The organism is Burkholderia sp. LS-044 (assembly GCF_004803625.1).
Classification (GTDB): Bacteria; Pseudomonadota; Gammaproteobacteria; order Burkholderiales; family Burkholderiaceae; genus Burkholderia; species Burkholderia cepacia.
The window spans coordinates 55,970-168,380 of sequence record NZ_SSWO01000010.1 but is presented as its reverse complement, the minus strand read 5'-3'; the positions used below and the strand labels follow the sequence as shown (position 1 = coordinate 168,380).

The window sequence follows — 112,411 nt, the reverse complement described above, 5'->3', positions numbered from 1 at the left end:
TTGCTGTCGATGGTGTTGTAGGTCACGCTGGTGGCCTCGAAGATGTAGACGGTCGTATACCGGCCGAGGCGCTCCAGGATTTCTTCCTGCAGCGATTCAGGCACGACGTTCATGTTGAGGTACCATGCCGTCGACGACAGCCGCGTCTGGAACGACCCGTATTCCTGCATCAATTCGTAGAACGCGTCGGCATCCTGATCGCGGCAGACGATCACCAAGTTTCCTGCCATTCCCTTTCCTCCCGCTCGTCGATCGATCCCCAGGGCCTGCGGATACCGGGAACGCGCAAGCGTTGCCATCGGTACGGCCGCAACCGACCCCAGGGGCCAGCCCCGATCATACCCGCTTAGTCGTATCGGGCTGATGACGCCCGACATGGTTTGCGCGTGCGTGCGGCGGGCGGGTTCCCGGCCGGGCCGGATCACGGCATAATTCGGGCCTGCGTGCCGGCCGAAGGAGTGCGGCCGGGCTGCTTGTACCGCGCACCCGTCATTCGCCCGCGCGCCAGGCACGATCCGTGCACCGCCTGCGCCGTTCCCGGACGGTTGTACCTGAAATACAGGTTGGTGTAGTGTCGTGCCGTCGCGGGCCGGCACGTCCGGCGCGCGGCAGCGCGTGCACGCACGGCGCACCGCGCTCGCGCGCGATCGTCAGTCAATCGAATTACCGCACCCGTGCGCTTTGCCATGAATCAACATCGACTGCCGGCTTCGTTCGGCCTTACCGGGGAGGGCGCCTGATGAACGTCGGATTCTTCAATCCGAACCGGACCGCCAACGCGTCCGCATGGCGTGTTCTGCCGAACCGGTGGGATTTCATCGCGTTTCCGCTGATCATCTGCCTGATCGCGATGGCGGTCGTCGGTTTCCACGAAACGATGGCGCCGATCGGCACCCTGCAGACGCAGAAGATCTCGCTCGACCCGTCGAACCTGCCCGAATACGCGCTGCGCACCACGCTGCGGATGCTCGCCGCGATGGTCGCGTCGCTCGCGTTCACGCTCGTCTACGGCACGCTCGCGGCCAAGAGCCGTCGTGCCGGCATGGTGCTGATCCCGATCCTCGACATCCTGCAGTCGGTGCCGGTGCTCGGCTTCATCTCGTTCACCGTCACGTTCTTCCTCGCGCTGTTCCCGAGCCGCGTGCTCGGCGCCGAGCTCGCGGCGATCTTCGCGATCTTCACGAGCCAGGCGTGGAACATGACGTTCAGCTTCTACCAGTCGCTGCGCACGGTGCCGCGCGACCTCGACGAAGTGTCGCGAGGCTTCCACCTGACGTCCTGGCAGCGCTTCTGGAAGCTCGAAGTGCCGTTCTCGATGCCCGGCCTGATCTGGAACATGATGATGTCGATGTCGGGCGGCTGGTTCTTCGTCGTCGCGTCGGAGGCGATCACCGTCGGCAACCAGACCATCACGCTGCCGGGCATCGGCGCGTATCTCGCGCAGGCGATCTCCGACAAGAACTTCGGCGCGATCGGCTGGGTGATCCTCACGATGACCGTCGTGATCCTCGCGTACGACCAGTTCCTGTTCCGCCCGCTGATCGCGTGGGCCGACAAGTTCCGGATGGAGAACACCGCGTCGGGCGACGCGCCGCAATCCTGGCTGCTCGACCTCGTCCGCCGCACGCGCCTGATTCATCAGCTGCTCGTGCCGGCCGGCTGGTTCTTCGCGAAGGCCGCGCGGATTCCGCTGCGCCTGCCGCTGTCGGGCGCGATGCGCTTCACGCTGCCGAAAGTCGAGAAGAAGGCGTCGCGCACGGTCGACATCGCATGGGCCGCGCTCGTGCTGCTCGGCACGGCCTATATCGTGTGGCGCGTCATCAGCTTCGTGTCGACCGGCGTAACGATGGCCGAGGTCGGCCATGTGGTCATGCTCGGGCTCATCACGCTGCTGCGCGTGGTCGTGCTGATCGCGATCGCATCGGTCATCTGGGTGCCGATCGGCGTGTGGATCGGGCTGCGTCCGCGGCTCGCCGAGAAGCTGCAGCCGCTCGCGCAGTTCCTCGCCGCGTTCCCGGCGAACCTGCTGTTCCCGGTGTTCGTGATCGTGATCGCGCGCTTCCACCTGAACGCCGATATCTGGCTGTCGCCGCTGATCGTGCTCGGCACGCAGTGGTATATCCTGTTCAACGTGATCGCCGGTGCGACGTCCTACCCGAACGACTATCGCGAAGCGGCGACGAACTTCCGCATTCGCGGCTGGCAGTGGTGGCGGCAGGCGATCCTGCCCGGCATCTTCCCGTACTACGTGACCGGCGCGATCACCGCATCGGGCGGCGCGTGGAACGCGAGCATCGTGTCGGAAGCCGTGCAGTGGGGCAATACCAGGATCGAGGCGCACGGCCTCGGTGCCTATATCGCGCAGACCACCGCCGCCGGCGACTTTCCGAAGATCATCCTGGGCATCGCCGTGATGTCCCTGTTCGTTACCCTGTTCAACCGCCTGCTGTGGCGTCCGCTGTATGCCTTCGCCGAAGCGAAGCTGCGGCTCGACTGAGACCGATTGAGAGCGAAACGCGATGCACAATCCGAATGCTGTAAACGCCCCCGTCCAGACGAACCAGCCGCCGCGCCTCGGTGAGGAAATCCTGCGCGTCGACCACGTCTGTCGCGGCTTCAACAAGACGCAGGGCGAGCTGCTCGTGCTCGACGATGCGAACCTGTCGCTGCGCGAAGGCGAGATCGTCGGCCTGCTCGGCCGTTCCGGCTCGGGCAAGTCGACGCTGCTGCGCATCATCGCCGGGCTGATCGAGCCGACCGGCGGCGAGGTGACCTACCTCGGCAAGCCGCTGCGCGGCCCGGCCGAAGGCGTCGCGATGGTGTTCCAGACCTTCGCGCTGTTCCCGTGGCTCACCGTGCTGCAGAACGTGGAAGCCGGGCTGGAAGCGCTCGGCGTCGGCGCGCGCGAGCGACGCGAGCGTGCGCTTGCCGCGATCGACCTGATCGGTCTCGACGGTTTCGAGAACGCGTACCCGCGCGAGCTGTCGGGCGGCATGCGCCAGCGCGTGGGCTTTGCGCGCGCGCTCGTCGTCGACCCGACGATCCTGCTGATGGACGAGCCGTTCTCGGCGCTTGACGTGCTGACCGCCGAAACGCTGCGTACCGACCTGCTCGACCTGTGGACGCAAGGCCGCATGCCGATCAAGTCGGTGCTGATCGTCACGCACAACATCGAGGAAGCGGTGTTCATGTGCGACCGGATCCTCGTGCTGTCGTCGAATCCGGGTCGCGTGATCGCCGAGATCAAGGTGCCGTTCAAGCATCCGCGCAACCGGCTCGACCCGGCGTTCCGCAAGCTGGTCGACGACATCTACGCGAAGATGACGGCCCGCCAGACCGGCGAGGCGACGAAGAAGGGGCTGGAGCTCGGCAGCTGGCTGCCGCAGGTGTCGACCAACCTGATGGCCGGCCTGATCGAGACGCTCGCGATGGCGCCGTACCACGGTCGCGCGGACATGCCGGAAATCGCGCGCACGCTGCATCTCGAGGTCGACGACCTGTTCCCGATCGCCGAAGTGCTGCAATACCTCGGCTTCGCGGACGTGCGGGAAGGGGACGTGTTCCTGACGCCGCCGGGGCGCGTGTTCGCGGAATTCGGCACGCAGGAGCGCAAGCTGATGTTCGCCGACCACCTGCTGAAGCACGTGCCGCTCGCTGCGCGGATCAAGAAGGTGCTGAACGAGCGCCCGGGCCATCGCGCGCCGCGCGTGCGCTTCGAGCAGGAGCTGGAGGATTTCCTGTCGGACGGTGCCGCCGAGGAGACGCTCGACGCGGTGATCGACTGGGGGCGTTACGGCGAGATCTTCTCGTACAACGACCAGACGGAGATCTTCAGTCTCGAGGACGTCGAGACCTGAAGCTGGCCAGGTCTCGACAGCATCCGGCGGACACGGCGCGAATTCCATGACCTATGACTGAAAAAGGGAATCTGTACGCCGTCGCGGTGGAAACGTTTGACCTGGTGCTCGTATCCGTTATCGACTCCCCGGGTCCACAGATCTTTCGGGCGAAGGTCGAGCGCATCTATTCCAGCGGCAAGAGCATCACGCCGGATCGCCTCGGGGCGGTGATCGAGTTCTGCGGGGGTCCGCCGACCTGGGGCAATGTGCCGCTTCAGGCCGGGGAGTGCGCCCTCATGTTCGTGAGAGTGCAGGCCGGCATGCTCCATGAATATCCGTGGCGCGGACACATGGTGCTGGAGGAGATGGACGGGGAATCGTACGCCAGGCTGCAGATTCCCGAGTTGTGGTTGAGGGACGATCTGCCGGAAGCCGTGAAGGCCGCGACGCGTCCGCATCCGACCAGGCGGAATGCGTCGATCGTCAGGCTCGGTGTGCTGGAGCATTACCTGATGGACTTGATCGGAAAGTCGGCGCGCTGAGCCGAGCGCGCGATTCATGCGCAATGATTCGCGCCGGCGCGGTTGGAGCCGTCGCAGGGCAGTCGATGTCCGGGCCAGCCGCCGGCACGCGGTGCCTCCGCTACTGCAAATTCCCCCACCGATCGACCGCCGGCTCCGCCGACGCCCACTTCCAGTGCGTGCCTTGCTGGCACGCATTCGCGAAAAACCAGTCGGCCTTGTCGCCGTCCTTCACCGAGAACGCGAATTCCTTGCACAGCGCGAGCGCCGACGAGTACGCGCGCGTGACCCGCACTTCGCCTTCGCCGTTTTCGAGCGGCAGCGTGTTCTTCACCTTCCACGGCTTCACTTCGCCGACGGCGAGACTGCCGGCCGTCTTCGCGATCGCGTCCTGCTGGTTCTGATGGAGCTGCTTCATCGTGCGGTTCACGGCTTCGTCGGTCGCGGCCTGCACGGCGATCCCGACGCCGACGCCGACCGCCGGGTTCGCGGTGACGAGGCCCGTTGCGGCGCCGGCAAGCGCGCCGCTCGCCGCGCCGACCGACCCGCAGCCCGACAGCGTGGCCGCCGCCGCGCACAGCGCGCCGATGGCCGCGATACGGATCGCGACGCTCATTGCAGCGAGCCCCAGCGTTCGGTGGCCGGTTCCGCCGACGCCCATTTCCACACGGGGCCGTCGCGGCAGATCGTGGCGACGTAGAACGCCGATTGCGCGGCCTTGTCGGCTTTCGCGGGCGTGTCGACCGCGAACACGATTTCCTTGCAGTCGAGCGGGCCGATGCTGATCATCCGGCTGACCGTCACGCGGCCCTGTTCGTCGTCCTCGATCGGGAACGAGTGGTGCGTCGACCACGGCGCGACGCCGCCCACGTCGAGCGGGCCGGCCGCCTTCGCGATCTGTTCCTGTGTGTAACGGTGTGCGACGCGCTGCGAGTACTGGACGCCCGCACGCGCACCGGCGACGGCGCCGAGGCCGATGCCCGTCGCGACGGCGGCGTTGTTGGTGACCTTGGAGGCGATCGCGGCACCCGCGATACCGGCGCCGGCTGTCGCGCCCTCGCTGTACAGCGAGTTGCAGCCGGACAGCAGTGCGGCCGCGGCGATCGCGGCCAGCACGACGCGCGCCGGGATGGCCCGGCGCGGCGATTCGAAACGAATGTTCATCCCTGAGTGCAAGTCCTGTCTGGGTGAGCGGCAACGCGTGCGCGCCCTCATGCCGCGTCATTGTTTCGCAATTGTCATAGGAAAAATGCAAAGCTTTGACAAATCGCCGGACGGCATCCCGCGCGCGTACGCGCGGCGTTATTGTCAGACAGGTGGATCGTGAGGGGTCGAAACGTTACAAATTGAAGGTAATTGTTACTTTGGCGTGCAAGGAAGCGACCTAGACTTTTCAGTTATGGAATGTTTCTACGACGGCCTCGGGCCGCGCCGCACATGAGACACCCGGCCATGCGACGTTCGAAACGGTTTTCGCCCCGGCCGCCCGACACAGGGGCGGTTCGCCCGCATCCGCAGACCGACGCGCCATCGGCACCGCCTGCCGGCGCGCCCGGCGAGACGCCGTCCGACGGCGATCACAACCAGGGTGGTGCCCGCCCGGAAGGGCTCGACTATCAGCGGGATCTCGGTCAGGAGCAGGACGCCTGATGTCGTTGTCGTCGTATTCCGCCGCTGCCTTTCACACCTGCATTTCTCACGTCTGAATCGCCGCACGGCCGCCTTCGGGCAGCCGTGCCAGCCTTGGCGCGCGCCGCGCGCCAGCCCATCGAATCGAGGAGGGAAAGCCGCATGAGCAGATTGATCGTGGTATCGAACCGTGTCGCCGCCGGCGAGGACACGCGCCCGAGCGCCGGTGGCCTGGCGGTCGGCGTGATGGACGCGCTGAAGGAAACGGGCGGTGTCTGGTTCGGCTGGAACGGCGAGATCGTCGGCGCACCCGACACCGAGCCGGCGATCCAGCGCGACGGCAACGTGACCTATGCGACGGTCGGGCTGACCCGGCGCGACTACGACCAGTATTACCGCGGCTTCTCGAACGCGACGCTGTGGCCGGTGTTCCATTACCGCGGCGATCTCGCGCGCTTCGACCGCCAGGAGTACGCGGGCTATCTGCGCGTGAACGCGATGCTGGCGAAGCAGCTTGCCGCGTTGCTGCGTCCCGACGACCTGATCTGGGTGCACGACTATCACCTGCTGCCGTTCGCGCATTACCTGCGCGAGCTCGGCGTGAAGAATCCGATCGGTTTCTTCCTGCACATCCCGTTTCCGTCGCCCGACATGCTGCGTCTCGTGCCGCCGCACGAGGAGCTCGTGAAGTTCATGTGCGCGTACGACGTCGCGGGCTTCCAGACCGAGGCCGACAAGCAGGCGTTCACCGACTACATCGAGCGGCGCGGGATCGGCGCGGCGAGCGACGACGGGATGCTGCACGCGCACGGTCGCGTCGTGAAGGTCGCCGCCTATCCGATCGGCGTCTATCCCGACGCGATCGCGCAGGCGGCCGTCCAGTACGGCGCGCGCAAGCCGGTGAAGATGCTGCGCGAGGCGCTCGACGGCCGCAAGCTGGTGATGAGCGTCGACCGCCTCGATTATTCGAAGGGGCTCGTCGAGCGCTTCCAGGCGTTCGAGCGGATGCTCGCGAACGCGCCGGGCTGGCAGGGGCGCGTGTCGCTCCTGCAGATCGCGCCGCCGACGCGTTCCGACGTGCAGACCTATCAGGACATTCGCGAAACGCTGGAAGGCGAGGCCGGCCGCATCAACGGCCGCTTCTCGCAGCTCGACTGGACGCCGATCCAGTACCTGAACCGCAAGTACGAGCGCAACCTGCTGATGGCGTTCTTCCGGATGTCGCAGGTCGGCTACGTGACGCCGTTGCGCGACGGGATGAACCTCGTCGCGAAGGAGTACGTGGCATCGCAGGATCCGGCCGATCCGGGCGTGCTCGTGCTGTCGGAGTTCGCGGGCGCCGCGGCCGAGCTGACCGGCGCGCTCCTCGTCAATCCGTACGACCTGTCGCAGATGGCCGAGGCGCTCGAGCGCGCGCTGTCGATGCCGCTCGCGGAGCGGCAGGCGCGCCACGAGGAGAACCTCGCGCGGCTGCGCGGGAACGACCTGTCGGTCTGGCGCGATACGTTCGTCGCCGACTTGCGCAGTGTCGCGGCCGCCGCGTCGGTCACGCGGCGCGCGGGCCGGCGGGTCGTGCATGCGTGAGGTCGTACAGGGGCGCGGCGCCGCCGACGACACGAGCGACGACGCCATCCGCCGCTTCTTCGTCGTGACCGGTGGCCCGGGTTCGGGCAAGAGCACGCTGCTCGATGCGCTCGAGCGCGCCGGTTACGCGCGCTCGCAGGAAGCCGGGCGGGGCGTGATCCGTGACCAGATGGCGATCGACGGTCAAGCGTTGCCGTGGCGCGACCCGGCCGCGTTTGCCGAGCTGATGCTGAGCTGGGAGATGCGCTCGTACGATCTCGCGCGGCATGCGCGCGGGCCCGTGTTCTTCGATCGCGGCGTGCCGGACGTGGTCGGCTATCTGCGGCTGACGGGGCTGGCCGTGCCCGCGCATGCGGAGGCCGCGGCCAACCGTTTCCGCTATCACCCGCGCGTGTTCATCGCGCCGCCGTGGCCGGACATCTATGCGCAGGACACCGAGCGCCGGCAGGATTTCGCGGAAGCCGTGCGCACCTACGACGCGATGGTCGCGTGCTACACGTCGTACGGCTATCGGCTGATCGAACTGCCGCGCGAGAGCGTGCAGGCGCGCGTGCGTTTCGTGATGGACGCGCTCGACGCCGAATGACGCGCGGGGCGGCGCGCGACGGTGTCAGGTTGCCGCGTCCGGTCGCGGCGACGCGATGCGCAGCATGCTGACGAGCGCGGCCACCGCCGCGAATGCCGCGGCGACATAGAGCGCAATCGTCGGCCCGCGATCGGGGACGAGCCCGAAAATCAATGCGACGAGCGCGGCGCCGAGCGTCTGCCCGGTCAGCCGTGCGGTGCTCAGCATGCCACCCGCGCCACCGCTGCGTTCGCGCGGCGCCGACGACAGCATCGCGCGGTTGTTCGGCGACTGGAACAACCCGAAGCCCGCACCGCACAGCGCCATCCGCCACACGATGTCGACGGTGCCCGGGTGCGCGCCGATCGTCGCGAGCGACAGCAGCCCGGCCGCGAACAGGGCGAGCCCGATCCCGCCGAGGATGCCCGCCGAATAGCGATCCGACAGCACGCCCGCGAGCGGCGCGGCGAACACGATCACGAGCGGCCAGGGCGTCATGTAGAGGCCCGTCTCGACCTGCGAGAAACCGAGCGAGTGCTGCAGCCAGAACGGCAGCGCGACGAACGCGAGCATCTGCGACGTGAACGACGCCATCGACGTATAGATCGACAGCGCGAACATCGGGATGCGCATCAGGTCGACGGGCAGCAGCGGCGCCGGCTGCGACAGCTGGCGCTTCACGAAGAAGTAGCCGACGACGAACGCGACGGCCAGTTCGGCCGCGACGTACGCATGGCCTTCGCCGTGGCCGAGCCCGTCGACCGCCGTGATCAGCAGACCGAACACGCACGCGTTCATCAGCGCGCTCGGGAAATCGTACGGCGCATCGTGCAGCGGGTTGGACGGCAGCGCGCGCAGGCTGCCGATCACCGCGGCGATGCCGATCGGTACGTTGACCGCGAAGAGCCACGGCCACGATGCGAACGACAGGATCGCGGACGCGACCGTCGGCCCGATCGCCGACGACAGCGCCACGACCATCGCGTTGATCGACAGCCCGCGCCCGAGCATCGACGACGGGTAGATCATCCGCACGAGCGCCGCGTTCACGCTCATGATGCCGGCCGCGCCGAAACCCTGGATCACGCGCATCACGGCCAGCATCGGCAGCGAGCCGGCGAGCGCGCAGCCGAGCGACGCCGCGGTGAACAGCGCGAGTCCCGCGACGTAGATGCGGCGATAGCCGATGCGCTCGCCGAGCGAGGCGAGCGGCAGCAGCGTGATCGTGACCGCGAGCTGGTATGCGTTGACGATCCAGATCGATGCGGCGTCGGACGCGTGCAGGTCGCGCGCGATCGTCGGCAGCGCGACGTTTGCAATGGCGCCGTCTAGCACGGCGAGCGTGATGCCCAGTGCGACGCAGACGATCGCCCAGTAGCGTTGCGGAAGCGGCAGGCCGGTATCGGCGTTCATGGCGGGAGCAGATGCGTGGTTGTCCGCGCGCCCGGCTGCCGGTTGCGTGCGCAACCATGCGGAAGGGTGGAGGCGGCGATGAGCGGCCCGGCCGGCCCAACTGCACCGGGGCGTGGCCGGCCGAGTGTATCACCGGGCCGCATTGCGCGACGTCGGCACTCAGCCTTCGAAGTCGAGGCCGCCGAGCCGCACGAGCGGGTCGGCCTGCGTGCGCGACAGGAGATCGATGTCGCGCGCGCCCTGCCATGCGCCCAGTTTTTTCGGCAGCGCGGCCAGGTAGTGCTCGAAGCGCCGCGGGCCGTCCGGCTCCATCAGCCGCTCGATTTCGTCGGTGTCCCAGGTCAGTTCGAGATTCAGCGGATGCTCGAAGCCGCTGACGTGCTCGTGCGGCGCGCTGCGGATCTGCACGCGCGTCGGGTGCCCGTGGCCTCCATACGGGACGACGTCGGTCAGCACGTGATCGGCGAAGAAGGCGGCGATCGCCTGTGCGATGCGCGGGGCGAATTCTGTATCGAAACGGCGGGCGGTTTCGGGCTGCATGAAGGCGTCTCCTGTATGCCGAAAATCCTAGCATGGCGGCGCCGCGTTTCGGTGTGCGTGATAGCGGTAATCGCGCGTTACCACTTGCTGCATCTATTACGGCCGCCTGCCGCCACAATGCATCGCATCCAGTACCACTTCGCGTGGGAGCCCATCATGAAAAAAATTGCCGCAGTGTGTGTCCTCGCCGGTTCGCTTGCCGTGGCGGGGCCGGCGTCCGCGCATGGCCGCGACGGCGGCGCCGTCATCGGCGCATTGATCGGCGGCGCGGTGCTGGGCGCGATCGTGACGTCGGCGATGAATCCGCCCGTTGCGTATCAGGCGCCCGTGTACCAGGCACCGGCATATCAGCCGCCGACGTACTATCAGGCACCCGCGTACCAGCAGCCCGCCTATCCGACCTACCAGCAGGCGCAGTACCAGGACGACGGCCCGAACTATTGCTACGACCGCTATCAGCGCGCGTACGTGTGCGGCGCACCGGTGCGGGGCGGCTACGCGCAGCCGGCCGGGTGGTAAGCGGGCGGATGCGTGACGCGTGTCGTGTGACAGGCCAGTGCCGGACGACCTGCGCCGCCGACGTTCGCTTCGCCGCACCGGACGACAAAAGGCCCTCGCTTCGTGCGAGGGCCTTCGTCTTTTGCGCGGGAGTCCGTTCGTCTGCGTAACGCACGACCGGCAAGACCGGCACGACCGCTCATCGGCGGGCCGTGCGCGGATACAAACGGTTGCAATTGTGCGTCAGTGGCGATGGCCGCCGCCTCCGCCGCCATCGTTCCAGTCGCCGCGACGTCCGCCGCCGTGCCCCCAGCCGTTGCCGCGGTTGCCGCGATCGCCGTCCCAGCGATGGTAGTCGCGCCGGCCGCGATCCCAGTCGCGTCCGCCGCCACCGCCCCAGATGTTGACCGTGCCGTACACGGGGGACGGCGCGTAGGCGTAGCCCGGATCGGCATAGTAGGGCTGGCCGTAGCCGTATCCGGCGTCCGGGGCGACGACGCAGCCGGCCAGCAAGGTCGCGACGCCGGCGGCAGCAATGAGCTTCAGCATGATGTTCTCCGTTGGTTCCCGTATAAGTACCGCGCAAGGGGATTGCCAGCTGTTTGCAATTGTGTCGTCAAATTACAGCGCCGTAAGGTCATGCGACGAAAGTGTTAGCATCCGGAGCTCATTTGTTTTCCAGGAGTACCTCGATGAAATTCGCGATCCGGGCCGCGCTGGCCGCCTTGTGCGTGACGACTGCCGCCGCCTGCGTGGCTGCGCCTGCATCGGCGCCCGCCGTGCCGGCCGAGTCGATCAAGATGTTTCCGCAGGCAGCGGCCGGCCAGCAGCGCGTCGTGATCGCGCTGCCCGCGCTCGAGAACGAAGGCGATGCGCGCGTCGAACTGATGATCGGCAAGACGTTGCAGACCGACTGCAATCAGCAGTGGTTCGGCGGCGAGCTGACCGCCGAGGACGTGAAGGGCTGGGGCTATACGTACTACCAGCTCACCGACGTGAAGGGCCCGGCGTCGACGCTGATGGCGTGCCCGGGCCAGGCGCCTCAGCAGCGGTTCGTGCAGGTGCGCGGCGATGGCCAGCTGCTGCGCTACAACAGCCGCCTGCCGCTCGTCGTCTATGTGCCGGACGGTTTCGAGGTGCGTTATCGCGTGTGGCATGCGTCGAAGGACGTGCAGCACGCTGAAAGGCAGTAACGCGCGGGGGCGGCCGTGTGCGGCGGCGTCCTGCCGCTACGCGCCGCCCATACCGACGAGCGCTGGCCACGCGGCCAGCGCAGCCGTGGCGACGGCCTCGAGATCGCGACGACTCGCACCATCGCGGGCCTGGATCGACATCCCCTGCTGGACGGTTACGTAGTACCGTGCGATCGCGTCGAGGTTCGCGTGCGCCGAGATTTCGCCGGTCGCGACACCTTGCCTGAGGCGTTCGCGCAGACTCTCGACCGTGCCCTCGCGCATCGCGATCAGCGTTTGCCGAACCGTATCGGAGCGCTCGGCCGGGTGCAGCGCCGACAGCACGACCAGGCAGCCAGCCGGCTTCGACCGCCGCGTGAACACGCGTGCGGTATCCATCAGGTAGTTCCGCACGGCGTCGTGTGCGCTGCCGGCCTCCTCGACGCCCCCCCAGATTTCTTTTCCCTCCGTTGCGCGGTAGTGATCGAGCGCTTGCCGGAACAATGCTTCCTTGCTGCCGAACGCCGCATACAGGCTCGGCGATGCGATGCCCATCGCGGCCGTCAGGTCGGTCATCGACGCGCCCTCGTAGCCGAGGCGCCAGAACACCTCCATCGCGCGTTCCAGCGCCGCTTCCTTGTCGAAGCTCCTCGGTCGGCCCCGTTCAGCCATTGTGTCCGTTCCTTCGTCGATATCTGTGTCGATCGATAAAATAAATCAATTGACTGTGCCGCGCAACTTGCCACATTCTGTGCCGGTCGTTACATAAATGAGGAAAGGAACCGACATGAATCGACTTCAGGGCAAGCGTGCACTCATCACGGGCGGCAGCCGCGGCATCGGTGCGGCGATCGCGAAACGGCTGGCGGCCGACGGCGCGGACGTCGCGATTACCTACGAGAAATCGGCCGAGCGGGCGCAGGCCGTCGTGGCCGGCATCGAGGCGCTGGGCCGGCGCGCCGTCGCGATCCAGGCCGACAGCGCCGATCCGGTGGCCGTGCGCGACGCAGTGGATCGTGCCGCGGAGGCGTTCGGCGGTCTCGACATCCTCGTCAACAACGCGGGGATTTTCCGGGCCGGCGGGCTGGACGATCTCACGCTCGACGATATCGACGCGACGCTGAACGTGAACGTGCGCGCGGTGATCGTCGCGTCGCAGGCAGCGGCGCGGCATCTCGGCGAGGGCGGGCGCATCGTGTCGACCGGCAGTTGCCTCGCCACGCGCGTGCCCGATGCGGGGATGAGCCTCTATGCGGCGAGCAAGGCCGCGCTGATCGGCTGGACTCAGGGGCTCGCGCGCGATCTGGGCCCGCGCGGCATCACGGTCAATATCGTGCATCCGGGGTCGACGGATACCGACATGAACCCGGCCGACGGCGAACACGCCGGCGCGCAGCGTTCGCGGATGGCGATCCCGCAGTACGGCAAGGCCGACGACGTCGCGGCGCTCGTCGCGTTCGTCGTCGGGCCGGAGGGGCGGTCGATCAACGGGACGGGGTTGACGATCGACGGCGGCGCGAACGCGTGATCGCGTGATGGCGGACGCCCGGTGTGAGTTGACCGGGCGGCGTTGCGTTCGTTATCGGCAGCCGAGCCGTTGATGCTCGGCTTCGAGATCGGCGCGCTTGTCGTAAGCGCGCAGTTCGTTGCGCGGCTTGCCGTCCGGGCCCATCCTGCGCACGACCTTCTGGCCGCGGTCGGGGGTGTGCGTCACGGCGTCGATGCCGGCGGCCAGTTCACGGCAGCGTGAGTCGGAGGAGGTTTTTTCCGGGCGCGGTGCCGCTGCGTTCGCGACGTTGGCGATGCCGGGGCTGACATAGCGCCGCTTCGCGGGCGCGGTGATGGTGTCGGCGGCGTTCGCCGTGCCGGTAATCGCGGAAAGCGCGGCGAGTGCCGCGATCGTTCGAATCATTGCGGAAGTCCGGATGCTGAAGAAGGTTCGGAATTCTACGCAATGTCTGACGTGGGGCTGCGGCGATCGGGCAGGATGCGATCGTGTGTCGCAGGCGGTGCCGGCGGCTGAATGTTCCGCAGTTTGTCGGCGATGCCGGCCAGGCGGTGCACACGCAGCAGTGCATGCGGAAAGCAAAAAGCCCGCTTGCTTTCGCAAAGCGGGCTTCGGTATTGGTTGCGGGGGTAGGATTTGAACCTACGACCTTCGGGTTATGAGCCCGACGAGCTGCCAGACTGCTCCACCCCGCGGCGCGAAGTGTACTTGGGCTGATGCCGAGAGTCAAACGATCTTTGATTTGCGTCGAATGGAAGCCGTGGTTCGCCGGCAGGCTCGGCACGCATCGTGAAGGCCGCACAGAAGGGTGACCTGCTCACGAAAGGCCAAACTTGGCCGATCGACAACGGTCGGTAGATCGTCAAAAATCACGATTCGCTCCGCATACCGTGAAGAGCCGTGTTTGAATGAAAAAAATAATGGAGTAGGTTCGAATGAGCTTTCACACTCAGGTTTCGGTTCATCCGTTCGATGGTGAGCCGTTGAATGTTGCCAGTGTCCGTGAGGAACTCTTGAGGTTTCTTGACGAATATTCACTAAGCCACGACGTATTGACCAACCTCACCGAAGCATGTGGTTCGGCTCTACCAACGTCAACTCTCTTCTTTCTGAACAGCATGGCGATCGTCATGTTGTTCGACAAGTTGGCTTCATGCCTACCGAACGCGTCGTTCGCAGTAAAGGGCTCTGGCGAGGATCACCGCGATATATGGGTGCGAGAGTATGCCGACGGAGTGGCTACGTTCGAAGCCGGGCCGTTCGACGAGTAAGCTGGCGGCAGTCCAACATCGTCGCGCCTCGCCCGTCGCCGGCGGTGGGGCGGAAAGGGCGAGTTGGGGCGCGGCCAGTGTTGATGCCTTAGCGAGCTGACGCGATATCTGCGCGTCCGTGAGAGGTATTGTTGGTATCTGCTGATACCAACGAAAATCGCAAGAGTCTCGGGTACGGCTGGGAGGTAGAGTGGCGCCAGACGGGGGCGAAGCGGGGAGATTCTTGTGAATCCGGGGGATGGCTGAGAGCTTGGCTGGTCCCCCCGACAGGAATCGAACCTGTATCTAGCGCTTAGGAGGCGCTTGTTCTATCCATTGAACTACGGGGAGCGCCATGTCCGGGTGATCGCGCGGAAAAACGCGAACCGGACGGCAGTGTGGACAGCGCGCAGAGTATAGCAAACGCGCGGCGCGTCGGCGGGGCGGAATGCACGCCGACGCGTGCGATCGCGCAATCAGCCGCGATCAGAACATCGTCGAATCAGAAATCGACGACAACAAAATCTTCCTTGCCCACGTCGCACAGCGGGCAGCGCCAGTCGGCGGGAATGTCGGCGAAACGGGTGCCGGGTGCGATGCCTTCGTCGGGCAGCCCTTCCGCTTCGTTGTAGACCCACCCGCAAATCAGGCAGACCCAGCTCTGGTATTCGGTGACTTCGCTCATGTGGCGCTCGGTAAAAATGGAAATCCGGTGATGCCGTCCGCGGCCTGGCCGGCGGACGAAAGGCGCAATGGTACCGGAATTTCGCCGAACGGCTCCGCAACGTCGTTTTAAACGTACGCATCGCGAACAACGCAACCGGAACACGCATGCCGTACGTGCGGTGTATGCTTCCCGGGCTGTCCAACCATAAGGAGAATGCGATGCTGAACAAAAAGTGGATCGCGAGTGCGGTATGCGTGGCGGCGATGGCCGTGTCGACGGTCGCGCGGGCCGAGGCGCGCGTGTTTTTCGAAGCGCCGAGAGACGGCGCGACGGTGTCGAATCCGGTGCTCGTGAAGTTCGGGCTCGAAGGGATGGCGCTTCGGCCCGCCGGCGACATGACGCCGGATACCGGCCATCATCACCTGCTGATCGACGGCCGGCCGATTCCGAAGGGCGACGTGATTCCCGCTGGCGAACGTTCGCTGCACTTCGGCAAGGCGCAGACCGAAACCGAGCTCAGGCTGCCGCCCGGCCAGCACACGCTGACGCTGCAGTTTGGCGACGGCGCGCACCGCTCGTACGGTCCCGAAATGAGCTCGACGATCTCCGTGAACGTCAAGTAAGCACGCATATCCGCGAGGGCGGCCGTGCCGTCCTCGCGACGGAGTGAGCCCGCGCCAGCGGGCGCGGGTGCCCGCCGCACGCGCGGCACTCGACCTCCGGCAACCGGCCCGCGCGAGCGGTCCTGCACCTTATCCGTCCGGCCATACCGGTGCCGGCGCCCGCGACCGGTACAATGGGCGCTTCCGATTTCTCTCTTCGCCGTCTCCCCATGTCGCTCTATTCCATTACCGGCGCGCAGCTCGCGTTCGGTCACGTCGCGTTGCTCGATCACGCGGATTTCTCGCTGGAAGCCGGCGAGCGCGTCGGCCTGATCGGCCGCAACGGCGCGGGCAAGTCGTCGCTGCTGAAGATCGTCGCCGGGCTCGCGAAGCCCGACGACGGGCTGGTCACGCGCCAGCAGGAGCTCGTGACCGTCTATGTGCCCCAGGAGCCCGAATTCGAGCCGGGTGCGACGGTGTTCGATGCGGTCGCGTCGGGGCTCGCGCACACGCGTGAAGTGCTCGAAGAATACGACTCGATCGCGCACCGCCTCGCGGATACGCCCGAAGGCGCCGAACACGATGCGTTGCTCGCGCGAATGAACGCGCTGCAGTCGTCGCTCGACGCGCACGACGCGTGGAACTGGCGCACGCGCGTGTCGATGACGCTCGCGCAGATCGGCCTGGCGGACGTCGACGCGCGCGTCGACGCGCTGTCGGGCGGGATGCAGAAGCGGGTCGCGCTGGCGCGCGCGCTGGTGCTGCAGCCAGACGTGCTGCTGCTCGACGAACCGACCAACCACCTCGACTTCGACGGCATCCGCTGGCTGGAGGAGCTGCTCGTCGCGCAGCGCGCGGGCCTGCTGTTCATCACGCACGATCGCGCGTTCCTCGACCGCGTCGCGACGCGCATTGTCGATCTCGACCGCGGCCGGCTGTTGTCGTACCCGGGCAATTTCTCGGCGTACCAGACGCGCAAGGCGCAGCAGCTCGAAGTCGAGCGCGTGGAAAACGAGAAGTTCGACAAGCTGCTCGCGCAGGAGGAAGTGTGGATCCGCAAGGGGGTCGAAGCGCGCCGCACGCGCAGCGTCGGCCGCATCGCGCGGCTCGTGCAGATGCGCAACGAGCGCGCGGAGCGCCGCAATTCGCAGGGCAACGTGAAGCTCGACGTCGCGCAGGGCGAGAAGTCCGGCAAGATCGTCGCGGAGCTGACCGACGTGACGAAGCGCTACGGCGGCCGCACGGTCGTCGATCGTTTCTCGACGACGGTGATGCGCGGCGACAAGATCGGCTTCATCGGCCCGAACGGCGCCGGCAAGACGACGCTGCTCAAGCTGATTCTCGGCGAACTGAAGCCCGACGAAGGCACGGTGCGCACCGGCACGAACCTGCAGGTCGCGTATTTCGACCAGATGCGCGCGCAGCTCGACCAGGAAAAGAGCCTCGCGGATACCATCAGCCCCGGCAGCGAATGGGTCGAGATCGGCGGCGTGCGCAAGCACGTGATGAGCTATCTCGGCGATTTCCTGTTCGCGCCGGAGCGCGCGCGTTCGCCGGTGAAGTCGCTGTCGGGCGGTGAGCGCAACCGGCTGCTGCTTGCACGCCTGTTCGCGCGTCCGGCCAACGTGCTGGTGCTCGACGAACCGACCAACGACCTCGACATCCCGACGCTCGAACTGCTCGAGGAGCTGCTGGCCGACTACGACGGCACGGTGCTGCTCGTCAGCCACGATCGCGCGTTCCTCGACAACGTCGTGACGTCGGTGATCGCGTCCGAGGGCGACGGCAAGTGGCGTGAATATGTCGGCGGCTTCACCGACTGGCAGATCCAGAGCGCGCGCGCGGATCAGCTCGCGCAGCAGGAAGCCGCGAAGCGCGCGGTGAAGGAAGCGGCGCCCGTCAAGGAGGAGCCGGCAAAAAGCGCCGCGGGCCGCAATGCGCAGCGCACGGTGAAGCTGTCGTTCAACGAGCAGCGCGAGCTCGATTCGCTGCCGGAGAAGATCGCCGCGCTCGAGGAGGAGCAGAGGACGATCAATGCCCGGCTCGAAGACGGTTCGATCTTCGCGAAGGATCCGCAGGAAGGCACGCGCCTGACCGAGCGGTTCGCGGCGATCGACGACGAATTGCTTGCGGCGCTCGAACGGTGGGAAACGCTCGAGGCGAAGCGCAAGCCGGCGTAATCCGCATGACGCGTCGCGCGGCCGGCGGCCGCGCGCGATTGCGCGATTGGCGCGCCACGCGGAACCAGTAAAATACCGCGCGTCCCGGGCAGCGCAGCCAACGCCGCGCGCCCGCTTTCGGAGCAGTCCAAGCACACCGTTGTTTCGATTCGCTTTTTTACGGAACTCAACGTTTTGTCCACGACGTTATCCACACGAGGTGTGGACAACGTCCCGATGAATGACGAAATTCAGCGCCTATGTCAACGAAGAAACCCAGCGCGGCCTATAGCGAAGCATCGATCAAGGTGCTCAAGGGTCTCGAGCCGGTCAAGCAGCGGCCCGGCATGTACACCCGTACCGAGAATCCGCTGCACATCATCCAGGAAGTCATCGACAACGCGTCCGACGAAGCGCTCGGCGGCTACGGCAAGCAGATCACGGTCACGCTGCACGCTGACCAGTCGGTCTCGGTCGAGGACGACGGCCGCGGCATCCCGTTCGGCATGCACCCGGAAGAGGGTGTGCCGGTCGTAGAGATCGTATTCACGCGCCTGCACGCGGGCGGCAAGTTCGACAAGGCCGCGGGCGGCGCCTATACGTTCTCGGGCGGCCTGCACGGCGTCGGCGTGTCGGTGACGAACGCGCTCGCGACGCGCCTCGACGTCACCGTCTGGCGCGACGGCAAGATCGCGGAACTCGGCTTCGCCGAAGGCGATGTGGTGAAGCCGCTGGCGACGCAGGGCGCGGGCCGCGGTGAAAAGAAATCCGGCACGCGCGTGCAGGTGTGGCCGAATCCGAAGTACTTCGATTCGCCGAACCTGCCGCTCGGCGAGCTGCAGCGCCTGCTGCGCTCGAAGGCCGTGCTGCTACCGGGCGTCGAGGTCGTGCTCGTCAACGAAAAGAGCGGCGAGCGCCAGACGTGGAAATATGAAGACGGCCTGCGCGGCTACCTGCTCGACGAAATGAACGGCAGCGAGCTGCTGATCCCGTTGTTCGAAGGCGAGCGTTTCGCCGATTCGCGTTCGGGCGACGACACCTTCGCCGAAGGCGAGGGCGCATCGTGGGTCGTCGCCTGGAGCGAGGAAGGTTCGCTCGTGCGCGAGTCGTACGTGAACCTGATCCCGACGCCGGCCGGCGGCACGCATGAATCCGGCCTGCGCGACGGTCTCTACCAGGCGGTGAAAAGCTTCGTCGAACTGCACAACCTGCAGCCGAAGGGCGTGAAGCTGCTCGCGGAAGACGTATTCGCGCGCGTGTCGTTCGTGCTGTCGGCGAAGGTGCTCGATCCGCAGTTCCAGGGGCAGATCAAGGAACGCCTGAACAGCCGCGACGCGGTGAAGCTCGTGTCGTCGTTCTCGCGTCCCGCGCTGGAGCTGTGGCTGAACCAGCACGTCGAGCACGGCAAGAAGCTCGCCGAACTCGTGATCAAGCAGGCCCAGGCGCGCACGCGCGCGGGCCAGAAGGTCGAGAAGCGCAAGAGCTCGGGCGTTGCGGTGCTGCCCGGCAAGCTGACCGACTGCGAGACCGAGGACATCACGCGCAACGAGCTGTTCCTCGTCGAGGGCGACTCGGCGGGCGGTTCCGCGAAGATGGGCCGCGACAAGGAATACCAGGCGATCCTGCCGCTGCGCGGCAAGGTGCTGAATACCTGGGAAACCGAGCGCGACCGCCTGTTCGCGAACAACGAGGTGCACGACATCTCGGTGGCGATCGGCGTCGATCCGCACAGCCCCGATGAAAGCGTCGACCTGTCGAACCTGCGCTACGGCAAGATCTGCATCCTGTCGGACGCGGACGTCGACGGCTCGCACATCCAGGTGCTGCTGCTCACGCTGTTCTTCAAGCATTTCCCGCAACTGATCGAGCGCGGCCACGTGTGCGTCGCTCGGCCGCCGCTGTTCCGCGTCGATGCGCCGGCGCGCGGCAAGAAGGCGGCGCAGAAGCTCTATGCGCTCGACGAGGGCGAACTGGAAGCGATTCTCGACAAGCTGCGCAAGGACGGCGTGCGCGAGACGCAATGGAGCATCAGCCGCTTCAAGGGGCTCGGCGAAATGAGCGCCGAGCAGCTGTGGGACACCACGATGAACCCCGACACGCGCCGCCTGATGCCGGTGAAGCTCGGCGAACTCGACTACGAGGCGACCGTCGCGCGCATGACGATGCTGATGGGCAAGGGCGAGGCGGCCGCGCGACGCGGCTGGCTCGAGGAAAAGGGCAACGACGTCGAAGCGGACATTTAAGCCGGGAATCCGCGCGGTCGGGCATGACGCCCGGCCCGGCCTCACGCCACTTACGAATACGGAATTCAGATGGACGACAACACCTCCGATCTCTTTGCCGACTCCGGCGCGCCAGAGAGCGATGCGCTGACGCTCGGCAACTACGCGGAGCAGGCGTATCTCAGCTACGCGGTCAGCGTCGTGAAGAGCCGCGCGCTGCCCGACGTGTGCGACGGCCAGAAGCCGGTGCAGCGCCGGATCCTGTTCGCGATGAACGAAATGGGCCTCGGCCCGGACGCGAAGCCGGTGAAGTCGGCGCGCGTCGTGGGCGACGTGCTCGGTAAATACCACCCGCACGGCGACCAGTCGGCGTACGACGCGCTCGTGCGTCTCGCGCAGGATTTCTCGCTGCGCTACCCGCTGATCGACGGGCAGGGCAACTTCGGCTCGCGCGACGGCGACGGCGCGGCGGCGATGCGATACACCGAAGCGCGGCTCACGCCGATCTCGAAGCTGCTGCTCGACGAGATCGACCAGGGCACGGTCGACTTCATGCCGAACTACGACGGCTCGTTCGAGGAGCCGAAGACGCTGCCGAGCCGCATGCCGTTCGTGCTGCTGAACGGCGCGTCGGGTATCGCGGTCGGTCTCGCCACCGAGATCCCGTCGCACAACCTGCGCGAGGTCGCGGCGGCGGCGGTCGCGTTGATCCGCAATCCGAAGCTCTCGCATGCGGAGCTGATGAACCTGATCCCCGGCCCGGATTTCCCGGGCGGCGGCCAGATCATCTCGAGCGACACGGAAATCGCGGCGGCCTATGAAACCGGCCGCGGCAGCCTGAAGGTGCGCGCACGCTGGAAGATCGAGGATCTCGCGCGCGGCCAGTGGCAACTGGTCGTCACCGAGTTGCCGCCGAACACGTCGGGCCAGAAGGTGCTCGAGGAAATCGAGGAGCTGACGAACCCGAAGCTCAAGCTCGGCAAGAAGACGCTCACGCCCGAGCAGCTCAACACGAAGAAGGCGATGCTCGACCTGCTCGACGCGGTGCGCGACGAGTCGGGCAAGGAAGCGGCGGTGCGGCTCGTGTTCGAGCCGAAGTCGCGCACGATCGACCAGACGGAATTCGTGAACACGCTGCTCGCGTACACGAGCCTCGAGTCGAACGCGACGCTGAACCTCGTGATGATCGGCGCCGATGGCCGGCCGGGCCAGAAGGGCCTGCTGACGATCCTCGACGAATGGGTGAAGTTCCGCCAGCTGACGATGACGCGCCGTTGCCGCCATCGTCTCGCGAAGGTCGACGACCGCATCCACATCCTCGAAGGGCGGATGATCGTCTTCCTGAACATCGACGAGGTGATCCGCATCATCCGCGAGTCGGACGAGCCGAAGGCCGCGCTGATGAGCGCGTTCGGCCTCAGCGAACGGCAGGCGGAAGACATTCTCGAAATCCGGCTGCGCCAGCTCGCGCGGCTCGAGAAGATCAAGATCGAGAAGGAACTCGAAGCGCTGCGCGACGAGAAGGCGAAGCTCGAGGAGCTGCTCGCGAACGAAAGCGCGATGAAGCGGCTGATGATCAAGGAGATCGAGGCCGACGCGAAGCAGTACGGCGACGATCGCCGCACGCTGATCCAGCAGGAAAAGCGCGCGACGTTCGAGGCGAAGGTGGTCGACGAACCGGTGACGGTGGTCGTGTCGCAGAAGGGCTGGGTGCGTGCGCTGAAGGGCCACGGGCTCGACCCGGCCGGCTTCACGTTCAAGGCCGGCGACCATCTGTACGCGGCGTTCCAGTGCCGCACGCCGGATCGCCTGATCGCGTGGGGCAGCAGCGGCCGCGTGTACTCGGTCGACGTGTCGGTGCTGCCGGGCGGGCGCGGTGACGGCGTGCCGGTCACGTCGCTGATCGAGCTCGAATCGGGCTCGCACCTGATGCACTACTACGCGGCGCCGGCTGACCAGCAACTGCTGCTCGCGTCGAGCAACGGTTTCGGCTTCCTCGCGAAGGTCGGCGACATGGTGAGCCGCGTGAAGGCCGGCAAGTCGTTCATGACCATCGATGCGGGCGCGGTGCCGCTCGCGCCGATGCCGGTGCTGCCGAACGCGACGCAGGTCGCGTGCCTGTCGAGCGGCGGCCGCCTGCTGGTGTTCGGGATGGACGAGATGAAGACGCTGTCCGGCGGCGGTCGCGGCGTGATCCTGATGGCGCTCGACGACAAGGAAACGCTCGTGCAGGCGCTCGCGATCGATCCGGCCGGCGTCGTGCTGATCGGTACCGGCCGCGGCGGCAAGGCGCAGGACGAGACGCTGTCGTATGCGGGGCTGGCGCCGCACGTCGGCAAGCGCGCACGCAAGGGCCGCGCACCGGAGACGAAGCTCAAGGTCGTCAACGAGCTGCGTCCGCTGCTCGGCTGACGCGACGCACGATCGATCGACCGGCCGGTTCAGCCGTGATCGAAGGCCGCACCTCCGCTTCGGCGGGCGTGCGGCCTGTTTTTTTGAGCGGGGATTCGGGTAAGCAAGCGTGGCGTTGTCACGCGGAACTTGCAAAATAGTGTGAAATCGCGCCTGGGGTCTGAACCGGGCGGCGACAATCCGGTCGAACGTCGCTCGATGCCGCGTGCGACGCGGCCGTTCGCCGTACCCCACTCCTCACAGGATTGCCCTCATGTCCCATGCTGTCTCCGTCGCGCTGTTTCTTCATCTGCTGGCCGTCGCCGTGTGGGTGGGCGGGATGGTCTTCGCCAACTTCTGCCTGCGTCCGGCGCTGTCCGACCTGTCGCCGCAGCTTCGGTTGCCGCTGATCGAAGGCGTGTTCGGCCGCTTCTTCAACTGGGTGTCGGGTGCCGTGATCGTGATCCTGCTGTCCGGCGGCTTCCTGCTCGTGGAATTCGGCGGCGCGCACGCAACGTGGTCGCTGCACGCGATGGCCGGGCTCGGCGTCGTGATGATGCTGATCTTCGGGCATATCCGGTTCGCGCTGTTCCCGCGCATCCGTCGTGCGGTGCAGGCGCAGAAGTGGCCGGACGGCGCGCGCGCGGTGAATACGGTGCGCCTGCTCGTCCTCGTGAACCTCGTGCTCGGCGTCGTGACGATCGGCGCGGCGGTGTTGTCGCGCGGTTTCTGACCTGTCGGTGCCGGCCGGCGCGCAGCCGCCGGCGCATCGGCCTGCGTCGCTACGCGGCCAGCATCGCATCGAGCAGCCATGAGCCGACCGGGCCGAGCGGCCGGTTGCGCGACCAGACCGCATCGACCCGCACGCGGCGCGGCCAGCCGCGTGCACGCAGTTCGCACAGGCGATCGCGCGCAAAGTGGTCGACCATCCAGCGCGGCAGTTCGGCCCAGCCGAACCCCTGCACGGCCATCTCCAGCAGCATCAGGTAGCTCGGCGCCAGCCAGTGGTGCGTGCCGACGACGATCCGGTCGCCGGTGCCGCGACCTTCCGGTTTCACATAGGTATTGAGGCGCAGTTCGCGCACGTCGCGCAGCGCGGCGTGCGGCACGTCGGCGTCGCCGTATTCGGCGAGCGCGTGCATGCGGCCGACGAACAGCCCGATCTCCGATTCCTCCGCGATCGTCGCCGCGCCGATGTCGGCCGGGTAGGCCGCGCGCGCGGCCATCAGCCCGAGCTGCGCGCGTCCCTGCTGGATCAGGTCGAGCACGTCGTCGTGCTCGGCGATCTGGCATTCGAACTCGAGCGCCGGAAAGCGCCGCTCGAGCGCCATCAACGTTTCCTCGTAGCGCTTCGACTGGTACGTATCGGACACGACGAGCGTCAGCCGCGCTTCCTCGCCGCGCGCGAGCCGCGCGGCCGTGCGGTCGATTGCCGCGCCGGCCTCGAGTGCGCGCTGCACCTGCGGCAGCAGCGCCCGCCCGGCGTCGGTCAGCGTCGGCGTGCGCGTCGAGCGGTCGAACAACTGCACGCCGAGATCGATCTCGAGGTTCGCGATCGCCTCCGACACGGTCGACTGGCGCTTGCCGAGCTTGCGCGCGGCGGCCGTGAACGAACCGAGCAGCGCGGCTTCGGCGAATGCGAGCAGGGCTTCGGGGGCGTGGCGCATGCGGCGCTCCTGATGGCGTTATATCGGAAAAACCGATGATATCAAACTGGATTCATACGGTTGTGCCGATCAAAATGGCCGCCATCAACGAAGCAGACGAATCGGAGGGAATCATGAAACAGGTCAACAAAACGGTGACGGAACGGTTGCTGCATGCACTGACGTTCGAACTGGTCGCGATCGCGCTGTGCGCGCCGCTCGGCGCGTGGCTGCTCGACATGCCGGTGTCGCACGTCGGCGTGCTGACGGTGATGGTGTCGCTGATCGCGATGGCGTGGAACATGGTGTTCAATACGCTGTTCGACCGCGTCGAGCGGCGCGCGGGGTGGTCACGCACGCTCGGCGTGCGGATCGCGCATGCGGCCTTGTTCGAGCTCGGCCTCGTCGTGCTGGTGGTGCCGGTCGCCGCGTGGTGGCTGAACGTGAGCCTCGTCGAGGCGCTGCTGCTCGACCTCGGTATCGTGCTGTTCTTCCTGCCTTACACGTTCGCCTTCAACCTTGCGTACGACGCGCTGCGCGCCCGCTGGATGGCACGCCGGGTCGCGGTGCAGGCAGGGTAAGGACGGGCGAATGCCGGTCAAGGCCGACGGGGCGGCGGCTGCCGCCCGTCAGCGCGCGGCGGCCCACAGCCACACGCCGCACGCAACCGCGACCGTGCCGTACACGGCATAGACGGGCACCTTGAAGCGCGCGAAGCAAAGCGTCGCGAAGGCGCCTGTCAGCCAGTAAACGGGGTCGGCCGGTTCGCGGTGCAGGATCCTCACGACCGCGACGACGAGAAAACCCGTGGTCGCCGCGCGCAGCAGGCGCATCCCGTGCTCGAAACGCGAATGGCGCTTGAGCCGGGACAGATGGTTCTGCGCAAACACGACGAGGCAGCCCGACGGAATGAACAGCGCGGCCGTCGCGAGCAGCGCGCCGACCCAGCCGTCGGTCAGGTAGCCGAGAAACGGCACGACGTTCAGCAGCGGCCCCGGCGCGACGGGCGACAGCGCGAACGCAAGCGTGAAGTCGTGATCGGAGATGCCGGTTGCCGGCGTGACGAACAGCGTCTTGAGCACGGGCAGCGCGGAAAAGCCGCCGCCGAACAGCGTCATGCCGGCGCCGGCGAGGCGCGGCCACAGCAGCGTCGCCTGGTAATCGCCGGGCAGCGGCACCGCGAACAGCGTGACGAGTACGCCGAGCAGCACGAGCAGGTTGCGGTCGCGGGCCGACAGCGTGAAATCGACCGCGTCGCGCTGCGGCGGCCCGGTCAGCCAGCCCGCCGCGAATGCGGCGAAAAGAATCCCGACGAAAGCGGCCGGATTATGCGCGAAAGCAAGCAGAATCGTCGACAGCGCGGCGATCAGCTGTTCGCCCCGTGTGCGCGCGAGCGAGCGCAACTGCTTGACCCACGTCACGCCGATCAGTGCGGCGAGCACCATCCCGAAGTGATTGATCAGCATCGGCGCCGCCAGCGAGCGTACGAATGGCGTGCGATAGAAGATCGCGAACAGCGTCATCAGGATGGAGAAGGGCAGCACGCTCGCGATGCCGGCAACCCATGCGCCGACGCGGCCATGTAGTATCTGGCCGACCTGTACCGCCACGTTGCAGCCTACGGGGCCCGGCACGAGCCAGGCCAGCGCGACGAGATCGCCGAATACGTGAGGCTCGATGCGCTGCAGCCGCTCCACGTAGTGGCGTTCGAGTTGCGCCATCATGGAAAGCCCGCCCCACGAGACCGCCGAAATGCTGGCAACGACCTTGAACAGGTCCCACAGGGAAGCCTGTGCCTGTTCGACATCAGCGGTCGCTTCGATTTCGACGGTTGTCATCTTGGTAGTGTGGGCTCGGGGCCCGATCTCTCGCGTATGGCCATACCGGCGGCCCGCCGACACGTTGCCCCTCCCGATTGTCCGCCGCGCATCGTGACACGACCATGAGCGAAAACGCTAGTTCATGAACCGGACAATCGGATCGGAAAACGAAACAATGACGGTGCACGCAACGCCCGCCACGGCTACGGTGCGCTTACGCGCCCGTACTGCCCGTCGCGCGGTGCGCGATCACGTTCGGTGAATCGCTGCGCACGCCGAAGCGTGCGATCAGCGCGGGAATCGCATCGGCCGGCACCGGTCGCGAGAACAGGAAGCCCTGCGCTTCGATCTCGCCGAGCGCGGACAGCCACGTGATCTGCTCCTCGGTTTCCGTGCCCTCGACGACGACGGTCAGCCCGAGCGAGCGCGCGAGATGCACGATCGACGACACCATCACGCACACGCTGCGATCGTTCGGGATCGCCTGCACGAACGAGCGGTCGACCTTCAGCGTGTCGACGGAGAAGCGGTGCAGGTACGACAGCGACGAATAGCCGGTGCCGAAATCGTCGAGTGCGATCCGGATGCCGAGTTTCTTCAGTGCGACGATCTTCTCGGACACGAGCTCCGGATATTCCATCATCGCGGTTTCGGTGATCTCGATTTCGAGCCGGTTCGCGTCGATGCCGGTTTCCTGCAGCGTGCTCGAGATCGTCTCGATCAGGTCGCCGCGCCAGAACTGCACCGGCGAGATGTTGACCGCGAGCGTCAGCGTATCGTGGCCCTCGTCGCGCCAGCGTGCGATCTGCTCGCACGCGGTGCGGATCACGAAGTCGCCGATCGGCACGATCAGGCCGGTCGATTCGGCAATCGAAATGAATTCGTTCGCGGAGATGATCCCGTGCTCCGGGTGATCCCAGCGCGCGAGCGCCTCGAAGCCGGTGATGTGGCGGTGCGTGAGGTCGATCTTCGGCTGGTACGCGAGGAACAGCTGCCCCTCGGCGAGCGCGACGCGGAGTTGCTGCTCCCAGCGCATCAGGTGGTCGGCGCGGTGCGACAGGTGCGGCGCGTAGAACTGGTAGCAGTTCTTGCCGGCGTCCTTCGCGCTGTACATCGCGAGATCGGCCTTCTTCAGCAGGTCGATCTCGCTTTCGTTCGCGACCGTGTGCAGCGCGATGCCGATGCTCGCGTGCAGGACGAACGAGCTGCCGCGCACGTCGAACGGCTCGCTGAACATCCGGATGATCGCTTCCGCGAGCCGCACCGCGCGCCGCTCGACGTCGTCGCCCTTCATCACGACGACGAACTCGTCGCCGCCGATCCGCGCGAGCGAGCCTTCGTCGCCGACCGCATCGGCCAGGCGCGACGCGGTCATCTGCAGCACGATATCGCCGGCGTTGTGGCCGAGCGTGTCGTTGACGGTCTTGAAGTTGTCGAGGTCGATGAACAGCAGCCCGAGCCGCGACAGGCTCGTCGGCATCGACACGTCGTTGCGCAGCCCGCGCAGCGTCGCATAGCGGTTCGCGAGGCCGGTGAGCAGGTCGTATTCGGCGAGCTGCGTCATTTCCCGCTCGCGGCCGAGCAGCTTGCCGATCAGGCCCGTCGCGACGCCGAAGAACGCGAGCATCGCGAGCGTGATGAAGCTCGTCATCAGCAGGTAGACGTTGCGCGTGTGGTAGTAGTCCGCGAATTCCTCGGTCTGCGACAGCCCGACCATCACCGCGAGCGGGTAGCCGTCGAGGTGGCGGTACGACACGATGCGCGTCACGCCGTCGATCGGGTCGATGATCGTGCCCGTCACGCGCTCGGCGATCGGGTAGACGCCCGACGCTGAAAACGCGCCCGGCGCGTTGCTGACCGAGCCCGTGCGCCGCGCGAGCACGCCGCCCGTATCGGACACCACCGCGATCACGCCTTCCTTGCCGATCGCCGCGTTATTGTAGAAGTCGTTCGTGAAGTAGCTCGGGTCTTCCGACACGACGACGATGCCCGCGAAGCTGCCGTCCGGGTTGTTCAGGCGGCGTGTCATCTGCAGCGTCCAGTGGCTCGATACGCGGCCGAGCACGGGCTTGCTGATGAAGAGGCGGTCGTCGTTGTGCGCGAGGTGGACCTTGAAGTGCTCGCGGTCGGACAGGTTGATCGGCTGCGGATGCAGCTCGGCCGTGTTCGCGAACAGGATGCCCTTCGCGTTGACGAGCGACACCTGGATCAGCGTGTCGCTCGGCACGACGCCTTTCTCGACGGCGCTCGCGAGGTTGAAGCGCGCGGGGGACTTCTCGAATTCGAACTTGACGAAGCGGGTGATCTGGTCGACCTGGTGGATCGCCTTGACCGTATGCTGCTCGAGCGCGGAGGACAGGATCGCCGCGGAAGCCGCCGCCTCCTTGTAGGCGCTGTCCTTTTCCACCGAGAGACGCGCGATGATCACAGCCCACAGCAGCGCAAGCGCCAGCATCCCGAGCAGCGGGATCGCAAATAGCGCACGCCGGCGCGATTTGCGCGGCGCGCGAAGCGGCCGGGTCGGCGGCGTGTGGTTGGACCGGGCGGAGCTCATCGAAGAGGGTGGCGTCCTGCTCGCGTGCGCCATCCGTCAGGATGGCTGGCTATGGTTCGGGTTGTCCCGACGTCTGTTCGTTCGCGGGACACGCAACCATGGACAGACCTCCGAAACAACGGATTAGGCCCGATATTACTGGCTGGAACGTTTTTGCGATAGTTGGGCGAAGCGTAGGGGGGCGCCGGGCGGACCGGCGCCATCGCACATCGCGAAATGTCACACGGGTGACAGGAAGGTGCCGTCGACGACCGTGACGACATGGCCGCCGATCCAGGTGGTGCCGTCTTCGGCATAGCTGACGAAGATGCGGCCGTCGCGGCCGATCGCCGTACCCTGGCGGGCCGTATACGACGGGCCGGGGCGGCGCTCCTGCCGCGTCAGCAGCCCCGCCAGTGCGGCGTTTGCGCTGCCGGTGACGGGATCCTCGCCGAAGCCGAAGTTGCCGCCCGTCATCAGGCAGCGGATTTCGAACGTCGCGGGGCCGCCTTCGGCGTGCGGGGCGTAGACGGCGAGGCCGTCCATGCCGTAACGGTGCGTGAGCGCCTCCAGCGCGGCCGGATCGGGCGACAGGCCGATGCACGCGTCGGCCGACTTCAGCCGCACGACCAGCCACGGCGCGCCGTTGTCGACCGCGCACGGCTCGGCTTCCAGGTCGATCGCGTCGCTGCGCAGCGCGGCAGCCAGCGCCGCGTAGTCCGAACGGTCGAGCGGCGTGACGCGGGCCGGCGGCGCGGCGAACGCCCAGCCGTCGGCCTGCTCGCGCAGCGCAACCAGGCCGACCCCGCACTGCTGGATCAGCCGGCCCGGCGTACGCGGCCGCGCGCCGCTTTCCAGGAACGCATGCGCGGTGCCGAGCGTCGGGTGGCCGGCGAACGGCAGTTCACCGGCCGTCGTGAAGATCCGGACGCGGTAGTCGGCTTCCGGATCGGTCGGCGTGCAGACGAACGTGGTTTCCGACAGGTTCGTCCAGCGGGCGATCTCGAGCATGGCGTCGTCGCCGAGCGAATCGGCGTCGAACACCACGGCGAGCGCGTTGCCCTTGAACGGCACCGACGTGAACACGTCGACCTGCTTGAAGCGGACGAGACGGCCGGGCACTGCGTTGCGCCCGTTACGCAACTTCGGCGATCAGCTCGATCTCGACGCACGCGCCGAGCGGGATCTGCGCGACACCGAAAGCCGAGCGTGCGTGCTTGCCCGCGTCGCCGAACACTTCGGCGATCAGTTCCGACGCGCCGTTCGTCACGACGTGCTGTTCGGTGAAGTCGAGCGTCGAGTTGACGAGGCTCATCAGCTTGACGATGCGCGTGACCTTGTTCAGGTCGCCGGTGTGCGCGTGCAGCGTCGCGAGCAGGTCGATCGCGATCGAGCGCGCGGCCGCCTTGCCGTCTTCCGTCTGCAGATCCGCGCCGAGCTTGCCGGCCCAGACCTTGCCGTCCTTCTTCGCGATGTGGCCCGACAGGTAGACCGTATTGCCGCTTTGCGCGCTCATCACGTAGGCGGCGGCCGGTGCGCCGGCGGTCGGGAGCTCGATGCCGAGCGACTTCAGCTTGTCGTAGACGTTAGCCATGGATTCGATTCCTCGTAGAGAGTCGTGACAGGAAAAAGGGGATCAGAGGCGCTCGCGCAGCAGCTTGCCGAGGCGAGCGACGCCTTCCTCGATCTTCTCGGGCGGCACCGTCACGAACGACAGGCGCAGCGTGTTCTGCTGCGCGTTGTCCGCGAAGAACGGCGCGCCCGGCACGAAGGCGACGTGGTTGTCGACGGCCGCGGCGAGCAGCTTCATGCTGTCGATCTGCGCGGGCAGGTTCACCCAGATGAACATCCCGCCTTCCGGGCGGTTCCACGTGACGCCTTCCGGCATGTGGCGCTCGAGCGAGCCGAGCATCGCGTCGCACTGCGCGCTGTACAGCTCGCGGATCGTCGGGATGTGCTCGTCGAGGAAACCGTCCTTGATCACTTCGTGCGCGATGCGCTGCGTGAGCGTCGGCGTATGCAGGTCGGTGGCCTGCTTGGCCTGCACGAGCTTGAAGTGGAGTTCCTCGGGCGCAATGATGTAGCCGATCCGCAGGCCCGGCGCGAGCACCTTCGAGAACGTGCCGAGGTGCACGACGTGATCGGGCGCCATCGACAGCATCGTCGGCAGCGGTTCGCCGCGGTAGTTCAGCGCGCCGTACGGATCGTCTTCCAGCACCGGGAACGGGCTCGACTGCGCGAACGCGGCGAGCGCGCGGCGGCGCTCGACGGGCAGGCGGCGGCCGGTCGGGTTCTGGAAGTTCGGCTGCGCGTACAGCAGGCGCGCGCCTTGCGTGAGTTCCGGCGTCAGGCCTTCCGGCAGCAGGCCCTGCTCGTCGGTCGGCACCTGCACGTAGCGCGGCTCGTACAGCGAGAACGACTGTAGTGCGCCGAGGTAGGTCGGGGTTTCGACGAGGATCGGGCTGCCCGGATCGACGAGCGCCTTGCCGAGCAGGTCGAGCGCCTGCTGCGAGCCGGTCGTGATCAGCACCTGCGACACGCGCACGCTGTAGCGCTCGGCGATCCATTCGCGCAGCGGCAGGTAGCCTTCGGTTGCGCTGTACTGGAGCGCGGCGGCCGGCGCGTCGCGCAGCACGCGATCGGCGGCGGCGCGCATGCGTTCGGCCGGGAACGTCGCGGGGGCGGGCAGGCCGCCGGCGAACGAGATGACCTCGGGGCGTTCCGTGACCTTCAGGATTTCGCGGATCGCAGAGCTCGTCAGCTTGCGGGCGCGTTCGGAAAGCTGCCAGTGCGGCGGATGCAGGTCGCTCGGATTCATAGTCTCCTCGTTCGGATATCGTGGTCAGTCAAGAAAGGTCGTTCGGGCAAATCGCTTCGACGCTGCCGGGTGGGCATGCGCGAGCGCGATCGAGCCTTCGCGGCCGGGTGGGCAAAACCGATCAGGCAAAACGTCCATTATGGCGCACCTGTTCAGCCGGCGCGAGCCGGTTGCGCGGCCGTGGCGACTGCCGAGCGGCGCCCGAGCACCACGGTGGCGATCACCGCGGCCGCGAACAGCCACGTGGACGACGTGACCGTTTCGCCGAACAGCAGCGCGGAAAAGGCGATCGTGAAGAAAATCTGCAGCAGTTGCACCTGGCCCACGCGCGCGATGCCGCCCATCGCGAGCCCCGCGTACCACGCGAAAAAGCCGATGAATTGAGAAAAGAGGGTCACGTAGCCGAAGGCGAGCCACGTGCGCAGGGCGAGCGGGCCCGGATGCGCGGCATGCTGCATCCATGCGAGCCAGCCGACCGGCAGCACGAGGAACGGCGCGGACACGACGAGCGCCCAGCAGATCACCTGCCAGCCGCCGATCTGGCGCGCGAGGCGCGCGCCTTCCGCATAGCCGAGCGCGCCGATGCCGACCGCGACGAGCATTAGCGCGTCGCCGGCCTGCACGGTGCCGCCGCCGTCGCGCAGCGCGAACGCGATCACGAGTGCGCTGCCGGCCACCGCGCTGGCCCAGAACGCCTTCGACGGCCGCTCGTGCGACAGCCATGCCGCGTACAGCGCGACGAACAGCGGCTGGAGGCCGTTGACCACTGCGCCGTGCGACGCCGGTACCGATTTCATCGCCCACGCGGAGAACACCGGATACGCGATGATCACGCCCGCCGACGTGATCGCGAGGCTTTTCAGTTGCGCGCGGGTCGGCAGCGGCTCGCGGCGCCACCACAGCAGCAGGCCGGCCGGTACGGCGGCGGCGAGCGCGCGGCCGAGCCCGTTGAGCAGCGGATGGAGTTCGGAGACGACGATCCGCGTCATCGGCAGCGTCAGGCTAAAGATCATGACGCCGATGAGGCCGAGCAGCATGCCTCGGGTTTCGCGCGAATTCATGGGGTAAGTGTCTCCGTGTTGCCGGTATTGGGGTGGGGGCGGGGCGGCGGGGGCTCAGCGCAGCGTGCGCGGGCCCTGCGGCGTGTCGAATTCGGCGACGAGCGCGGGCGGGCCGTCGGCGGCTTCGAGGTCGAGCAGATGGGCGGCGCCGAGCCAGTCGAGCTGCTCGCGGACGGCGTCGGCACGCGGGTGGGTGCCCTTGAGCGCCTTCAGCGCGATGCCGTTATCCGGCAGCGACTCGGCCGGGTGGCGCGGGCTGTCCCACTGGATCAGCGACGGCACGAGCCCGTCGCCCGAGCCCTGCCACGCCGGGAAGCTGCCGTCGTCGGGCACCGTGAGGCCCCAGCGCAGGTCGCCGCGGCTCATCGTGACCACGGGCGCGATGCGTGCCGGGTACTGGCTCTGCCACAGCGCGAGCTGGCGCGGACGGTCGACGCGCGCGACCCAGTGCGCCAGAAACGGGCCTTGCGCGAGCCGCGCGTGCATGGCCGGCTCGTCGAGCGCGAACAGCCGGGCGCGCGGCGGCTCGGCGCCGTCGTTCGGCGCCGGCGCGTCGGGGTCGATCGCGATCACCTCGAGGTACAGCCCGCCCCACGCGCCGAACAGCGCATTGTGGGTTCGCATCAGCGGGTGGCGGCCGCCGCCGGCCGGTTCGATGCCGAGCGCGTCGGCGACATGGCGTACGCCTTCGTCGAGCGTGCGCGCGGCGATCACGAGATGGTCGAGTGTCAGGGAGCGGGCTGGCATGAACGTCGGTCGGGAAGCGAAAGTGTCATGGTGGGCAGGCGAGGCGCCGGGCGATGGCCGGACCGGCCGGCGTACCGGCCGCGATGCGGGCCGGTGGGCGCGGTGCCGGGTGCGGCGGTGCCGGAACGGCGGCCGCACGGTTGCCAGTCCGGTCAACTGTAATCGTCGCTACCGGCACAGTAACGGTACAATCGGCGCGATAGCCTTCGGTACAGTTGGAGCTGCCGCCCATGTCCACCGTTCCACTCGCCCAGATTCCCGCGCCGCACGATACGGCCACGCTCACGCTCGTCGACCAGCTGGTCCAGTGGGCGCGGCGGCGTATCGACGAACGCGTGTTCCGGCCCGGCATGCGGATGCCGTCGATCCGCAAGCTCGCGCTCGACAAGAGCGTATCCCGCTTCACCGTCGTCGAGGCCTATGAGCGGCTCGTCGCGCAGGGCTATCTCGACTCGCGGCGCGGCTCGGGTTTCTACGTGCGCGAGCGCACGGCCGCCGGCCCGCAGCCGGCCGACAGCGTCGCGCGCGTGGCCGAGGCCGCGCCGGTGCACAACACGATCGACGTCGTCTGGCTGCTGCGCAACATGCTGCACACCGTCAGCCCGGAAAAGGGGCCGGGTCTCGGCTATCTGCCGGGCCGCTGGCTCGACGGCGAACTGATTACCGGCGCGCTGCGCGCGCTCGGGCGCCAGTCCGGCGCGCAGATGCTCGGCTTCGGCACCGCGCAGGGCTTCCTGCCGCTGCGCCAGCAACTGCAGACGCGCCTCGCCGAAGTGGAGATCGGCGCGAAACCCGAGCAGATCGTGCTCGTCTCGGGGATCACGCAGGCGATCGACCTGATTTCGCGGATCTACATGCGGCCTGGCGACGCGGTGATCGTCGGCGATCCGGCCTGGTTCCAGATGTTCGGCCGCTTCGCGGCGCAGGGCGCGCAACTCGTCGGGATGCCTTACACGCCCGACGGCCCCGATCTCGACGCGCTCGAAACCCTGGTGCAGATGTGGCGGCCGAAGATGCTCGTGATCAACTCGGTGCTGCAGAACCCGACCGGCACGTCGCTGTCGGCCGCGCAGGCGTTCCGGATCCTGAAGCTCGCGGAGGCGTACGACTTCCTCGTCGTCGAGGACGACGTGTACGGCGACCTGTGCCCGCCGAGCTATCCGGCCACGCGCCTCGCGAGCCTCGACCAGCTGAAGCGCGTGATCTACCTCGGCAGCTATTCGAAGACGCTCGCGGCGAACCTGCGGGTCGGCTATGTCGCGTGCGCGCCGGAGATCGCGAAGGCGGTCACCGACCAGAAGATGCTGGTCGGGATGACGACGCCCGAGCTCAACGAGCGCGTGCTCTACAAGATCCTGACCGAAGGGCATTACCGGCGCCACGTCGAGCGGCTGCGCGCGCGGCTCGACGGCGTGCGCGACAAGACCGCGCGGATGCTCGAGCGCACCGGGCTCGGCCTCTTCACGATGCCGGCGGCCGGGATGTTCCTGTGGGCCGACACGGGCGTCGACTCCGACGCGCTCGCGGCGGTCGCGCACGAGGCCGGCTTTCTGCTGACGCCGGGCAGCCTGTTCTCGCCGCAGCAATCGCCGTCGACGTGGATGCGCTTCAACGTCGCGAACTGCGGCGATCCGGCGCTGCCGGGGCTGCTGTCGCGCTATATCGATTCGGCCGTACGCCGCGCGTCGTGACCCGGCGCGGCACGCCGGCCCTTGAAATCGGGCGTGCGATCCCCAGATACGCGCGCAAACCGCTTGCGCCAGGCGGTGGCCCTTCAGGGCCGTCCGGCATCGCGCGCCGGGCGCCTGCGCCACACCATTCAAGTTCAAGTAAGAGGAAACAGCATCCATGGCACATGAAACGATGAGCTTTCAGGCAGAGGTCAAGCAACTTCTCCACCTGATGATCCATTCGCTCTACAGCAACAAGGAAATCTTCCTGCGCGAACTGGTGTCGAACGCGTCCGACGCGGCCGACAAGCTGCGTTTCGAAGCGCTCGCGGACAACGCGCTGTACGAGAACGATCCGAACCTGCGCATCCGCATCGGCTTCGACAAGGCCGCCCGCACGATCACGATCGAGGACAACGGCATCGGCATGAGCCGCGACGAGGCGATCGCGAACCTCGGCACGATCGCGCGTTCGGGCACCAAGGAATTCTTCACGAAGCTGTCCGGCGACCAGCAGAAGGACGCGGCGCTGATCGGCCAGTTCGGCGTCGGTTTCTACTCGGGCTTCATCGTCGCGGACAAGATCACCGTCGAGACGCGCCGCGCGGGCCTGCCGGCGAACGAAGCCGTGCGCTGGGAAAGCGCGGGCGAGGGCGACTTCACGATCGACGCGATCGAGCGCGCGCAGCGCGGCACGGCGATCACGCTGCACCTGCGCGAAGGCGAGGACGAGCTGCTGTCGTCGCACCGCCTGAAGTCGATCATCCAGAAGTATTCCGATCACATCGCGCTGCCGATCCTGATGCAGAAGGAAGAGTGGGATCAGGAAAAGGGCGAGATGGTCCTGAAGGACGAGGACGAGACCGTCAACCAGGCGAGCGCGCTGTGGACGCGTTCGAAGAGCGACGTCACCGACGAGCAGTACACGCAGTTCTACCAGCACATCGCGCACGACCACCAGGATCCGCTCACGTGGACGCACAACCGCGTCGAGGGCCGCAGCGAATACACGCAGCTGCTGTTCGTGCCGGCGCACGCGCCGTTCGACCTGTGGAACCGCGACTACCGCGGCGGCCTGAAGCTGTACGTGAAGCGCGTGTTCATCATGGACGACGCCGAGCAGCTGCTGCCGCAATACCTGCGCTTCGTGAAGGGCGTCGTCGATTCGGCCGACCTGCCGCTGAACGTGTCGCGTGAAATCCTGCAGGAAAGCCGCGACGTGAAGGCGATCCGCGAAGGCGTGACCAAGCGCGCGCTGTCGATGCTCGAGGAACTCGCGAACGCGGAAGAGGATGCCGGCAAGGAGAAGTACAAGACGTTCTGGGGCGCGTTCGGCCAGGTGCTGAAGGAAGGCCTCGGCGAGGATCACGCGAACCGCGAGCGCATCGCGAAGCTGCTGCGCTTCGCGTCGACGCACGGCGACACCGACGCGCAGGACGTGTCGCTCGCCGACTACGTGTCGCGCATGAAGCCCGAGCAGAGCAAGATCTACTACGTGACGGCCGATACGTGGCAGGCCGCGAAGAACAGCCCGCACCTTGAAGTGTTCCGCAAGAAGGGCGTCGAGGTGCTGCTGCTGACCGACCGCGTCGACGAATGGATGCTGTCGTTCCTGCATGAATTCGACGGCAAGCCGCTCGCGAGCGTGGCGCGCGGCGACCTCGACCTCGGCGAGCTGAACGACGAAGAGAAGAAGGCGCAGGAAGAAGCGGGCGAGGCGATCAAGCCCGTCGTCGAGAAGATGAAGGAAGCGCTCGGCGACAAGGTGAAGGAAGTGCGCGTCACGTTCCGCCTGACCGATTCGCCGTCGTGCCTCGTCGCCGACGACAACGACATGAGCGGCTACCTGCAGCGGATGCTGAAGGCGGCCGGCCAGAATGCGCCGGCGATGCAGCCGATCCTCGAGATCAACCCGGAGCACGCGCTCGTCAAGCAACTGAAGGCCGACAGCGCCGATTTCGGCGACTGGGCCCATCTGTTGTTCGATCAGGCGCTGCTGGCCGAAGGCGGCATGCTGGACGATCCGGCGAGCTTCGTGAAGCGGACCAACGCGCTGCTGCTGTCGCGCGCCGCGTGAACGCGCGCTTGCGATTCGACGGCGGGCAGGCCGGCTGGCGCGAGACGCCGCGGCCTGGCTGCACGCTCGACCAGCGCGACTGGCTGACGCGCGGCGGATCGCTGACCGCGCACCTCGCGCGGCTCGGCCGCGTGAACGTGCGGGTGACGCGCGAGGCCGTCGACTGCCCGTGGTTCGACGAGCCGGACGCGCTCGCCAGTTCGCCGCGCGCGCCGATGTGGGTGCGCGAGGTGATCCTGTCGGTCGACGGCACGCCTTTTGTTGCCGCGCACAGCATCGCGCCGCTCGCGGCCAGCAAGGGCGTGTGGCAGGCAATGCGGCGGCTGCGCACGCGGCCGCTGGCCGAGTTGCTGTACAGCGATCCGCAGGTCGAACGTTCTGCGCTCGTCAGCCGGCGTGTGATCGCCGGCCATCCGCTGTATGCGCTCGCGAGCCATGCGCTCGGCGCGGGCGTGCGCGCGCCGCATGCGTTCGCCGCGCGACGCTCGGTGTTTCAGCGTCACGGCAAGCCGTTGATGGTCACCGAATGCATGCTGCCGGCGCTGTGGCGTCATCTCGATGCGCACGGTGACGGGCCCCGGTCCGTCGGGCCGCGTGGAGTCGCATGATGCTGCAGGGGTTTGCGCCGGTCGTCGGGCCGGATACGCACACGATGATCCTCGGCAGTTTTCCGGGCGAGGCGTCGCTCGACGCCGCGCAGTATTACGCGCATCCGCGCAACCAGTTCTGGCGGTTGCTGGGGGCGGTGCTCGGCGAGCCGACGCTTCATGACCTGCCGTACGATGCGCGGCTCGTGTGCGTGCTTTCGCATGGCATCGGCATCTGGGACGTCCTCGATGCATGCCATCGGAAAGGCAGTCTCGACTCGGCGATCCGGAATGCGAAGCCGAACGACTTCGATTCGTTGCGGGAACATGCGCCGTTGCTCAAGCGCGTGTGCTTCAACGGCAAGACGGCAGGGCGGTTCGCCGACGTGATCGGCCACGCCGGATACGACACGCTCGTGCTGCCTTCGTCGAGTCCGGCGAATGCAATGTTGTCGTTCGAGCAGAAGCTCGCGCAGTGGCGGGGGATTCGCGACTGATTGCGGCGTGAGGGGCGAGGCGGGCAGCCATCGTGCGCGACGCTCAATCGTCCTTGCCCCATCTCCATTTGGGCTTCTCGCCCTTGATCCAGCACACCATGGTCAGCAGTGCGACCAGCACCACGATGCACACGCCGTAGGCGAACGGTGAACGGTGAGGCGGCGCCAGCCATGCGCTTGCGATGATCCCGAGCGCGAACAGCACCAGCACGACCCAGCCCTGCCACGCAACCGGCAATCCCCAGCCCCATCCGTAGCGTTTCGCCGGAAACCAGATCTTCCTGTTGGTTGAGGTCATGTTTCCTCCTTTGAGCGATGAATGCCGTGTATCGCCAACGGGATTCGAAGTCGGGTGCGGCCGGGCGCGCCTCGCGGCCGCCATCCCCCACCAATGCTATCCTCTCGTCCGCTAAAACCAGCGTCATCCAGCGAGATTCAATCATGACCCGACTGATCAAGCGCGCGTCCGCCGAGGCGCGCGCGTTCAAGAATCGCAAGCCGTCCTCCTATAACGGCTCCGAAAAACTCCAGCCGCCGCGCGTGAAGCGCCGCCCGGACATCGACGAACACGACGACGTGCCCGTGCTCGAAGCGCCGCGCAAGCCGCGCTTCGCGCCCGTCACGTTCTCGGAAGAGGGCGGCGTGCGCTTCCTGCATTTCGGCACCGAGTGGGTACAGGGCGCGATGCGGATCTCGAAGCCGCTGCACATCGAGCTCGAATACGCGCAGCAGATGATGGCGTGGCTGCTGTTCCTCGAAACACCCGGGCGGATCGTCCAGCTCGGGCTCGGCACCGGTGCGCTGACCAAGTTCTCGCACCGCTTCCTCCCGCAGGCGAAGGTCGAGGCCGTCGAGCTGAACCCGGCCGTGATCGTCGCCGCGCGCACGATGTTCGCGATGCCGCCCGACGACGCACGTCTCGTCGTGCACGAAGCCGACGCGTGGGACTTCGTCAACGACCCGGCCAACCGCGGCACGACGGGCGCGATCCAGATCGACCTGTACGACGCGACCGCGCGCGGCCCGGTGCTCGACAGCGTCGCGTTCTACCGTGCGGTGCGCGGCTGCCTTGCCGACGCGGGCATCGCGACGATCAACCTGTTCGGCGACCATCCGAGCTTCGTGCGCAACATGAAGCACCTGAACGCGGCGTTCGATCATCGCGTGATCGCGCTGCCGGAAGTGCATGACGGCAACCGCATCGCGATCGCGTTCTCGGGCCCCGCGCTCGACGTGTCGTTCGCGCAGCTCGACGCGCGTGCGAAGCTGATCGAGGACACGCTGAAGCTGCCCGCACGCAAGTGGGTGAAAGCTTTGAAAGAAACGATCGGCGCGCGCGATACCTCGTTCGCGATCTGACGCTTCAGGCACCGGCGGCAGGCCGGTGCAACCACGCGGCAAGGGGCGGATCACCTCGGGTTCGCCCCTGCTTGACCGCGTGCTCGCGGCTCCTATACTGGCGCGAAGCCAGGGGAGCCGCAGCCTACCCGTTTTGCGCTCCTCTCGGCGCCGTACCCGCTCAACAAGATCGATAACCGGGAAAGAAGAGGAGACGTCATGGCTCACGATGCCGACGCCAACCGGGCCGCCAAGCGCTGGCTCTGGCTGCTGGTACTGCCGTTGATCGCGATGGTCTGGGTACCGTCGTACAGCAAGATCGAACCGCAGGTGTTCGGTTTTCCGTTTTTCTACTGGTACCAGCTGCTTTGGGTCTTCATCAGCGCGGTGATCACCGCGTTCGTGTACTTCAAGACCAAGAACGCGTGGAAGGCGAGCGGCCCGCAGGGAGGTGCACGATGAATCTCGGCGCAACCTTCGTCTTCGTCCTGCTGTTCATCGGCGTCACGATCATCGGTTTCCTGGCCGCAAACTGGCGGCGCGGCGATCTCGCCCATCTCGACGAATGGGGCCTCGGCGGACGCCGCTTCGGCACGATCGTCACGTGGTTCCTGCTCGGCGGCGACCTCTATACGGCGTACACGTTCGTCGCGGTGCCCGCGCTCGTGTTCGGCGCCGGTGCGATGGGTTTCTTCGCGCTGCCCTATACGATCCTGATCTATCCGTTCGCGTTCGTCGTGTTCCCGAAGTTGTGGAGCATCGCGAAGCGGCACGGCTACGTGACGGCCGCCGACTTCGTCAACGCGCGCTACGGCAGCCGGATGCTCGCGCTCGCGATCGCGGTGACGGGCATCCTCGCGACGATGCCGTACATCGCGCTGCAGCTCGTCGGCATCGAAGTGGTGATCGGCGCGCTCGGTTTCGACACGACCGGCTTCGTCGGCGACCTGCCGCTGATCATCGCGTTCGCGATCCTCGCCGCGTACACGTACACGTCGGGCCTGCGCGCGCCCGCGATGATCGCGATCGTCAAGGACATCCTGATCTACATCACGATCGCCGCGGCGGTCATCGTGATCCCGGCGAAGCTCGGCGGCTTCGGACACATCTTCGCGAGCGTGCCGCCGGCCAAGCTGCTGCTGAAGGCGCCCGACGCGATGAGCCTGAACGGCTACAGCGCGTACGCGACGCTCGCGATCGGCTCGGCGCTCGCGTTGTTCCTGTATCCGCACTCGGTCACGGCGATCCTGTCGTCGTCGTCCGGCAACTCGATCCGCCGCAACATGGCGATGCTGCCCGCGTACTCGTTCGTGCTCGGCCTGCTCGCGCTGCTCGGCTACATGGCGCTCGCGGCGGGCGTGAAGGACATGCCGCAGTACGCGCCGTACTTCAAGGCGTTCGGCCCGAACTTCGCGGTGCCCGCGCTGTTCCTCGAGTATTTCCCGTCGTGGTTCGTCGGCGTCGCGTTCGCGGCGATCGGCATCGGCGCGCTGGTGCCCGCGGCCATCATGTCGATCGCGGCCGCGAACCTGTACACGCGCAACATTCACCGCGAGTTCGTGAACCGCAACATGTCGCACGAGCAGGAGACGCACGTCGCGAAGCTCGTGTCGCTGATCGTGAAGGTCGGCGCGGTCGCGTTCATCCTCGGGCTGCCGCTGACCTATGCGATCCAGCTGCAGCTGCTCGGCGGGATCTGGATCATCCAGACGCTCCCCGCGATCGTGCTCGGCCTCTACACGCGCGTGCTTGACCATCGCGGCCTGCTGGCCGGCTGGGCGGCCGGCATCGTGTGCGGCACGTGGATGGCGATTTCGTTGAAGCTGGCCGGATCGATCTTCACGATCCACCTGTTCGGTCTCGCGATTCCCGGCTACGCGGCCGTGTGGTCGCTGATCGTGAACCTGGTGGTGGCGGTGGTGGTGAGCGTGCTGGTGCGCGTGATGGGCATGGCGCATGCGGAGGATCGCACGCGGCCGGAGGACTATCTCGACGTCGTCGAAGGCTGAGACGGACGACGCGCGGTAACGAAAACGCCCGCCACCGTGAGGTGGCGGGCGTTTTCCTGCGTCAGCCCTGCGCGCGTTTCGCGAGCTCCTCGCGCTGCGACAGGTCTTCGACGTTGACCATCCAGTGCACGCCGAAGCGATCCTTGGCCATCCCGAAGCCGAGCGCCCAGAACGTCTTGCCGAACGGCATCGTCACTTCGCCGCCGTCGGCGAGCGCATTGAACAGCTTCTGGCCTTCCTCGACCGTCTCCGGGTTCAGCGACAGCGAATAGCCGGCGTGCGCGGCGCCTGCCGGCTGGCTGCAGTCGCCGTCCGAGCACATGATCATCGAGTCGCCGATCGTGAAGCTCGCATGCATCACCTTGTCGCCCATCTCCGGCGCCATCGGGTAGTCGGGATTCGGCGGCGCGTCCTTGAAGTGCATCTTGAACATCGTCTTCGCACCGAGTGCCTTTTCGTAGAACTGAAGGGCTTCGTCGGCGCGACCGTAGAACGTCAGGTACGGTTGAACTTGCATCGTTGTCTCCTGTGATGAGCCGGCCTGCGCATCTGCGCGGGTTCGGCGTCGAACAAGACTGACCGGGAAAAGGGGGGCATCGGGAGGCGGCCGCCGCACCCGTGACGTGGATTGTAGTGCGCGTGCTTGACGATGGAATGAAAAATAAAAACGGCCGCGAACATGACGTTCGCGGCCGTGTGCGCCGCGCTTGCTGACGGCTGTTGTCAGTGTTGCCGACAGCTGCTGACGCGTATCGCGGCTCAGCGCAGCGAGTCGATCAGCTTCTCGAGCTTCACCGCATCGGCGGCGAATACGCGGATGCCTTCGGCGAGCTTTTCGGTTGCCATCGCGTCGTCGTTCAGCTGGAAGCGGAACGCTGCCTCGTCGATCGCGACACGCGCGGCGGGCTTGTCGTGCAGCGCTTCCGGCGACAGCTTGCGCGTGACCGTCTCGTTGCTGTCCTGCAGCTTCTGCAGCAAATCGGGACTGATCGTCAGCAGGTCGCAGCCGGCGAGTTCGGTGATCTGGCTGGTCGTGCGGAAGCTCGCGCCCATCACTTCGGTCTTGTAGCCGAACGTCTTGTAGTACGTGTAGATGCGGCGCACCGACTGCACGCCCGGATCGTTCGCGCCGCCGTCCTTCTCTTCATTCCACTCCGCGCCTGCCTGCTTCTTGAACCAGTCGTAGATGCGGCCGACGAACGGCGAGATCAGCTGCGCGCCGGCTTCCGCGCAGGCGGCGGCCTGCACGAGCGAGAAAAGCAGGGTCATGTTGCACTTGATCCCGTCCTTCTGCAGCACTTCGGCCGCGCGGATGCCTTCCCACGTCGACGCGAGCTTGATCAGGATGCGCTCGCGGCCGATGCCGGCTGCTTCGTACAGCTTGATGAGCTCGCGACCCTTGTCGATCGAGCGCTGGGTGTCGAACGACAGGCGCGCGTCGACCTCGGTCGACACGCGGCCCGGGATCAGCTTCAGGATCTCGGTGCCGAATGCGATCAGCAGGCGGTCGATGATGAAGTCGGTGCTTTCGTTGCGATGATCGCGGACGGTTTTCTCGAGGATCGGCTTGTACGCGTCCTTCTGGACGGCCTTCAGGATCAGCGAAGGGTTCGTGGTCGCGTCCTGCGGCTGGTATTGCGCAAGCTGCTGGAAATCGCCCGTGTCGGCGACGACGGTCGTGTACTGCTTCAGCTGGTCGAGTGCGGTAGTCATGGCGATTCGGAAGAAGGGCGCAAGGCGCCGGGTTCTCACGGGCCGCGCGAGCGCGGCGGCGAAGCGAAGCGGCGCCGGGCGCCGCTTCCAAGCCATCATTCTAGGCCCGATTCGCGTCGAGCACGTTTTGGCATGGCCGGCGAGCGCCGTGCCGCATTACGCGGGGCGGCGCGCGTTCAGGATCACTTGCGTGACGATCCCCGCGACGAGCCCCCAGAAGGCCGAGCCGATCGACAGCAGCGTGAGGCCCGACGCGGTGACCATGAACGTGACGAGTGCGGCTTCGCGCTGCTTCACGTCCTGCATCGCGTTCGCGAGGCCGCTCATGATCGAGCCGAACAACGCGAGCGCGGCGACCGACACGACGAGCGCCTTCGGCAGCGCCGCGAACAGCGCGGCGATTGTCGCGCCGAAGACGCCGGCGACCAGGTAGAACATGCCGCACCACACGGCGGCCGTGTAACGCTTCGCGTGATCCTCGTGCGCTTCCGGGCCCGTGCAGATCGCGGCCGTGATCGCCGCGAGGTTCACGCCGTGCGAGCCGAACGGCGCGAGCAGCAGCGATGCGAGGCCGGTGGTCGCGATCAGCGGCGACGACGGGGTCTGATAACCGTCCGCGCGCAGCACCGCGATGCCCGGCACGTTCTGCGACGCCATCGCGACGACGAACAGCGGAATGCCGATGCTGACGATCGACGCGATCGAGAACGCCGGCATCGTGAACACGGGCTTCGCGAACGCGATGTGAAAGCCGCTGAAGTCGAGCAGGCCGAGGCCGCCGGCCACCGCCGTGCCGACGATCAGCGTCGTCGGAATCGCATAGCGCGGCGCGAGCCGCTTGACGATCAGGTACGTGAAGAACATCGCGAGCACGAGCGCGGTCTGGAACTGCGCGGCGCGGAAGATCTCGATGCCGATCTCGAACAGGATGCCCGCGAGCAGGGCGGCGGCGATGCCGGCCGGAATCTTGCGCATCAGCGTGTCGAACAGCCCGCTCACGCCGACGGCCGTCAGCAGCACCGCGCAGACGACGAACGCGCCGATCGCCTCCGGGTAGGGCACGCCGGGCAGCGACGCGATCAGCAGCGCGGCGCCGGGCGTCGACCACGCGACGACGACGGGCGCGCGAAAGCGCAGCGACAGGCCGATCGTCGTCAGCGCCATGCCGATCGACAGCGCCCAGATCCACGACGAGATCTGCGCATCGGTGAGGTGGGCGGCGCGGCCGGCCTGGAACATCAGCACGAGCGAGCTCGTGTAGCCGGTCATCATCGCGACGAAGCCGGCGACGAGCGCGGACACGGACGTATCGGCAAAAAAACGGCGGCCGCCGGCGCGGCTGGCGCTCGCGGTGGGCGAGGGGTTCATGCTATCTCCGGGGGGAGGCCGCTCGGAGGCGACCTTCGTGTCTTGGTGGGTGTCGTTACTTGCTGAGTGCGCGCATCGCGGTTTCGAGGCCCGCGAGCGTGAGCGGATACATGCGATGGCCGAGCAGGTCGCGGATTACCGCGACCGACTGCCGGTATTCCCATAGCCGCTCGGGCTCCGGGTTCAGCCATGCATGATGGGGGAACTGGTCGGCGAGGCGGCGCAGCCAAACGGCGCCGGCTTCCGGGTTGTTGTATTCGACCGAGCCGCCGGGCTGCAGCACTTCGTACGGGCTCATCGTCGCGTCGCCGACGAAGATCAGCTTGTAGTCGGGCGTGAACTTGTGCAGCACGTCCCACGTCGCGGTGCGTTCCGAGTGGCGGCGGCGGTTGTTCTTCCACAGGTGGTCGTACACGCAGTTGTGGAAGTAGAAGAACTCCAGGTGCTTGAATTCGGCCTTCGCGGCCGAGAACAGCTCCTCGGTGCGCTTGATGTGATCGTCCATCGAGCCGCCGACGTCGAGCAGCATCAGCACCTTCACGTTGTTGTGGCGCTCGGGCACCATCCGCAGGTCGAGCCAGCCCGCGTTCGCGGCGGTGCTGCGGATCGTGCCGGGCAGGTCGAGCTCCTCGGCCGCGCCTTCGCGCGCGAAGCGGCGCAGCCGCCGCAGCGCGACCTTGATGTTGCGCGTGCCGATCTCGACGGAATCGTCGTAGTCGCGGTATGCGCGCGCCTCCCACACCTTGACCGCGGTGCGGTTGCCGTTCGACGGGCCGCCGATGCGCACGCCTTCCGGGTTGTAGCCGCCGTGCCCGAACGGCGACGTGCCGCCGGTGCCGATCCACTTGTTGCCGCCTTCGTGGCGCTCCTTCTGCTCGTCGAGCAGCGCCTTCAGGCGCTCCATCAGCTTGTCGAGCCCGCCCATCGCCTCGATCTGCGCCTTCTCCTCCGGCGACAGCTCGCGCTCGAGGCGCTTTTCGAGCCAGTCGAGCGGAATGTCGAACGCTTCGGACGGCAGCGCGGACACGCCGTGGAAATACGCGCCGAACGCCTGGTCGAACTTGTCGAAGTACTGCTCGTCCTTGACGAGCGTCATCCGTGCGAGGAAGTAGAACGCGTCGATCGACGGCGAGATCAGCCCGGCCTTCAGCGATTCGAGCAGCGTCAGGTATTCCTTCACCGAGACGGGCAGCTTGGCTGCGCGCAGCGCGTAGAAGAAATTGAGCAGCATGGCCGGGCCTTCGCGGGTGAGGGGGGATTACCGGTTGTGCCGGTTCATGTAGACGAGCCGCTCGAGCAGGCTCAGGTCCTGCTCGTTCTTCAGCAGCGCGCCCGCGAGCGGCGGCACGATCTGCTTCGCGTCCGCGCCGCGCAGCGCGTCGGCCGGGATGTTCTCGGCGAGCAGCAGCTTCAGCCAGTCGAGCAGCTCGGACGTCGACGGCTTCTTCTTCAGGCCCGATACGCCGCGCAATTCGAAGAAACTCTCGAGCGCGGCGCGCAGCAGCTCCTCGCGGATGTCGGGGAAGTGCACCGCGACGATCTTCTGCATCGTCGACGGGTCGGGGAACTGGATGTAGTGGAAGAAGCAGCGGCGCAGGAACGCGTCGGGCAGCTCCTTCTCGTTGTTCGACGTGATGATGACGAGCGGGCGGTGCTTCGCACGGACCGTCTCGCGCGTCTCGTACACGTGGAATTCCATCCGGTCGAGCTCGCGCAGCAGGTCGTTCGGGAATTCGATGTCGGCCTTGTCGATCTCGTCGATCAGCAGCACGCTCGGGTGCTCGGCGTCGAACGCCTGCCACAGCACGCCCTTGACGATGTAGTTCGAGATGTCCTTCACGCGCTCGTCGCCGAGCTGCGAATCGCGCAGCCGCGACACGGCGTCGTATTCGTACAGGCCCTGCTGCGCCTTGGTGGTCGACTTGATGTGCCACTGCAGCAGCGGCATGTCGAGCGCGGCGGCCACTTCCTCGGCGAGCATGGTCTTGCCGGTGCCGGGCTCGCCCTTGATCAGCAGCGGGCGTTGCAGCGTCAGCGCGGCATTGACCGCGAGCTTCAGATCGTCGGTGGCGACGTAGTGCGAGGACCCTTCGAAACGCATGGCGGCGCTCTTCTCAATCGCGAAAAAAACCCAGTATAAGTCAGAAGGGCTGTCCGGTTGGGCCGCGCCCGCGTATCGTTGCGGGACTGTGGCGGGGCGCCTTGTGGACGGGTTCCCCGCCGACGCGGTACAATCTGGCCGTTTTTTTTGGCCTGCGTGGCGACCGACAAGCAAAACGGCGCGGGCCGTTGCCGCTTCGGCGCCAGTTTCCCCTCAAGCTAGGTTACAAGAGCTATGAACAAATTCGTCGGCAAACACGTCGTTGTCGCAGCGCTCGTGGCGCTCGCGGGCAGCGCGCAGGCGGCCGGTGTGGTCGGCAACCCGAAGGACGGGGCGAGCAAGGTCGCCATGTGCATCGGTTGCCACGGCATCCAGGACTACCGCGCGGCGTACCCGGAGGTCTACCGGGTGCCTGTCCTCGGCGGCCAGAACCAGCAATACCTCGAGAACGCGCTGAAGGCCTACCGCAAGAAGGATCGTCACTTCCCGTCGATGAATGCGATCGCCGGTTCGCTGACGGACCAGGACATCGCGGATCTGTCGGCGTACTACGCCGCCCAGAAGGCCGACTCGAAGGACAACCCCTACAAGTAAGCGCGCGCCGCCGATCTCTCGGCGGGACAGGAGCATTCATGAACAACGCATTCAAGACGGCGGCGGTTGCACTGGCGGCCGGCCTCGCGATCGGTACCGCGCACGCGGCGGATATCTCGAAGGGCAAGGAACTGGTCGAATCGCACAACTGCGCCGCCTGCCACGGCGCGCAGATGAACAAGCCGATCAACGCCGAATATCCGCGCCTCGCCGGCCAGCATGCCGACTACCTCGTGTGGGCGATGCGCCAGTACCAGATGGGCCTGACGAATCCGCTGCTCGGCCGCAACAACGCGATCATGCAGGCACAGGTGCAGAGCCTGTCGGTCAGCGACATGAAGGACATCGCGGCCTACATCGAGTCGCTGAAAGAGACCGATCTCGTGTTCAAGAAGTAAGCGCGACGGGCCCGGCGGGCCCGCGCAGCAAGGATACCCCGCCCTGGCGGGGTATTTTTTTACCCGCGCGCCGGCGCCCGCGGCGCGCCGCGGCGGTGCTCAGTCGCGCGATGCGCGGCGCAGGATGCGCTGCAGGTACGCGTCGGTATCGGGCGGCGTGTTCGTGCGCTGGGCTTCCCAGATCGTCTCGCCGAGGCATTCCATGATCACGTGCTGCGCGTCGTGGGTCGAGTCGAGCTTCGCCGCGAGCTTGTCGTGCGCGGCGCGGATGCCGGGCGGCTGGTCGATCGACAACTGCTCGCTGATCGCGAGATGCATCGACAGGTGCAGGAACGGGTTCGTGCGGCCTTCCTCGGGCGTGTACTCGCGCGCGGTGGCGCCATCGGCGTCGGCGAGTTCGTCGTGGTATTCGGGATGCTCGACGATCCAGTCGGCTGCCATCGCTTCCAGCGGCGTCAGGATCTCGCCGGCGCGCTGCTTGCGCCAGGTCTCGGTGAAAAAGCGACGCACTTCGTCGCGGCTTGGATTGAACATGGTGGGGAAACGTCGTGATTCGGACGGCTTGATGCCGCGTCGCGCATTGTACGCCGGGTCGGCGGGCGGCGCTGGCGGCGGGTTTGGCGCGATCGCGTGGCCGCAGCGGCGGTGGCCCGCGGGCCTTGCGGGTGAGCGGCGCGGGCCGGTGGCGTGCGCCGCCGGTGCCGGGTAACGGGTAAGCGTGGGGTAAGCGCGGGGTAAGCGCGGGCTAGGCTCGCGGCCGCCGCGCCGTTACACTCCAACGCTTCCCGTCACCGCACCGTTCTCATCCGTTCCGTCATGACCGCCACCGCTCGCCCATCGTCCGCAGCCCTGCAGGGCACGCTTTACGTCGCGCTATCCGCCGCCGCGTTCGGCGCGATGGCGATCTTCGGCCGCTACGCGTATGCGGCCGGTGTCGACGTGCTCGGGCTGCTGATCGTGCGCTTCGCGATCGGCGGCGCGGTGCTCGCCGCGATCGCACGGCATCGCCGCGTCACGTGGCCGCGCGGGCGCGCGCTCGCGCCGCTCGTGGCGATGGGCGCGCTCGGCTACGTCGGGCAGTCGTTCTGCTACTTCAGCGCGCTGCAGCACGCGCAGGCGAGCCTTGTCGCGCTGCTGCTGTACCTGTATCCGGCCTTCGTCACGCTGCTGGCCGCGTGGTGGCTCGGCGAGCACCTCACGCGCGCGAAGGCCGTCGCGCTGGTGCTGTGCGTCGCGGGTTCGGCGCTGATGGTCGGCGGCGGGCATGGCGAGCCGCTCGGGATCGCGCTCGCGCTGGCCGCCGCGGTGATCTATTCGCTGTACATCGTCGGCGGCACGAAGGCGACGCGCGGCGTCGATCCGCTCGCGACCACCGCGATCATCTGCCTGTCGGCGACCGCGACGCTCGTGGCGATCGCCGTCGTGCGGACCACGGCGTTCGGCGCGCCGCCGCGCTGGCCCGCGACGGCCGGCGGCTGGGCGTCGATGCTTGCGATCGCGCTCGTGTCGACGGTCGCGGCGATGATCGCGTTCTTTGCGGGGCTCGAACGGCTTGGGGCCGCGCGCACGTCGATGCTGTCGACGCTCGAACCGGTCGTGACGGTCGCGCTGGCGGCGCTGCTGTTCGGCGAGGCACTGTCGCCGCTGCAGTGGGCGGGCGGCGTCGCGATCCTGGCTGCCGTGCTGGCGCTGGTGCGCGCGGGCGGCGCGGCGGCCGACGATGCGACCGCGACGTCCAACGCATAGTCGGGAAGGGGGAATCGGCGGCGCGGATGGCTACGCGCTGTCGCGGCCGCGGTTTGCCGGCGGAGGGCGGCCGGTGGGGCGTGCGTCGAGCGTCGGGCCGCATGGCGTCCGGCGGCTTGCGGCAGGCCGGCCGCGGTTGCGCGTCACTCGTTGGGCGGCGGGGTCTTCGGCCTGAATTCGCACAGCGGCTCGATCGCGCAATGCCAGCATTCGGGCTTGCGGGCCTTGCACACGTAGCGCCCGTGCAGGATCAGCCAGTGATGCGCGTCCTGCAGGAACTCCTTCGGCGTGAACTTCTCGAGCGCGGCCTCGACGGCGCGCACGTCCTTGCCCGGCGCGAGCCCCGTGCGGTTCGCAACGCGGAAGATGTGCGTGTCCACCGCGATCGTCGGCTGGCCGAACGCGGTGTTCAACACGACGTTCGCGGTCTTGCGGCCGACGCCCGGCAGGCCTTCCAGCGCTTCGCGATCGGCCGGCACCTCGCCGTCGTAGCGGTCGAGCAGGATCCGGCACGTCGCGACCACGTTCTTCGCCTTGGTCCGGTACAGGCCGATCGTCTTGATGTACTCGGTGACGCCTTCTTCGCCGAGTGCGACGATTTGTCGCGGGGTGTTCGCGACCGGAAACATCTTCCGCATCGCCTTGTTGACCGATACGTCGGTCGCCTGAGCGGACAGCATCACGGCGATCAGCAGCTCGAACGGCGTCGAGTATTCGAGCTCGGTGGTCGGATGCGGATTGAGGCTCTGCAGCGTTTCGTAGATCGCGCGTCGTTTGCTGGCGTTCATGGAGCGTTCTGGTCGGGCGGTGCGGACGGGCCGTCGTTGCCTGCGTCGTTTTCTTCGTCGTTGCCGCTCGCGGCCGCCGCTTCGGCGTCGCGTTGGGCCTGCTGTTCCGCGAGCCGCTTGCGGCGCGCCTCGGCGGCGTCGATCTGCGCCTGGACGGCCGCGCTCACGCCCTCGGTGTTCTTCGGCCCGGCACCTTGCCCGGACAGTTCTTCCTTCTTCTTGCGCGCACGCTCGAGCGCGGCGGCGATGATCGCGCGCTTCTTCGCTTCGGCGTCATCCGCGGCCGGTGCGGCGGATGGCGTTCCCGCGGAGGCCGCGGCCGGCTTCGCGGCGCTGGCCGCGCGGCGTGCGGCCGCGCGCGCTTCGGCGGCTTCGCGTTCGCGGCGCTGGCGCGCGAGCCGCAGGTCGTGGCGTTCGCGCGCGGCATCGGCCTGTTCCTGCGACCACGCGTCCCAGCCGGTGCGTTCGCCGGTCACCGGCAGCATTGCGATGCAGTCGACCGGGCAGGGCGGCACGCACAGGTCGCAACCCGTGCACAGCGACTCGACGATCGTATGCATTTGCTTCGGCGCACCGACGATCGCGTCGACCGGGCACGCCTGCATGCACAGCGTGCAGCCGATGCACAGGCTTTCGTCGATGAAGGCGACGGCGCGCGGATGCTCGCTGCCGTTCACGGGGTTCAGCGGAATCACGGGCTTGCCGAGCAGGCCCGCGAGGCGCGCGATGCCTTCGGCGCCGCCGGGCGGGCACTGGTTGTAGTTCGCGTCGCCGGCGGCGATCGCCTCGGCGTACGGCCGGCAGCCGTTATAGCCGCACTTCGTGCATTGCGTCTGGGGAAGCAGATCTTCGATGCGATCCGCGAGTGTTTTGGAGTCGGTCACGGTGACAACGGGCGCAGCGGCGCCGAATGGCTCTCGGCCGCTTCGGGCGCGGCCGGAAAGGTTTGCCAAAGCTCGATTATCGCCGATTTCCCGCATTGCGCTGGACGCCGTCTGTGCGCATAATCGAACCGCTTTTTTGCAGGGGCTCAGCAGGAGGGCGGCCGCCCGCGGCGCGCCCGTTCCAGGGCGGCCGGCGCCGAGGCGGTGGGGGTGCCGGTCCGGATCAAGCGGCTCACATAGCAAAACGCCACCATGAATCAGCCAAAAATCAAAAGAGATCCTGAAGGTACGCGCCGCCGCATCCTGATGGCGGCAGCCGAAGAGTTCGCGAGTGGAGGGCTGTTCGGCGCGCGCGTCGACCAGATCGCGCGCCGGGCCGAAACCAACGAGCGCATGCTCTATTACTACTTCGGCAGCAAGGAGCAGCTGTTCACGGCCGTGCTCGAACACGCGTTCTCCGCGCTGACCGAGGCCGAGCGCGTGCTCGACCTCGACGGCGTCGCGCCGGTGGAAGCCGTCACGCGGCTCGCGCATTTCGTCTGGGACTACTACCGCGACCATCCGGAACTGCTCAGGCTCATCAACAACGAGAACCTGCACGAAGCGCGCTACCTGCACAAGTCGACGCGGATCCGCGAGATGATGTCGCCGATCGTCGCGAAGCTCGGCAACGTGCTGACGCGCGGCCAGAAGGCCGGGCTGTTCCGCACCGACGTCGATCCGCTGCGCTTCTATGTGACGCTGTCGGGGCTCGGCTACTACATCGTGTCGAACCGCTTCACGCTCGCCGCGACGCTCGGCCGCGATTTCACCGACACCGACGAACGCGCCGAGATGGTCCGCATGAACACCGAGTTGCTGCTCGCGTATCTGCTGCGTCGCTGACGCACCGGCCGGCCGAAGCGGTCGAAGGATGCAAAAACGCCGCCGTGCGCAGGCAACGGCGGCGTTTTTTCGTCGGAACGCGGTGCGTCAGGCGGCCTTGCGCGTACGCACGGCCTTGACGCGCGGGCCGCCGGCGGCGCGTTTCGCGGCCGGTGCGGCCTTGGCCGGCGCCGCTGCGACTGCCTTGGCGGGGGCCTTCGCGCGCGTGCGCTTCGCCGCGGTGGCGCGCGTCGTTTCGAGCGGCGCATGGCTGGTCGGCACGGCGGAGAGCGTCTTGGGCGCCGGCGCATCCGCGGCATCCTTCGTCGCGCCGTGCTTCGGCTCCGGCGCATGCTCGCGGATGAAGTCGCGCAGTTGCGGATAGATGATCGTGCGCCAGCGGCGGCCCGAGAAAATCCCGTAGTGACCGCACTTCTCGGCGGTCAGGCTGCGGCGCTGGTCCTGCGGGATGCCCGTGCACAGCTCGTGCGCGACGTGCGTCTGGCCGCTGCCGGAGATGTCGTCGAGTTCGCCTTCGATCGTCATCAGCGCGGTACGCTTGATGTCCTGCGGACGCACGCGCTCGCCTTCGACATCCCACGTGCCCTCGGCCAGCCGGAATTCCTGGAACACGATGCGGATCGTCTCGAGGTAATACTCGGCGGCCATGTCGAGCACCGCGTTGTATTCGTCATAGAACTGGCGGTGCGCTTCGGCGTCTTCCTCGTCGCCGCGCAGCAGGCTCTGGTAGAAATCCCAGTGCGACTGTGCGTGCCGCTCCGGGTTCATCGCGACGAAACCCGTGTGCTGAAGGAAGCCCGGATACACCTGGCGGCCTTCGCCCGGGTAGTTCGCGGGCACCGTGTGGATCACGTTGTTCTCGAACCACGCGGTCGAGTGCTGCGTGGCGAGCGAATTCACCGACGTCGGGCTGCGGCGCGCATCGATCGGGCCGCCCATCATCGTCATCGTGAGCGGCGTGTCCTCGCCGCGGCTCGCCATCAGCGAGATCGCCGCGAGCACCGGCACCGTCGGCTGGCACACCGAGATCACGTGCAGGTTGCGCGCGCCGATGTGACGGATGAATTCCTGGATGTATGCGATGTAGTCGTGCAGGTGGAACGGGCCCACCTCGACCGGCACCATCCGCGCGTCGATCCAGTCGGTGATGTACACCTTGTGATCCTGCAGCAGCGTGCGCACGGTGTCGCGCAGCAGCGTCGAGTGGTGGCCCGACAGCGGCGCGCAGACCAGCACGACCGGCTCGTCCTTCAGCTGCGTGACGGCGTCGGCGTCGTCCGAATAGCGCTTGAAGCGCAGCAGCCGGCAAAACGGCTTCTCGACGATCGTCTGCTCGACGATCGGGATGTTGTGGCCGTCCTTGACGATCTGGTGAATGTTGAACTCGGGCTTCTCGTAATCCTTGCCGAGCCGGTACATCAGCTCGTACGCGGCGGCCATCCGCGGCGCGCCGGGCATCAGCGAGAACGGGCTGGACGGATTGGCGAACGATTTGGACGCGGCCTGGGCCCAGGCCGTCAGCGGGCTCAGCATGGCTCGCTGGAATTCGTGCAGTTGGTAAAGCATGCAGACTACTCCCGCGTGGGGGACGGTGCGCAAGGGCGGCGTGAGGCGTCGCGGCGTGCCGTGTGGGTCAGCGGCCGGCCATGTTGCACTGCAGCCGGACAATCGCGTCGATCATATCGGACAACGATGGGTGGTGCAATGCAACATTTCCCCGATTTTTCATCAAAGTTTTGCGATTTGACGTTCTCTGAACAAGCCGCTCGCGCCCCGTTCAGCGCCCCGTGGCGACGGCCGGCGCCGGCTGGCCGGCCGCGCGCGCCATCGCGTCCTCGTGGTGCATCAGGTTCATCGCGGTATGCACGAGCGCCACGTGCGAGAACGCCTGCGGGAAATTGCCGACGAGCCGCCCGGCCACCGGGTCGTATTCCTCGGCGAGCAGCCCGAGGTCGTTCGACAGCGCGAGCAGCCGGCTGAACAGGCGGTGCGCGTCGTCGATCCGGCCCAGCAGCGCATAGTTGTCGACCAGCCAGAAACTGCACGCGAGAAACGTGCCTTCGCCGGGCGGCAGGCCGTCGTCGTATTCGGTCGTGCGATAGCGCATCACGAGCCCGTCGTGCAGCAACTCCCGCTCGATCGCTTCGACCGTGCCGACGATGCGCGGATCTTCCGGCGGCAGGAAGCCGAGCAGCGGCATCAGCAGCACGCTCGCGTCGAGTTCGTCGCTGCCGTAGCTCTGTGCAAACGCCCGTTTGCTTTCGTGCCATGCGTTGTTGCACACGTCGGCATGGATCTGCTCGCGCAGCGCGCGCCAGCGGTCGAGCGAGCCGGGCAGCCGGAACATCTCCGCCGACTTGATCGCGCGGTCGAACGCGACCCACGCCATCACCTTCGAGAACGTGAAATGGCGGCGGCCGCCGCGCGTTTCCCAGATGCCTTCGTCGGGCTCCTGCCAGATCTTCTCGAGATGGTCGAGCAGCGCGCACTGCACCGACCACACCGTGTCGTCGGCCTGCAGGCCGCCCACGCGCGCCAGGTGCAGCGCGGCCATCACCTCGCCGAACACGTCGAGCTGGAGCTGGTTCGCGGCGCCGTTGCCCACGCGCACCGGCTTCGAGTCCTGGTAGCCGGGCAGCCAGTCGAGTTCCATTTCCGGCAGCCGGCGTTCGCCGGCGATCCCGTACATGATCTGGATCTGTTCGGGCGAGCCCGCCATCACGCGGCCGAGCCACGTGCGCCACGCGCGCGCCTCGTCGTAGTAGCCGCCGCGCATCAGCGCGAGCAGCGTGATCGTCGCGTCGCGCAGCCAGCAGTAGCGGTAGTCCCAGTTGCGATTGCCGCCGATCTTCTCGGGCAGCGACGTGGTCGGCGCCGCGACGATCCCGCCGGTCGGCTCGTACGCCAGCGCCTTCAGCGTGATCAGCGAACGGCGCACGGCGGCCGCGTAGCGGCCCTGCACCTGGCAGCGGCCCGACCATTCGAGCCAGTAGTTCTCGGTGCGCGCGAGCATCGACAGCGGATCGCGTGCGGGCGGCAGCCGCATGTGCGACGCCGCATAGCTGAGCGAGAACGGCACGCGTTCATCGGCGTTCACGGTGAATTCCGCGAGCGTATGGAGGTTCTTGCCGGTGAGCGGCACCGGCGTGCGCAGCACGACGGTGTCAGGGCCCGCGATCGCCTTCATGCCGTCCTCGCGGGTCAGCTGCGTGACCCACGGAATCGAGAAACCGTAGTCGAAGCGCAGCACGAGCTCCATGCGCATCTTCATCGTGCCGTGGCGGCCGATGACGATCCGCACCAGCTCGGACCAGCCGTTGCCGGGCGGCATGAAGTCGACCACCGTGACGGCACCGTCGGCGCTTTCGTAGTCGGTTTCGAGAATCAGCGTGTCGCCGCGATAGCGGCGCGACGTGTGCGTGATCGCGGCATCGGCGGCCGGCGCGAGCAGCCAGCGGCCGTGCTCGGGGGTGCCGAGAAGCGCCGCGAAGCAGGCGCCCGAATCGAAGCGGGGCCAGCACAGCCAGTCTACGGAGCCGTCTTTGGCGACCAGCGCGGCGGTGTGGCCGTCGCCGACGAGGGCGTAGTCTTCGATCAGGGCAGGCATGGGCAGGCGATCCTTGGGTATTCGAGTTCACAATGCGGACGGCGGCGGCCAAGGCTTCACGCGCGGGCGCCGCGCCCCGTATACTCGGCCGGGCGGCGGAGCGCATGAACGGCCGGCGTTTCGTCCTATCTCAACACTTGAAGCGACTCGATGCAAGGAGGATTCAATGCCCAACCGTTTACGCGAGCGTGACGCACGCGCTTCGACACGAGGGTTCCCGCTTAGGCTCGCTCACTGGATGAAAGGTTTCGCGATCGTGCTCTCCCTTTCCGCGACCCATGCATTTGCGCAGCAATCGCCCGCTCCGGCCGACGGCGTGTACAACCTGCTCGTGGGCACCTACACGGGCGGCGGCAGCGACGGGATCTATGTTTACCGCTTCGATACGAAAACCGGCAGCGTTGCGCCGGTGTCGTCGGCGAAGACGGTGAATCCGTCGTATCTGTTGCCGAGCCGCGACGGTCGTACCGTCTACGCGGTCAACGAACTGCCCGGCGACGACGGGCCGGCGTCGCAGCGCGGCGGCGTCAGCGCCTTCCGTTTCGACGCGAAGACGGGCGCGCTGAGCTTCATCGACCGCGTGTCGTCGGAAGGGAACGATCCTTGCTATCTCGCGCTGTCGCCGGACGGCAAGTACCTCGTGACGGCCAATTATTCGGTCGCGAAGGATCCGGGCGGCAGCTTCGCGGTGTTTCCGCTGCGCGACGACGGCGCGGTCGGCCAGGCCGTGCTGACGGTGCACCACGAGGGCACGGGGCCCGTGAAGGGCCGTCAGGACGGCGCGCACGTGCATTCGACGGTGTTTTCGCCGGATGGCCATTACCTGTTCGTACAGGATCTCGGCGCGGACAAGGTCTACGGCTACCGGTACACGGTGGACGGCAGCCGCGGGCTGATCAGCCCGACCGACACGCGCTACACGCCGGTCAAGGCGGGTTCGGGCCCGCGTCACATGGTGTTCAGCGCCGACGGCCGGTACGCGTACGTGACGAGCGAGCTCAACGCGGCGGTCGAGGTGTTCGGCTACCACGACGGCAAGCTGACGCCGGTCGAGACCGTATCGATGACCGCGCCGGGCTTCAAGGGCAAGGTCGGCGGCGGTGCGATCCACCTGTCGCCTGACGGCCGCTTCCTCTACGTGAGCAACCGCGGCGATGCGAACGACCTGGTGATCTACGCGGTGAACCAGGCCGACGGCCGGTTGAAGCCCGTCGGCCGCCAGTCGAGCCTCGGCAAGACGCCGCGCGAGTTCCTGATCGACCCGACCGGCAAGTGGCTGATCGTCGGCAACCAGGACAGCGATACGTTCTACGTGTTCAGCCGCAATGTGGAAACGGGGCAACTGGGCCCGAATCCGCAGAAGGTGGCGGTCGGCAAGCCGGTCGACTTCAAGCTGGTGCCGGTGCAGTAAATGACAAAGGGCGCTGCCGATGCAGCGCCCTTTGCTTTCCGGGGCGGCCGGTTTCCCGGTGGCCCGCATCGGTGGACGGCCGCCGCCGCCGCGCTCAGTCGGCCGCGGCCGGCACGAGCACCTCGCGGCTGCCGTTGATGCCCATCGGCGACACCAGCCCGGCCGCCTCCATCTGCTCGACGAGCCGTGCGGCGCGGTTGTAGCCGATGCGCAACTGCCGCTGCACCGACGAGATCGACGCGCGCCGCGTGCGCACGACGAACGCGACGGCTTCGTCGTACAGCGGATCGGCTTCCGCGTCCGGCGCATCGCCGAACAGGTCCTGCGTCGCGCCGTCGGCGGCCGGGCCGTCGAGGATCCCTTCCTCGTACTGCGGTTCGCCGAACTGTTTCAGGTACTCGACGATCCGGTGCACTTCCTCGTCGGCGACGAATGCGCCGTGCACGCGCTGCGGGTAACCGGTGCCCGGCGGCAGGAACAGCATGTCGCCCATCCCGAGCAGCGATTCGGCGCCCATCTGGTCGAGAATCGTGCGCGAGTCGATCTTCGACGACACCTGGAACGCGACGCGCGTCGGGATGTTCGCCTTGATGAGGCCCGTGATCACGTCCACGGACGGGCGCTGCGTCGCGAGGATCAGGTGGATGCCGGCCGCGCGCGCCTTCTGCGCGAGACGGGCGATCAGTTCCTCGATCTTCTTGCCGGCCACCATCATCAGGTCGGCGAGCTCGTCGATCACGACGACGATCAGCGGCAGCGTCGACAGCGGCTCGGGGTCCTCGGGCGTCAGCGAGAACGGGTTGCCGATCTTCTTTTCCTTCGCTTCGGCGTCGCGGATCTTCTGGTTGAAGCCCGCGAGGTTGCGCACGCCGACGGCCGACATCAGCCGGTAGCGCTTCTCCATCTCGCCGACGCACCAGTTCAGCGCGTTGGCCGCGAGCTTCATGTCGGTGACGACCGGCGCGAGCAGGTGCGGGATGCCTTCGTAGACCGACAGCTCCAGCATCTTCGGGTCGATCATGATGAGCCGCACGTCCTCGGGTGTCGCCTTGTACAGCAGCGACAGGATCATCGCGTTGATCGCGACCGACTTGCCCGAGCCCGTCGTGCCCGCGACGAGCATGTGCGGCGCCTTCGCGAGATCGGTGACGACCGGATGGCCGGTGATGTCCTTGCCCATCGCGATCGTCAGTTGCGAGGCCGAGTGCTGGTACTGGCGCGACTCGAGGATTTCAGACAGGCGGATCATCTGGCGCTTCGCGTTCGGCAGTTCGAGGCCCATGCAGGTCTTGCCGGGAATCGTCTCGACGACGCGGATCGACGTGAGGCCGAGGCCGCGCGACAGGTCCTTCATCAGCCCGACGATCTGGCTGCCCCGCACGCCGAGCGCGGGTTCGATCTCGAAGCGCGTGATCACGGGGCCGGCCGATGCGCCGACCACCGTTACCGGCACCTTGAATTCCTGCAGCCGCTGTTCGATGACCTGCGCGGTTTGCGCGAGGTGTTCGTCGGTGATCGTTTCGATGTCGTCGGACGCGGGTTCGAGCAGGTCGAGGGTCGGCAGTTCGACGTTGAACGTCGCGGGCGCGTGGAATTCGAACGCGTTCGGGCGCGGCGGGCGGGCGGGGGTGTCGGGGGCCGGGGCGGCGGGTTCGGTTGTTGCCGCGGCGGCGGTCGCTTCTGCCGGCGGGGCAGCGGGAATTGCCGGTACGGGCGTGACCGCCGCCGGTGCGGACAGGCTCGCGCCGGGGATTGTCGTGGCAGGTTGCGGGGCTGCGGCTGCCGGTGTCGCGGCGACGTTCGGCACGTGCCAGCTTGCCGGCGACGAGGCCGGGGTGGGGGCGGGCGGGGCTGCGAACGTCGTGGCTTCGATCGCGGCAGGTGCGGAAGCGATCGACGGAGTCGGTGTCGCGGCGGTTGCCCCGAAGGACGGCAGCGAGCCGGTCGGAGCGACGGGCGAGCCGGAGATCGGTTGCGCCGGAGTCGCTGCGGCGGACGTGATCGGTGCGACGGCGCCGGGGGGCGGTGCCGTCGTGTCGGAAACGGCCGAAGGCACGGGCAGGCTTGTGGCCGGCTGCGGTGCGACCGCGCCGGAGGTGCCGAACGTGCCGAATGTCGTACCCGTCGATGAGCTTGCCGGATTGGCCTGCGTCGGCGCGGGCGAGCCGGACGCGGTGTTCACGGGCATCGCGGTGGCGAGCGCCGGTGCGAGAGCCGATGCGGGCGCGGTCGAACCGGATGTCGAAGCCGACGTGCCGGCCGTCGACGGAGTCACGACGGGCGATGTGGGCATCGATGCACGGGGGAACGAACCGTAAGTCGTGCCCGTTTCGTTGACCGGGGCTGTCGACGCAACCGATGCAACGGTCGATGTCGACGCGGCCGGCTGCGAAGGCGAAGCCGACGCAGTACCAGCTACGCGGACCGGGGATGTCGATGGGGCGGATGCAGGTGTCGGTGCCAATGCGGCCGGCTGCGAAAGCGAAGCCGATGCAGTACCGGTTACGCCGACCGGGGTTGCCGATGGGGCGGATGTAGCGGTCGATGCCAATGCGGCCGGCTGCGGCAGTGAAGCCGACGCAGTACCGGTTACACCGATTGAGGATGCTGTTGCACCCGATGCAGCGGTCGATGCCGATGCGGCCGGCTGCGAAAGCGAAGCCAACGCAGCGCCGGTTGCGCCGATTGCGGATGTCGACGCGACTGATGCAGCGGTCGATGCCGACGCAGGCGACTGAGCAGACGAACCGGATGTCGTGCCGGTCACGCGATCCATCGAAGCGGAATCGGCGACAGGCGATGTCCCCGAAGCGAATGCAGGTGCTTGCGCGGCCAAGCCTTGAGCGGTGCCGACGAGCGGCGACGCAGCAGCCGAAGCCGTCTGCGTTGCGGCGGCAAACGGTTGAGCGGCGACCGGCGATTTCGGCAATTCCACGGCGACGGTCGCACTCGTCGGGGCAGATTGCGCCGTCGACGGTTTCCAAGTCCATTCCGCTGCCGGCATGGAGCCCTGAGCGCTTGCCGACGGCGGTGCCGTAGGTTCTGCTGCGTCCGCCTTGACGGCTTCCGGTGCTGCACCCGACGCGGCCGATCCCGACGTTGCCGACACCGCCGCAAACGGCCAGGCTTCGGCACTTGCGCGTGACGTCGTTTCGGTGATCGGCGAAGAGGGGAGGGCAGCGAACGGAGCGATGTTCCCGGCCGTTTTCACGTCGGCGTGCGCATCGTCGATGCCCTGCGGTACGCGGGCCGATGCGATGTGATCGATTGCGGCAGCCGGTTGCGCCGTGTACCTGTCGTCGTTATCGACGGGCGCCGGCAGGTTGCTCGCGGCGATGTCGCGAGCCGCCTCGCGCCTGGGTTGCGCGGCGGCAGCATCGGCCGGTTCCGATTCCGTCGCGTCCGTCGACGACTCGGCGGCCGGGTTCCACGCGGATGCGTCGAACGCGGAAACCGGCCGGCTGGCGAGGTCTTCCCACGGTGCGAGGTCGATGGGCGCGTCGAACGAGGGTGAGGGTGCGGGCGGGATTCCCGGCGTCGGCGCGGCAGGCGCATCGTCGGCGTACCGGATCTCGTCGTCGGCGTGACGCGAAAACGCGGCATCGTCGCTGCCGGTATTCGGCAGCGCGTGCGGGGCGGCCGCGTCGAGCGCCACGGTGCCCGCATCGGCACCCGGTGCATGAACAGCGGGCGCCGCCGGCATGAACGCGTCGAGCACGATCGGTGCGTTGTCGTCGTACGCCGGCGCCGCATCGTGCGCGAGCGACACAGCGGCGTCATGCGCGGCGAGGCCGTGGGTCGCGGCGGCGATCCCGGCCGGCGCGGTCGGCACGGTCGGCATGGTCGATGCGGCCGCCGATGCCGGCGCCGCAACGCCGGCTGCTGCCACGGCCACACCGGCCACGGTAGCGGCTGCGGCGGCAGCGTGCCCGGCGCCGGCCGACTGCGCACCGCCCAGCGTCGCCCATTGCGCGGTGCTGGCCTCGATCGAGCGCAGCGTGTCGTGCACGCTCGGTGCCGGCGCGATCGGCGCGGCGGGTTTTTCCGTCCATGCATAGAGCGGCGCACGCGCCGGTGTTTGCGGCGCCGGACGACGTCGTGCCGTATCCGCAGGCTGACCGGCCGAACCTGCGCCTGCGACGGGGCGTACCGGCGGGCGCTGCGGCTGCGCGGCGGCAGGCCGCGGCGTGACCGTGGTACGCGGCGTAGCCGGCTTCAACGCGGCCGTCGCCGGTCGCGCGGCTGTCGGCCGCGGGCGGACGGGTTCGAATCCGACGGGAAGCGGGGCTGGATCGGGGCGCGGGACCTGCGAATTCGCCGCTGCGCGCGCCAGGCTCGCGGTGCTGCCGGTCGTCGGTGGCGGCATCGCGCTGGCCGGGGGGATCGGTGCGGGCTGCGTCGGCGCGCGCTGGGGCGCGGTCGGCTTCAACCAGCCCGACGGCGCGACGGGTTCCACGTGGGGGCGCGGGGGCGTGCTGCTGCGCGGCTTCGGCCGCGCCTGCGGATCGGGTTTCCACAGCGTCGGACGCGAATACCGGCCGTTCTGGCGCGGCGCCATCGAATTGACGGTGTGCGCGGTGGTCGGCTGTACGACGTCGTCGTCGCGATGCAGCGCGCTGCGCGGCAGGTCGGCAATGCCGCGGGCGTCGTCGTCGCCGCCGTCGCGCGACAGCTTGACGCCGAACGACGTGTCGACCCAGGCGGCGAACTGTCGCCAGCCGATGCCGGTCAACCAGGGCAGCCCGGCGAAGAACAGCACGACCATCGCGACCGGCGTGCCGATCGGGCCGAGCACGTGGGCGAAGCCTGCCGAGAACGCATGGCCGAGCGCGTTCGTGTCGGGGCCCGACAGCGGGCTCGTCAGCGTGCAGCTGGCCACGAACACCGCGGCGAAGCCGAGCCACAGACGGATCGAGCCGCGGCCGGCGAGGCCGCCGCCGCCGGGCAGCATCGCCTGCACGAGACGCCAGAAGAGAAGGAGGAACCAGACGGCGGAGATGCCGAACCAGCCGAAGACAACCGTGTGCATGCTTTGAAACAGGAGTGGGGAGGGGCGCGCGGGGCGCGACCCGCCGAGTTTAACCGGCCGGCGAACAAGACTCTAACGCGGCGTGCATCCGCTTCACGCCGCGCACGTGGGTGCGCGGCACACGCGCGTGGCGCGCCACGCGAAGGCGGTCGGTCGGCCTTCGCGCGCGCGGTGCTGCATCAGGGGCTCCGGTGCGTGAAGGTCAGCGTTGCGCCGGACGCGGTCACGATCTGCAATTGCTGCGGCTCGCGCATCTGCACGCCGGTCTTGTCGATGTGGGCGAGTGCGTCGAGGTACGCGGGTTCGAGCTGGCCGCCGAGCGTATTCGGGCAGGCCATCCGCGTGCCGGCGAGCGGCCCGAAGCTCAACAGGCCGTTCTTGATCGCGTAGGTGCCCATGTAGCGGTTGCAGCCCGAGAACCCGCTCGCGCGCCGGATGCCCGACTCGGTCGACAGCGCGAGCTTGATCGGCTCGCCGTTGTCGCCGTGCGGGATCGCGCGCTGCGTGCCGTCGGCGTTCAGCCAGCTGGTGAGCTCCCAGCTCGTGTCGTCGAGCAGCTGGACGGCGGCCGGGTTGTACGGGTCGGGCGCGGGGGCGGCGGAATCGGGGTGGGTCGGCATCGCGCAGGCGGCGAGAAGCGTGGCAAGCGTCAACGCGCAGAGCGGCGCGCGCAACGGGCGAAGCAGGCCGGTGCGTGCGCGTGCGGCCGCGGACAGGTGGGACATGAGCCTCGTTCCTCATCGGATTCTGATCAAGGCGTAAGAGTAACGCACCCGCCCCGCGGCAGGCGAGCCGACACTTCGCGCGTGAAAACGTTCGCAGCCCGCTCGCGAGCGGCCCGAGGCGGGGCGGCGGCACGGCGAAACGCGCCAAACCGGTGTCGTGGCGCGTGTTAACATCGGAGCCGTTTTCGTCCTCCACCAGAAGCGGGTAATCACATGCAGATCGGTCAGCGGCTCGGTACGCCGCTCTCATCCTCGGCCACGCGCGTCATGCTGCTCGGCGCCGGCGAGCTCGGCAAGGAAGTCATCATCGCGTTGCAGCGTCTCGGTGTCGAAGTCATCGCGGTCGACCGCTATCCGGACGCACCCGGCCATCAGGTCGCGCATCGTGCGCACGTGATCGACATGACCGACGCCGCCGCGCTGCGCGCGATCGTCGAGGCCGAACGCCCGCACCTGATCGTGCCCGAGATCGAGGCGATCGCGACCGACGCGCTCGCGGCGATCGAGGCGGCCGGTCTCGCCGAGGTGATCCCGACCGCGCGCGCGACGCAGCTCACGATGAACCGCGAAGGGATCCGCCGGCTCGCGGCCGAGGAGCTCGGCCTGCCGACGTCCCCGTATGCGTTCGCGGATTCGTTCGAAGCGTTCAGCGCGGCCGTCGCGAAGATCGGCATGCCGTGCGTCGTGAAACCCGTGATGTCGTCGTCGGGCAAGGGGCAGTCGGTCGTGAAGACCGAAGCCGACGTGAAACCGGCGTGGGACTACGCGATGGCGGGCGGGCGCGTGAACCACGGCCGCGTGATCGTCGAAGGCTTCATCGATTTCGACTACGAGATCACGCAGCTCACCGTGCGCGCGATCGATCCGGCGACGGACGCCACGCGCACCTATTTTTGCGAGCCGGTCGGCCACGTGCAGGTGGCGGGCGACTACGTCGAGTCGTGGCAGCCGCAGCCGATGAGCGCGGCGGCGCTCGAGAAGTCGCGCGAGATCGCGCACAAGGTCACCGAGGCGCTCGGCGGGCGCGGGCTGTTCGGCGTCGAGCTGTTCGTGCGCGGCGACGACGTGTGGTTCTCCGAGGTGAGCCCGCGGCCGCACGATACGGGCCTCGTCACGCTCGCGTCGCAGCGCCAGTCGGAGTTCGAGCTGCACGCGCGTGCGATTCTCGGGCTGCCGGTCGATCCGGCGCTCGGTTCGCCGGCCGCGTCGGCCGTGATCTACGGCGGGCTCGACGAGCGCGGCATCGCGTTCGAAGGCGTGCGCGACGCGCTTGCGGTGCCGGGCGCCGACCTGCGCCTGTTCGGCAAGCCGGAAAGTTTTGCGAAGCGGCGCATGGGCGTCGCGCTGGCCACCGGCGCGACCGTCGACGAAGCCCGCGAACGCGCGAAGCGTGCCGCCGCGGCCGTCCGGCCCGTGTCGGCGCGCTGACGTAACCAGGAGAGGACGATGACGCCAAGGTGGCTGCGTATCGGAAAGCTGGGTGCCGCACTGGCGCTGGTCGCGAGTCTCGCGGGTTGCGGCGTCGCGGCCGCACCGTGCCGGGTGGCGTCGGCCGGGCTCAAGATCGTGCCGCTCGTCGGCCATCTCGCGGCCGCGCCGACCGACGCGTGTGCCGACGTCATCGATCCCTGATCACGCTATACGACGCGATCGCCAACAATAATTGCGCGCCCCGCGAGGGCGCGTTTCCACCCGTCTCGTGAGAGGACCTGCATGATTCGCCAAACGCTCGCCGCGCTCGCGCTCGCCGGCACCGCCGTTTCCGTCGCGCATGCCGCGCAACTGACCGTCGAAGAGATCGACGCCGATTCGCGCCAGTTCGCCGTCTACCAGTGCGCGAACCAGAAACAGCCCGTGCGCGTGTCGTACTGGCTCGCGGGCAACGGCCAGAGCTTCGCGCTCGTGCCGGTCAACGGGAAGCAGATGCTGTTCGTCGACACCGTGTCGGCGTCCGGCGCGCGCTACCAGGCCGGCCGCTATACGTGGTGGACGAAGGGCAAGGAAGCGACGCTGCGCGACGAGATCGCCGACCAGAATGCGCCGCCGCTGCTGGGCGACTGCGTCCAGGTCGAGAAGAAAAAGAAGAAGGGCTGAGCGACGGGCGGGAACGTGGATCGTGCCTGGCGGTGGCAGCCGGCGGCAGGCTCCCTGGTGTGACTGTCCGGCGCGCGGGCCGGCGGCGGACGATCCGCCAAGACGATCCGGAATCTGACCCCTGAAATTATCCGTCGACCGATCGGGATAGCCCGATCGGGGCATTCGTCGACCGCGCGGGCCTGCCCGGGCCCGTCGCGCGTACCGCCGTTGGGGCCGTTCGCGGCGTTGTCACGGACAGATGGCTGCGCAGTGCTACAATACGCCCCTTTCCGCCGGCATTCGCGCCGAACGGAGTCCGCACGGCCTGGCGTCCAGCGTTCGCATTGAACCGGTCCCAAGCGCCAGAGCGGCGCCGCGCGGCGCGCCGCGGCTCCGTCTATTTCCGAATTGTGATGAGCGCAGGCCCGGCTGGCCTGACGCACGATGTCCCCGCCGCGCCTTTTGAGCGAAACGCCACCATGTCCGATTCTGTCGCCAAGCCCGTCGACGCAACCTTCGATCAATTCGGCCTTGCCGCCGATATCCTGAAAGCCATTGCGGAGCAGGGCTATACGACGCCGACGCCGATCCAGGCGCAGGCCATTCCGGTCGTGCTCGCCGGCCGCGACGTCATGGGCGCCGCGCAAACGGGCACCGGCAAGACCGCGAGCTTCTCGCTGCCGATCATCCAGCGGTTGCTGCCGCAGGCCAACACGAGCGCGTCACCGGCGCGCCACCCGGTGCGCGCGCTGATCCTCACGCCGACCCGCGAACTCGCCGACCAGGTCGCCGCGAACGTGCACGCGTATGCGAAGCACACGCCGCTGCGCAGCGCGGTCGTGTTCGGCGGCGTCGACATGAACCCGCAGATGGCCGAACTGCGCCGCGGCGTCGAGATCCTGATCGCGACGCCGGGCCGCCTGCTCGACCACGTGCAGCAAAAGACGGCGAATCTCGGCCAGGTGCAGATCCTCGTGCTCGACGAAGCCGACCGGATGCTCGACATGGGCTTCCTGCCCGATCTGCAGCGCATCCTGAACCTGCTGCCGAAGGAACGTCAGACGCTGCTGTTCTCGGCCACTTTCTCGCCGGAAATCAAGAAGCTCGCGTCGACCTACCTGCGCAACCCGCAGACGATCGAAGTCGCGCGCAGCAACTCGACGAACGCGAACGTCACGCAGATCGTCTACGACGTCGCCGAAGGCGACAAGCAGGCGGCCGTCGTGCAGCTGTTGCGCGATCGCGGGCTCAAGCAGGTGATCGTGTTCTGCAACAGCAAGATCGGCGCAAGCCGGCTGGCGCGCAATCTCGAGCGCGACGGCGTGGTCGCGTCGGCGATCCACGGCGACAAGACGCAGATCGAGCGGATGCAGGCGCTCGACGCGTTCAAGCGCGGCGAGATCGAGGCGCTGGTTGCGACCGACGTGGCCGCGCGCGGCCTCGACATCGCCGAGTTGCCCGCCGTGATCAACTTCGACCTGCCGTTCAGCGCGGAAGACTACGTGCACCGGATCGGGCGTACCGGCCGTGCGGGTGCGACGGGTGACGCGCTGTCGCTGTGCAGCCCGAACGAGCGCAAGCAGCTCGCCGATATCGAGAAGCTGATCAAGCGTCCGCTCGAAATGCAGACGCTCACGCTCGACAAGCCGGCGCGCCATCGTCACGACGAGCGCGGCAACGACCGCGGCGGCGATCGCAACAGCGAGCGCGGCGGCGAACGGGGCGGCCGTCGCGAACGCGACGAACATCGCGGTGCGTCGGGACGCCGCCCGGGCAGCTCCGAGCGCGGTCATCACCGTCGCCACGAAGCGCCGGTCGACGATTTCTTCCTGAAGCCGTACGAGCCGTCGGCGCCCGCGAAGCAGCGGGACGACGCGCAGCCTGCGCAGCAGCCCGAGAAGAAGGGGCCGAAGCGTCAGGTCGCCGCGCTGCTCGGCGGGTTCGGGATGCCGCGCAAGCCGTCGGCGTAAGCCTGGCGGATGCGACGGCGCGGCGCGCGAGCGCTGCGGGAAAAGCGGGTGCATGCGATGAGCATGTGCCCGTTTTTCATTGGGGGCTCGGTTCGATGGTGGAGCGGAAGAGGGCGCTTGGCGCCGGCGGAGAGCGATGCAAGCGGCACCCGGCGGGCGCGCGATCGGCACGAAACCGGCACGAAACCGGCGCGAAACCGGCGCGAAACCGGCGCGAAACCGCGCGTCAGCCGGCCTGCGGCCCGAAGCGCGTCGCCCACGCGGCCGTTGCGGCTGCGTAGAACGCATCGAGAGTCGTGCCTGCGAGCGCGCCGTCCGGCGCGAGGCCCAGATGCGCGGCCGCAGCCTGCAGTGCCGGCAGCGGATCGTCGCGTTCGAGCGCGGTCGCGCCCGTCTGCTTGCTGAGCTTTTCGCCGTTCGCGTCGACCACCACGGGCACGTGCAGGTATCGCGGGGTCGGCACGCCGAGGCAGTGCTGCAGGTAGATCTGGCGCGCGGTCGAGTCGAGCAGGTCGGCGCCCCGCACGACGTGCGTGATGCCTGCATCGGCATCGTCGACGACGACCGCGAGCTGATACGCCCATTGCCCGTCCGCGCGTTTCAGCACGAAATCGCCGACTTCGGTCGCGAGGTTCTGCGTTTGCGCGTGCTGCCAGCGATCGTCGAACGTGACGATCGCGGCGGCGCCGTCTGGCACGCGCAGCCGCCACGCGCGCGCGGGCTTGCCGTGCAGGCCGGTGCGGCAGGTGCCCGGATAGGCGAGCGTCGTGTGGCGCTCGTGCGCGGCGCGCAGCGAATCGGCGATTTCCTTGCGCGTGCAGCCGCACGGATAGACGAGCCCGGCCGAGACGAGCCGTTCGAGCGCGGCCGTATAGGCTGCGTCGCGGGTGCTTTGCCAGACGGGCGGCTCGTCGGGCGTCATGCCGAAATGCGCGAGCGTCGCGAGGATGTCGTCGGCCGCGCCGGGGACCGTGCGCGGGCCGTCGAGATCCTCGATGCGCACGAGCCATGCGCCGCCGTGCGCGCGCGCGTCGAGCCAGCTCGCGAGCGCGCCGACCAGCGAGCCGAAGTGCAGCGGGCCGGTGGGCGACGGCGCAAAGCGGCCGCGATAGGCGCTCATCGGGGCGCGGGGCGGCGCGCGGTCAGGCTGCGCTGGCTGCCGGTGCGCAGGCCGGGCACGACTGGCCGGGCACGTAGCTCGGCGACTGTTGCGCTTCCGGCGTGACGACCGCGCGGCACGCGAAGCACGTGACGTTCTCGGTGGGCTGGAGTTGCGGATTCAGCGCGGTGCGGTAGTCGAACACGAAGCAGTCGCCGTGATAGTGCGCGCCGCCGACTTCCTCGAAGTATTTCAGGATCCCGCCTTCGAGCTGGTACACGTTCTCGATGCCGATGTCCTTCATGTGGATCGCGGCCTTCTCGCAGCGGATGCCGCCCGTGCAGAACGACACGACCGTCTTGCCTTCGAGGTCGGCGCGGTTCGCGTCGATCACTTCCGGGAATTCGCTGAACTTGTCGATCCGGTAGTCGAGTGCGTTGTCGAACGTGCCGACGTCGACTTCGAATGCATTGCGCGTGTCGAGCATCACGACCGGGCGGCCCGTGTCGTCGTGGCCGCGGTCGAGCCACGTCTTCAGCGTGCGCGCGTCGACGAACGGCGCGCGGCCGAGTTCCGGCTTGATCGCCGGTTTCTTCATCGTGATGATCTCGCGCTTCAGGCGCACGAGCATCCGGCGGAACGGCTGCGAATCGGACAGGCTTTCCTTGAACTGCAGCGACGCGAACTTGCCCTCGAACAGCGGATCGTGACGGATGTACGCGATGAATGCGTCGGCGGCGTCACGCGTGCCGGCGATGAACAGGTTGATGCCTTCCGGCGCGAGCAGGATCGTGCCGCGCAGGCCGAGTTCGTTGCAGCGGGCGGTGACGAGCGGGCGCCATTGCTCGGTCGCGTCGAGCGACACGAAGTGGTAGGCGGCGAGGTTGACGATGGTCATGATGGTCCGACGGGAAAACGGCCGCACGGCGGCCCGCAAAAAAGGGTGCGAAGCCGGGGCGTTGATTCGAAAAACCGTATTATCCCGCAAACGGCGCGGGCATCGGTACCTGGCCGATCGGCCAACCGCGCGACGCGTCGCCGCGAGCATCGGCCGAACGGCCAAAGCGGGCATTTTTTGGGCAGCCTGCGCGGCGGGGCGGCTACAATAGCGCCCATGTCAGATCCCCGCTTCGTCCATCTTCGCGTTCACTCCGAATTCTCGATTGCCGACGGCATCGTGCGCATTGACGACATCGTCAAGGCGGCGGCCGCGGACGGTCAGGGCGCGCTCGCGCTCACCGATCTCGGCAACGCATTCGGTCTCGTCCGTTTCTACCAGGAAGCCCGCGGCAAGGGCATCAAGCCGATCGCCGGCTGCGACGTCTGGATCGCCAATCCCGACGACCGCGACAAGCCGTCGCGGCTGCTGCTGCTCGTCAAGGACAAGGTCGGCTACCTGAATCTCTGCGAGCTGCTGTCGAAGGCGTGGCTCACGAACCAGTACCGCGGTCGTGCGGAACTCGACGCGAGCTGGCTCGACGGCGAGCTCGCGCAGGGGCTCCTCGCGCTGTCGGGCGCGCAACAGGGCGATATCGGGCTCGCGTTTGCCGCGGGCAACGAAGAAGCCGCGCGCCGTCACGCCGAGCGCTGGGCGAAGGTGTTCCCGGGCGGCTTCTACATCGAGCTGCAGCGTTACGGCCAGCCGGGCGCCGAGGCGTACATCCAGCAGGCCGCAACGCTCGCCGCGGCGCTGAAGCTGCCGGTCGTCGCGACGCACCCGACGCAGTTCATGACCGACGACGATTTCACCGCGCACGAAGCGCGCGTGTGTATCTCGGAAGGCGACATCCTCGCGAATCCGCGGCGCCAGAAGCGTTTCACGACCGACCAGTATTTCCGCACGCAGGACGACATGGCCGCGCTGTTCGCCGACCTGCCGTCGGCGATCGCGAACACGGTCGAGATCGCGAAGCGCTGCAACCTGAAGCTCGAGCTCGGCAAGCCGAAGCTGCCGCTGTTCCCGACGCCGGACGGCATGTCGCTCGACGACTACCTCGTCCAGCTGTCGAAGGAAGGGCTCGAGACGCGTCTCGCGCAGCTGTATCCGGCCGAAGCCGAACGCGACGCGCAGCGCGACACGTACTACAAGCGCCTCGAATTCGAATGCGGGACCATCACGAAGATGGGCTTTCCCGGCTACTTCCTGATCGTCGCGGACTTCATCAACTGGGCGAAGAACAACGGCGTGCCGGTCGGCCCGGGCCGCGGCTCGGGCGCCGGTTCGCTGGTCGCGTACGCGCTCGGCATTACCGATCTCGACCCGCTGCGCTACAACCTGCTGTTCGAGCGTTTCCTGAACCCGGAACGCGTGTCGATGCCCGACTTCGACATCGACTTCTGCCAGCACGGCCGCGATCGCGTGATCCAGTACGTGAAGGAAAAATACGGCGCGGACGCCGTATCGCAGATCGCCACCTTCGGCACGATGGCCGCGAAAGCGGCCGTGCGCGACATCGGCCGCGTGCTCGACCTCGGCTACATGTTCACCGACGGCATCGCGAAGCTGATCCCGTTCAAGCCGGGCAAGCACGTGACGATCGCCGACGCGATGAAGGAGGAGCCGCAGCTTCAGGAGCGCTACGACCACGAGGACGAAGTGCACCAGCTGCTCGACCTCGCGCAGCGCGTCGAGGGCCTCACGCGTAACGTCGGGATGCACGCGGGCGGCGTGCTGATCGCGCCCGGCAAGCTGACCGATTTCTGCCCGCTGTACACGCAGGGCGACGACGGCGGCGTGGTCAGCCAGTACGACAAGGACGACGTCGAAGCCGTCGGCCTCGTGAAGTTCGACTTTCTGGGTCTCACGACGCTGACGATCCTCGACTGGGCCGAGCGCTACATCCGCCGCCTCGATCCGTCGAAGTCCGACTGGTCGCTCGCGCAGGTGCCGCTCGACGATCCCGCCTCGTTCCAGATCCTGAAGAAGGCCAACACGGTCGCCGTGTTCCAGCTGGAAAGCCGCGGGATGCAGGGCATGCTGAAGGATGCGCAGCCCGACCGCTTCGAGGACATCATCGCGCTCGTGTCGTTGTACCGTCCGGGCCCGATGGACCTGATCCCGAGCTTCTGCGCACGGAAGCACGGCCGCGAGAAGGTCGACTATCCGGATCCGCGCGTCGAACCCGTCCTGAAAGAGACCTACGGCATCATGGTCTATCAGGAGCAGGTGATGCAGATGGCGCAGATCATCGGCGGCTACTCGCTCGGCGGCGCGGACTTGCTGCGTCGCGCGATGGGCAAGAAGAAGCCCGAGGAGATGGCCAAGCATCGCGAGATCTTCGCCGAGGGTGCGGCGAAGAACGGCCTCACGCGCGAGAAGTCCGACGAGATCTTCGACTTGATGGAGAAGTTCGCGGGCTACGGCTTCAACAAGTCGCACGCGGCTGCCTACGCACTGCTCGCGTATCACACCGCGTGGCTGAAGGCGCACCATCCGGCCGAATTCATGGCGGCCAACATGACGCTCGCGATGGACGACACCGACAAGGTGAAGATCCTGTTCGACGATTGCATCGTGAACAACCTCGCCGTGCTGCCGCCCGACATCAACCAGTCGCATTACCGCTTCGAGCCGGTCGCGGAAGCCGACGGCAAGCGCTCGCGCACGATCCGCTACGGCCTCGGCGCCGTGAAGGGCAGCGGCCAGAACGCGATCGAGGAAATCCTGCGCGCCCGCGAGGAAAAGCCATTCACCGACCTGTTCGACTTCTGCGAGCGGATCGACAGGCGCGTCGTCAACCGCCGCACGGTCGAGGCGCTGATCCGCGCCGGCGCATTCGATTCGCTGAATACGAACCGCGCCCAGCTGATCGCGTCGGTGCCGCTGGCGATGGAAGCGGCCGACCAGGCCGAGGCGAACGCGATGCAGGCCGGCCTGTTCGACATGGGCGCCGAATCGCCGCACGCGCATGCGCTCGTCGACGAGCCCGCGTGGGACGACAAGCGCCGCCTGCAGGAAGAAAAGGGCGCGCTCGGCTTCTACCTGTCCGGCCACTTGTTCGACGCGTATCGCGACGAGGTGCGCCGCTTCGTGCGGCAGAAGGTCGGCGACCTGAAGGAAGGGCGCGACAAGCTCGTGGCCGGCATCATCGCTTCGCTGCGCACGCAGATGACCCAGCGGGGCAAGATGCTGATCGCGCTGCTCGACGACGGCTCGGGCCAGTGCGAGATCACGATCTTCAACGAGCAGTTCGAGGCGAACAAGGCGCTGTTCAAGGAAGACGAACTGCTGATCGTGCAGGGGCAGGCGCGCAACGATGCGTTCACGGGCGGCATCCGCTTCACGGCCGACACGGTGATGGATCTCGAACGCGCGCGCAGCCGTTATGCGCAGGCCGTGCGGCTGACGATGAACGGCAACGCCGACGCGGCCGCGCTGCGCCGCGTGCTCGAGCCGCACGTGTCGAAGGACGATCCCGCGGCCACGGCTGCGGTCGAGGCGCCTGCACCGCGCGGCGGCGGGCGCGACGGCGGCCGCCGTCCGCAGGCGCCGCTGCCCAACGGGCTCGCGGTGCAGGTTCACTACAGCAACGCGCGGGCTCAAGGCGAAATGCGCCTCGGCGACGCATGGCGCGTGAAGCCGAGCGACGTGCTGCTCGCGGAGCTGCGTGCGGCGTTCGACGGCAGCGTCGTCGAAATCACGTACTGACCGCGCTTCAGCCGTAGGCTGTCGCGCCACGCGGCCCGCCGCATCGCCATCGTGCGGTGCGGCGGGCCGTTTTGCATGTTCACGCAAGCGGGTCTTGGGCTGGCCATCCGGACGCTATACAATCCGGCGCTGGCCGCACGAACGCGGCGCCGATCGCCGCTCGTCCGGCGGGTGGCGCCGGTATCGCGCGCATGAACGGGGGCGGATCCGTGCGGCGAGCGGCAATATGCGACAAGGCCGTCCCGGAACCGGATGCGGGGAAATGGCCCGTCGCGACAACAATGAACTGACAGTCACCACATGACCATGGCCAATGGGAACCCGCCGCAGCGGATCCTCGTGATCCGGATCGATTTTTTGGGCGACATGCTGTGCACGACGGCGTTTCTCGGTGCGCTGAAGGAGCGCTGGCCCGGCGCGGAACTGCATGTGGTCGCGAACCGCTACAACGCGGCCGCGCTGGCCGGAAACCCTGACGTGGACATGATCCACACCTACGTGTACAGCCGCCAATGCGAACGCAACGACCGTCCCGGGCGGATGCGTGCGTTCTTCGACCGGCTGCGGCTCGTGCGTCGCCTGCGCCGCTTGCGGTTCGACCTCGTGGTCGTGCCGAACGGCGGCATGCATCGCAGCAGCATGCAGTTCGCGCGCCAGATCGGCGCGAAGGATTGCCGCTGGCACGATGCCGAGACCGAATTCGACGATCGCAAGCCCGAGCATGTCGCGCAGCGGCCGATGTGCCACGAGGCACTGTCGGGTTTCCGGCTCGTGCCCGAGCTCGGCCGCGCCGATCTCGACCGTCTCGAGTTGTCGGTCCATCCCGACCGCGCGCTGCAGGACGCGTGGCATCGGCTGCTCGGCGCGCGCACGAAGCCGCGGGTCGGGCTGTTCGTGACGAACAAGGCGGCCGAGCGGCGCTGGCCCGCGGATCGCTGGCACGACCTCGCCGAGCGCCTTGCGCCGAGCGTCGACGTGATCGTGTTTCGCGACCCGGCCGTGGGCCATGCGCCCGAGGACGACTCGTGGCGCGACGTGAGCGCCCGCCATGTCGCGCCTTCGTCGGTCGCCGAGCTGGTGGCGGCCGCGAGCCTGCTCGATGCGATCGTCTCGGCCGACAGCGCCCCCGTGCACCTCGCGTCGGCGCTCGGCGTGCCCGTCGCCGCGCTGTTCGAGGATCGTCCCGAGAAATACCTGCGCTGGCATCCGCTCGGTGTGCCGCACGTGATCCTGCGCGCCGGCGCGACCGTCGACGCGATCGGTGTCGACGCGGTCGAGCGCGCGGTGCGTCATCTGCTGCCGCAGGCCACCCATCGCGACGAACCGCTGGCCGACGCAGCCCGCCCGCGGCCGGCTGCCGCGGTTGCGGCGCCGGTGATCCTGGCGGCCTCGTAGCGTCACGGGCGTCACAAGCCTCCGCGTGCGGCACCGGCCCGGCACCGGCGCGCGGCGCGCGGTGCGCCTGCCGGGCATCCCTGCATGAGCAGGGCCGTATCAGGGCTGCCGCATGGCCGATTCGCCAGGCCGCGCCGGCTGCTGCAAAATCCTGTACATTGCCAGCCTTGTTCAGCCAGCCGGATACCCCAATCGCCGTGGCCCTGTTTTCTTCCGCCCGCCCGCCCAGAACCATCCTCGTGGCCGCGCCGCGCCGTATCGGCGACGTGCTGCTGACGACGCCGCTCGTCCGTTCGCTGAAGGCCCGTTGGCCGGATGCGCAGATCGACATGTTGGTGTTTCGCGGCACCGAAGGCGTGCTTGAGCACAATCCGGACGTGCGGCACGTGATCGTCGTCGCGCAGCGCGCGGGTTTCCGCGAGCGGTTGCGCGACGCGCTGTCGATGTGGCGCCGCTACGATCTTGCGTGCGCGGCGCTGAGCTCCGACCGGCCGCGCTTCTACAGCTGGTTCGCGGGCCGCAAGCGGGTGGGCCTCGTCGATCCGAACCGCGTGACGTGGCTCACGCGGATGATGCTGAACGGGATCGCGATCAATCATCACGAATCCGCGCATACGGTCGTCAGCACGCTGGCACTCGCGCCGGTGATCGGCATCGAGCCGGTGTCCGAGGTCGTCGCGCCCGGCATCGGCGACGATCCGGCACGGCGTGCGCGTTTCGACGCATGGCTCGCCGAGTCGCCGGCGATCCGCGCCGGCAAGCCGCTGGTCGTCCTGCATCCGTATCCGATGTTCCGTTACAAGCAGTGGCGGCTCGACGGCTGGGTCGAGATGATCGGCTGGCTGCGCGAGCACGGCTATGCGGTCGCGCTGTCGGGCGGCCCGGCCGACAGCGAGCGCGAGTATGCGGAGCAGGTCGCGGCCGAAGCGGGCGGCGACGTGCTGAACCTGGTCGGACGCCTGACGTTCGGCGAAAGCGCCGAACTCGTACGGCGCGCACGGCTCTTCATCGGGCCCGACACCGGCGCGACGCACGTCGCGGCCGCGACCGGCACCGACACGATCGCGCTGTTCGGTCCGTCCGACCCGGTGCGCTGGGGGCCGTGGCCGCAGCACTGGCCGGCGACCGAGAATCCGTGGCCGCTGCGCGGCTCGGGGCGGCACGGGAACGTGTGGCTGCTGCAGGGGGAGGGCGATTGCGTGCCGTGCCGGCACGAGGGCTGCGAGCGCAAGGTCGACAGCCGCAGCGACTGCCTCGTCAATCTCGGTGCGCAGCGCGTGAAGGCCGCAGCGGCCGAGATGCTCGGGCTGAATCCGCCGGGCCCGGCCGCGGTCGCCGTCGATACGTCACGGCTGCATCGCGCCGGCTCCGACTGACGCGCGGGCGGCGCACGCCGTTCTTTTTTGTCGTTCTGGATGGCCTGTTTCGCGACGGGCCGCACCGAACGCGCGCAGCCCGGTCGCTTCGACGGCGGGTGCCGCCGCCGCCGAAGTCGGTCGGCAGCACGGCGCAGGCCGCCGCGCGTTAAGCGTTACGCGCTGCGCCGGATCGCCGACGTCTCGCGCGGCAGCGCCTCGCCGCGCTCGCCGCAGCCGAGCAGGATACCGGCCAGCAGCACGATCAGGTGCCCTTCGGCGAAATCGAGCAGCAACGAATTGGCGAGACTGCCGATTGCGAAGATCGCGAGCCAGGCGAGCAGCAGATGCCGCGAGCGCGGGTCGAGCGCGCGGCTGCCGCGTGCGATCTGCACGATCAGGTTGATGAACAGCAGCAGGCCGAGCGTCCCGAGCTGCACGGCCATCAGCAGGTATTCGTTGTGCGGGTTCGATGTCAGCTGGCCTTCGGCGGCCGTCTTGCCGGCCGTGAGTTTCTCGAATTCGAATTCGAGGCCGCCCGCGCCATAGCCGATCAGCGGCCGCTGGCGATACAGTTCGAAGCCCTTCTTGTACCACTCGAGGCGCAGCCCGGTCGACGTCGCCGCATCGCTCTGCCGATACTGCTGCACTTCCGACACGACCTTGACGAGCCGGCCGTTGTGAACCGTGCAAGCCGCGACCACCAGCGCGATGCCGGCCAGGACGAACACCCCGGCGACGAGCCCCGCGCGCAGCGCCGACCGGCGGCGCAGCAACAGCACGAAACGCACCGCGACGACGAGGATCAGCAGCAGCGCGATGACTTGCCCGGTGCGCCCCTGCAGCATCACGAAGACGTTCACCAGCGACCACGCGGCGATGGCGGCGCAAGCGACGCGCGACAGCGTCGTGCGCGCCGACAGCGCGAAATCGGCGGCCTGGTAGAACAGCAGCGCGCCGAACATGCCGGCGGCGATGTGGTTCTTGAACACCCATGCGCGCGACAGCGGCAGCTGGGTCGCATGCGCGGGCCCGATCGCGGTCAGCCCGAGATAGTTGGTCGTCGACAGCAGCAGGATGACGCACAGCGTGGCGAACCAGCAGCGCTGCACGATCGGCGCCCAGTTCGAATGACGGAACGCGACCACGGCAAAAGGCAGCAGCAGCAGCTTGTCGTATTTGGCGACCCAGTTCCACGCCTTGGCGTGCGGCGCAACCGTATAAGTGACGCTGACGGCCAGCGCGGCGAGGATCAGCAGTGCCGCGAGCGAAGCCTGGTCGGTGACCAACGAGCGCAGGTCACGCCAGAATTCGGGGGAGATGACGAGCGCGGCGGCGAACAGCCCGCAGAAGACGTTGGTCAGCGCGGTCGAGACCGGCACCATGCAGAGCGCGGCAACGGCGAAGGCGCGGGCGGCGGTCAGGCGCCGCGTGGCGGGAGCGGAAAACGAAAGCATCGGAACCTGTCGAATGGACGAATGCGGCTTGCGGGCATCGTGCTGCGCGCCGCGCCCCCGGCGGGAGAGCCGGGACGAACGGCGCAGAGTATACGCGAAGCAGGGGGCGTTTCCGTGCTGTTTTCGGGGCCCGATCAGCTGAACGCGCGCTTGATCCGCGAGCGCAGCAGCGCGCGCTTCAGGCGTCCTTCGATGGCCGGCGTGTCGAGCGCGACGCGCGTGCCGGCCGGTTCGCCGCGATGCAGGTAGTAGCGGTCGAACGTCGCCTGGGTCATGCCCCATTTGTTGAGGAACTGGCGGCGCCCGTCGTTCTTGACGATCTTGCCCGTGCTTTTCTGCTGGAAGTGGTAGACGAGGCTGTCGCCGGCGCCGATGAAGATCCGGCAGCCGGCGTCCCAGAATTTCATCGAGAAATCGTTGTCGCTGCTCATGCCGGGCGACAGTTCGCTGCTGTAGCCGCCGATCCGGTTCCACCAGTCGCGGTGCACGAGCGTCGGCGGCCAGGTCGAGCCGAGCCAGTCCGCGCGCGCGAGCTTCGGGGCCGCCGCGACGAGGCCCGCCGCATCGAAATGCTCGGCGTCGCGGCCGAAATTGCTGACCACGACGCACGGGTTGCGCGTGTCGACCGGCTCGATCATCGTGCCCGACAGCATGAACAGGTCGGTCGGCATCTGTTCGATGCGGCGCACGAGCGCCGTGTCCCAGCCGGGGCAGCAGAACATGTCGTCGTTCATGTAGACGACGTAGTCGCGGGTCGCGCGCGCGGCGGCCCAGTTCACCGCGTGGCAGATGCCGATATTGGTCGGCGACGCGGTATGTTCGATGCCTTCGCTGCGCACCCAGTCGAGCGTGCCGTCGGAGCCGTCGTTCACGTGGACGATGATCTGGTGGTCGTACGCGGAGTGGCGGCGCAGGCTGTCGACGACGAGCTTGAGGTACGGCAGGTTGTTCCAGGTCGGAATGATGATGGAGAACATGGCGGTCGGATTCGGTGGTCGTCGTGGCGGGCGGCGCGCGGCGCCGCCTGTCGGGCGAGCGGGCACGCGCGGCGCGGGCAGCCCGGCATTGTAACGCCGCGCCGGTCGCGTGCCGGGCGGGCGCTCAGCGCGCCCGTTCGTGGCCGAGCTTCAGGAACCGGTAATACACGGTTTCCGCGTTGAACACGGCGATCATGAAGCCGGCGCGGCCGTCGAGGAAGCCGCGCCGCAGCACGTAGGTGCGCACGAACGCCCAGGCGCCGCGCGCGAGCGCCTTGCCGAAGCCGCCGCGCTGGCCGGCCGCGCGGCGCTGGCGCGCGCCGGCCGTCGAATACGCGTCGAGCTTGCGCACGACGGTTTCGAAATCCTCGTACGAGTAGTGCATCAGCTTGCCGGACAGGCGCTGCGCCGCGCCATCGAACACGAGGCGTTCGTGCACGAGATCGTCCGAGAAGCGCGCGCAGCCGCGCCGGAACAGGCGCGGCACCCAGTCCGGATACCAGCCGCTGTGATGGATCCACTGGCCGCAGAAGCTCGACAGCCGGTCGACCGCGTAGACCTGCGCGTTCGGTGCGCGGATCGTGTCGCGGATCGACTGCGCGAGTTCAGGCGTGACGACTTCGTCGGTATCGAGGGACAGGATCCAGTCGGTGTCGAGCGCGTCGAGCGCGCGGTTCTTCTGCGGGCCGAAGCCCGGCCAGTCGCGCTCGACGATCACGCGCGCGCCGTGCGCCTGCGCGATCGCGACGGTATCGTCGGTGCTGCCGCCGTCTATGACGACGACGTCGTCGGCGAACGACAGCGCGGCAAGGCACTGCGCAAGCCGCGCGGACGCATTGAGGGCGATGAGGGCGACGCCGAGGGAGGGTTCAGCCATGAAATCGTCGGAAAGGCGGAGAAAACGGTGAGCGGCAGTATACCCGCGGGCCGGCCGCCGGCCGTGTCGGCCCTGCGTCGGCCCCGTGTCGGCCATGACCGTGCCCGCCGGGGCGGTGCGGCTATAATGTTGAGCCCTTTTCGGCACCCGCCCGACAGGGGCGACCTCCCGGGCGGCCATGCCCGGGCGCCGCTTCGCGGCTCAAGAAGGATTGCCTTGGAAACCCAGAACACTCTTCGCAAACCGATGGACGGCACGGGCACCTCGCCCGTGACGGTCCTCAAGCGCCTGTGGCCGTACATCCGGCCGCTGATCGGCATCGTGGTGCTCGCCGTGATGACGATGGGCGTCGTCGCGGCCACCGAGGCCGGTATCCCGGCGCTGCTCAAGCCGCTTCTCGACCACGGCTTCGGCGCGCACGGCAGCGACCGTGCGAAATGGTACGTGCCGATCGCGGTGATCGGCCTCGCGCTCGTGCGCGGCATGTCCCAGTACACGTCGAATTACCTGCTCAACTACGTATCGAACCGCATCCTGCTGCAACTGCGGCTCGAGATGTTCCAGCGGATGATCCATACCGGCGCATCGTTCTTTCAGCGCGAAACCGCGAGCACGGTGATCAACGCGATCGTGTTCGAGGTCAACCAGATCCTGTCGGTGCTGACGGGCGTGATGGTCACGCTGGTGCGCGATTCGCTGACGGTGATCTTCCTGCTCGGCTACCTGTTCTACCTGAACTGGCGGCTCACGCTGATCGTCGCGGTGATCCTGCCGGGCATCGGCTGGCTCGTCAGCAAGATCAACCGCCGCCTGCGCCGCCTGAACCGCGAGCACCAGACGCTGACCAACGAGCTGTCGTACATCGTCGAGGAGACGGTCGGCGGCTACAAGGTCGTCAAGGTGCACAACGGCGAAGCGTACGAGATCGACCGCTTCACGCAGATGAGCAAGCGCCTGCGCGGCTACGCGATGCGCATGACGGTTTCCGGCGGCCTCGCTCAGCCGCTCACGCAGTTCCTCGCGTCGATCGCGCTCGCGGTCGTGATCACGATCGCGGTCGTGCAGTCGTCGAACGACCAGACGACGGTCGGCGGCTTCGTCGCGTTCGTCACGTCGATGCTGCTGGTGATCTCGCCGCTCAAGCACCTGATCGACGTCAACCAGCCGCTGCAGCGCGGGATGACGGCCGCCGAGCTGATCTTCGGGCTGATCGACGAGCCGGCCGAGCCGCAGGGCGGCGGCCGGCTGTTGCCGCATGCGCGCGGCGAGATCGAGTTCCGCAACGTGTCGTTCGACTACGGCGCGACCGAGCGGCCGACGCTCGACCGCATCTCGTTCAAGGTCGCGCCGGGTGAAATGATTGCGCTCGCGGGGCCGTCCGGCAGCGGCAAGACGACGCTCGTGAACCTGCTGCCGCGCTTCTTCGACCCGACCGACGGCGCGATCCTGGTCGACGGCGTGCCGGTGGCCGACTACGACCTCCACGCGCTGCGCGGCCAGATGGCGATGGTCAGCCAGGACGTCGTGCTGTTCAACGACACGATCGCCGCGAACGTCGCGTACGGGCAGACGCCCGACCGCGCGCGCGTGCAGGCCGCGCTCGAGGCCGCGAACCTCGCCGATGCGGTCGCCGCGATGCCCGACGGGCTCGACACGCTCGTCGGCGGCAACGGGATGCGGCTGTCCGGCGGCCAGCGCCAGCGGCTCGCGATCGCGCGTGCGATCTACAAGGACGCGCCGATCCTGATTCTCGACGAAGCGACCTCGGCGCTCGACTCGGAATCGGAGCGCCACGTGCAGGCCGCGCTCGAACGGCTGATGGAAGGCCGCACGACGCTCGTGATCGCGCACCGGCTGTCGACGATCGAGCGCGCGGACCGCATCCTCGTGCTCGAGGCCGGCAAGATCGTCGAAGAGGGCAGCCACGACGAATTGCTGCGCCACGGCGGCCTCTACGCGCACCTGCACCGGATCCAGTACCAGCAGCAGGCGGCGTAACGCGCGGTTACGTAGCCGCGCGATACCGTGTGCTAGTCTTCATCGGGCAGTTCGAGTGGTTTCGTTCGACGTGACGACACGGAGGGAACGCACGATGAAGAAGATGCACGGGATGATGCTGGCCGCGGTGATCGCGGCGGGTTTCGCCGCACCGGCCGCGATGGCGCAGGACCACGACAACCACCACGACCAGGGCGGCCACGGCATGCAGCGCGGCCACGGCCCGAAACACATGCCGCCCGGCCAGATGCGTCATGAGGACGACGTGCCGCCGCGCTGGGCCGACCAGCCGCGCCGCGAGTGGCACAAGGGCGACCGGCTTCCCCCCGAGTTCCGCGATCGCCAGTACGTGATCGACGACTGGCGCGGCTATCACCTGAGCCCGCCGCCGCGCGGCTATCAATGGGTCGGCGTCGGCGGGGATCACCTGCTGGTGCAGATCGGTTCCGGCATCGTGCTGCGGATCGGCGGCTGACCTTGCCGATCGTCCGGCGCGTATCGCGATGCCGCGATGCGCGCCGGGCAGCCGCGTCACTTTGCCGCTGCGTGGCGGAACCAGCGGCGCTCGATTCTCGACATCACCCAGCACACGCCCAGCGCACACACGGTGCCGAGCGTCACTTCACCGAGGCGCATCAGCGGAACGTCCCACAGCGGGCCGTTGCCCGGAAACAGCAGCACGATCGTCGCGGTTACGCCGCCGAGCCGTGCCGCGCTGCCGACGTTCAGGCACCAGCAGCAGACGATCACGACCGCGACGGTAATCGCATACGCGACGAGGCGGTCGCCGCCGAGTGCCGCGCCGGCGAAGCCGAGCACGCCGCCGACCATCGCGCCGATGAACTGGTCGCGCGACAGCGACATCGTGTCCGAGTAGTTGTGCTGCGTGACGGCGATCGCGGTGATCGCCGCCCACACGGCCTGCTCGGTATGCATCGCGCGGCCGATCACGTAGGCGAGGCATGCGCTGCACACGGCCTGCAGCGCCATCAGTCCGCCTTGCGCGAGCCGTTCGCTGAATGACAGCCCCTTGAACAGATCGAAGATCGACTGCTGGATCTGCTGGCGGGCTTCGTTGAGTGTCCTGATCGTATCCATCATGCGTTGACCTGGAAGCGGGTAGCGGCGGCGCGCGGGCGTCAGTGCGCCTGTTCGGGCGATGCGGCGGCCGGTTCGTCGGCTGCCGCGTCGCCGTTCTCGACGCGCGTTTCGGGCATCACGAGCCAGACCAGCAGCACGGCCAGCGCGCCGGCGCCCGCGAGCCCGAAGAAGCTGACGGCATTCCCGAAATGATCGGCGACGTAGCCGGCAGCCGCGGTGCTGAGCGTCGCGCCGATCCCGGCCGCGAGCCCGAACAGCCCGATGCACAGGTTGTAGCGTCCCTTGCCGCCCGCGACGTCGGCCGCGATCAGCGGCAGCATCACGCCGAACACGGCGGCGCTGATGCCGTCGAGCATCTGCACCGGCACCAGCAGGTACGGGCTGCTCACGCCCGCGAACAACAGCGCGCGCACCGGCAGCGCGGAGAAGCCGAGCAGCAGGATCGGCCGGCGCCCCCAGCGCTGCGCGGAGCGGCCGACCCACGGCGACAGCATCGCGACGATCGCCTGCGGCACGATGATGCACGCGGCGATCACGAGCTGCACGTTCTCGCCCATCCCGGCCGTGACCTCACCGGCCGCGAGGTTCAGCATCGCCGCGTTCGACAGGTGGAACAGCACGACGCACGCCGCGAAGATCAGCATCCGGCGGTCGCGCAGCAGTTCGAGCAGTGTCTCGCGTTCGCCTGATTCGTCGCGGTCGCCGTGGTCGTCGGGCTTCGACGATTGCGGGATCACTTCGTGCGTCGGCTGGATCATCGCGAGTGCGAACAGCGCGGGCAACGCCAGCACGGCGGTCAGCCAGAACACCGCACGCGCGGAGAAGTATTCGCCGGTGAGCCCCATCAGGCCCGCCGCGACCGCGCTGCCGATCGATGCCCAGCGCGCATTGCGGCCGAGCCGGTCGCCGAGGTCGGCGCGGCCGACGAGCGAGAACGAGATCGCGGCCATCGCCGGCACGAGCATGCAGCTCGCGAAACCGTGGAACACCTCGGCGGCGATCACCGGCACGATCGTCGGGCTCGACGCGAGCAGCACTGCGGACAGGATGATGGCCGCGATCGCCCACGCGGCCGCGCCTTTCTTGTTCTTCAGCGCATCGACGGCCGCGCCGCCCGGCACCTGGCTGACCATCGCGCTGATCGTGCCGATCGACAGCACCATGCCGATCTCGCCCTGCGTCCACTTGTGCGACGCGAGGTAGGACGCGATGAACGGACCGAACCCTGTTTGAACGTTTGCAACGAAAAAGTTGAGCCAGTCGAGGGACCGGAGACTGCGTACGCTGACGGAATGCTTGATCGTCATCGGGTCGCACTCGCAGACGAAGCCGGTGCCGGGGCAACGGGCGGGTAGACCGCGACGATCGGCTTGTCGGCCGCGTAGGGCGGCGACGCCTTGATCTGTGCGTCGTTCAGGTCGAGCTGCGGACGCAGCGCCTTGTCGCGCGTGACGAAGCGCAGCGCGCCCCAGCTCGCGGCGATCGAACGGCGGTCGGTATTGACGAGCCCGCCGAGGTCGAGCACGACAGCCTGCGGCTGCGACGCGCGGTCGATCAGCACGTCGACGATGCGGCCGATCTTCGTGCCGTTCGGGCGCTCGACGTCGCTGTCGAGCAATGGCAGGCGCGTCGCGGGCGAGGCCGCGGCCGAACCTGACAGCGGCACGGCCTTGGGCCGCGCGGCCGGCGGCAGGTCGCCCGACGGCACGTCGAGCACGATCGGCTCCTGTTTGCCGCCCGGCGTGAAGCGGAACACGTTCCACGGGAAGATGACCTTGCGGTCGCCGACGCCCATGAAGCCCTGCAGGTTGACGACCATCTCGCGCGGCTTGCCGCTCGCGTCGGTCACCATGTCGACCGCGCGGCCGATCACCTTGCCGTTGCGGCGCGCGACTTCGCTGTCGAGCAGCGCATGGATCTGCGTGCGGTCGAGCGGGCGCGTCGCGACGATCGGCGCGGGCGGTGGCGGCGGCGGAGTCGGCGATTCGGGGCGCTGCACGGGCTTCGGCCGCGTGACTTCGCGGTGCGGCTTTTTCGGCGCTTCCGGCCCTTCCGGCTGCGTCGGCGCCGGCACGGGCGGCATCGTCAGCGGTTCGCCGGCGGTTTCCTGGATGGGCTCGACGAGCGCCTCGCTGATCGGCGCGGGCGGATTCTGGACCGGCAGCAGCCCGCAGCCGGACAGCAGCGCGGCGGCGGCGAGAATCAGGAAGACCGTCGAGGACGGCAACGACTTGCGGGATGCGGGAAACGGAAGTCCGCCGCTCATTGACACTCACTCCATGGGTCGGGGGCGGCCCGAGGGCACGCGGCTGGCGATGGATGGCGGGTGCGGGCGGCGCACCACGCGAGGGGAGATTTTAACGTGTCTTCCTTTCAGGGCCGATTTCGACGGCTTGCTGGAGGCGGACTGTCGGGAAAAGGTAGGGATCGGCGGCGGTCGCGTCGCCGTGGGGCGACGGGGAAGCGACCGGGCGAGGGGCCGTGCGCATGGGTGCCGGCCCGGCCTGCCGCCGTCATGGCGGGCAGGCGCGGGCGCTGCATGAAAGCAGGGGGAAACCGGGGCGTCAGGCTTCCGGGTACCACGCGTCGGAGAATTCGCTGACCTGCACGTCGGTCAGTTCCGGACGGGCGGCGAGCCAACCGCGCACGAGTTCGCGATCGGCGTCGGTCGTCGTGCCGCGCGGTGCGCCGGAGATCACGTACGCGCCGATGCCTTCGTCCGCCGACGCGACGGTCAGCAGACCGTTCGCTTCGACGAAGTCGATGAACGCGTCGATCAGCTGGCCGCGTTCGAGGTCGGTCAGTTCGTTGCGGTAGTGCGCGGTTGCGTTGAACGCGAGTTCCTGGAATTCGCCGATGTGGAGTTTCTTGCGCTGGCGGCGGTTGTGGCCTTGGCTCATGGTGTGTGGTGAGTGAATGAGAGGGGAATGGATCGTGCGGCCGGAGGCGGCAGCGAAAGGATGACGCATGGCGCCGTCTCGATCGCGTGTCATCGCGGAGGCGATCGTGAAACCATTCGTGAACATTGACGCGATGGGCGTTTCGTGATGCGGCTTGGCCCGGCGGCTCATCGCGCGCATGACCGAATGATACAGGGACGGCGGGCTGCCTCGGCTTTGCTATGGCCGGCGGCTACTCGAACGACAACGAGGGTCGCATGTCGGACGATCGCAATGCGTTCATTGGACGTATCGATCTCGAGGCGGGCGGCCTGTTTTTCCGGGATTCTGAAATGCCGACCGATATGTGGAAAAAGCCGGCCGCATTCACGCGCGAAGAACTGGGTCGCCCGTTGTTCGGCGGCGAACTGAAGATCGCTCCGTCGTCACGCCTCGAAGAGGATCTGTATGTGACCGGAATCGACGCAATCGAATTTATCGACAAGTGGGCCGAAACGTTTGGCGTGCAGGCCGGCGATTTTCCCTGCGGCCGCTATTTCGGCCCGGAGGAACAGGATAGGGTGACGACGTTTCTCGCGATGTTTTCCGAGCGTTATCGCAAACCACCGCGCGTGCCGTTGACGCTCGGCATGCTGGAGGAAGCGATGCGGCTCGGCCGTTGGGACAGCAATGCGATCGAGCCGGCCGCAACGCTAACCGCTCACACGAAATAACCGGACTCGAACGGCCGTTACATCAGCACGATGTCGTACTGCTCCTGGCTCAAATTCGACTCAACCTGCAGCGACACCGGCTTGCCGATGAAGTCGATCAGCATCGCGAGATGTTGCGATTCCTCATCGAGGAACAGGTCGATCACCTGCTGCGCGGCGATCACGCGGAATTCGCGCGGGTTGAATTGCCGCGACTCACGCAGGATCTCGCGCAGGATGTCGTAGCACACGGTACGCGACGTTTTCACCTGGCCCTTGCCCTGGCAGGTCGGGCACGGTTCGCACAGCACGTGCGCGAGCGATTCGCGCGTGCGCTTGCGCGTCATCTCGACGAGCCCGAGCTGCGAGAAGCCGTTGACCGTCACGCGCGTGCGGTCGCGCGACAGCGCCTTCTTCAGCTCGGACAGCACCGCGTCGCGATGCTCGGCGTTCTCCATGTCGATGAAGTCGATGATGATGATCCCGCCGAGGTTGCGCAGCCGCAGCTGCCGCGCGATCGTGTGCGCGGCCTCGAGGTTGGTCTTGAAGATCGTGTCGTCGAAGTTGCGCGCACCGACGTAACCGCCCGTGTTCACGTCGATCGTCGTCATCGCCTCGGTCTGGTCGATCATCAGGTAGCCGCCCGACTTCAGGTCGACACGGCGCGACAGTGCGCGCTGGATCTCCGTCTCGATGTTGTACAGGTCGAACAGCGGCCGTTCACCCGTGTAGTGGTGCAGCTTCGGGCTCACGGCCGGCGTGAACTCGGCCGCGAATTCGGACAGGCGCTGGTAGGTCTCGCGCGAATCGACCTGGATGCGCGTCGTGTCGTCGTTCGCGAAATCGCGCAGCACGCGCTGCGCGAGATCGAGATCCTGGTACAGCAGGCTCGTCGCCGGCAGCCGCTGCGCCTGCCCGACGATCGTCGCCCACGTCTTGCGCAGGTACGTGACGTCGCCGGCGAGTTCGTCGGAGGTCGCATCCTCGGCGATCGTGCGCACGATGTAGCCGCCTTTCTCGTCCGGCGGGATCACGGCGGTCAGCCGTGCGCGCACGGCTTCGCGCTCGGCCTCGCTCTCGATCTTCTGCGAGATGCCGATATGCGGCTCCTGCGGCAGGTAGACGAGCGTGCGGCCCGCGATGCTGACCTGCGTCGACAGCCGGGCGCCTTTCGTGCCGATCGGATCCTTGATCACCTGGACCATCAGCGTCTGGCCCTCGAACACGGTCTTTTCGATCGGCTGGTGCGGCGTGCCCGACTGCGGCTCGCCTGCGAGGCGCGGATGCCAGATGTCGGCGACGTGCAGGAACGCCGCGCGCTCGAGGCCGATGTCGATGAATGCCGACTGCATGCCGGGCAGCACGCGCACGACCTTGCCGAGATAGATGTTGCCGACCCGCCCGCGCGACAGCGTGCGCTCGACGTGAAGCTCCTGCACCGCGCCTTGCTGGACGAGTGCGACCCGCGTTTCCTGCGGCGTGAGGTTGATCAGGATTTCTTCGTTCATGGTGGGATTCAGAAGGCGACACGCACGGCGCGCAACAGCGCCGCGGTCTCAAAAAGGGGCAGACCCATGATACCTGAATGGGAACCGTCGATTCGCTCGATGAACTCGGCGGCGCGCCCCTGGATCGCATACGCGCCGGCCTTGCCGAACGGCTCGCCCGATTCGACGTAGCGTGCATATGCATCGCGCGACGCGGCCGCGAAGCGCACCGACGAGCGCGACAGCGCGGGCGGCAGCAGTTGGCCGTCGGCATCGATCACGGCGACGGCCGTCAGCACTTCGTGTTCGCGGCCCGCGAGGCGGGTGAGCATCGCGAGCGCGTCGTCGGCGTCGGCCGGCTTGCCGAGGATCGCGCCGTCGATCGTGACGGTCGTATCGGCGACCAGCACCGGCGAGGCCGGCTTGCCGCTCGCGACGAGGCGCGCACGCGCGGCCTCGGCCTTGGCGACGGTCACGCGCCGCACGTAGGCATCGGCGGCTTCGCCGGGCAGTTCGGCCTCGAGCGCTTCGGCGTCCTCGTCGGGGCGCGGCAGCAGCAGCTCGAAGCGTACGCCGATCTGCTGCAGCAGCTCCTGGCGGCGCGGGCTTTGTGAAGCGAGGTAAAGGGTCGGGAAAAGTGCGGGGGACGTGCTGGACGGCATGGTGTCGTTATCTCGGTGAGCGCGCGAGGCGCGCGTCTCGAGGACGACACGTCATGCGCGGTGGTAGGGGTGATTCTGCGTGATGCTCCACGCCCGGTAAAGCTGTTCGGCGAGCAGCACGCGCACCATCCCGTGCGGCAGCGTCATGCTCGAGATGCGCAGCAGCACGTCGGCACGTGCTTTCAGTTCCGGATCGAGCCCGTCGGCACCGCCGATCACGAACGCGACGTCGCGGCCGTCCTGCTGCCAGCCGGGCAGCGCCTGCGCGAGCTGCATCGTGGTCCAGTCGCGGCCGCGCTCGTCGAGCGCGACGAGGCGCGCGCCCTTCGGCAACGCGGCCTCGATCTTCTGCCGCTCGGCCGCCATCACGCTCTCGGCGCTGCGGCCGCCCGAACGCAGTTCGGGCTTGATCTCGCGCAACTCGATGCGCAGTTCCGGCGGCATCCGCTTCGTGTATTCGTCGAAGCCGGACGCGATCCAGCCCGGCATCTTGTGGCCGACCGCAAGAATGAAAAGCTTCATCGGGAGACGCGTAACGACTCGGGGCTCAACGGCGGCGGGCGGCCGTCTTGCGCGCCGGGCGTGCGGGCGCGGCTTCTTCCTCGTCCTCGTCGCCTTCGCTGGCCGTGGCGAAGCCGTTCCCCTTGCCGCCGCCGAGCTTCATCCGCACGGGCTTGTCGCCCCAGATTTCCTCGAGGTTGTAGTACTGGCGCAGGGCCGGCTGCAGGATGTGCACGACCGCGTCGCCGCAGTCGACGAGCACCCATTCGCCGGTGTCTTCGCCTTCGGAGCTGACGATGTCGCCGCCGGCTTCCTTGACCTTGTCACGCACGCTCGACGCGAGGGCCTTGGTCTGGCGGTTGGAGGTGCCCGAAGCGACCACCACGCGGTCGAACAGTTCGGTCAGGTGGCTGGTGTTGAACACCTTGATGTCTTGCGCCTTGACGTCTTCGAGGGCGTCGACGATCACGCGCTGCAGTTTGCGAATATCCATGGATTCAGGAATGGTAGAGGCGATGTTGAAGAATATAGGCCCATACGGCGGCCGGCACATGCTCGGCCGATGCGTCGGGCATTTGTGCATGGCGCGCGATGCATTCGCGCAGGTGTGCGCGGATGTCGGTCGCGGCGATGTCGAACGAAAGGGTCGTATCGATCAGCAGGTGGCCGCCCGGCGTGGCCTTCAGCACGTCGGCGCCGGCCTGCCGCGCGGCGATTTCCCGCGCGACGTCCGGCGGCGCCGCGCCGAGATCGAAGCCCGGGCGCGTCGACACGCAGATGTGCGCGTAGTCGAACAGCGTGCGCCAGTCGCGCCACGTGTCGAGGCGCACGAGCTGGTCGGCGCCGATCAGCAGCGACAGCGACGCGTCCGGGCCGATCCGCGCGCGCCAGCGCGCGAGCGTCTCGACCGTGTAGGTCGGGCCGGCGTGCTCGATCTCGTCGGTGGCGACGGTCACGGTCACGCCCGGCAGGGACAGCGAGCCGGCGGCCGCGCGGGTCATCGCGAGCCGATGCTCGGCGGCCGACACGTCGCGCTTCTGGTACGGCTGCCCGGCGGGCAGCAGCACGAGTTCGGTCAGGCCGAGCAGCCCGGCGAACCGGCGCGCGAGCGCGAGATGGCCGTCGTGGATCGGGTCGAAAGTGCCGCCCAGCAAGCCGATACGACGCGGCAGCGGGGCGGGGCGGGCGATGGTGTCCAGAAAAACGTGTCCTGTTCTTGGGGCGGCGAGGCGCGGCGGGCTCAGACCCAGTCGCGCGGCACGAGGAACTCGCTCAGGCGCGCTTCCGGCGAGCCCGGCTCGGGCTGCCAGTTGTAGCGCCAGTTCGCGACCGGCGGCATCGACATCAGGATCGATTCGGTCCGGCCGCCGCTTTGCAGGCCGAACAGCGTGCCGCGGTCGAACACGAGGTTGAATTCGACGTAGCGGCCGCGCCGGTAAGCCTGGAAGTCGCGCTCGCGCTCGCCGTACGGCAGCGCGGCACGACGCTCGACGATCGGCAGGTAGGCGTTCAGGAACGCGTCGCCGACGCTTTGCATCATCTCAAACGAGCGTTCGAATCCGGGCTCGGAGAAATCGTCGAAGAAGATCCCGCCGACGCCGCGCGTCTCGTTGCGGTGCTTCAGGAAAAAATACTCGTCGCACCACGCCTTGAAACGCGGATAAAGCTCGGCGCCGAACGGATCGAGCGCGTCCTTGCAGGTCTGGTGGAAATGCCGCGCGTCGTCCTCGAACGGATAAACCGGTGTCAGATCCATCCCGCCGCCGAACCAGAAGACCGGCGCCTCGCCGGGTTTCGTCGCGATCAGCATCCGCACGTTCATGTGCACGGTCGGGCAGTACGGATTGCGCGGGTGCAGCACCAGCGACACGCCGAGCGCCTCGAAGCCGCGGCCGGCCAGCTGCGGACGCGCGGCGCTCGCCGACGGCGGCAGCGCGTCGCCCGCGACGTCGGAAAAACCGATCCCCGCGCGCTCGAACACGCGGCCGCCTTCGAGAATCCGCGTGCAGCCGCCGCCGCGCAGGCGCTCTTGCGGCCCGCGCTGCCACGCATCGGTCGCGAGCGGCGTGCCGTCGAGCGCGCCGAGCGCGTCGGCGATGCGTGTCTGCAGGCCCTGGAGGTACGTGCGCACGCGCGTCACGTCGTAGGTCGAATCGGTCATGTCTGGACTGGGTGCCCCCGTGCGAAGCGGGGGCCGTGAAAAAGGCATCTGCCGGGCATTCTATCGAACCCCGGCAGAGGACCCGCCGCCGCGCGAGGGCGGGGCGGCGGTTGCAACGTTACGCGCTCTTGCGGTTGAGCGCGCGGAAGCCGATGTCGCGGCGGTACTGCATGCCTTCGAAATTGATCTGGTTGATCGTGTCGTACGCATGCTGCTGCGCTTCGCGCACCGAATCGGCAAGGCCGACCACGCACAGCACGCGGCCGCCGGACGTCGTCAGCTTGTCGCCGTCGAGCGTCGTGCCCGCATGGAACGTGACCGCCTGTTCGGTCTCGGCCGGGATCCCGTTGATGCGGTCGCCCTTGCGCGGCGCGTCCGGATAACCGTGCGCGGCCAGCACGACGCCGAGCGCGGTGCGGCGGTCCCAGTCGAGCTCGACCGTGTCGAGCGTGCCCGCGATCGCCTGCTCGACGACCTTCGAGAAATCGCTCTTCAGGCGCGCCATGATCGGCTGCGTTTCCGGGTCGCCCATCCGGCAGTTGAACTCGAGCGTGCGCGGATTGCCTTCCTTGTCGATCATCAGGCCCGCATACAGGAAGCCCGTGAAGCGGATGCCGTCCTTCTCCATCCCGCGCACGGTCGGCATGATGATCTCGCGCATCACGCGTGCGTGCATCTGCGGCGTGACGATCGGCGCGGGCGAATACGCGCCCATGCCGCCGGTGTTCGGGCCGCGATCCTCGTCGAGCAGGCGCTTGTGGTCCTGGCTGGAAGCCAGCGCCAGCGCGTGCTTGCCGTCGACCATCACGATGAAGCTGGCTTCCTCGCCGTCGAGGAATTCCTCGATCACGACGCGCGCGCCGGCGTCGCCCAGCTTGTTGCCCGACAGCATCATGTCGACGGCCTGATGCGCTTCTTCCAGCGTCATCGCGACGACGACACCCTTGCCGGCCGCGAGGCCGTCGGCCTTCACGACGATCGGCGCACCCTTCGCGTCGATGTACGCGTGCGCGGCGGCGACGTCGGAGAACGTTTCGTACTCGGCGGTCGGGATGCCGTGGCGCTTCATGAACGCCTTCGCGAAATCCTTCGAGCTCTCGAGCTGCGCGGCTTCGCGGGTCGGGCCGAAGACCTTCAGGCCGCGTGCGCGGAACAGGTTGACGATGCCGGCCGCGAGCGGCGCTTCCGGCCCGACGAGCGTGAACGCGACGCCTTCGCTTTCCGCGAAATCGGCGAGTTCGTCGAGCGCCGTGATGTCGACGTTCTTCAGACGCTCGTCCTGTGCCGTGCCGCCATTGCCGGGCGCGACATAGACCATCTGGACGCGCGGCGACTGCGCGAGCTTCCACGCCAGCGCATGTTCGCGGCCGCCGGAACCGACGACGAGTAGTTTCATGGGATTCCCCGCAGACTAGAAAACAGGGCGGCCGGCACGCTCAGGCGCGCCGGCCGCGGATTCGATCGGGCCGCCGCCGCAAAGGGTGCGCGGCGGCCGGCATCTCATTCCTCGACGATGACGGCGTTCGTATACACGTCCTGCACGTCGTCGAGGTTCTCGAGCGCGTCCAGGAGCTTCTGCATCTTCGCTGCGTCGTCGCCGGTGAATTCGACTTCGTTCTGCGGCTTCATCGTCACTTCGGCGAGTTCGGCCTTGAAGCCGCCGGCTTCGAGCGCGTCCTTCACCGCCGAGAATGCCTGCCAGTCGCACAGCACTTCGATCGAGCCGTCGTCGTTCGTGTTCACGTCGTTCGCGCCGGCCTCGAGCGCGGCTTCCATCAGCGCGTCTTCCGACGTGCCGGGGGCGAACAGGAACTGGCCGACGTGATCGAACATGAACGCGACCGAGCCGTCGGTGCCCATGTTGCCGCCGAACTTCGAGAACGCGTGGCGGACTTCCGCGACCGTGCGGGTGCGGTTGTCGGTCAGCGTGTCGACGATGATCGCCGCGCCGCTGATGCCGTAGCCTTCGTAACGGATTTCCTCGTAGTTCGCGCCGTCCGCGCCGCCGACGCCGCGATCGATCGCGCGCTTGACGTTGTCCTTCGGCATGTTCGCGTCGGCCGCCTTGTCGACCGCGAGACGCAGGCGCGGGTTCGAGTTGACGTCGCCGCCGCCGAGGCGCGCCGCGACCTGGATTTCCTTGATCAGGCGGGTCCAGATCTTGCCGCGCTTCGCGTCGGCCGCTGCCTTCTTATGCTTGATGTTGGCCCATTTCGAATGACCAGCCATACCTTTCTCCGTGCCCGGGCGCGCAGCGCGGGCGATTGTTTCAATGTGTCGTTGAGTCGGCGGCCGTGTCGGCGGGCATGAAGCCGCGGGGCCGCGCGTGTCGAGTGGATCGAGATTTTATCACGCGGCGACCGCCGGATCGGGGCCGCCGCGCATGGCCGAACGGCCGGGTGGGCCGCCGCGAGCCGGGCCGCGCGCCGCGCGGCCGTGCCGGGGCTCAGTTCTTGGTGCCGAACAGGCGGTCGCCCGCGTCGCCCAGGCCCGGCACGATGTACGCGTGCTCGTTCAGGTGCGAATCGAGCGACGCGACGAACAGCTTCACGTCGGGGTGCGCGTCCTGGAACACCTGCACGCCTTCGGGCGCGGCCACCAGCGCGACGAACATGATGTTCGCGGCCGGCACGTTGCGGCGTTTCAGCACGTCGACCGCGTGCACGGCCGAGTAGCCGGTCGCGACCATCGGGTCGCACAGGATGAAGATGCGGTCTTCCAGATCCGGCAGGCGCACCAGGTATTCGACCGGGCGATGGTCGTCGGCGCGGTACACGCCGATATGGCCGACACGCGCGGAGGGCACCAGATCGAGCAGGCCGTCCGACATCCCGATGCCCGCGCGCAGCACCGGCACGATCGCCAGTTTCTTGCCCGCGATCACCGGCGCGTCGACCTCGACGAGCGGGGTTTCGACCCGCTTGGTGGTAATCGGCAGGTTGCGGGTGATCTCATAGCCCATCAGCAGCGTGATTTCGCGCAGCAGCTCGCGGAACGTGCGGGTGGACGTGTCCTTGTCGCGCATGTGCGTGAGCTTGTGCTGGATCAGCGGGTGATCGGTGATGAAGAGATTCGGGAAACGGCTGTCCTGTTTCATGACGGGGCGCCTTGGCGGCAAAAGAGGATCGGGGGCGGGGGCGGGCGCAAGCCGGCCGCGCGCTTATGTCCGCAATTTTACCAAGGCGCGCCGCATGATCCGGATAATATCGACGTCTCACGACAATCCGCGCGCCTGCGCCCGCCCGTTCGCCTGCCTGGCCCGCCCGTGGTCCGGGCGCCGAAGCAGCCGGGCCGCGCCGGTGCGTGTCGCCACCAAGGAATCGACGATGGATCTCGGCATCGAAGGAAAGACCGCGCTCGTGTGCGCGGCAAGCAAGGGGCTCGGTCGCGGCTGCGCGGAAGCGCTGGCCGCGGAGGGCGTGAACCTCGTGATCGTCGCGCGCACGCGCGACACGCTGGAGGAAACCGCGGAGGAGATCCGCGCCGGCGCGAACGTGTCGGTGACCGCGGTCGCCTGCGACATCACGACGCCGGACGGGCGTGCGGCCGCGCTCGCCGCGTGCCCGCAGCCGGACATTCTCGTGACGAATGCGGGCGGCCCGCCGCCCGGCGACTTCCGCGACTTCTCGCACGACGACTGGATCCGTGCGCTCGAATCGAACATGCTGACGCCGATCGAGCTGATCCGCGCGACCCTCGACGGGATGATCGCGCGCCGCTTCGGTCGGATCGTCAACATCACCAGTTCGGCAGTGAAGGCGCCGATCGACGTGCTCGCGCTGTCGAACGGCGCGCGCTCGGGGCTGACCGGCTTCGTCGCGGGGCTGTCGCGCAAGGTCGCGGGGCAGGGCGTGACGATCAACAACCTGCTGCCGGGCCTGTTCGACACCGACCGGATCGCGACCACGCTCACCGCGTCGGCGAAGGCGCAGGGCGTGACGGTCGACGAGATGCGCGCGCGGCGCACGAAGGAGATCCCGGCCGGCCGCCTCGGCACGCGCGCAGAGTTCGGCGCGGCGTGCGCGTTCCTGTGCAGCGTGCATGCCGGCTACATCACCGGGCAGAACTGGCTGCTCGACGGCGGCGCGTATCCGGGCACGTTCTGACGCGCGTGTCTCGAATCACGATCACGACAACAACCGAACGACGAAGGAACCGGAGATGAGCAAAACCCGCATCGCCTTGATTGCGCACGACGCGAAGAAGGACGAGATCGTCGCGCTCGCGGGCGAATACCGCGCGACGCTCGCGCAATGCCGGCTGGTCGCGACCGGCACGACGGGCGGCCGCATCGCGGACGCGCACGGGCTGGAGGTCGAGCGCAAGCTGTCGGGGCCGCTCGGCGGCGACCTGCAGATCGGCGCGGAACTGGCGGACGGCCGCGTGGACATCGTCGTGTTCCTGCGCGACCCGATGACCGCGCAGCCGCACGATCCCGACATCACCGCGCTCGTGCGCGCGTGCGACGTGCACGACGTGCCGGTCGCGACCAACGTCGCGACGGCGCGGATGCTGCTCGACGATCTGGCGCGGAACATGCAGGACCGCTGCTAGGGCCAGCGCAGGCCCTGGCCCGCAGCGTGGCCCGATTGCCCCTGTTGCGGGCAGGGCCATGCACGGACGGCGGCGTCGGGCGAGAATCGTGCGTCGCGACGCGCCTGCCGCCGGCTGTTGCCTGCATCGGTCGGCGCCGTGCGTCGGCGATCCGACCATTTCCCTGACCGACAGACAGACAAGGAGCGAAACGATGCCGAAAGCAATCCGATACGACCAGCCGGGCGGCCCGGACGTGATGAAGTGGGTCGATGTCGAGGTCGGCGAGCCGAAGGCGGGTGAAGTCCGCATTCGGCAGCACGCGGTCGGGCTCAACTACATCGACGTGTATTTCCGCACCGGCCTTTATCCGCAGCCGCTGCCCGGCGGTCTCGGGATGGAGGCGGCGGGCGAGGTGACGGCCGTCGGCGAAGGCGTGACCGCGCTCAAGGCGGGCGACCGCGTCGCGTACGTCGGGCAGCCGCCGGGCGCGTATGCGCAGGAACGCGTGATGCCGGCCGAGCGGCTTGTGAAGCTGCCGGACGGCATCAGCTACGACGACGCGGCGTCGGTGATGCTGCAGGGCCTGACCGCGCACTACCTGCTGCGCCGCACGTACCCGGTGAAGGCCGGCGACACGATCCTGATCCACGCGGCGGCCGGCGGCGTCGGCCTGCTGGTGTGCCAATGGGCGAAGGCGCTCGGCGCGACCGTGATCGGCACGGTCGGCTCCGACGAGAAAGCCGCGCTCGCGAAGGCGCACGGTTGCGACCATCCGATCGTCTATACGCGCGAGAACTTCACGCAGCGCGTGAAGGAGATCACGAACGGCGCGGGCGTGCCCGTCGTCTACGACTCGATCGGCAAGGACACCTACATCGGCTCGCTTGACTGCCTCGCGCCGCTCGGCTACTTCGTCAGCTTCGGCAACGCGTCGGGCCCGCTGCCGGCGATCGATTCGAAGGAGTTCTCGTCGCGCGGCTCGCTGTTCTTCACGCGGCCGACGCTGTTCTCGTACATCGCGAAGCGCGCCGATCTCGAATCCGCGGCCGCCGAGCTGTTCGACGTGATCCTGTCGGGCAAGGTGAAAACCAGCATCAACCAGCGCTATCCGCTCGCGGAAGTCGGCCGCGCGCATGCCGACCTCGAGTCGCGCAAGACCACCGGCTCGACGATCCTCGTTCCCTGATACATCCCTTCGTGCCGGCATCATGTCGGCACGCCCTCCCGGCGGGCGGCACCGGCGTGTCGCCCGTCCTGCCCATCGTTCCGCCCGCCGTTCCCCGCCGCCCGCGTTTACACGTTTTTTATACCCGCCCCGATACCTTTGACCCGTCCTTTACGTGCGTTCCCATAAGGTTCTAGTCGTCTGATTTCGACGATGGAGAACAAAAAAATGGATGGGGTTTTCATCGGCGCACTGGTGCTCTTCACCACGCTGATCCTCGGTTTGGTTGCCGGTTGCGACAAGCTCGTGCAATACGGTCGCGGGGGGCGAGCATGACCTGGATGCTCTGGCTGGCGGGCGCCTCGACGGCGCTGCTGTTCGCGTATCTCGTCTTTGCGCTGCTGCGCGCGGAGGACATCGAATGAACGCGAACAACCTGTTTCAGACGCTGCTCTTCGTCGTCGTGCTGCTGGCGGCGGCCGTGCCGGTCGCGCGCTACCTTTCCGCCGTGATGGACGGCAGTTCGCGCGTCGTGCGCGTGTTCGGGCCGCTCGAGCGCGCGCTGTACCGCATTGCCGGCGTCGACGCCGGCAGCGAGATGAACTGGAAGCAGTACGCGATCGCGACGATCGCGTTCAACGCGCTCGGCGCGCTGTTCCTCTACGGCCTGCTGCGCCTGCAGGGCTTCCTGCCCGGCAACCCGCAGCAATTCGGTGCGATGACGGTCGACGGCGCGTTCAACACGGCCGTCAGCTTCGTCACCAACACGAACTGGCAGGACTACACACCCGAGCAGACCGTCAGCTACCTGACGCAGATGCTCGGCCTGACCGTGCAGAACTTCCTGTCGGCGGCGACCGGCATCGTCGTCGTGATCGCGCTGATCCGCGGCTTCGCGCGTCATACCGCGCAGACGATCGGCAACTTCTGGGTCGACCTCACGCGCGTGACGATGTACGTGCTCGTGCCGATGTCGATGATCGTCGCCGCGCTGCTGATGAGCCAGGGCGTGATCCAGAACATGAAGGCGTACCAGGACGTGCCGGTGCTGCAGGCGAGCACCTATGCGGCGCCGAAGCTCGACGCGCAGGGCAATCCGGTGAAGGACGACAAGGGCAACGCGGTCACGGTGCCGACCCCGCTCACGAAGCAGACGCTCGCGATGGGCCCGGTCGCGTCGCAGGAAGCGATCAAGATGCTCGGCACCAACGGCGGCGGCTTCTTCAACGCGAACTCCGCGCACCCGTACGAGAACCCGACGCCGTTCGCGAACTTCCTGCAGATCTTCTCGATCCTGATCATCCCGGCCGCGCTGTGTCTCGTGTTCGGCCGGATGATCGGCGACCGCCGGCAGGGCATCGCGGTGCTCGCGGCGATGACCGTCGCGTTCGTGCTCGCGATCGGCGTCGAGGTGAGCGCCGAGCAGGGCGGCAACCCGACGCTCGCCGCGCTTCACGTCGACCAGTCGACGGGCGCGCTGCAGCCGGGCGGCAACATGGAAGGCAAGGAAACGCGCTTCGGGATCGCGCAGACCGGCATCTTCACGGTCGCGACGACGGCCGCGTCGTGCGGCGCGGTCGACACGATGCACGATTCGCTGACGCCGCTCGGCGGCCTCGTGCCGATGCTGCTGATGCAGCTCGGCGAGGTGATCTACGGCGGGGTCGGCTCGGGTCTCTACGGGATGCTCGTGTTCGCGCTGCTCGCGGTGTTCGTCGCCGGCCTGATGATCGGCCGCACGCCGGAATACGTCGGCAAGAAGATCGAAGCGTACGAGATGAAGATGGTGTCGATCGTCGTGCTGCTCACGCCGCTGCTCGTGCTGGTCGGCACGTCGATCGCCGTGCTCGCCGATGCGGGCAAGGCCGGCATCTCGAATCCCGGCCCGCACGGCTTCTCGGAAATCCTGTACGCGTTCAGCTCGGCCGCGAACAACAACGGCAGCGCGTTCGCGGGCCTGACGGTCGGCACGCCGTTCTACAACTGGATGACCGCGATCGCGATGTGGTTCGGCCGCTTCGGCACGATCGTGCCGGTGCTGGCGATCGCCGGCTCGCTGGCCGCGAAGAAGCGCATCGCGGTGACGAGCGGCACGCTGCCGACGCACGGTCCGCTGTTCGTCGTGCTGCTGCTCGGCACGGTGCTGCTGGTGGGCGCGCTGACCTACGTGCCGGCGCTCGCGCTCGGCCCGGGCGTCGAACACCTGATGATGTGGCTGGGCGCATGACGCGCGGCGACACGTTGAAAAGACTCGAGAGATTGAAGAGATCGCAATGACTCAACATTCCGCAACACGGTCCATGTTCGATCCGGCGCTGCTGCGCCCGGCGATCGTGGACTCGTTCAAGAAACTCACGCCGCGCACGCAGTTCCGCAACCCGGTGATGTTCTGCGTGTACGTCGGCAGCATCCTGACCACGATCCTGTGGATCGCGGCGCTTTCCGGCCAGGCCGAGGCGCCCGCGGGCTTCATCCTCGCGATCGCGCTGTGGCTGTGGTTCACCGTGCTGTTCGCGAACTTCGCCGAGGCGCTCGCCGAAGGGCGCTCGAAGGCGCAGGCCGCGTCGCTGCGCAGTGCGAAGAAGGACGTGATGGCGAAGAAGCTCAACGAGCCGCATCCGAAGTCGCCGATCCGCATCACGACCGCGACCGAGCTGCGTCGTGGCGACGTCGTGCTGGTCGAGGCCGGCGACGTGATCCCGGCCGACGGCGAGGTGGTCGACGGTGTCGCGTCGGTCGACGAATCGGCGATCACCGGCGAATCCGCGCCGGTGATCCGCGAATCGGGCGGCGACTTCTCGTCGGTGACGGGCGGCACGCGCGTGCTGTCCGACTGGATCGTCGTCAAGGTCACCGCGAACCCCGGCGAGGCGTTCCTCGACCGGATGATCGCGATGGTCGAAGGCGCGAAGCGCAAGAAGACGCCGAACGAAATCGCGCTGACGATCCTGCTCGTCGCGCTGACGATCGTGATGCTGCTGGCAACGGCGACGCTGCTGCCGTTCTCGATGTTCTCGGTCGAGGCGATGAAGGCCGGCCACGTCGTGACGATCACCGCGCTCGTCGCGCTGCTCGTGTGCCTGATCCCGACGACGATCGGCGGACTGCTTTCCGCGATCGGCGTGGCCGGGATGAGCCGGATGATGCAGGCGAACGTGATCGCGACGTCGGGCCGTGCGGTGGAAGCGGCCGGCGACGTCGACGTGCTGCTGCTCGACAAGACCGGCACGATCACGCTGGGCAACCGTCAGGCATCGACGTTCGTGCCGGCGCCGGGCGTGACCGAGGAAGCGCTGGCCGATGCCGCGCAGCTGTCGTCGCTCGCCGACGAAACGCCGGAAGGCCGCAGCATCGTGGTACTGGCCAAGGAACGTTTCAACATTCGCCAGCGCGACATGGCGCAGCTGCACGCGACGTTCATCGGCTTCTCGGCGCAGACGCGGATGTCCGGCGTCGACCTCCCCGGCCGCGAGATCCGCAAGGGCGCGGCCGATGCGATCCGCCACTACGTCGAGACGCACGGCAGCCGCTTCCCGGAAGAAGTGCGCCGCGCGGTCGACGAAGTCGCGCGCCGCGGCAGCACGCCGCTCGTCGTGGCCGACCTGCATGACGGTGCGGCGCGCGTGCTCGGCGTGATCGAGCTGAAGGACATCGTGAAGGGCGGCATCAAGGAGCGCTTCGCGGAGCTGCGCAAGATGGGCATCAAGACCGTGATGGTGACGGGCGACAACCGGCTGACGGCCGCGGCGATCGCGGCGGAAGCGGGCGTCGACGATTTCCTCGCGGAAGCGACGCCGGAAACCAAGCTCGCGACGATCCGCGAGCACCAGGCGGCCGGCCGGCTCGTCGCGATGACGGGCGACGGCACCAACGACGCGCCGGCGCTCGCGCAGGCCGACGTCGCCGTGGCGATGAACACCGGTACGCAGGCCGCGAAGGAAGCGGGCAACATGGTCGACCTCGACTCGAACCCGACGAAGCTGATCGAGATCGTCGAGATCGGCAAGCAGATGCTGATGACGCGCGGCTCGCTGACGACGTTCTCGATCGCGAACGACATCGCGAAGTACTTCGCGATCATCCCGGCCGCGTTCGTGACCACGTACCCGCAACTGCGCGTGCTCGACATCATGCACCTGACGTCGCCGGCCTCCGCGATCCTGTCGGCGGTGATCTTCAACGCGCTGATCATCGTCGCGCTGATCCCGCTCGCGCTGAAGGGCGTCACGTACCGGCCGCTCGGCGCCGCGTCGCTCCTGCGCCGCAATCTGCTGGTGTACGGCCTCGGCGGCGTGCTGCTGCCGTTCCCGTTCATCAAGCTGATCGACATGACGCTCGCTGCACTCGGCTGGGCCTGAACCGGCCGCCATTGAAGGAAACATCATGAAAACGTTGATTCGCCCGCTCGTCGTGCTCTTCGTCGTCCTGACCGCCGTGACGGGCCTGGCTTACCCGGCCGTGATGACCGTGTTCGGCCAGGCCGTGTTCCCGTCGCAGGCGAACGGCAGCCTGATCGAGAAGGACGGCAAGCCGGTCGGCTCCGCGCTGATCGGCCAGCCGTTCGATGCGCCGAAGTACTTCTGGGGCCGGCTGTCGGCCACGGCGCCGATGCCGTACAACGCGACCGGCTCCGGCGGCTCGAACCTCGGCCCGCTGAACCCGTCGCTCGCCGACCAGGTGAAGGGGCGCATCGCCGCGCTGCGCGACGCGGGCACCGACATGTCGAAGCCCGTGCCGGTCGACCTCGTGACGGCGTCGGCGAGCGGCCTCGATCCGGAGATCACGCCGGCCGCCGCCGCGTACCAGGTCGAGCGCGTCGCGAAGGCGCGCAACCTGACGCCCGACGCGGTCGCGCAGCTCGTCGCCGCGAACACGACGGGCCGCCAGTTCGGCGTGCTCGGCGAGGCGCGCGTGAACGTGCTGAAGCTGAACCTCGCGCTCGACGCGGCGCAGGCCGCGCACTGAGCGCGTCCGGCAACCGGCGCCCGGCGCGGTCAGCCCCGCGCCGGGCGCGCCTTTTCCCGACGGCGCTTGCGCCGTCTTTGCCTTTTGCGGCGATTTGGAACAACAATGCTCGTACTCGCGCGCATCCGGGCGCTCCGCCTTTCTGACGCATGAATCGTCCCGATCCAGACCAACTCCTCGACAAGCTGCAGCGTGACGAAGAAAAGCAGCGGCGCGGCCAGCTCAAGATCTTCTTCGGCGCATCGGCCGGTGTCGGCAAGACCTACGCGATGCTGCAGGCCGCGCGCCAGCGCCGGCAGGAAGGCGTCGACGTCGTCGTCGGCATCGTCGAGACCCACGGGCGCAGCGAAACCGCCGCACTGCTCGACGGTCTCGACGTGCTGCCGCTCGCGCGCATCGACTATCGCGGCCGCACGCTCGCCGAATTCGATCTCGACGGCGCACTCGCGCGCCAGCCGCAACTGATCCTCGTCGACGAGCTCGCGCATTCGAACGTGCAGGGCGCACGGCACATGAAGCGCTGGCAGGATGTGTACGAACTGCTCGACGCGGGCATCGACGTCTATACGACCGTCAACGTCCAGCACCTCGAAAGCCTGAACGACGTGGTCGGCGCGATCACCGGCATCCGCGTGTGGGAGACGGTGCCCGACCGCGTATTCGACGCGGCCGACGAAGTCACGCTCGTCGACCTGCCGGCCGAGGAACTGCTCGAGCGGATGCGCGACGGCAAGGTCTATCTCGCACAGCAGGCCGAGCGCGCGGTGCGCAACTTCTTCCGCAAGGGCAACCTGATCGCGCTGCGCGAACTGGCGTTGCGGCGCACGGCCGATCGCGTCGACGCGCAGATGCGCGAATACCGCGCCGACCGCTCGATCCAGCGCATCTGGCAGGCGCGCGAACGGCTGCTCGTATGCGTCGGGCCGGGCCCCGAGGCGCCGACGCTCGTGCGCGCGGCCGCGCGGCTCGCCGCGAGCCTGAAGGCCGACTGGATCGCCGTCTATGTGGAGACGCCGCGGCTGCAGCGGCTGCCCGACGCGCGGCGGCAGCGCACGCTCGATGCGCTGAAGCTCGCCGCCGAACTCGGCGCGGAGACGGCCACGCTCGCCGGCGCCGACGCGGTCGCCGCGCTGATCGGCTATGCGAAGGTGCGCAACGTGTCGAAGATCGTCGCGGGCGGCTCGCCGAAGGTCGGGCTCGTGCGCCGCTTCGCGCGGCCGTTCGGCGAGCAGCTCGCCGAACGCGCGGGCGACGTCGACCTGATGCTGATCCGTGCGTCCGCAAGCGACGAGGCGCGCGCCGCGCCGCTCGACGCGCGTGCGCGCGACTGGCGCGACGCGTTCGCGCAGTTCGGCACGCATCGCTCGCCGCCGCGGCACTACGCGTATGCGGCCGCGATCTGCGCGGCGATCACGGTCGTCGCGAGCCTCGTGTCCGAGCGGCTCGACCTCACGAACCTCGTGATGCTGTACCTGCTCGGCGTCGTGTTCTCGGCCGTGCGGCTCGGGCGCGGCCCGGGCGTGCTGCAGTCGTTCCTGTCGGTGGCCGCGTTCGATTACTTCTTCGTGCCGCCGCGCATGTCGTTCTCGGTCAGCGACACGCAATACCTGCTGACCTTCTTCGGGATGCTGCTGACGTCGCTCGTGATCAGCCACCTGACGTCGACGCTGACGCGCCAGGCGAGCGTCGCGCAGCGCCGCGAGCGCCGCACCGGCGCGATCTACGCGATGGCGCGTGAGCTGGGCGCGGCGCTGACGACCGAGCAGATCGTCGAGATCGGCAGCCGCCACGTGGGCGAGGTGTTCCGCGCGCGCGTCGCGTTCCTGCTGCCCGACAGCGCGGACAAGGTGCGGCAGAAGATCGAGGAGCCCGACGCGGCCGTCACGCTGACGGGCGCCGACCTCGACAGCGACGTCGGCCAGTGGGTGTACGACCAGCAGAAGCCGGCCGGTCGCGGCACGGATACCTTGCCCGCGACGGTCGCGCTGTACCTGCCGCTGAAGGCGCCGATGCGCACGCGCGGCGTGCTCGCGGTCGCGTCACGCGAACCGCGCGAACTCGAGGTGCCCGAGCAACAGCGGATGCTCGATGCATTCGCCGCGCAGATCGCACTCGCGCTCGAACGCGTGCACTACGTCGAGATCGCGCGCGACGCGCTCGTCAACATGGAATCCGAGCGGCTGCGCAACTCGCTGCTGTCGGCGATCTCGCACGACCTGCGTACGCCGCTCACGACGATCGTCGGTTTCTCGTCGATGCTCGCGAACGGACGCGCGGCCGCACAGGGCGGCGACGCCGCGGCGGCCGAGCGCTTCGCGCAGCGCGAGGGCGAACTCGTCGATGCGATTCACGACGAGGCGCTGCGGATGACGGGCATCGTCACGAACCTGCTCGACATGGCACGGCTGCAGGCCGGCAGCCTGCAGCTCAAGCGCCAGTGGTCGCTGCTCGAGGAAACCGTCGGCGCGGCGCTCGCCGCATGCAAGCGCGTGCTGTCGCGCCATCCCGCACGCGTCGTGCTGCCGGCCGACCTGCCGCTCCTGCAGATGGACGCGGTGCTGATGGAACGCCTGTTCACCAACCTGTTCGAGAACGCGGCGAAGTACACGCCGCCCGATACGCCGCTCGAGATCGGCGCCGAGCGCGTGACCGACGACGGGCTGCCGTTCGTGCGCGTGCATGTCGACGATCACGGCCCGGGCCTGCCGGCCGGCATGGAAACGCGGATCTTCGACAAGTTCACGCGCGGCGAGAAGGAGTCGGCGACGCCGGGCATCGGGCTCGGCCTCGCGATCTGCCGCGCGATCGTCGAGGCGCACGGCGGTAAAATCGGCGCGCTCAACCGCACCGCGCCCGACGGCCACGTGATGGGCGCGCGCTTCTGGTTCACGCTGCCGGTCGAGACGCCGCCGGCCGCGCCTGCCGTATCCGACGACGAACCCGAGGTGCCGGGTGCGTCGTCCCCATCCGAGTCATTGCCAGACCATGAGTGAACCCAGCCTGACCGTCGTCCTGATCGAGGACGAAAAGCAGATCCGCCGTTTCGTGCGCGCCGCGCTCGAGGAGGAGGACATCGCGGTGTTCGAGGCCGAGACGGGCAAGCAGGGGCTGATCGACGCGGCGACGCGCAAGCCCGATCTCGTGATCGTCGACCTCGGCCTGCCCGATACCGACGGCCTCGACGTGATCCGCGAACTGCGCGGCTGGTCCGAGGTGCCGGTGATCGTGCTGTCGGCGCGCACGCAGGAAGAAGAGAAGGTCGCGGCGCTCGATGCGGGCGCCGACGATTACCTGACCAAGCCGTTCGGCGTGTCCGAACTGCGCGCGCGGATCCGCGCGCAACTGCGCCGGCGCAACCAGGGCGGCGCGAACGAGTCGCCGAAGGTGAGCTTCGGCACCGTGACGGTCGATCTCGCGCTGCGCCAGGTGTGGCGCGACGGGGAGATCGTGCACCTGACGCCGCTCGAGTACCGGTTGCTCGCCACGCTCGTGCGCCACGCGGGGCGCGTGCTCACGCACCGGCAGCTGCTGCGCGACGTGTGGGGGCCGTCGCACGTTGAAAGCCACCACTACCTGCGCATCTACATGGCGCACCTGCGCCAGAAGCTCGAGCGCGACCCGGCGCAGCCCGAGTACATCGTCACCGAGACGGGCGTCGGATACCGGCTCGTCGGCGCCGCATGACGGGCCCGGCCGGGCCGCGGCGGCGCACGTGCGCGTGACGTCGCGCGCCGGCAGGGTTGCGTCGGCGCGACAGTCCCGCGGCCGACGCGCGCGTTGCACACCCGGCGCTCATTCCCCGTTATCCTGACCGCTCCGCGAACGAAAACGAGGAGCGTGCAATGTCCGTCCGTCTGGTCGTCATCTGTGCGCTGGCGCTTGCCGCGTCTGGCGCGTTCGCCCAACCGCTGCCGCCCGGGCAGCAACCGCCGTCGTCCCAGCAGGCGACGGCCAATCCCGCATCGGTCAATTGCACCAAGCTCGGCGGCCACCACACGGTACGCAACCTGTCGAGCGGGCAGGTCGGCATGTGCGTGTTCAAGGACGGCCGCGTGTGCGAGGAGTGGGCGCTGTACCGCGACGACCGCTGCGTCGGCGGCGCGACGCCGAAGCGCGTCTCGAACTGACCGGGCCCGGCCGGTCGCGCCCCCGGCCGGCCGCCGGCGTGTCCGTAAGCATCTTGTTATACTCGGCGCCGCCCGGGGACGACCCCGGGACATTCGCTTCAACGGGGACGGCCCCATCCGATACGGAGTACGTCGGGATGGCGTGGGTATGGTTGTTGATTGCCGGTTTGCTGGAAGTGGCCTGGGCGGCCGGCCTGAAATCGTCGGACGGCTTCACGAAGCTCGGTCCGTCGGTGTTTACGATCGTGACGGCGCTGGCCAGCTTCGGGCTGCTCGCGGTCGCGATGCGCCAGTTGCCGCTCGGCACCGCATACGCGGTGTGGACGGGCATCGGCGCGGTCGGTGCGTTCGTGTTCGGCATCGTGATGATGGGCGAGGTGCTGACCGCCGCGCGCGTCGCGAGTGCCGCGCTGATCGTCGCGGGGCTGATCGGCCTCAAGCTGTCGTCGGCGGCCTGACGACCGCATCCGGGTGCGCCCGTGCCCGGGTGCCGCGCCGCGGAATTGCGCCGGCCGCCCGTCCGGCCTGTCTATAATGGAATGCATTCGGGCCTGAATACCGTCGTGCTTCTCGCGGCACGCGGTGCCGGTCGCCACGCGCCACGCGGCCGGTCTGTCCGACCCGATCCGATCAATCGGCAAAGCGCACGGAAAGTGCAAGGAGAGGGCCATGATCGAAGCCATTTCGCTCGGCGCGGGGCTCGCGTGGGCGAGCGGCCTGCGCCTGTACCTGACGGTGCTGATCGCCGGCCTGCTGGCGCGGTTCGGCTGGCTGCACCTGCCCGACACGCTGGCCGTCCTGATGTCGCCGTGGGTCATCGGCGCCGCGGCCGTGCTCACCGTCACCGAATTCCTTGCCGACAAGATCCCCGCGTTCGACTCGCTGTGGGATGCCGTGCACACCTTCATCCGCATTCCGGCCGGCGCCGTGCTCGCGGCCGGCGCGCTCGGCCATGCCGATCCGACCGTGCTTGCGGTCGCGGGGCTCGCCGGCGGTTCGCTCGCCGGTGCCGCGCACGTGGCGAAGGCCGGCACGCGCGCGCTGATCAACCTGTCTCCCGAACCGATTTCGAACTGGGTCGCATCGTCGACCGAGGACGGCCTCGTGGTCGGCGGGCTCGTGCTCGCGTTCTTCGTTCCGCTCGCCTTCCTGGTGCTGCTCGCCGCCTTCATCGCGGCTTCCGCGTGGGCGCTCCCGCGTCTGTGGCGGGGGGTCTCGGGCGGCTTTCGCGGCATGGCGAACCACATGGTGTCGCGGCTGAACTCGATCGGGGGGAAGCGCGATTGAAGGGGCGGCAACACGCGGCGCAGCCGCCCGCCGGGCAACCCGGCCATGAGATGCGTGCGCATGCCGGCCGCTTCGGCCTGCGCGACCTGATCCGCCAGGCTGCCCGCATGACCGCGCGCGACTGGCGCGCGGGCGAACTGACGCTGCTCGTCCTTGCGCTGGTACTCGCGGTCGCGGCGCTGACGAGCGTCGGCTTCCTCGCCGACCGGCTGCGCCAGGGGCTCGAGCGCGACGCGCGCCAGATGCTCGGCGCCGATTTCGTCGTGCGGGCCGACCGCCCCGTCGATCCGTCGTTCGACCGGCAGGCTCGCGCGCTCGGCCTGCGTACCGCGACGACCGCGATCTTCCCGAGCATGATCGCGTCCGCCACGGGCGGGCAGGCGTCCGACGCGGCGCCGTCGCGCCTCGCGGCCGTGAAGGCCGTGTCTCCCGGCTATCCGTTGCGCGGCGCGGTCGAGATCCTGCCGGCCGGTGCCTCCGCCTCGCAGAAGGCGGCCGGGATTCCCGCGCCGGGCACCGTATGGGCCGATCCGGCGCTGCTCGATGCGCTGCACCTGAAGGCGGGCGATACGGTGCGCGTCGGGTTGCGCACGTTCAAGGTCGCCGCATCGATCTCCCGCGAACTCGATCGCGGGTTTTCGTTCGTCAATTTTTCGCCGCGGCTGATGATGCGCGCGGACGAACTCGCCGCGACCGGGCTCACGGGCTACGGCAGCCGGGTCACGTACCGGCTGCTGGTTGCCGGCGACCAGCAGGCCGTCGCGCGCTTCGAAGCGTATGCGCACGCACGCGTCGACGGCGGGAAGCTGCGCGGTGCCGGTCTCGAGTCGCTGCAGGAAGGCCAGCCGCAGGTGCGGCAGACGCTGGATCGCGCGCGCCACTTCCTGACGCTCGTCGCGCTGCTCACCGCGCTGCTCGCGGCGGTCGCGATCGCGATGGCCGCGCAGCGCTACATGCGGCGCCACCTCGACGGCTGCGCGACGATGCGCTGTCTCGGCGTGAGCCGCCGCACGCTCGGCGCGTTGTTCGCGCTCGAATTCGCCGGCATCGGCATCGTATCCGGCGCCGCAGGCGCGGTGCTTGGCTACGGCGGCCACTGGGCGTTGCTGGCCGCGCTCGGCGGACTGATCGACGTGGTGCTGCCGCCGCCCACGCCGTGGCCGGCACTGATCGGCGTGGGCGCCGCGCTCGTGCTGCTGCTCGGCTTCGCGCTGCCGCCGCTCGTGCCGCTCACGCGCGTGCCGCCGGTGCGCGTGCTGCGGCGCGAGTGGGGCGACGCGTCGCGCACCGCGTGGGCCGCGTATGCGATCGGCGTCGTGCTGTTCGCGGGGCTGCTGATCGTGGCCGCCGGCAACCTGAAGCTCGGGCTGATCGTCGCGGGCGGTTTCGCCGGCGCGCTGGTCGGTTTCGCGCTGATCGCGCGGCTCGTGCTGTTCGCCGCCGCGCGGGCGGTGCGCAACGCGCGTGTGGCCGCGGGCGTCGGCTGGCGTTACGCGCTCGCGTCGCTGCACCGGCGCGGCACGGCCAGCGCGCTGCAGATCACCGCGCTGGCGCTCGGCCTGATGTGCCTGCTGTTGATCGCGATCACGCGCAACGACCTCGTTGCGGGCTGGCGGCAGTCGACGCCGCCCGATGCGCCGAACCAGTTCCTGATCGACATCCAGCCCGACCAGCGTGCCGACGTCGCGGCGTATCTGGCCGCGCACGGCGTGCGCGACGCGGTGCCCGCGCCGATGGTGCGCGGCCGCCTCGTCGCGATCAACGGCAAGCCGGTGAATCCGGATGCCTACCCGTCCGACGAGGCCCGCCGGCTCGTCGACCGCGAGTTCAACCTGTCTTATACGACCGAGCTGCCGTCCGACAACCGGATCGTCGAAGGCGACTGGTTTGGCACCGCGGCCACGCCGCAGATCTCGATCGAGGCCGGCCTCGCGAAGACGCTGAACGTGAAGCCGGGCGACGTACTGCGCTTCGACGTGACGGGGCTGACGGTCGACGCGCCGATCACGAGCGTGCGCAAGCTCGACTGGGGCTCGTTCCGCGTCAATTTCTTCGTGCTGATGCCGCCGCCGGTGCTGAAGGATTTCCCTGCCGTATACCTGACGAGCTTCCATCTGCCGGCCTCGGACGCCGTGCTGCTCGATCCGCTGATTGCGCGCTACCCGAACCTGACCGCGATCGACGTCGCGCCGATCCTCGCGCAGTTGCAGCGGATGATGCTGCAGGTGGTCGGTGCGGTGCAGTTCCTGTTCGCGTTCACGCTCGCGGCCGGTGTGCTCGTGCTCTACACGGCGCTGGCCGGCACGCGCGACGAGCGGGTGCGCGAGGCTGCGCTGCTGCGCGCGCTCGGCGCATCGCGGGCGCAGGTCAATGCGGTGCAGCGCGCGGAATTCATCGTGGTCGGCGCGCTGGCCGGCGCGCTGGCGTCGGCGGGGGCGATCGCGGTCGGCTGGGTGCTCGCGTCGCGCGTGTTCGACTTCCAGCTCGCCGTCGATCCGTGGCTCGTGCCGGCCGGCATCGCGGCCGGCGTCGCGTGCGCCGGTGCGGCCGGCTGGCTGAGCCTGCATAATGTGCTGCGGCGCCCCGCGCTGCAGTCGCTGCGCGACGCATGAGCGTCGCCGGCGGCCCCGAAGATCCCGTTTTCCGACTATCCGTATGACCGATGTGAATGACGATGCGCCGTCGCAGCCGACGGCGTTCGAACTCGTGGGCGGTGAAGCCCGCGTGCGCGAAATGGTGGACCGCTTTTACGACCTGATGGACCTCGAGCCCGAGTTCGCGCAGATTCGCGCGCTGCACCCGGCGTCGCTCGACGGTTCGCGCGACAAGCTGTTCTGGTTCCTGTGCGGGTGGCTCGGCGGCCCCGACCACTACATCAGCCGGTTCGGCCATCCGCGGCTGCGTGCGCGGCACCTGCCGTTCCCGATCGCGTCGGTCGAGCGCGATCAGTGGCTGCGCTGCATGGCGTGGGCGATGGAGGATGTCGGATTGCCCGAACCGCTGCGCGAGCGGCTCATGCATTCGTTCTACGATACGGCCGACTGGATGCGCAACCGGCCCGGTTGACCGACCGGTACGCCGCTGCACGCGCGCGGGGCGATCTGCGTCTGGGCGCGCGCACCGCGTGGCGCGACACTGGCCGCTTCCCCAATCGATACGAGGTTTGCCCAATGACGACACAAGCGCTGTTTCGCGAAGACGCGTACCTCACGCAATGCGACGCGGTCGTTCTGGCCGTCGGTGAAGACGGCATCCGGCTCGACCGCACCGTGTTCTATCCGCTCGGCGGCGGCCAGGCCGGCGACACCGGCGCGCTGACGCTGCCCGACGGCAGCACGATCGCGATCGCCGATACGCGCAAGGCGAAGTTCGACGGCGCGACCCCCGACGATGCCGTGCACGTGCCCGCACCGGGGCAGGAGGCGCGTGTCGCGGCGCTCGTGCCCGGCACGCGCGTCGCCGCGGAGATCGACTGGCTGCGCCGCTATCGCCACATGCGCCTGCATACGGCCGCGCACCTGATGTGCGCGGTGCTGCCGTACGCGGTCGACGGCTGCAGCGTGACGGCCGACTATGTCCGTCTCGATTTCGCGACGTCCGACCCGATCGACCGCGACGATGTCGAGCGGCGCCTCGCCGGCCTGGTGGTCGGCGCGCACCCGGTCACGACCGAGTGGATCACCGACGACGAGATGGCCGGGCGGCCGGACCTCGTGCGCACGATGAGCGTGAAGCCGCCGATGGGCCTCGGCCGGGTGCGGCTGCTGCGCATCGAGCATGTCGACCTGCAGCCGTGCGGCGGCACGCATGTGCGCAACACGGCCGAAATCGGCGAGCTGCGAATCGCGAAACTGGAAAAGAAGAGCGCGCGCACCCGGCGCCTCGTCCTGGAGTTTGCATGACGATCGACACCATCCACGCAGGTGCGGCGCTTGATCCGCATGCGCGGGAGATCCTGGATTTCTGGTTCGGCGAGCCGGGCTCGGCCGAATTCGGGCAGGCGCGCAAGGTCTGGTTCAACGGCGGGGCGGCGTTCGACGACGTGCTGCGCACACGCTATAGCGCCTTGCTCGACGCTGCGTGCGACGGCGGATGCGATCACTGGGCAGGTTCGCCGCCGGGTGCACTTGCGTTGATCGTCGTGCTCGACCAGTTCTCGCGCAACATCCATCGGGGTACGCCGCGCGCGTTTGCCGCCGACCCGAAGGCGCTCGCGCTTGCACGCCGCGTGGTCGCGGCCGGCTGGGACGCGCAGTTGCCGAGCGGACATCACCGCGCGTTTGCGTATCTGCCGTTCGAGCACGACGAGTCGGTCGAGAGCCAGCGCGAGGCCGTGCGCCTGTGCGCGGGTATCCGCGACGAGGCGGGGTGCGAAAGCTACCACCGCTTCGCGTTGCTGCATGCGGCCGTCGTCGAGCGCTTCGGCCGCTTTCCGCACCGGAACGCGATTCTCGGACGCGAGTCGAGCGACGAGGAAACGGCGTTTCTTCGCGAGCCCGGTTCGTCGTTCTGAAGATCCGCGCAGTCGCGCGATAAGGGGAGGGGGCCGCCCCGCGGCGTCGCGCGGCCACCCGTGTCAGCCGGGCGCGCCGGTCGGCGGCGCGCGTTTCCCGGCGGCTGTTCGCGTGTCAGGCGGCGGTGTTCGCCGTTCCCCGCATGGCACGAGGGGACGCACGACGGTGCGCCGTGCCGCCATCCGTCACTGCAGGTGCTGCTCGGGCGTGCGCACGTACACGCGCAGCAGTTCGTCGTTGTCGCCCGGGCGCGCGCCCGACCAGAACAATTTCCATTCGCTGCCCGGCGCCGGATCGACGGCCCGCACACCCTGGACGATCATCCAGGTGCAGCGCGTCGTTTTCGCGTCGTCGATCGGCGTGTGCTGGATGCCGGAGAAGTAGTACAGCATCGGCGCTTCCGATTCGCCGAGCCCGTGCAGGCTCGCCATGCAGTCGCCGTCGTTCCATTCGAGCGCGAGATGCGCGTTCAGGTCGTCGAACACCGAGCGGTAGCTCTTCGCGACGTCGAGCCACGGCAGAAGCAGCGTGTAGATGAGCCCCCATGCGACGAGTGCGCCGGCGCCCCACGACAGGGCGCCGCGCCAGAGGCCCGTTGCGCGCAGTTTCGGCAGCAGCGTGAGCCAGCCGACCGTCAGCACGAGCGCGCCGGTCACGAGCGCGGGTTCGATCGGCATCGTCCAGTCGAGCGGCAGCCAGCGGCCGAGCGGCGCCAGATCCGTGCGCGACGCGGCCGGATCGGCCATCACCGCCCAGATTGCCCAGGCGAGCGCCACGCCCGCGCCGAACAGGATGCGGCTCAGGTAATCCCACGCGAGATGCAGCCGGCGCGGCAGGCGTTCGATGGCCTGCGCGGCGACCAGCGCGAGCGGCGCGAAGAACGGCAGGATGTAGAGCTGGCGCGACGTCGCGGACACTTGCAGCACGGCGAGACCGATGCCGGTGAACAAGACGGGCAGCGCGACGCGCGGCGTCCGCCAGTCGCGCCACACGCCGCGCGCGAGCGCGACGATCGCGAGCGGCGCGACCGGGAAGCCGACGAGCAGGAACGCGCGGAGGATGAAGAACGGCTTGTCGTTTTCCGCGCCCAGTTCGGGGACGGAGAAGCCGAAGAAGCGGCCGACGTTGTTATCCCAGAACCACGTCATGAACAGCGTCTCGGAGCGCATGAACAGCGCGGTCGGCCAGATGAGCGCGAACGGCGCGAACACGAGCGCGGCGATGCCGAGCGCGCGCGCGAACGAGCGGGTGCGGCAGGCCGGATAGAGCACCAGCGCGCCGACGAGCGAGGCCGCGAAGACGAGCGGCACGAACAGCCCCTTCGCCATCAGTGCAATGCCGACGCCCGCGCCGAAGATCGGTGCGGCCCAGCGGCCCGACGGCCGGACCGGCAGCCCGTGGCGCATCTGCTGCGCGCGCGCGACGTGCTGCATCACGAGTTCGAGCAGCCCGCTAAAGCCGATTGCCGTGCCGGCGAACAGCGCGACGTCGGTCATCATGTCGTGCACGTGCTTGATGACGACGAGCGTGCCCGCGCTCAACACGACGGGACCGATCACGCGCAGGTCGAACCAGGTGTCCGCGCGGCTGGCGACGCGCGCCGTGCGCGCGATGAAGCCGAACGCGAGCGCGGCGAACAGCGCGCTCGCGAGTCGCGCCGCGTCGTGCAGCGGCATCACGCGTTGCAGCAGCCATGCGAGGCTGGTCGCGACCCACGCGTAAAGCGGCGGCTTTTCCATGAACGGCAGGCCGGCATTGGTCGGCACGACGAAGTCGCCCGTCTCGAGCATGTGCTGGATGATGCCGAACGTGTAGGTTTCGTCCTGTTTCCAGGGATCGTGACCGAGGAC

General features: G+C 68.1%; 104 protein-coding genes and 2 tRNA genes (2 of these 106 cut by a window edge). 55 read left to right on the top strand and 51 right to left on the bottom strand.

Annotation, left to right across the window (positions count from 1 at the left end; all coding sequences use genetic code 11):
- Positions 1–230 carry the 5' portion of a hypothetical protein gene (locus E9536_RS25205; protein ID WP_027786765.1) on the bottom strand. 37 nt of this gene lie to the left of the window's left edge, so the window shows 230 of its 267 coding nt (coding positions 1–230); the start codon lies at positions 228–230; its stop codon lies beyond the left edge, outside the window.
- 509 nt (positions 231–739) lie between these two features.
- On the opposite strand from E9536_RS25205, the gene E9536_RS25200 reads away from it, so the two are divergent.
- From E9536_RS25200 to E9536_RS25190, 3 genes are read left to right on the top strand one after another with little or no spacing between them, the layout of a single operon-like run.
- On the top strand, positions 740–2,497 hold the full coding sequence (locus E9536_RS25200) for an ABC transporter permease subunit (RefSeq protein ID WP_059686637.1): 1,758 nt from the start codon (positions 740–742) through the stop codon (positions 2,495–2,497).
- A gap of 22 nt (positions 2,498–2,519) precedes the next feature.
- On the top strand, positions 2,520–3,857 hold the full coding sequence (locus E9536_RS25195) for a nitrate/sulfonate/bicarbonate ABC transporter ATP-binding protein (RefSeq protein WP_027786767.1): 1,338 nt from the start codon (positions 2,520–2,522) through the stop codon (positions 3,855–3,857).
- 53 nt (positions 3,858–3,910) lie between these two features.
- The gene (locus E9536_RS25190; RefSeq protein ID WP_060172936.1) at positions 3,911–4,381 is read left to right on the top strand and encodes a hypothetical protein; all 471 of its coding nucleotides are present in this window, start codon (positions 3,911–3,913) and stop codon (positions 4,379–4,381) included.
- Between the two features lie 100 nt (positions 4,382–4,481).
- Here E9536_RS25190 and E9536_RS25185 read toward each other — a convergent pair whose 3' ends face one another.
- On the bottom strand, positions 4,482–4,976 hold the full coding sequence (locus tag E9536_RS25185) for a hypothetical protein (protein ID WP_021158515.1): 495 nt from the start codon (positions 4,974–4,976) through the stop codon (positions 4,482–4,484).
- A complete protein-coding gene (locus tag E9536_RS25180) occupies positions 4,973–5,524 on the bottom strand; it encodes a hypothetical protein (protein WP_059698004.1) in 552 nt (183 codons plus the stop codon). The genes E9536_RS25185 and E9536_RS25180 overlap by 4 nt, the downstream gene beginning before the upstream one ends.
- 288 nt (positions 5,525–5,812) lie before the next feature.
- Here E9536_RS25180 and E9536_RS25175 point away from each other — a divergent pair, with 288 nt between their 5' ends.
- The 3 genes from E9536_RS25175 (at position 5,813) to E9536_RS25165 (ending at position 8,159) form a co-directional block, all read left to right on the top strand.
- Positions 5,813–6,010 carry a hypothetical protein gene (locus E9536_RS25175; RefSeq protein WP_081066236.1) on the top strand — a complete coding sequence of 66 codons (198 nt, stop codon included), beginning with the start codon at positions 5,813–5,815 and terminating at the stop codon, positions 6,008–6,010.
- A 141-nt stretch (positions 6,011–6,151) separates the two neighbouring features.
- Positions 6,152–7,573, top strand: a complete 1,422-nt coding sequence (gene otsA / locus E9536_RS25170; protein ID WP_060085984.1) for an alpha,alpha-trehalose-phosphate synthase (UDP-forming) — start codon at positions 6,152–6,154, stop codon at positions 7,571–7,573.
- Positions 7,566–8,159 carry an AAA family ATPase gene (locus tag E9536_RS25165; protein WP_136471058.1) on the top strand — a complete coding sequence of 198 codons (594 nt, stop codon included), beginning with the start codon at positions 7,566–7,568 and terminating at the stop codon, positions 8,157–8,159. Before otsA ends, E9536_RS25165 begins: the two co-directional genes overlap by 8 nt.
- 24 nt (positions 8,160–8,183) lie before the next feature.
- On the opposite strand, the gene E9536_RS25160 is transcribed toward E9536_RS25165, so the two are convergent.
- Both E9536_RS25160 and E9536_RS25155 read right to left on the bottom strand, forming a co-directional pair.
- Positions 8,184–9,551 (bottom strand): MFS transporter, encoded by a 1,368-nt coding sequence (locus tag E9536_RS25160; RefSeq protein WP_059486236.1) that lies wholly within the window; start codon positions 9,549–9,551, stop codon positions 8,184–8,186.
- Positions 9,552–9,710: 159 nt separating this feature from the next.
- Positions 9,711–10,091 carry a DUF5594 family protein gene (locus E9536_RS25155; RefSeq protein ID WP_059697999.1) on the bottom strand — a complete coding sequence of 127 codons (381 nt, stop codon included), beginning with the start codon at positions 10,089–10,091 and terminating at the stop codon, positions 9,711–9,713.
- A gap of 117 nt (positions 10,092–10,208) precedes the next feature.
- On the opposite strand from E9536_RS25155, the gene E9536_RS25150 reads away from it, so the two are divergent.
- On the top strand, positions 10,209–10,610 hold the full coding sequence (locus tag E9536_RS25150; RefSeq protein WP_021158522.1) for a hypothetical protein: 402 nt from the start codon (positions 10,209–10,211) through the stop codon (positions 10,608–10,610).
- Positions 10,611–10,832: 222 nt separating this feature from the next.
- Here the strand turns inward: E9536_RS25150 and E9536_RS25145 are convergent, their stop codons facing one another.
- Positions 10,833–11,138, bottom strand: a complete 306-nt coding sequence (locus E9536_RS25145; RefSeq protein ID WP_124839268.1) for a hypothetical protein — start codon at positions 11,136–11,138, stop codon at positions 10,833–10,835.
- 143 nt (positions 11,139–11,281) lie between these two features.
- On the opposite strand from E9536_RS25145, the gene eco reads away from it, so the two are divergent.
- Positions 11,282–11,782, top strand: a complete 501-nt coding sequence (gene eco / locus E9536_RS25140; protein ID WP_021158524.1) for a serine protease inhibitor ecotin — start codon at positions 11,282–11,284, stop codon at positions 11,780–11,782.
- A 36-nt stretch (positions 11,783–11,818) separates the two neighbouring features.
- Here eco and E9536_RS25135 read toward each other — a convergent pair whose 3' ends face one another.
- Positions 11,819–12,433 (bottom strand): TetR/AcrR family transcriptional regulator, encoded by a 615-nt coding sequence (locus tag E9536_RS25135; protein WP_060172941.1) that lies wholly within the window; start codon positions 12,431–12,433, stop codon positions 11,819–11,821.
- Between the two features lie 115 nt (positions 12,434–12,548).
- On the opposite strand from E9536_RS25135, the gene E9536_RS25130 reads away from it, so the two are divergent.
- Positions 12,549–13,289 carry an SDR family NAD(P)-dependent oxidoreductase gene (locus tag E9536_RS25130; protein WP_027786779.1) on the top strand — a complete coding sequence of 247 codons (741 nt, stop codon included), beginning with the start codon at positions 12,549–12,551 and terminating at the stop codon, positions 13,287–13,289.
- 51 nt (positions 13,290–13,340) lie between these two features.
- Here the strand turns inward: E9536_RS25130 and E9536_RS25125 are convergent, their stop codons facing one another.
- On the bottom strand, positions 13,341–13,673 hold the full coding sequence (locus E9536_RS25125) for a hypothetical protein (RefSeq protein ID WP_136471056.1): 333 nt from the start codon (positions 13,671–13,673) through the stop codon (positions 13,341–13,343).
- A gap of 213 nt (positions 13,674–13,886) precedes the next feature.
- Positions 13,887–13,963, bottom strand: a tRNA-Met gene (locus E9536_RS25120).
- A 240-nt stretch (positions 13,964–14,203) separates the two neighbouring features.
- Here E9536_RS25120 and E9536_RS25115 point away from each other — a divergent pair.
- Entirely contained in the window at positions 14,204–14,539 is a 336-nt protein-coding gene (locus E9536_RS25115) for a hypothetical protein (RefSeq protein ID WP_048025383.1), read from the top strand.
- 255 nt (positions 14,540–14,794) lie between these two features.
- Here the strand turns inward: E9536_RS25115 and E9536_RS25110 are convergent.
- Both E9536_RS25110 and E9536_RS25105 read right to left on the bottom strand, forming a co-directional pair.
- Positions 14,795–14,869 (bottom strand) — tRNA-Arg (locus E9536_RS25110).
- 151 nt (positions 14,870–15,020) lie between these two features.
- The gene (locus E9536_RS25105; RefSeq protein WP_006398668.1) at positions 15,021–15,203 is read right to left on the bottom strand and encodes a rubredoxin; all 183 of its coding nucleotides are present in this window, start codon (positions 15,201–15,203) and stop codon (positions 15,021–15,023) included.
- A 200-nt stretch (positions 15,204–15,403) separates the two neighbouring features.
- On the opposite strand from E9536_RS25105, the gene E9536_RS25100 reads away from it, so the two are divergent.
- The 5 genes from E9536_RS25100 (at position 15,404) to E9536_RS25075 (ending at position 23,292) form a co-directional block, all read left to right on the top strand.
- A complete protein-coding gene (locus E9536_RS25100) occupies positions 15,404–15,808 on the top strand; it encodes a DUF4399 domain-containing protein (RefSeq protein WP_027786782.1) in 405 nt (134 codons plus the stop codon).
- Positions 15,809–15,981: 173 nt separating this feature from the next.
- Entirely contained in the window at positions 15,982–17,967 is a 1,986-nt protein-coding gene (locus E9536_RS25090) for an ATP-binding cassette domain-containing protein (protein WP_172535150.1), read from the top strand.
- Between the two features lie 239 nt (positions 17,968–18,206).
- Entirely contained in the window at positions 18,207–20,189 is a 1,983-nt protein-coding gene (gene parE, locus E9536_RS25085; RefSeq protein ID WP_027786784.1) for a DNA topoisomerase IV subunit B, read from the top strand.
- 69 nt (positions 20,190–20,258) lie between these two features.
- Complete coding sequence (gene parC, locus E9536_RS25080; protein ID WP_059697995.1) at positions 20,259–22,580, top strand: DNA topoisomerase IV subunit A; 2,322 nt, start codon at positions 20,259–20,261, stop codon at positions 22,578–22,580.
- A gap of 253 nt (positions 22,581–22,833) precedes the next feature.
- Positions 22,834–23,292, top strand: a complete 459-nt coding sequence (locus E9536_RS25075; protein ID WP_021158534.1) for a CopD family protein — start codon at positions 22,834–22,836, stop codon at positions 23,290–23,292.
- A 49-nt stretch (positions 23,293–23,341) separates the two neighbouring features.
- Here E9536_RS25075 and E9536_RS25070 read toward each other — a convergent pair whose 3' ends face one another.
- A complete protein-coding gene (locus E9536_RS25070; RefSeq protein ID WP_059697994.1) occupies positions 23,342–24,226 on the bottom strand; it encodes a LysR family transcriptional regulator in 885 nt (294 codons plus the stop codon).
- A 113-nt stretch (positions 24,227–24,339) separates the two neighbouring features.
- Between E9536_RS25070 and E9536_RS25065 the strand changes: the two genes are divergently transcribed.
- Entirely contained in the window at positions 24,340–24,786 is a 447-nt protein-coding gene (locus tag E9536_RS25065) for a multidrug/biocide efflux PACE transporter (protein ID WP_060357749.1), read from the top strand.
- A 48-nt stretch (positions 24,787–24,834) separates the two neighbouring features.
- Here the strand turns inward: E9536_RS25065 and E9536_RS25060 are convergent, their stop codons facing one another.
- The 7 genes from E9536_RS25060 to E9536_RS25025 all read right to left on the bottom strand — a co-directional run bounded on the left by E9536_RS25060 (position 24,835) and on the right by E9536_RS25025 (position 33,184).
- Positions 24,835–26,043, bottom strand: coding sequence for a chromate transporter (locus E9536_RS25060; RefSeq protein ID WP_027786787.1), 1,209 nt, complete (start codon positions 26,041–26,043; stop codon positions 24,835–24,837).
- Between the two features lie 196 nt (positions 26,044–26,239).
- The gene (locus tag E9536_RS25055; protein WP_027786788.1) at positions 26,240–28,579 is read right to left on the bottom strand and encodes an EAL domain-containing protein; all 2,340 of its coding nucleotides are present in this window, start codon (positions 28,577–28,579) and stop codon (positions 26,240–26,242) included.
- A 219-nt stretch (positions 28,580–28,798) separates the two neighbouring features.
- A complete protein-coding gene (locus E9536_RS25045; protein WP_059688839.1) occupies positions 28,799–29,680 on the bottom strand; it encodes a PhzF family phenazine biosynthesis protein in 882 nt (293 codons plus the stop codon).
- Between the two features lie 13 nt (positions 29,681–29,693).
- Positions 29,694–30,152 carry a RidA family protein gene (locus E9536_RS25040; protein ID WP_006478174.1) on the bottom strand — a complete coding sequence of 153 codons (459 nt, stop codon included), beginning with the start codon at positions 30,150–30,152 and terminating at the stop codon, positions 29,694–29,696.
- A 42-nt stretch (positions 30,153–30,194) separates the two neighbouring features.
- On the bottom strand, positions 30,195–31,376 hold the full coding sequence (locus E9536_RS25035) for a PLP-dependent aminotransferase family protein (protein WP_048025387.1): 1,182 nt from the start codon (positions 31,374–31,376) through the stop codon (positions 30,195–30,197).
- 152 nt (positions 31,377–31,528) lie between these two features.
- A complete protein-coding gene (locus tag E9536_RS25030; protein WP_021158543.1) occupies positions 31,529–32,437 on the bottom strand; it encodes a DMT family transporter in 909 nt (302 codons plus the stop codon).
- Between the two features lie 54 nt (positions 32,438–32,491).
- Positions 32,492–33,184: a VOC family protein gene (locus tag E9536_RS25025; RefSeq protein ID WP_136471054.1), complete on the bottom strand. Its 693-nt coding sequence runs from the start codon at positions 33,182–33,184 to the stop codon at positions 32,492–32,494.
- 230 nt (positions 33,185–33,414) lie between these two features.
- Between E9536_RS25025 and E9536_RS25020 the strand changes: the two genes are divergently transcribed.
- The 4 genes from E9536_RS25020 to E9536_RS25005 all read left to right on the top strand — a co-directional run bounded on the left by E9536_RS25020 (position 33,415) and on the right by E9536_RS25005 (position 38,015).
- The gene (locus E9536_RS25020; RefSeq protein ID WP_027786792.1) at positions 33,415–34,875 is read left to right on the top strand and encodes a PLP-dependent aminotransferase family protein; all 1,461 of its coding nucleotides are present in this window, start codon (positions 33,415–33,417) and stop codon (positions 34,873–34,875) included.
- A 157-nt stretch (positions 34,876–35,032) separates the two neighbouring features.
- Positions 35,033–36,931 (top strand): molecular chaperone HtpG, encoded by a 1,899-nt coding sequence (gene htpG, locus E9536_RS25015; RefSeq protein WP_136471052.1) that lies wholly within the window; start codon positions 35,033–35,035, stop codon positions 36,929–36,931.
- 8 nt (positions 36,932–36,939) lie between these two features.
- The gene (locus tag E9536_RS25010) at positions 36,940–37,539 is read left to right on the top strand and encodes a chorismate lyase (protein ID WP_060172975.1); all 600 of its coding nucleotides are present in this window, start codon (positions 36,940–36,942) and stop codon (positions 37,537–37,539) included.
- Complete coding sequence (locus E9536_RS25005) at positions 37,539–38,015, top strand: DNA-deoxyinosine glycosylase (protein ID WP_136471050.1); 477 nt, start codon at positions 37,539–37,541, stop codon at positions 38,013–38,015. The genes E9536_RS25010 and E9536_RS25005 overlap by 1 nt, the downstream gene beginning before the upstream one ends.
- A 43-nt stretch (positions 38,016–38,058) precedes the next feature.
- Here E9536_RS25005 and E9536_RS25000 read toward each other — a convergent pair whose 3' ends face one another.
- Positions 38,059–38,313, bottom strand: a complete 255-nt coding sequence (locus tag E9536_RS25000) for a hypothetical protein (RefSeq protein WP_136471048.1) — start codon at positions 38,311–38,313, stop codon at positions 38,059–38,061.
- A gap of 143 nt (positions 38,314–38,456) precedes the next feature.
- Between E9536_RS25000 and E9536_RS24995 the strand changes: the two genes are divergently transcribed.
- The 3 genes from E9536_RS24995 to E9536_RS24985 all read left to right on the top strand — a co-directional run bounded on the left by E9536_RS24995 (position 38,457) and on the right by E9536_RS24985 (position 41,362).
- Complete coding sequence (locus E9536_RS24995) at positions 38,457–39,374, top strand: hypothetical protein (RefSeq protein WP_060085994.1); 918 nt, start codon at positions 38,457–38,459, stop codon at positions 39,372–39,374.
- A gap of 198 nt (positions 39,375–39,572) precedes the next feature.
- A complete protein-coding gene (locus E9536_RS24990) occupies positions 39,573–39,815 on the top strand; it encodes a DUF3311 domain-containing protein (protein ID WP_027786798.1) in 243 nt (80 codons plus the stop codon).
- Positions 39,812–41,362 (top strand): sodium:solute symporter family protein, encoded by a 1,551-nt coding sequence (locus E9536_RS24985; RefSeq protein ID WP_059697981.1) that lies wholly within the window; start codon positions 39,812–39,814, stop codon positions 41,360–41,362. Before E9536_RS24990 ends, E9536_RS24985 begins: the two co-directional genes overlap by 4 nt.
- A 61-nt stretch (positions 41,363–41,423) precedes the next feature.
- On the opposite strand, the gene E9536_RS24980 is transcribed toward E9536_RS24985, so the two are convergent.
- The 5 genes from E9536_RS24980 to E9536_RS24960 form a co-directional block, all read right to left on the bottom strand.
- The gene (locus E9536_RS24980; protein ID WP_027786800.1) at positions 41,424–41,879 is read right to left on the bottom strand and encodes a VOC family protein; all 456 of its coding nucleotides are present in this window, start codon (positions 41,877–41,879) and stop codon (positions 41,424–41,426) included.
- A 242-nt stretch (positions 41,880–42,121) separates the two neighbouring features.
- The gene (tal, locus tag E9536_RS24975; protein WP_027786801.1) at positions 42,122–43,075 is read right to left on the bottom strand and encodes a transaldolase; all 954 of its coding nucleotides are present in this window, start codon (positions 43,073–43,075) and stop codon (positions 42,122–42,124) included.
- 156 nt (positions 43,076–43,231) lie between these two features.
- On the bottom strand, positions 43,232–44,443 hold the full coding sequence (locus tag E9536_RS24970; protein WP_059697979.1) for a benzoate/H(+) symporter BenE family transporter: 1,212 nt from the start codon (positions 44,441–44,443) through the stop codon (positions 43,232–43,234).
- Between the two features lie 55 nt (positions 44,444–44,498).
- Complete coding sequence (locus E9536_RS24965) at positions 44,499–45,674, bottom strand: VWA domain-containing protein (protein ID WP_034190734.1); 1,176 nt, start codon at positions 45,672–45,674, stop codon at positions 44,499–44,501.
- 27 nt (positions 45,675–45,701) lie between these two features.
- Positions 45,702–46,544, bottom strand: a complete 843-nt coding sequence (locus tag E9536_RS24960; RefSeq protein ID WP_021158556.1) for a MoxR family ATPase — start codon at positions 46,542–46,544, stop codon at positions 45,702–45,704.
- A gap of 234 nt (positions 46,545–46,778) precedes the next feature.
- Between E9536_RS24960 and E9536_RS24955 the strand changes: the two genes are divergently transcribed.
- Both E9536_RS24955 and E9536_RS24950 read left to right on the top strand, forming a co-directional pair.
- The gene (locus E9536_RS24955; RefSeq protein ID WP_021158557.1) at positions 46,779–47,138 is read left to right on the top strand and encodes a c-type cytochrome; all 360 of its coding nucleotides are present in this window, start codon (positions 46,779–46,781) and stop codon (positions 47,136–47,138) included.
- Positions 47,139–47,176: 38 nt separating this feature from the next.
- A complete protein-coding gene (locus tag E9536_RS24950) occupies positions 47,177–47,536 on the top strand; it encodes a cytochrome c (RefSeq protein ID WP_059697976.1) in 360 nt (119 codons plus the stop codon).
- Positions 47,537–47,635: 99 nt separating this feature from the next.
- Here E9536_RS24950 and E9536_RS24945 read toward each other — a convergent pair whose 3' ends face one another.
- Positions 47,636–48,070 (bottom strand): DUF1841 family protein, encoded by a 435-nt coding sequence (locus E9536_RS24945; protein WP_027786805.1) that lies wholly within the window; start codon positions 48,068–48,070, stop codon positions 47,636–47,638.
- A gap of 282 nt (positions 48,071–48,352) precedes the next feature.
- Between E9536_RS24945 and E9536_RS24940 the strand changes: the two genes are divergently transcribed.
- Positions 48,353–49,282, top strand: coding sequence for a DMT family transporter (locus tag E9536_RS24940; protein WP_060085995.1), 930 nt, complete (start codon positions 48,353–48,355; stop codon positions 49,280–49,282).
- A 143-nt stretch (positions 49,283–49,425) separates the two neighbouring features.
- On the opposite strand, the gene nth is transcribed toward E9536_RS24940, so the two are convergent.
- Together nth and rsxB are read right to left on the bottom strand one after the other, a co-directional pair.
- Positions 49,426–50,070: an endonuclease III gene (gene nth, locus E9536_RS24935; protein ID WP_042976184.1), complete on the bottom strand. Its 645-nt coding sequence runs from the start codon at positions 50,068–50,070 to the stop codon at positions 49,426–49,428.
- Positions 50,067–51,050 carry an electron transport complex subunit RsxB gene (gene rsxB, locus E9536_RS24930; RefSeq protein ID WP_059697974.1) on the bottom strand — a complete coding sequence of 328 codons (984 nt, stop codon included), beginning with the start codon at positions 51,048–51,050 and terminating at the stop codon, positions 50,067–50,069. The genes nth and rsxB overlap by 4 nt, the downstream gene beginning before the upstream one ends.
- Before the next feature lie 156 nt (positions 51,051–51,206).
- Between rsxB and E9536_RS24925 the strand changes: the two genes are divergently transcribed.
- Positions 51,207–51,839, top strand: a complete 633-nt coding sequence (locus E9536_RS24925; protein ID WP_021161256.1) for a TetR family transcriptional regulator — start codon at positions 51,207–51,209, stop codon at positions 51,837–51,839.
- Positions 51,840–51,926: 87 nt separating this feature from the next.
- Here E9536_RS24925 and phaZ read toward each other — a convergent pair whose 3' ends face one another.
- Complete coding sequence (gene phaZ / locus E9536_RS24920) at positions 51,927–53,405, bottom strand: polyhydroxyalkanoate depolymerase (RefSeq protein WP_060349751.1); 1,479 nt, start codon at positions 53,403–53,405, stop codon at positions 51,927–51,929.
- Between the two features lie 211 nt (positions 53,406–53,616).
- Positions 53,617–55,446, bottom strand: coding sequence for a glycoside hydrolase family 15 protein (locus E9536_RS24910; protein ID WP_021161258.1), 1,830 nt, complete (start codon positions 55,444–55,446; stop codon positions 53,617–53,619).
- Positions 55,447–55,612: 166 nt separating this feature from the next.
- Here E9536_RS24910 and E9536_RS24900 point away from each other — a divergent pair, with 166 nt between their 5' ends.
- Positions 55,613–56,857 (top strand): lactonase family protein, encoded by a 1,245-nt coding sequence (locus E9536_RS24900; protein WP_027786811.1) that lies wholly within the window; start codon positions 55,613–55,615, stop codon positions 56,855–56,857.
- A gap of 94 nt (positions 56,858–56,951) precedes the next feature.
- Here the strand turns inward: E9536_RS24900 and E9536_RS42180 are convergent, their stop codons facing one another.
- Together E9536_RS42180 and E9536_RS24890 are read right to left on the bottom strand one after the other, a co-directional pair.
- Positions 56,952–61,886 (bottom strand): DNA translocase FtsK, encoded by a 4,935-nt coding sequence (locus E9536_RS42180; protein WP_136471046.1) that lies wholly within the window; start codon positions 61,884–61,886, stop codon positions 56,952–56,954.
- A gap of 179 nt (positions 61,887–62,065) precedes the next feature.
- The gene (locus E9536_RS24890) at positions 62,066–62,611 is read right to left on the bottom strand and encodes an META domain-containing protein (protein WP_059697969.1); all 546 of its coding nucleotides are present in this window, start codon (positions 62,609–62,611) and stop codon (positions 62,066–62,068) included.
- Between the two features lie 213 nt (positions 62,612–62,824).
- Between E9536_RS24890 and purT the strand changes: the two genes are divergently transcribed.
- The 4 genes from purT (at position 62,825) to E9536_RS24865 (ending at position 66,657) form a co-directional block, all read left to right on the top strand.
- Complete coding sequence (purT, locus tag E9536_RS24885) at positions 62,825–64,039, top strand: formate-dependent phosphoribosylglycinamide formyltransferase (RefSeq protein WP_059590653.1); 1,215 nt, start codon at positions 62,825–62,827, stop codon at positions 64,037–64,039.
- A gap of 18 nt (positions 64,040–64,057) precedes the next feature.
- Complete coding sequence (locus E9536_RS24880; protein WP_027786814.1) at positions 64,058–64,243, top strand: DUF6726 family protein; 186 nt, start codon at positions 64,058–64,060, stop codon at positions 64,241–64,243.
- A gap of 81 nt (positions 64,244–64,324) precedes the next feature.
- Complete coding sequence (locus E9536_RS24875) at positions 64,325–64,705, top strand: MliC family protein (RefSeq protein WP_021161266.1); 381 nt, start codon at positions 64,325–64,327, stop codon at positions 64,703–64,705.
- Positions 64,706–65,100: 395 nt separating this feature from the next.
- Positions 65,101–66,657 (top strand): DEAD/DEAH box helicase, encoded by a 1,557-nt coding sequence (locus E9536_RS24865; protein ID WP_081066235.1) that lies wholly within the window; start codon positions 65,101–65,103, stop codon positions 66,655–66,657.
- Between the two features lie 226 nt (positions 66,658–66,883).
- On the opposite strand, the gene gluQRS is transcribed toward E9536_RS24865, so the two are convergent.
- Entirely contained in the window at positions 66,884–67,777 is an 894-nt protein-coding gene (gluQRS, locus tag E9536_RS24860; RefSeq protein ID WP_136471044.1) for a tRNA glutamyl-Q(34) synthetase GluQRS, read from the bottom strand.
- A 22-nt stretch (positions 67,778–67,799) separates the two neighbouring features.
- On the bottom strand, positions 67,800–68,654 hold the full coding sequence (locus tag E9536_RS24855) for a sulfurtransferase (protein WP_027786818.1): 855 nt from the start codon (positions 68,652–68,654) through the stop codon (positions 67,800–67,802).
- Positions 68,655–68,870: 216 nt separating this feature from the next.
- On the opposite strand from E9536_RS24855, the gene dnaE reads away from it, so the two are divergent.
- The 3 genes from dnaE to E9536_RS24840 all read left to right on the top strand — a co-directional run bounded on the left by dnaE (position 68,871) and on the right by E9536_RS24840 (position 75,175).
- Positions 68,871–72,404, top strand: coding sequence for a DNA polymerase III subunit alpha (gene dnaE / locus E9536_RS24850; RefSeq protein ID WP_027786819.1), 3,534 nt, complete (start codon positions 68,871–68,873; stop codon positions 72,402–72,404).
- A 306-nt stretch (positions 72,405–72,710) separates the two neighbouring features.
- Complete coding sequence (locus E9536_RS24845) at positions 72,711–73,799, top strand: glycosyltransferase family 9 protein (RefSeq protein ID WP_060086003.1); 1,089 nt, start codon at positions 72,711–72,713, stop codon at positions 73,797–73,799.
- Between the two features lie 197 nt (positions 73,800–73,996).
- Positions 73,997–75,175, top strand: a complete 1,179-nt coding sequence (locus E9536_RS24840) for a glycosyltransferase family 9 protein (protein ID WP_060172958.1) — start codon at positions 73,997–73,999, stop codon at positions 75,173–75,175.
- A 155-nt stretch (positions 75,176–75,330) separates the two neighbouring features.
- Here the strand turns inward: E9536_RS24840 and E9536_RS24835 are convergent, their stop codons facing one another.
- The 3 genes from E9536_RS24835 to E9536_RS24825 form a co-directional block, all read right to left on the bottom strand.
- Positions 75,331–76,611, bottom strand: a complete 1,281-nt coding sequence (locus tag E9536_RS24835; protein ID WP_027786822.1) for an O-antigen ligase family protein — start codon at positions 76,609–76,611, stop codon at positions 75,331–75,333.
- A 134-nt stretch (positions 76,612–76,745) separates the two neighbouring features.
- On the bottom strand, positions 76,746–77,588 hold the full coding sequence (locus E9536_RS24830) for a glycosyltransferase (protein WP_027786823.1): 843 nt from the start codon (positions 77,586–77,588) through the stop codon (positions 76,746–76,748).
- 124 nt (positions 77,589–77,712) lie between these two features.
- Positions 77,713–78,465, bottom strand: a complete 753-nt coding sequence (locus E9536_RS24825) for a glycosyltransferase family 2 protein (RefSeq protein ID WP_048020453.1) — start codon at positions 78,463–78,465, stop codon at positions 77,713–77,715.
- Positions 78,466–78,711: 246 nt separating this feature from the next.
- Between E9536_RS24825 and msbA the strand changes: the two genes are divergently transcribed.
- Both msbA and E9536_RS24815 read left to right on the top strand, forming a co-directional pair.
- Positions 78,712–80,463: a lipid A export permease/ATP-binding protein MsbA gene (gene msbA, locus E9536_RS24820; RefSeq protein ID WP_247873505.1), complete on the top strand. Its 1,752-nt coding sequence runs from the start codon at positions 78,712–78,714 to the stop codon at positions 80,461–80,463.
- 94 nt (positions 80,464–80,557) lie between these two features.
- On the top strand, positions 80,558–80,938 hold the full coding sequence (locus E9536_RS24815; protein WP_059688858.1) for an RcnB family protein: 381 nt from the start codon (positions 80,558–80,560) through the stop codon (positions 80,936–80,938).
- Positions 80,939–80,994: 56 nt separating this feature from the next.
- Here E9536_RS24815 and E9536_RS24810 read toward each other — a convergent pair whose 3' ends face one another.
- From E9536_RS24810 to E9536_RS24795, 4 genes are all read right to left on the bottom strand, one after another.
- On the bottom strand, positions 80,995–81,561 hold the full coding sequence (locus E9536_RS24810) for an FUSC family protein (RefSeq protein ID WP_027786826.1): 567 nt from the start codon (positions 81,559–81,561) through the stop codon (positions 80,995–80,997).
- 41 nt (positions 81,562–81,602) lie between these two features.
- Positions 81,603–82,871 carry an MFS transporter gene (locus E9536_RS24805; RefSeq protein WP_124534217.1) on the bottom strand — a complete coding sequence of 423 codons (1,269 nt, stop codon included), beginning with the start codon at positions 82,869–82,871 and terminating at the stop codon, positions 81,603–81,605.
- Positions 82,868–83,830, bottom strand: a complete 963-nt coding sequence (locus E9536_RS24800) for a PRC-barrel domain-containing protein (protein WP_027786828.1) — start codon at positions 83,828–83,830, stop codon at positions 82,868–82,870. Before E9536_RS24800 ends, E9536_RS24805 begins: the two co-directional genes overlap by 4 nt.
- A 298-nt stretch (positions 83,831–84,128) precedes the next feature.
- A complete protein-coding gene (locus tag E9536_RS24795; protein WP_027786829.1) occupies positions 84,129–84,464 on the bottom strand; it encodes a 50S ribosome-binding protein YggL in 336 nt (111 codons plus the stop codon).
- Positions 84,465–84,796: 332 nt separating this feature from the next.
- Here E9536_RS24795 and E9536_RS24790 point away from each other — a divergent pair, with 332 nt between their 5' ends.
- Positions 84,797–85,177, top strand: coding sequence for a DUF1493 family protein (locus E9536_RS24790; protein ID WP_136471118.1), 381 nt, complete (start codon positions 84,797–84,799; stop codon positions 85,175–85,177).
- A gap of 17 nt (positions 85,178–85,194) precedes the next feature.
- On the opposite strand, the gene rng is transcribed toward E9536_RS24790, so the two are convergent.
- The 9 genes from rng to upp form a co-directional block, all read right to left on the bottom strand.
- The gene (gene rng / locus E9536_RS24785) at positions 85,195–86,664 is read right to left on the bottom strand and encodes a ribonuclease G (RefSeq protein ID WP_021161094.1); all 1,470 of its coding nucleotides are present in this window, start codon (positions 86,662–86,664) and stop codon (positions 85,195–85,197) included.
- Between the two features lie 8 nt (positions 86,665–86,672).
- Positions 86,673–87,305 carry a Maf family protein gene (locus E9536_RS24780; protein WP_136471040.1) on the bottom strand — a complete coding sequence of 211 codons (633 nt, stop codon included), beginning with the start codon at positions 87,303–87,305 and terminating at the stop codon, positions 86,673–86,675.
- A 51-nt stretch (positions 87,306–87,356) separates the two neighbouring features.
- The gene (gene rlmH, locus E9536_RS24775; RefSeq protein ID WP_006484265.1) at positions 87,357–87,827 is read right to left on the bottom strand and encodes a 23S rRNA (pseudouridine(1915)-N(3))-methyltransferase RlmH; all 471 of its coding nucleotides are present in this window, start codon (positions 87,825–87,827) and stop codon (positions 87,357–87,359) included.
- Positions 87,828–87,852: 25 nt separating this feature from the next.
- Positions 87,853–88,299, bottom strand: coding sequence for a ribosome silencing factor (rsfS, locus tag E9536_RS24770; protein WP_027786832.1), 447 nt, complete (start codon positions 88,297–88,299; stop codon positions 87,853–87,855).
- 4 nt (positions 88,300–88,303) lie between these two features.
- Positions 88,304–89,005, bottom strand: a complete 702-nt coding sequence (locus tag E9536_RS24765; RefSeq protein ID WP_060193461.1) for a nicotinate-nucleotide adenylyltransferase — start codon at positions 89,003–89,005, stop codon at positions 88,304–88,306.
- A 41-nt stretch (positions 89,006–89,046) separates the two neighbouring features.
- Positions 89,047–89,967, bottom strand: coding sequence for an oxygen-dependent coproporphyrinogen oxidase (hemF, locus tag E9536_RS24760; RefSeq protein WP_060357720.1), 921 nt, complete (start codon positions 89,965–89,967; stop codon positions 89,047–89,049).
- A gap of 118 nt (positions 89,968–90,085) precedes the next feature.
- Entirely contained in the window at positions 90,086–91,363 is a 1,278-nt protein-coding gene (gene purD, locus E9536_RS24755) for a phosphoribosylamine--glycine ligase (RefSeq protein WP_021161100.1), read from the bottom strand.
- A 104-nt stretch (positions 91,364–91,467) separates the two neighbouring features.
- A complete protein-coding gene (locus E9536_RS24750) occupies positions 91,468–92,196 on the bottom strand; it encodes a YebC/PmpR family DNA-binding transcriptional regulator (RefSeq protein ID WP_011352741.1) in 729 nt (242 codons plus the stop codon).
- A gap of 217 nt (positions 92,197–92,413) precedes the next feature.
- Positions 92,414–93,064: a uracil phosphoribosyltransferase gene (upp, locus tag E9536_RS24745; protein ID WP_011352740.1), complete on the bottom strand. Its 651-nt coding sequence runs from the start codon at positions 93,062–93,064 to the stop codon at positions 92,414–92,416.
- Between the two features lie 229 nt (positions 93,065–93,293).
- Here upp and E9536_RS24740 point away from each other — a divergent pair, with 229 nt between their 5' ends.
- The 17 genes from E9536_RS24740 (at position 93,294) to E9536_RS24665 (ending at position 110,560) form a co-directional block, all read left to right on the top strand.
- Positions 93,294–94,073: an SDR family oxidoreductase gene (locus tag E9536_RS24740; RefSeq protein ID WP_027786835.1), complete on the top strand. Its 780-nt coding sequence runs from the start codon at positions 93,294–93,296 to the stop codon at positions 94,071–94,073.
- A 55-nt stretch (positions 94,074–94,128) separates the two neighbouring features.
- Complete coding sequence (locus tag E9536_RS24735; protein ID WP_059697949.1) at positions 94,129–94,521, top strand: methylglyoxal synthase; 393 nt, start codon at positions 94,129–94,131, stop codon at positions 94,519–94,521.
- Between the two features lie 193 nt (positions 94,522–94,714).
- Positions 94,715–95,689, top strand: a complete 975-nt coding sequence (locus E9536_RS24730) for a quinone oxidoreductase (protein WP_059688483.1) — start codon at positions 94,715–94,717, stop codon at positions 95,687–95,689.
- A gap of 192 nt (positions 95,690–95,881) precedes the next feature.
- Positions 95,882–96,004: a hypothetical protein gene (locus E9536_RS42560; protein WP_279628091.1), complete on the top strand. Its 123-nt coding sequence runs from the start codon at positions 95,882–95,884 to the stop codon at positions 96,002–96,004.
- Positions 96,001–96,093 (top strand): K(+)-transporting ATPase subunit F, encoded by a 93-nt coding sequence (gene kdpF / locus E9536_RS24725; protein ID WP_006752209.1) that lies wholly within the window; start codon positions 96,001–96,003, stop codon positions 96,091–96,093. Before E9536_RS42560 ends, kdpF begins: the two co-directional genes overlap by 4 nt.
- On the top strand, positions 96,090–97,895 hold the full coding sequence (gene kdpA / locus E9536_RS24720) for a potassium-transporting ATPase subunit KdpA (protein ID WP_027786840.1): 1,806 nt from the start codon (positions 96,090–96,092) through the stop codon (positions 97,893–97,895). The genes kdpF and kdpA overlap by 4 nt, the downstream gene beginning before the upstream one ends.
- Positions 97,896–97,941: 46 nt before the next feature.
- Positions 97,942–100,026 (top strand): potassium-transporting ATPase subunit KdpB, encoded by a 2,085-nt coding sequence (gene kdpB / locus E9536_RS24715; RefSeq protein ID WP_060357719.1) that lies wholly within the window; start codon positions 97,942–97,944, stop codon positions 100,024–100,026.
- A 25-nt stretch (positions 100,027–100,051) separates the two neighbouring features.
- Positions 100,052–100,633, top strand: coding sequence for a potassium-transporting ATPase subunit KdpC (kdpC, locus tag E9536_RS24710; RefSeq protein WP_027786842.1), 582 nt, complete (start codon positions 100,052–100,054; stop codon positions 100,631–100,633).
- Positions 100,634–100,782: 149 nt separating this feature from the next.
- Positions 100,783–103,626 carry a DUF4118 domain-containing protein gene (locus E9536_RS24705; protein ID WP_136471038.1) on the top strand — a complete coding sequence of 948 codons (2,844 nt, stop codon included), beginning with the start codon at positions 100,783–100,785 and terminating at the stop codon, positions 103,624–103,626.
- Positions 103,619–104,317, top strand: a complete 699-nt coding sequence (gene kdpE, locus E9536_RS24700; RefSeq protein ID WP_027786844.1) for a two-component system response regulator KdpE — start codon at positions 103,619–103,621, stop codon at positions 104,315–104,317. The genes E9536_RS24705 and kdpE overlap by 8 nt, the downstream gene beginning before the upstream one ends.
- Before the next feature lie 158 nt (positions 104,318–104,475).
- On the top strand, positions 104,476–104,760 hold the full coding sequence (locus E9536_RS24695) for a DUF333 domain-containing protein (protein ID WP_027786845.1): 285 nt from the start codon (positions 104,476–104,478) through the stop codon (positions 104,758–104,760).
- Between the two features lie 137 nt (positions 104,761–104,897).
- Positions 104,898–105,218, top strand: coding sequence for a quaternary ammonium compound efflux SMR transporter SugE (gene sugE / locus E9536_RS24690; protein ID WP_136471036.1), 321 nt, complete (start codon positions 104,898–104,900; stop codon positions 105,216–105,218).
- Between the two features lie 211 nt (positions 105,219–105,429).
- Positions 105,430–106,047: a DUF4126 domain-containing protein gene (locus tag E9536_RS24685; protein WP_021161113.1), complete on the top strand. Its 618-nt coding sequence runs from the start codon at positions 105,430–105,432 to the stop codon at positions 106,045–106,047.
- 50 nt (positions 106,048–106,097) lie between these two features.
- Positions 106,098–108,659 carry an FtsX-like permease family protein gene (locus E9536_RS24680; RefSeq protein ID WP_060207733.1) on the top strand — a complete coding sequence of 854 codons (2,562 nt, stop codon included), beginning with the start codon at positions 106,098–106,100 and terminating at the stop codon, positions 108,657–108,659.
- Between the two features lie 43 nt (positions 108,660–108,702).
- Positions 108,703–109,113 carry a group II truncated hemoglobin gene (locus E9536_RS24675; RefSeq protein WP_006398765.1) on the top strand — a complete coding sequence of 137 codons (411 nt, stop codon included), beginning with the start codon at positions 108,703–108,705 and terminating at the stop codon, positions 109,111–109,113.
- Between the two features lie 104 nt (positions 109,114–109,217).
- Positions 109,218–109,949 (top strand): alanyl-tRNA editing protein, encoded by a 732-nt coding sequence (locus tag E9536_RS24670; protein WP_059697941.1) that lies wholly within the window; start codon positions 109,218–109,220, stop codon positions 109,947–109,949.
- Positions 109,946–110,560, top strand: a complete 615-nt coding sequence (locus E9536_RS24665; RefSeq protein WP_136471034.1) for a DUF924 family protein — start codon at positions 109,946–109,948, stop codon at positions 110,558–110,560. Before E9536_RS24670 ends, E9536_RS24665 begins: the two co-directional genes overlap by 4 nt.
- A gap of 186 nt (positions 110,561–110,746) precedes the next feature.
- Here the strand turns inward: E9536_RS24665 and E9536_RS24660 are convergent, their stop codons facing one another.
- Positions 110,747–112,411 carry the 3' portion of a glycosyl transferase gene (locus tag E9536_RS24660; protein ID WP_136471033.1) on the bottom strand. 228 nt of this gene lie beyond the right edge of the window, so 1,665 of the gene's 1,893 nt are visible here — the last part of the coding sequence; its start codon lies beyond the right edge, outside the window — the gene reads right to left on this strand; it ends in the stop codon at positions 110,747–110,749.

Excerpts from the sequence above, each read along its gene's own strand:
- E9536_RS25200 (WP_059686637.1), top strand. The coding sequence starts at position 740 with ATGAACGTCGGATTCTTCAATCCGAACCGGACCGCCAACGCGTCCGCA.
- E9536_RS25195 (WP_027786767.1), top strand. The coding sequence starts at position 2,520 with ATGCACAATCCGAATGCTGTAAACGCCCCCGTCCAGACGAACCAGCCG.
- E9536_RS25190 (WP_060172936.1), top strand. The coding sequence starts at position 3,911 with ATGACTGAAAAAGGGAATCTGTACGCCGTCGCGGTGGAAACGTTTGAC.
- E9536_RS25185 (WP_021158515.1), bottom strand. The coding sequence starts at position 4,976 with ATGAGCGTCGCGATCCGTATCGCGGCCATCGGCGCGCTGTGCGCGGCG.
- E9536_RS25180 (WP_059698004.1), bottom strand. The coding sequence starts at position 5,524 with ATGAACATTCGTTTCGAATCGCCGCGCCGGGCCATCCCGGCGCGCGTC.
- E9536_RS25175 (WP_081066236.1), top strand. The coding sequence starts at position 5,813 with ATGCGACGTTCGAAACGGTTTTCGCCCCGGCCGCCCGACACAGGGGCG.
- otsA (WP_060085984.1), top strand. The coding sequence starts at position 6,152 with ATGAGCAGATTGATCGTGGTATCGAACCGTGTCGCCGCCGGCGAGGAC.
- E9536_RS25165 (WP_136471058.1), top strand. The coding sequence starts at position 7,566 with ATGCGTGAGGTCGTACAGGGGCGCGGCGCCGCCGACGACACGAGCGAC.
- E9536_RS25160 (WP_059486236.1), bottom strand. The coding sequence starts at position 9,551 with ATGAACGCCGATACCGGCCTGCCGCTTCCGCAACGCTACTGGGCGATC.
- E9536_RS25155 (WP_059697999.1), bottom strand. The coding sequence starts at position 10,091 with ATGCAGCCCGAAACCGCCCGCCGTTTCGATACAGAATTCGCCCCGCGC.
- E9536_RS25150 (WP_021158522.1), top strand. The coding sequence starts at position 10,209 with ATGCATCGCATCCAGTACCACTTCGCGTGGGAGCCCATCATGAAAAAA.
- E9536_RS25145 (WP_124839268.1), bottom strand. The coding sequence starts at position 11,138 with ATGCTGAAGCTCATTGCTGCCGCCGGCGTCGCGACCTTGCTGGCCGGC.
- eco (WP_021158524.1), top strand. The coding sequence starts at position 11,282 with ATGAAATTCGCGATCCGGGCCGCGCTGGCCGCCTTGTGCGTGACGACT.
- E9536_RS25135 (WP_060172941.1), bottom strand. The coding sequence starts at position 12,433 with ATGGCTGAACGGGGCCGACCGAGGAGCTTCGACAAGGAAGCGGCGCTG.
- E9536_RS25130 (WP_027786779.1), top strand. The coding sequence starts at position 12,549 with ATGAATCGACTTCAGGGCAAGCGTGCACTCATCACGGGCGGCAGCCGC.
- E9536_RS25125 (WP_136471056.1), bottom strand. The coding sequence starts at position 13,673 with ATGATTCGAACGATCGCGGCACTCGCCGCGCTTTCCGCGATTACCGGC.
- E9536_RS25115 (WP_048025383.1), top strand. The coding sequence starts at position 14,204 with ATGAGCTTTCACACTCAGGTTTCGGTTCATCCGTTCGATGGTGAGCCG.
- E9536_RS25105 (WP_006398668.1), bottom strand. The coding sequence starts at position 15,203 with ATGAGCGAAGTCACCGAATACCAGAGCTGGGTCTGCCTGATTTGCGGG.
- E9536_RS25100 (WP_027786782.1), top strand. The coding sequence starts at position 15,404 with ATGCTGAACAAAAAGTGGATCGCGAGTGCGGTATGCGTGGCGGCGATG.
- E9536_RS25090 (WP_172535150.1), top strand. The coding sequence starts at position 15,982 with ATGGGCGCTTCCGATTTCTCTCTTCGCCGTCTCCCCATGTCGCTCTAT.
- parE (WP_027786784.1), top strand. The coding sequence starts at position 18,207 with ATGTCAACGAAGAAACCCAGCGCGGCCTATAGCGAAGCATCGATCAAG.
- parC (WP_059697995.1), top strand. The coding sequence starts at position 20,259 with ATGGACGACAACACCTCCGATCTCTTTGCCGACTCCGGCGCGCCAGAG.
- E9536_RS25075 (WP_021158534.1), top strand. The coding sequence starts at position 22,834 with ATGTCCCATGCTGTCTCCGTCGCGCTGTTTCTTCATCTGCTGGCCGTC.
- E9536_RS25070 (WP_059697994.1), bottom strand. The coding sequence starts at position 24,226 with ATGCGCCACGCCCCCGAAGCCCTGCTCGCATTCGCCGAAGCCGCGCTG.
- E9536_RS25065 (WP_060357749.1), top strand. The coding sequence starts at position 24,340 with ATGAAACAGGTCAACAAAACGGTGACGGAACGGTTGCTGCATGCACTG.
- E9536_RS25060 (WP_027786787.1), bottom strand. The coding sequence starts at position 26,043 with ATGACAACCGTCGAAATCGAAGCGACCGCTGATGTCGAACAGGCACAG.
- E9536_RS25055 (WP_027786788.1), bottom strand. The coding sequence starts at position 28,579 with ATGAGCTCCGCCCGGTCCAACCACACGCCGCCGACCCGGCCGCTTCGC.
- E9536_RS25040 (WP_006478174.1), bottom strand. The coding sequence starts at position 30,152 with ATGGCTAACGTCTACGACAAGCTGAAGTCGCTCGGCATCGAGCTCCCG.
- E9536_RS25035 (WP_048025387.1), bottom strand. The coding sequence starts at position 31,376 with ATGAATCCGAGCGACCTGCATCCGCCGCACTGGCAGCTTTCCGAACGC.
- E9536_RS25030 (WP_021158543.1), bottom strand. The coding sequence starts at position 32,437 with ATGAATTCGCGCGAAACCCGAGGCATGCTGCTCGGCCTCATCGGCGTC.
- E9536_RS25025 (WP_136471054.1), bottom strand. The coding sequence starts at position 33,184 with ATGCCAGCCCGCTCCCTGACACTCGACCATCTCGTGATCGCCGCGCGC.
- E9536_RS25020 (WP_027786792.1), top strand. The coding sequence starts at position 33,415 with ATGTCCACCGTTCCACTCGCCCAGATTCCCGCGCCGCACGATACGGCC.
- htpG (WP_136471052.1), top strand. The coding sequence starts at position 35,033 with ATGGCACATGAAACGATGAGCTTTCAGGCAGAGGTCAAGCAACTTCTC.
- E9536_RS25005 (WP_136471050.1), top strand. The coding sequence starts at position 37,539 with ATGCTGCAGGGGTTTGCGCCGGTCGTCGGGCCGGATACGCACACGATG.
- E9536_RS25000 (WP_136471048.1), bottom strand. The coding sequence starts at position 38,313 with ATGACCTCAACCAACAGGAAGATCTGGTTTCCGGCGAAACGCTACGGA.
- E9536_RS24995 (WP_060085994.1), top strand. The coding sequence starts at position 38,457 with ATGACCCGACTGATCAAGCGCGCGTCCGCCGAGGCGCGCGCGTTCAAG.
- E9536_RS24990 (WP_027786798.1), top strand. The coding sequence starts at position 39,573 with ATGGCTCACGATGCCGACGCCAACCGGGCCGCCAAGCGCTGGCTCTGG.
- E9536_RS24985 (WP_059697981.1), top strand. The coding sequence starts at position 39,812 with ATGAATCTCGGCGCAACCTTCGTCTTCGTCCTGCTGTTCATCGGCGTC.
- E9536_RS24980 (WP_027786800.1), bottom strand. The coding sequence starts at position 41,879 with ATGCAAGTTCAACCGTACCTGACGTTCTACGGTCGCGCCGACGAAGCC.
- tal (WP_027786801.1), bottom strand. The coding sequence starts at position 43,075 with ATGACTACCGCACTCGACCAGCTGAAGCAGTACACGACCGTCGTCGCC.
- E9536_RS24970 (WP_059697979.1), bottom strand. The coding sequence starts at position 44,443 with ATGAACCCCTCGCCCACCGCGAGCGCCAGCCGCGCCGGCGGCCGCCGT.
- E9536_RS24965 (WP_034190734.1), bottom strand. The coding sequence starts at position 45,674 with ATGCTGCTCAATTTCTTCTACGCGCTGCGCGCAGCCAAGCTGCCCGTC.
- E9536_RS24960 (WP_021158556.1), bottom strand. The coding sequence starts at position 46,544 with ATGCGTTTCGAAGGGTCCTCGCACTACGTCGCCACCGACGATCTGAAG.
- E9536_RS24955 (WP_021158557.1), top strand. The coding sequence starts at position 46,779 with ATGAACAAATTCGTCGGCAAACACGTCGTTGTCGCAGCGCTCGTGGCG.
- E9536_RS24950 (WP_059697976.1), top strand. The coding sequence starts at position 47,177 with ATGAACAACGCATTCAAGACGGCGGCGGTTGCACTGGCGGCCGGCCTC.
- E9536_RS24945 (WP_027786805.1), bottom strand. The coding sequence starts at position 48,070 with ATGTTCAATCCAAGCCGCGACGAAGTGCGTCGCTTTTTCACCGAGACC.
- E9536_RS24940 (WP_060085995.1), top strand. The coding sequence starts at position 48,353 with ATGACCGCCACCGCTCGCCCATCGTCCGCAGCCCTGCAGGGCACGCTT.
- nth (WP_042976184.1), bottom strand. The coding sequence starts at position 50,070 with ATGAACGCCAGCAAACGACGCGCGATCTACGAAACGCTGCAGAGCCTC.
- rsxB (WP_059697974.1), bottom strand. The coding sequence starts at position 51,050 with ATGCGGGAAATCGGCGATAATCGAGCTTTGGCAAACCTTTCCGGCCGC.
- E9536_RS24925 (WP_021161256.1), top strand. The coding sequence starts at position 51,207 with ATGAATCAGCCAAAAATCAAAAGAGATCCTGAAGGTACGCGCCGCCGC.
- phaZ (WP_060349751.1), bottom strand. The coding sequence starts at position 53,405 with ATGCTTTACCAACTGCACGAATTCCAGCGAGCCATGCTGAGCCCGCTG.
- E9536_RS24910 (WP_021161258.1), bottom strand. The coding sequence starts at position 55,446 with ATGCCTGCCCTGATCGAAGACTACGCCCTCGTCGGCGACGGCCACACC.
- E9536_RS24900 (WP_027786811.1), top strand. The coding sequence starts at position 55,613 with ATGCCCAACCGTTTACGCGAGCGTGACGCACGCGCTTCGACACGAGGG.
- E9536_RS42180 (WP_136471046.1), bottom strand. The coding sequence starts at position 61,886 with ATGCACACGGTTGTCTTCGGCTGGTTCGGCATCTCCGCCGTCTGGTTC.
- E9536_RS24890 (WP_059697969.1), bottom strand. The coding sequence starts at position 62,611 with ATGTCCCACCTGTCCGCGGCCGCACGCGCACGCACCGGCCTGCTTCGC.
- purT (WP_059590653.1), top strand. The coding sequence starts at position 62,825 with ATGCAGATCGGTCAGCGGCTCGGTACGCCGCTCTCATCCTCGGCCACG.
- E9536_RS24880 (WP_027786814.1), top strand. The coding sequence starts at position 64,058 with ATGACGCCAAGGTGGCTGCGTATCGGAAAGCTGGGTGCCGCACTGGCG.
- E9536_RS24875 (WP_021161266.1), top strand. The coding sequence starts at position 64,325 with ATGATTCGCCAAACGCTCGCCGCGCTCGCGCTCGCCGGCACCGCCGTT.
- E9536_RS24865 (WP_081066235.1), top strand. The coding sequence starts at position 65,101 with ATGAGCGCAGGCCCGGCTGGCCTGACGCACGATGTCCCCGCCGCGCCT.
- gluQRS (WP_136471044.1), bottom strand. The coding sequence starts at position 67,777 with ATGAGCGCCTATCGCGGCCGCTTTGCGCCGTCGCCCACCGGCCCGCTG.
- E9536_RS24855 (WP_027786818.1), bottom strand. The coding sequence starts at position 68,654 with ATGACCATCGTCAACCTCGCCGCCTACCACTTCGTGTCGCTCGACGCG.
- dnaE (WP_027786819.1), top strand. The coding sequence starts at position 68,871 with ATGTCAGATCCCCGCTTCGTCCATCTTCGCGTTCACTCCGAATTCTCG.
- E9536_RS24845 (WP_060086003.1), top strand. The coding sequence starts at position 72,711 with ATGGCCAATGGGAACCCGCCGCAGCGGATCCTCGTGATCCGGATCGAT.
- E9536_RS24835 (WP_027786822.1), bottom strand. The coding sequence starts at position 76,611 with ATGCTTTCGTTTTCCGCTCCCGCCACGCGGCGCCTGACCGCCGCCCGC.
- E9536_RS24830 (WP_027786823.1), bottom strand. The coding sequence starts at position 77,588 with ATGTTCTCCATCATCATTCCGACCTGGAACAACCTGCCGTACCTCAAG.
- E9536_RS24825 (WP_048020453.1), bottom strand. The coding sequence starts at position 78,465 with ATGGCTGAACCCTCCCTCGGCGTCGCCCTCATCGCCCTCAATGCGTCC.
- msbA (WP_247873505.1), top strand. The coding sequence starts at position 78,712 with ATGGACGGCACGGGCACCTCGCCCGTGACGGTCCTCAAGCGCCTGTGG.
- E9536_RS24815 (WP_059688858.1), top strand. The coding sequence starts at position 80,558 with ATGAAGAAGATGCACGGGATGATGCTGGCCGCGGTGATCGCGGCGGGT.
- E9536_RS24810 (WP_027786826.1), bottom strand. The coding sequence starts at position 81,561 with ATGGATACGATCAGGACACTCAACGAAGCCCGCCAGCAGATCCAGCAG.
- E9536_RS24805 (WP_124534217.1), bottom strand. The coding sequence starts at position 82,871 with ATGACGATCAAGCATTCCGTCAGCGTACGCAGTCTCCGGTCCCTCGAC.
- E9536_RS24800 (WP_027786828.1), bottom strand. The coding sequence starts at position 83,830 with ATGAGCGGCGGACTTCCGTTTCCCGCATCCCGCAAGTCGTTGCCGTCC.
- E9536_RS24795 (WP_027786829.1), bottom strand. The coding sequence starts at position 84,464 with ATGAGCCAAGGCCACAACCGCCGCCAGCGCAAGAAACTCCACATCGGC.
- E9536_RS24790 (WP_136471118.1), top strand. The coding sequence starts at position 84,797 with ATGCCGACCGATATGTGGAAAAAGCCGGCCGCATTCACGCGCGAAGAA.
- rng (WP_021161094.1), bottom strand. The coding sequence starts at position 86,664 with ATGAACGAAGAAATCCTGATCAACCTCACGCCGCAGGAAACGCGGGTC.
- E9536_RS24780 (WP_136471040.1), bottom strand. The coding sequence starts at position 87,305 with ATGCCGTCCAGCACGTCCCCCGCACTTTTCCCGACCCTTTACCTCGCT.
- rlmH (WP_006484265.1), bottom strand. The coding sequence starts at position 87,827 with ATGAAGCTTTTCATTCTTGCGGTCGGCCACAAGATGCCGGGCTGGATC.
- rsfS (WP_027786832.1), bottom strand. The coding sequence starts at position 88,299 with ATGGATATTCGCAAACTGCAGCGCGTGATCGTCGACGCCCTCGAAGAC.
- hemF (WP_060357720.1), bottom strand. The coding sequence starts at position 89,967 with ATGACCGATTCGACCTACGACGTGACGCGCGTGCGCACGTACCTCCAG.
- purD (WP_021161100.1), bottom strand. The coding sequence starts at position 91,363 with ATGAAACTACTCGTCGTCGGTTCCGGCGGCCGCGAACATGCGCTGGCG.
- E9536_RS24750 (WP_011352741.1), bottom strand. The coding sequence starts at position 92,196 with ATGGCTGGTCATTCGAAATGGGCCAACATCAAGCATAAGAAGGCAGCG.
- upp (WP_011352740.1), bottom strand. The coding sequence starts at position 93,064 with ATGAAACAGGACAGCCGTTTCCCGAATCTCTTCATCACCGATCACCCG.
- E9536_RS24740 (WP_027786835.1), top strand. The coding sequence starts at position 93,294 with ATGGATCTCGGCATCGAAGGAAAGACCGCGCTCGTGTGCGCGGCAAGC.
- E9536_RS24735 (WP_059697949.1), top strand. The coding sequence starts at position 94,129 with ATGAGCAAAACCCGCATCGCCTTGATTGCGCACGACGCGAAGAAGGAC.
- E9536_RS24730 (WP_059688483.1), top strand. The coding sequence starts at position 94,715 with ATGCCGAAAGCAATCCGATACGACCAGCCGGGCGGCCCGGACGTGATG.
- E9536_RS42560 (WP_279628091.1), top strand. The coding sequence starts at position 95,882 with ATGGAGAACAAAAAAATGGATGGGGTTTTCATCGGCGCACTGGTGCTC.
- kdpF (WP_006752209.1), top strand. The coding sequence starts at position 96,001 with ATGACCTGGATGCTCTGGCTGGCGGGCGCCTCGACGGCGCTGCTGTTC.
- kdpA (WP_027786840.1), top strand. The coding sequence starts at position 96,090 with ATGAACGCGAACAACCTGTTTCAGACGCTGCTCTTCGTCGTCGTGCTG.
- kdpB (WP_060357719.1), top strand. The coding sequence starts at position 97,942 with ATGACTCAACATTCCGCAACACGGTCCATGTTCGATCCGGCGCTGCTG.
- kdpC (WP_027786842.1), top strand. The coding sequence starts at position 100,052 with ATGAAAACGTTGATTCGCCCGCTCGTCGTGCTCTTCGTCGTCCTGACC.
- E9536_RS24705 (WP_136471038.1), top strand. The coding sequence starts at position 100,783 with ATGAATCGTCCCGATCCAGACCAACTCCTCGACAAGCTGCAGCGTGAC.
- kdpE (WP_027786844.1), top strand. The coding sequence starts at position 103,619 with ATGAGTGAACCCAGCCTGACCGTCGTCCTGATCGAGGACGAAAAGCAG.
- E9536_RS24695 (WP_027786845.1), top strand. The coding sequence starts at position 104,476 with ATGTCCGTCCGTCTGGTCGTCATCTGTGCGCTGGCGCTTGCCGCGTCT.
- sugE (WP_136471036.1), top strand. The coding sequence starts at position 104,898 with ATGGCGTGGGTATGGTTGTTGATTGCCGGTTTGCTGGAAGTGGCCTGG.
- E9536_RS24685 (WP_021161113.1), top strand. The coding sequence starts at position 105,430 with ATGATCGAAGCCATTTCGCTCGGCGCGGGGCTCGCGTGGGCGAGCGGC.
- E9536_RS24680 (WP_060207733.1), top strand. The coding sequence starts at position 106,098 with ATGCGTGCGCATGCCGGCCGCTTCGGCCTGCGCGACCTGATCCGCCAG.
- E9536_RS24675 (WP_006398765.1), top strand. The coding sequence starts at position 108,703 with ATGACCGATGTGAATGACGATGCGCCGTCGCAGCCGACGGCGTTCGAA.
- E9536_RS24670 (WP_059697941.1), top strand. The coding sequence starts at position 109,218 with ATGACGACACAAGCGCTGTTTCGCGAAGACGCGTACCTCACGCAATGC.
- E9536_RS24665 (WP_136471034.1), top strand. The coding sequence starts at position 109,946 with ATGACGATCGACACCATCCACGCAGGTGCGGCGCTTGATCCGCATGCG.